The 115,343-nt window shown below is 33.4% G+C and carries 108 protein-coding genes, 2 tRNA genes and 2 pseudogenes (1 of these 112 only partly in view); 25 read left to right on the top strand and 87 right to left on the bottom strand.

Annotation, left to right across the window (positions count from 1 at the left end; genetic code table 11):
- The 6 genes from ASE40_RS09250 to ASE40_RS09225 form a co-directional block, all read right to left on the bottom strand.
- Positions 1-693, bottom strand: the 5' portion of a protein-coding gene (locus ASE40_RS09250) for an aldehyde dehydrogenase (protein ID WP_057116661.1). 636 nt of this gene lie to the left of the window's left edge; the window shows 693 of its 1,329 coding nt (coding positions 1-693); its start codon is at positions 691-693; its stop codon lies off the left edge, out of view.
- 76 nt (positions 694-769) lie between these two features.
- Positions 770-1,459: an RluA family pseudouridine synthase gene (locus ASE40_RS09245; RefSeq protein ID WP_057116660.1), complete on the bottom strand. Its 690-nt coding sequence runs from the start codon at positions 1,457-1,459 to the stop codon at positions 770-772.
- A 62-nt stretch (positions 1,460-1,521) separates the two neighbouring features.
- Positions 1,522-1,872: a four helix bundle protein gene (locus ASE40_RS09240; protein WP_057116659.1), complete on the bottom strand. Its 351-nt coding sequence runs from the start codon at positions 1,870-1,872 to the stop codon at positions 1,522-1,524.
- Between the two features lie 136 nt (positions 1,873-2,008).
- Positions 2,009-2,827: a 3-methyl-2-oxobutanoate hydroxymethyltransferase gene (gene panB, locus ASE40_RS09235; protein WP_057116658.1), complete on the bottom strand. Its 819-nt coding sequence runs from the start codon at positions 2,825-2,827 to the stop codon at positions 2,009-2,011.
- A 50-nt stretch (positions 2,828-2,877) separates the two neighbouring features.
- A complete protein-coding gene (locus ASE40_RS09230) occupies positions 2,878-4,071 on the bottom strand; it encodes an SH3 domain-containing protein (protein WP_057116657.1) in 1,194 nt (397 codons plus the stop codon).
- A 102-nt stretch (positions 4,072-4,173) separates the two neighbouring features.
- Complete coding sequence (locus tag ASE40_RS09225) at positions 4,174-5,601, bottom strand: L-serine ammonia-lyase (protein ID WP_057116656.1); 1,428 nt, start codon at positions 5,599-5,601, stop codon at positions 4,174-4,176.
- A gap of 301 nt (positions 5,602-5,902) precedes the next feature.
- Between ASE40_RS09225 and ASE40_RS09220 the strand changes: the two genes are divergently transcribed.
- The 4 genes from ASE40_RS09220 to ASE40_RS09205 are packed head-to-tail and all read left to right on the top strand — an operon-like array spanning position 5,903 to position 9,313.
- Complete coding sequence (locus tag ASE40_RS09220) at positions 5,903-8,050, top strand: cation:proton antiporter (protein ID WP_057116655.1); 2,148 nt, start codon at positions 5,903-5,905, stop codon at positions 8,048-8,050.
- 12 nt (positions 8,051-8,062) lie between these two features.
- Positions 8,063-8,503 (top strand): hypothetical protein, encoded by a 441-nt coding sequence (locus ASE40_RS09215; protein WP_057116654.1) that lies wholly within the window; start codon positions 8,063-8,065, stop codon positions 8,501-8,503.
- Positions 8,504-8,505: 2 nt separating this feature from the next.
- Entirely contained in the window at positions 8,506-8,928 is a 423-nt protein-coding gene (locus tag ASE40_RS09210; protein WP_057116653.1) for an SMI1/KNR4 family protein, read from the top strand.
- 22 nt (positions 8,929-8,950) lie between these two features.
- Positions 8,951-9,313, top strand: a complete 363-nt coding sequence (locus ASE40_RS09205) for a glyoxalase (protein WP_057116652.1) — start codon at positions 8,951-8,953, stop codon at positions 9,311-9,313.
- A gap of 69 nt (positions 9,314-9,382) precedes the next feature.
- On the opposite strand, the gene ASE40_RS09200 is transcribed toward ASE40_RS09205, so the two are convergent.
- The 44 genes and pseudogenes from ASE40_RS09200 to truA form a co-directional block, all read right to left on the bottom strand.
- Entirely contained in the window at positions 9,383-10,066 is a 684-nt protein-coding gene (locus ASE40_RS09200; protein ID WP_057116651.1) for a 2'-5' RNA ligase family protein, read from the bottom strand.
- 6 nt (positions 10,067-10,072) lie between these two features.
- Complete coding sequence (locus ASE40_RS09195) at positions 10,073-10,441, bottom strand: iron chaperone (RefSeq protein ID WP_057116650.1); 369 nt, start codon at positions 10,439-10,441, stop codon at positions 10,073-10,075.
- Between the two features lie 263 nt (positions 10,442-10,704).
- On the bottom strand, positions 10,705-11,172 hold the full coding sequence (locus ASE40_RS09190; RefSeq protein WP_057116649.1) for an SRPBCC family protein: 468 nt from the start codon (positions 11,170-11,172) through the stop codon (positions 10,705-10,707).
- A gap of 114 nt (positions 11,173-11,286) precedes the next feature.
- The gene (locus ASE40_RS09185; RefSeq protein ID WP_057116648.1) at positions 11,287-11,964 is read right to left on the bottom strand and encodes a porin family protein; all 678 of its coding nucleotides are present in this window, start codon (positions 11,962-11,964) and stop codon (positions 11,287-11,289) included.
- Positions 11,965-12,018: 54 nt separating this feature from the next.
- Positions 12,019-12,546 (bottom strand): annotated as a pseudogene (locus tag ASE40_RS09180) (TIGR00730 family Rossman fold protein); the annotation flags it as partial.
- A 185-nt stretch (positions 12,547-12,731) separates the two neighbouring features.
- Positions 12,732-13,268: a GNAT family N-acetyltransferase gene (locus ASE40_RS09175; RefSeq protein ID WP_057116647.1), complete on the bottom strand. Its 537-nt coding sequence runs from the start codon at positions 13,266-13,268 to the stop codon at positions 12,732-12,734.
- 61 nt (positions 13,269-13,329) lie between these two features.
- Positions 13,330-14,454, bottom strand: coding sequence for a lactonase family protein (locus tag ASE40_RS09170; RefSeq protein ID WP_057116646.1), 1,125 nt, complete (start codon positions 14,452-14,454; stop codon positions 13,330-13,332).
- Positions 14,455-14,673: 219 nt separating this feature from the next.
- Entirely contained in the window at positions 14,674-15,777 is a 1,104-nt protein-coding gene (locus tag ASE40_RS09165; protein WP_057116645.1) for an MBL fold metallo-hydrolase, read from the bottom strand.
- Positions 15,778-15,779: 2 nt separating this feature from the next.
- Positions 15,780-16,202, bottom strand: coding sequence for a DUF1801 domain-containing protein (locus tag ASE40_RS09160; RefSeq protein ID WP_057116644.1), 423 nt, complete (start codon positions 16,200-16,202; stop codon positions 15,780-15,782).
- Position 16,203: 1 nt separating this feature from the next.
- Positions 16,204-17,253: a serine hydrolase domain-containing protein gene (locus ASE40_RS09155; RefSeq protein WP_057116643.1), complete on the bottom strand. Its 1,050-nt coding sequence runs from the start codon at positions 17,251-17,253 to the stop codon at positions 16,204-16,206.
- Positions 17,254-17,393: 140 nt separating this feature from the next.
- Entirely contained in the window at positions 17,394-17,762 is a 369-nt protein-coding gene (locus ASE40_RS09150) for a nuclear transport factor 2 family protein (protein ID WP_057116642.1), read from the bottom strand.
- A 79-nt stretch (positions 17,763-17,841) separates the two neighbouring features.
- On the bottom strand, positions 17,842-18,054 hold the full coding sequence (locus ASE40_RS09145) for a hypothetical protein (protein WP_057116641.1): 213 nt from the start codon (positions 18,052-18,054) through the stop codon (positions 17,842-17,844).
- 58 nt (positions 18,055-18,112) lie between these two features.
- Entirely contained in the window at positions 18,113-19,027 is a 915-nt protein-coding gene (locus ASE40_RS09140) for a helix-turn-helix domain-containing protein (protein ID WP_057116640.1), read from the bottom strand.
- A 12-nt stretch (positions 19,028-19,039) separates the two neighbouring features.
- Complete coding sequence (locus ASE40_RS09135) at positions 19,040-19,936, bottom strand: NAD(P)H-binding protein (RefSeq protein ID WP_057116639.1); 897 nt, start codon at positions 19,934-19,936, stop codon at positions 19,040-19,042.
- Between the two features lie 103 nt (positions 19,937-20,039).
- The gene (locus ASE40_RS09130) at positions 20,040-20,525 is read right to left on the bottom strand and encodes an SRPBCC family protein (RefSeq protein WP_057116638.1); all 486 of its coding nucleotides are present in this window, start codon (positions 20,523-20,525) and stop codon (positions 20,040-20,042) included.
- A gap of 138 nt (positions 20,526-20,663) precedes the next feature.
- Positions 20,664-21,200, bottom strand: coding sequence for a hypothetical protein (locus ASE40_RS09125; protein WP_057116637.1), 537 nt, complete (start codon positions 21,198-21,200; stop codon positions 20,664-20,666).
- Positions 21,201-21,229: 29 nt separating this feature from the next.
- Positions 21,230-21,670 (bottom strand): hypothetical protein, encoded by a 441-nt coding sequence (locus tag ASE40_RS09120; protein ID WP_057116636.1) that lies wholly within the window; start codon positions 21,668-21,670, stop codon positions 21,230-21,232.
- 20 nt (positions 21,671-21,690) lie between these two features.
- Positions 21,691-22,287 carry an NAD(P)H-dependent oxidoreductase gene (locus ASE40_RS09115; protein ID WP_057116635.1) on the bottom strand — a complete coding sequence of 199 codons (597 nt, stop codon included), beginning with the start codon at positions 22,285-22,287 and terminating at the stop codon, positions 21,691-21,693.
- Positions 22,288-22,371: 84 nt separating this feature from the next.
- Entirely contained in the window at positions 22,372-22,578 is a 207-nt protein-coding gene (locus tag ASE40_RS09110) for a helix-turn-helix domain-containing protein (protein ID WP_057116634.1), read from the bottom strand.
- A 10-nt stretch (positions 22,579-22,588) separates the two neighbouring features.
- Complete coding sequence (locus ASE40_RS09105; protein WP_057116633.1) at positions 22,589-23,131, bottom strand: DUF2975 domain-containing protein; 543 nt, start codon at positions 23,129-23,131, stop codon at positions 22,589-22,591.
- A gap of 281 nt (positions 23,132-23,412) precedes the next feature.
- The gene (locus tag ASE40_RS09100) at positions 23,413-24,093 is read right to left on the bottom strand and encodes a DUF4919 domain-containing protein (protein WP_241774346.1); all 681 of its coding nucleotides are present in this window, start codon (positions 24,091-24,093) and stop codon (positions 23,413-23,415) included.
- A gap of 109 nt (positions 24,094-24,202) precedes the next feature.
- Positions 24,203-25,195, bottom strand: a complete 993-nt coding sequence (locus ASE40_RS09095; RefSeq protein WP_057116632.1) for an ankyrin repeat domain-containing protein — start codon at positions 25,193-25,195, stop codon at positions 24,203-24,205.
- A gap of 108 nt (positions 25,196-25,303) precedes the next feature.
- Positions 25,304-26,038 (bottom strand): DUF2625 domain-containing protein, encoded by a 735-nt coding sequence (locus ASE40_RS09090; protein WP_198530114.1) that lies wholly within the window; start codon positions 26,036-26,038, stop codon positions 25,304-25,306.
- 13 nt (positions 26,039-26,051) lie between these two features.
- Positions 26,052-26,453 carry a DUF1801 domain-containing protein gene (locus tag ASE40_RS09085; protein ID WP_057116631.1) on the bottom strand — a complete coding sequence of 134 codons (402 nt, stop codon included), beginning with the start codon at positions 26,451-26,453 and terminating at the stop codon, positions 26,052-26,054.
- Between the two features lie 19 nt (positions 26,454-26,472).
- Complete coding sequence (locus ASE40_RS09080; protein WP_057116630.1) at positions 26,473-26,904, bottom strand: GNAT family N-acetyltransferase; 432 nt, start codon at positions 26,902-26,904, stop codon at positions 26,473-26,475.
- A 12-nt stretch (positions 26,905-26,916) separates the two neighbouring features.
- Complete coding sequence (locus ASE40_RS09075; RefSeq protein WP_057116629.1) at positions 26,917-29,262, bottom strand: hypothetical protein; 2,346 nt, start codon at positions 29,260-29,262, stop codon at positions 26,917-26,919.
- A 95-nt stretch (positions 29,263-29,357) separates the two neighbouring features.
- A complete protein-coding gene (locus ASE40_RS09070) occupies positions 29,358-29,696 on the bottom strand; it encodes a hypothetical protein (protein WP_057116628.1) in 339 nt (112 codons plus the stop codon).
- 10 nt (positions 29,697-29,706) lie between these two features.
- Entirely contained in the window at positions 29,707-30,354 is a 648-nt protein-coding gene (locus ASE40_RS09065; protein ID WP_057116627.1) for a suppressor of fused domain protein, read from the bottom strand.
- 62 nt (positions 30,355-30,416) lie between these two features.
- A complete protein-coding gene (locus ASE40_RS09060) occupies positions 30,417-31,031 on the bottom strand; it encodes a hypothetical protein (protein ID WP_057116626.1) in 615 nt (204 codons plus the stop codon).
- A gap of 139 nt (positions 31,032-31,170) precedes the next feature.
- Positions 31,171-31,662 (bottom strand): TPM domain-containing protein, encoded by a 492-nt coding sequence (locus ASE40_RS09055; protein WP_057116625.1) that lies wholly within the window; start codon positions 31,660-31,662, stop codon positions 31,171-31,173.
- Between the two features lie 144 nt (positions 31,663-31,806).
- Positions 31,807-32,556, bottom strand: coding sequence for a DUF2314 domain-containing protein (locus ASE40_RS09050; RefSeq protein WP_057116624.1), 750 nt, complete (start codon positions 32,554-32,556; stop codon positions 31,807-31,809).
- Between the two features lie 107 nt (positions 32,557-32,663).
- Entirely contained in the window at positions 32,664-33,617 is a 954-nt protein-coding gene (locus ASE40_RS09045; RefSeq protein ID WP_057116623.1) for a DUF6620 family protein, read from the bottom strand.
- Positions 33,618-33,640: 23 nt separating this feature from the next.
- On the bottom strand, positions 33,641-34,576 hold the full coding sequence (locus tag ASE40_RS09040) for a hypothetical protein (RefSeq protein WP_057116622.1): 936 nt from the start codon (positions 34,574-34,576) through the stop codon (positions 33,641-33,643).
- A 13-nt stretch (positions 34,577-34,589) separates the two neighbouring features.
- Entirely contained in the window at positions 34,590-34,832 is a 243-nt protein-coding gene (locus ASE40_RS09035) for a hypothetical protein (protein WP_057116621.1), read from the bottom strand.
- On the bottom strand, positions 34,832-35,782 hold the full coding sequence (locus ASE40_RS09030) for an SPFH domain-containing protein (protein ID WP_057116620.1): 951 nt from the start codon (positions 35,780-35,782) through the stop codon (positions 34,832-34,834). Before ASE40_RS09030 ends, ASE40_RS09035 begins: the two co-directional genes overlap by 1 nt.
- Before the next feature lie 251 nt (positions 35,783-36,033).
- Positions 36,034-37,422, bottom strand: a complete 1,389-nt coding sequence (lpdA, locus tag ASE40_RS09025; RefSeq protein ID WP_057116619.1) for a dihydrolipoyl dehydrogenase — start codon at positions 37,420-37,422, stop codon at positions 36,034-36,036.
- Between the two features lie 568 nt (positions 37,423-37,990).
- Positions 37,991-38,575, bottom strand: coding sequence for an NUMOD4 domain-containing protein (locus tag ASE40_RS09015; RefSeq protein WP_057116617.1), 585 nt, complete (start codon positions 38,573-38,575; stop codon positions 37,991-37,993).
- A gap of 223 nt (positions 38,576-38,798) precedes the next feature.
- Positions 38,799-39,563, bottom strand: a complete 765-nt coding sequence (locus ASE40_RS09010; protein WP_057116616.1) for a LytR/AlgR family response regulator transcription factor — start codon at positions 39,561-39,563, stop codon at positions 38,799-38,801.
- Between the two features lie 146 nt (positions 39,564-39,709).
- On the bottom strand, positions 39,710-41,029 hold the full coding sequence (locus tag ASE40_RS09005; protein WP_057116615.1) for a RagB/SusD family nutrient uptake outer membrane protein: 1,320 nt from the start codon (positions 41,027-41,029) through the stop codon (positions 39,710-39,712).
- Positions 41,030-41,040: 11 nt separating this feature from the next.
- A complete protein-coding gene (locus ASE40_RS09000) occupies positions 41,041-44,379 on the bottom strand; it encodes a SusC/RagA family TonB-linked outer membrane protein (protein WP_057116614.1) in 3,339 nt (1,112 codons plus the stop codon).
- 15 nt (positions 44,380-44,394) lie between these two features.
- Positions 44,395-46,998, bottom strand: a complete 2,604-nt coding sequence (locus tag ASE40_RS08995; protein ID WP_057117005.1) for a zinc-dependent metalloprotease — start codon at positions 46,996-46,998, stop codon at positions 44,395-44,397.
- A gap of 34 nt (positions 46,999-47,032) precedes the next feature.
- Positions 47,033-48,553: a sensor histidine kinase gene (locus ASE40_RS08990; protein ID WP_241774345.1), complete on the bottom strand. Its 1,521-nt coding sequence runs from the start codon at positions 48,551-48,553 to the stop codon at positions 47,033-47,035.
- Positions 48,554-48,660: 107 nt separating this feature from the next.
- Positions 48,661-50,415 carry an ABC transporter ATP-binding protein gene (locus tag ASE40_RS08985; RefSeq protein ID WP_057116612.1) on the bottom strand — a complete coding sequence of 585 codons (1,755 nt, stop codon included), beginning with the start codon at positions 50,413-50,415 and terminating at the stop codon, positions 48,661-48,663.
- An 88-nt stretch (positions 50,416-50,503) separates the two neighbouring features.
- Complete coding sequence (gene truA / locus ASE40_RS08980; protein WP_057116611.1) at positions 50,504-51,238, bottom strand: tRNA pseudouridine(38-40) synthase TruA; 735 nt, start codon at positions 51,236-51,238, stop codon at positions 50,504-50,506.
- A 278-nt stretch (positions 51,239-51,516) separates the two neighbouring features.
- Here truA and ASE40_RS08975 point away from each other — a divergent pair, with 278 nt between their 5' ends.
- Positions 51,517-52,011, top strand: coding sequence for a metallophosphoesterase family protein (locus ASE40_RS08975; protein WP_057116610.1), 495 nt, complete (start codon positions 51,517-51,519; stop codon positions 52,009-52,011).
- A 2-nt stretch (positions 52,012-52,013) separates the two neighbouring features.
- Here the strand turns inward: ASE40_RS08975 and ASE40_RS08970 are convergent, their stop codons facing one another.
- The 3 genes from ASE40_RS08970 to ASE40_RS08960 all read right to left on the bottom strand — a co-directional run bounded on the left by ASE40_RS08970 (position 52,014) and on the right by ASE40_RS08960 (position 54,139).
- On the bottom strand, positions 52,014-52,931 hold the full coding sequence (locus tag ASE40_RS08970) for a sensor histidine kinase (RefSeq protein ID WP_057116609.1): 918 nt from the start codon (positions 52,929-52,931) through the stop codon (positions 52,014-52,016).
- A 13-nt stretch (positions 52,932-52,944) separates the two neighbouring features.
- Positions 52,945-53,604, bottom strand: coding sequence for a response regulator transcription factor (locus tag ASE40_RS08965; protein WP_057116608.1), 660 nt, complete (start codon positions 53,602-53,604; stop codon positions 52,945-52,947).
- Positions 53,605-53,728: 124 nt separating this feature from the next.
- Positions 53,729-54,139 (bottom strand): DUF4293 domain-containing protein, encoded by a 411-nt coding sequence (locus ASE40_RS08960; RefSeq protein ID WP_057116607.1) that lies wholly within the window; start codon positions 54,137-54,139, stop codon positions 53,729-53,731.
- A 183-nt stretch (positions 54,140-54,322) separates the two neighbouring features.
- Between ASE40_RS08960 and rho the strand changes: the two genes are divergently transcribed.
- Positions 54,323-56,170, top strand: a complete 1,848-nt coding sequence (rho, locus tag ASE40_RS08955) for a transcription termination factor Rho (protein ID WP_057116606.1) — start codon at positions 54,323-54,325, stop codon at positions 56,168-56,170.
- A gap of 145 nt (positions 56,171-56,315) precedes the next feature.
- On the opposite strand, the gene ASE40_RS08950 is transcribed toward rho, so the two are convergent.
- The 4 genes from ASE40_RS08950 to ASE40_RS08935 form a co-directional block, all read right to left on the bottom strand.
- Complete coding sequence (locus ASE40_RS08950; RefSeq protein WP_057116605.1) at positions 56,316-57,332, bottom strand: M28 family peptidase; 1,017 nt, start codon at positions 57,330-57,332, stop codon at positions 56,316-56,318.
- 8 nt (positions 57,333-57,340) lie between these two features.
- Positions 57,341-58,342 (bottom strand): DUF3667 domain-containing protein, encoded by a 1,002-nt coding sequence (locus tag ASE40_RS08945; RefSeq protein ID WP_057116604.1) that lies wholly within the window; start codon positions 58,340-58,342, stop codon positions 57,341-57,343.
- Between the two features lie 46 nt (positions 58,343-58,388).
- The gene (locus tag ASE40_RS08940) at positions 58,389-59,162 is read right to left on the bottom strand and encodes a dienelactone hydrolase family protein (protein ID WP_057116603.1); all 774 of its coding nucleotides are present in this window, start codon (positions 59,160-59,162) and stop codon (positions 58,389-58,391) included.
- A 110-nt stretch (positions 59,163-59,272) separates the two neighbouring features.
- A complete protein-coding gene (locus ASE40_RS08935; RefSeq protein ID WP_057116602.1) occupies positions 59,273-59,725 on the bottom strand; it encodes an Lrp/AsnC family transcriptional regulator in 453 nt (150 codons plus the stop codon).
- A 223-nt stretch (positions 59,726-59,948) separates the two neighbouring features.
- Between ASE40_RS08935 and rocD the strand changes: the two are divergent.
- Positions 59,949-61,201, top strand: a pseudogene (gene rocD / locus ASE40_RS08930) (ornithine--oxo-acid transaminase); the annotation flags it as partial.
- A 139-nt stretch (positions 61,202-61,340) separates the two neighbouring features.
- Entirely contained in the window at positions 61,341-62,441 is a 1,101-nt protein-coding gene (locus ASE40_RS08925; protein ID WP_057116601.1) for a glycosyltransferase family 2 protein, read from the top strand.
- 178 nt (positions 62,442-62,619) lie between these two features.
- Here ASE40_RS08925 and ASE40_RS08920 read toward each other — a convergent pair whose 3' ends face one another.
- The 10 genes from ASE40_RS08920 to ASE40_RS08875 all read right to left on the bottom strand — a co-directional run bounded on the left by ASE40_RS08920 (position 62,620) and on the right by ASE40_RS08875 (position 77,363).
- Positions 62,620-64,272 carry an arylsulfatase gene (locus ASE40_RS08920; RefSeq protein ID WP_057116600.1) on the bottom strand — a complete coding sequence of 551 codons (1,653 nt, stop codon included), beginning with the start codon at positions 64,270-64,272 and terminating at the stop codon, positions 62,620-62,622.
- A 58-nt stretch (positions 64,273-64,330) separates the two neighbouring features.
- Positions 64,331-65,593, bottom strand: coding sequence for a YeiH family protein (locus tag ASE40_RS08915; protein WP_057116599.1), 1,263 nt, complete (start codon positions 65,591-65,593; stop codon positions 64,331-64,333).
- 115 nt (positions 65,594-65,708) lie between these two features.
- Positions 65,709-67,331: a sulfatase-like hydrolase/transferase gene (locus ASE40_RS08910; protein ID WP_057116598.1), complete on the bottom strand. Its 1,623-nt coding sequence runs from the start codon at positions 67,329-67,331 to the stop codon at positions 65,709-65,711.
- A 181-nt stretch (positions 67,332-67,512) separates the two neighbouring features.
- Complete coding sequence (locus tag ASE40_RS08905; RefSeq protein ID WP_057116597.1) at positions 67,513-68,229, bottom strand: thioredoxin domain-containing protein; 717 nt, start codon at positions 68,227-68,229, stop codon at positions 67,513-67,515.
- A 4-nt stretch (positions 68,230-68,233) separates the two neighbouring features.
- Positions 68,234-69,292: a sterol desaturase family protein gene (locus ASE40_RS08900; protein ID WP_057116596.1), complete on the bottom strand. Its 1,059-nt coding sequence runs from the start codon at positions 69,290-69,292 to the stop codon at positions 68,234-68,236.
- A gap of 240 nt (positions 69,293-69,532) precedes the next feature.
- Positions 69,533-70,126: a DUF1214 domain-containing protein gene (locus ASE40_RS08895; RefSeq protein WP_057116595.1), complete on the bottom strand. Its 594-nt coding sequence runs from the start codon at positions 70,124-70,126 to the stop codon at positions 69,533-69,535.
- An 18-nt stretch (positions 70,127-70,144) separates the two neighbouring features.
- Complete coding sequence (locus ASE40_RS08890; RefSeq protein WP_057116594.1) at positions 70,145-70,696, bottom strand: DUF1254 domain-containing protein; 552 nt, start codon at positions 70,694-70,696, stop codon at positions 70,145-70,147.
- A gap of 98 nt (positions 70,697-70,794) precedes the next feature.
- Positions 70,795-72,717, bottom strand: a complete 1,923-nt coding sequence (locus ASE40_RS08885; protein WP_057116593.1) for an arylsulfatase — start codon at positions 72,715-72,717, stop codon at positions 70,795-70,797.
- A gap of 31 nt (positions 72,718-72,748) precedes the next feature.
- Positions 72,749-74,221: a RagB/SusD family nutrient uptake outer membrane protein gene (locus tag ASE40_RS08880; RefSeq protein ID WP_057116592.1), complete on the bottom strand. Its 1,473-nt coding sequence runs from the start codon at positions 74,219-74,221 to the stop codon at positions 72,749-72,751.
- A gap of 16 nt (positions 74,222-74,237) precedes the next feature.
- Positions 74,238-77,363 carry a SusC/RagA family TonB-linked outer membrane protein gene (locus ASE40_RS08875; protein WP_057116591.1) on the bottom strand — a complete coding sequence of 1,042 codons (3,126 nt, stop codon included), beginning with the start codon at positions 77,361-77,363 and terminating at the stop codon, positions 74,238-74,240.
- Positions 77,364-78,235: 872 nt separating this feature from the next.
- Here ASE40_RS08875 and glp point away from each other — a divergent pair.
- From glp to moaA, 10 genes are all read left to right on the top strand, one after another.
- The gene (glp, locus tag ASE40_RS08865) at positions 78,236-79,408 is read left to right on the top strand and encodes a gephyrin-like molybdotransferase Glp (RefSeq protein WP_057116589.1); all 1,173 of its coding nucleotides are present in this window, start codon (positions 78,236-78,238) and stop codon (positions 79,406-79,408) included.
- A gap of 140 nt (positions 79,409-79,548) precedes the next feature.
- Positions 79,549-80,295: a sulfite exporter TauE/SafE family protein gene (locus ASE40_RS08860; protein ID WP_057116588.1), complete on the top strand. Its 747-nt coding sequence runs from the start codon at positions 79,549-79,551 to the stop codon at positions 80,293-80,295.
- 96 nt (positions 80,296-80,391) lie between these two features.
- The gene (locus tag ASE40_RS08855) at positions 80,392-80,964 is read left to right on the top strand and encodes a molybdenum cofactor guanylyltransferase (RefSeq protein ID WP_057116587.1); all 573 of its coding nucleotides are present in this window, start codon (positions 80,392-80,394) and stop codon (positions 80,962-80,964) included.
- A gap of 5 nt (positions 80,965-80,969) precedes the next feature.
- Positions 80,970-81,758: a uroporphyrinogen-III C-methyltransferase gene (cobA, locus tag ASE40_RS08850; RefSeq protein WP_057116586.1), complete on the top strand. Its 789-nt coding sequence runs from the start codon at positions 80,970-80,972 to the stop codon at positions 81,756-81,758.
- Between the two features lie 2 nt (positions 81,759-81,760).
- Positions 81,761-82,000: a MoaD/ThiS family protein gene (locus tag ASE40_RS08845; protein ID WP_057116585.1), complete on the top strand. Its 240-nt coding sequence runs from the start codon at positions 81,761-81,763 to the stop codon at positions 81,998-82,000.
- A gap of 5 nt (positions 82,001-82,005) precedes the next feature.
- A complete protein-coding gene (gene moeB, locus ASE40_RS08840) occupies positions 82,006-83,085 on the top strand; it encodes a HesA/MoeB/ThiF family protein (protein WP_057116584.1) in 1,080 nt (359 codons plus the stop codon).
- 8 nt (positions 83,086-83,093) lie between these two features.
- The gene (locus tag ASE40_RS08835) at positions 83,094-83,447 is read left to right on the top strand and encodes a lysozyme inhibitor LprI family protein (protein ID WP_057116583.1); all 354 of its coding nucleotides are present in this window, start codon (positions 83,094-83,096) and stop codon (positions 83,445-83,447) included.
- Positions 83,448-83,472: 25 nt separating this feature from the next.
- Complete coding sequence (locus ASE40_RS08830) at positions 83,473-83,904, top strand: molybdenum cofactor biosynthesis protein MoaE (RefSeq protein WP_057116582.1); 432 nt, start codon at positions 83,473-83,475, stop codon at positions 83,902-83,904.
- A complete protein-coding gene (gene moaCB, locus ASE40_RS08825; protein ID WP_057116581.1) occupies positions 83,904-84,818 on the top strand; it encodes a bifunctional molybdenum cofactor biosynthesis protein MoaC/MoaB in 915 nt (304 codons plus the stop codon). Before ASE40_RS08830 ends, moaCB begins: the two co-directional genes overlap by 1 nt.
- Positions 84,805-85,812, top strand: a complete 1,008-nt coding sequence (gene moaA / locus ASE40_RS08820) for a GTP 3',8-cyclase MoaA (protein ID WP_057116580.1) — start codon at positions 84,805-84,807, stop codon at positions 85,810-85,812. The genes moaCB and moaA overlap by 14 nt, the downstream gene beginning before the upstream one ends.
- A 266-nt stretch (positions 85,813-86,078) precedes the next feature.
- On the opposite strand, the gene ASE40_RS21865 is transcribed toward moaA, so the two are convergent.
- The 3 genes from ASE40_RS21865 to ASE40_RS08805 form a co-directional block, all read right to left on the bottom strand.
- Entirely contained in the window at positions 86,079-86,672 is a 594-nt protein-coding gene (locus tag ASE40_RS21865; protein ID WP_057116579.1) for a hypothetical protein, read from the bottom strand.
- A gap of 139 nt (positions 86,673-86,811) precedes the next feature.
- Positions 86,812-88,242 carry a rubredoxin domain-containing protein gene (locus ASE40_RS08810; RefSeq protein WP_057116578.1) on the bottom strand — a complete coding sequence of 477 codons (1,431 nt, stop codon included), beginning with the start codon at positions 88,240-88,242 and terminating at the stop codon, positions 86,812-86,814.
- Between the two features lie 112 nt (positions 88,243-88,354).
- Positions 88,355-91,870 carry a nitrate reductase gene (locus tag ASE40_RS08805; RefSeq protein ID WP_057116577.1) on the bottom strand — a complete coding sequence of 1,172 codons (3,516 nt, stop codon included), beginning with the start codon at positions 91,868-91,870 and terminating at the stop codon, positions 88,355-88,357.
- A 177-nt stretch (positions 91,871-92,047) separates the two neighbouring features.
- Between ASE40_RS08805 and ASE40_RS08800 the strand changes: the two genes are divergently transcribed.
- Entirely contained in the window at positions 92,048-92,752 is a 705-nt protein-coding gene (locus tag ASE40_RS08800; protein ID WP_057116576.1) for a Crp/Fnr family transcriptional regulator, read from the top strand.
- Between the two features lie 86 nt (positions 92,753-92,838).
- On the opposite strand, the gene ASE40_RS08795 is transcribed toward ASE40_RS08800, so the two are convergent.
- The 10 genes from ASE40_RS08795 to nirB all read right to left on the bottom strand — a co-directional run bounded on the left by ASE40_RS08795 (position 92,839) and on the right by nirB (position 104,514).
- Entirely contained in the window at positions 92,839-93,459 is a 621-nt protein-coding gene (locus ASE40_RS08795; protein WP_057116575.1) for a class I SAM-dependent methyltransferase, read from the bottom strand.
- Between the two features lie 3 nt (positions 93,460-93,462).
- Positions 93,463-94,176: an endonuclease/exonuclease/phosphatase family protein gene (locus ASE40_RS08790; protein WP_057116574.1), complete on the bottom strand. Its 714-nt coding sequence runs from the start codon at positions 94,174-94,176 to the stop codon at positions 93,463-93,465.
- Between the two features lie 145 nt (positions 94,177-94,321).
- Complete coding sequence (locus ASE40_RS08785) at positions 94,322-94,687, bottom strand: hypothetical protein (RefSeq protein ID WP_057116573.1); 366 nt, start codon at positions 94,685-94,687, stop codon at positions 94,322-94,324.
- A 138-nt stretch (positions 94,688-94,825) separates the two neighbouring features.
- Positions 94,826-96,085 (bottom strand): alginate export family protein, encoded by a 1,260-nt coding sequence (locus ASE40_RS08780; protein ID WP_057116572.1) that lies wholly within the window; start codon positions 96,083-96,085, stop codon positions 94,826-94,828.
- 95 nt (positions 96,086-96,180) lie between these two features.
- Positions 96,181-97,665 carry an MFS transporter gene (locus ASE40_RS08775; protein WP_057116571.1) on the bottom strand — a complete coding sequence of 495 codons (1,485 nt, stop codon included), beginning with the start codon at positions 97,663-97,665 and terminating at the stop codon, positions 96,181-96,183.
- A gap of 98 nt (positions 97,666-97,763) precedes the next feature.
- Entirely contained in the window at positions 97,764-98,423 is a 660-nt protein-coding gene (locus tag ASE40_RS08770) for a response regulator transcription factor (protein WP_057116570.1), read from the bottom strand.
- Positions 98,424-98,735: 312 nt separating this feature from the next.
- Entirely contained in the window at positions 98,736-100,544 is a 1,809-nt protein-coding gene (locus tag ASE40_RS08765; RefSeq protein ID WP_057116569.1) for an ATP-binding protein, read from the bottom strand.
- Positions 100,545-100,553: 9 nt separating this feature from the next.
- Positions 100,554-101,138: a DUF4202 domain-containing protein gene (locus tag ASE40_RS08760; protein WP_057116568.1), complete on the bottom strand. Its 585-nt coding sequence runs from the start codon at positions 101,136-101,138 to the stop codon at positions 100,554-100,556.
- A 206-nt stretch (positions 101,139-101,344) separates the two neighbouring features.
- Positions 101,345-101,722, bottom strand: coding sequence for a nitrite reductase small subunit NirD (gene nirD, locus ASE40_RS08755; protein ID WP_057116567.1), 378 nt, complete (start codon positions 101,720-101,722; stop codon positions 101,345-101,347).
- A gap of 278 nt (positions 101,723-102,000) precedes the next feature.
- On the bottom strand, positions 102,001-104,514 hold the full coding sequence (nirB, locus tag ASE40_RS08750; protein WP_057116566.1) for a nitrite reductase large subunit NirB: 2,514 nt from the start codon (positions 104,512-104,514) through the stop codon (positions 102,001-102,003).
- A 267-nt stretch (positions 104,515-104,781) separates the two neighbouring features.
- Here nirB and ASE40_RS08745 point away from each other — a divergent pair, with 267 nt between their 5' ends.
- Positions 104,782-105,558 carry an META domain-containing protein gene (locus tag ASE40_RS08745; RefSeq protein ID WP_057116565.1) on the top strand — a complete coding sequence of 259 codons (777 nt, stop codon included), beginning with the start codon at positions 104,782-104,784 and terminating at the stop codon, positions 105,556-105,558.
- A gap of 106 nt (positions 105,559-105,664) precedes the next feature.
- Entirely contained in the window at positions 105,665-106,096 is a 432-nt protein-coding gene (locus tag ASE40_RS08740; protein ID WP_057116564.1) for an META domain-containing protein, read from the top strand.
- 41 nt (positions 106,097-106,137) lie between these two features.
- Here the strand turns inward: ASE40_RS08740 and ASE40_RS08735 are convergent, their stop codons facing one another.
- Both ASE40_RS08735 and ASE40_RS08730 read right to left on the bottom strand, forming a co-directional pair.
- The gene (locus tag ASE40_RS08735; protein WP_057116563.1) at positions 106,138-107,421 is read right to left on the bottom strand and encodes a DUF2130 domain-containing protein; all 1,284 of its coding nucleotides are present in this window, start codon (positions 107,419-107,421) and stop codon (positions 106,138-106,140) included.
- 234 nt (positions 107,422-107,655) lie between these two features.
- Complete coding sequence (locus tag ASE40_RS08730) at positions 107,656-108,540, bottom strand: LysR family transcriptional regulator (RefSeq protein WP_057116562.1); 885 nt, start codon at positions 108,538-108,540, stop codon at positions 107,656-107,658.
- A 204-nt stretch (positions 108,541-108,744) separates the two neighbouring features.
- On the opposite strand from ASE40_RS08730, the gene ASE40_RS08725 reads away from it, so the two are divergent.
- The gene (locus ASE40_RS08725; RefSeq protein ID WP_057116561.1) at positions 108,745-109,452 is read left to right on the top strand and encodes a class I SAM-dependent methyltransferase; all 708 of its coding nucleotides are present in this window, start codon (positions 108,745-108,747) and stop codon (positions 109,450-109,452) included.
- A 91-nt stretch (positions 109,453-109,543) separates the two neighbouring features.
- Here the strand turns inward: ASE40_RS08725 and ASE40_RS08720 are convergent, their stop codons facing one another.
- From ASE40_RS08720 to ASE40_RS08710, 3 genes are all read right to left on the bottom strand, one after another.
- Complete coding sequence (locus tag ASE40_RS08720; protein ID WP_057116560.1) at positions 109,544-109,822, bottom strand: putative quinol monooxygenase; 279 nt, start codon at positions 109,820-109,822, stop codon at positions 109,544-109,546.
- Between the two features lies 1 nt (position 109,823).
- A complete protein-coding gene (locus ASE40_RS08715; RefSeq protein WP_057116559.1) occupies positions 109,824-110,429 on the bottom strand; it encodes an NAD(P)H-dependent oxidoreductase in 606 nt (201 codons plus the stop codon).
- Between the two features lie 301 nt (positions 110,430-110,730).
- The gene (locus ASE40_RS08710) at positions 110,731-111,717 is read right to left on the bottom strand and encodes an aldo/keto reductase (RefSeq protein WP_057116558.1); all 987 of its coding nucleotides are present in this window, start codon (positions 111,715-111,717) and stop codon (positions 110,731-110,733) included.
- Between the two features lie 120 nt (positions 111,718-111,837).
- Here ASE40_RS08710 and ASE40_RS08705 point away from each other — a divergent pair, with 120 nt between their 5' ends.
- Positions 111,838-112,683, top strand: coding sequence for an AraC family transcriptional regulator (locus ASE40_RS08705; protein ID WP_057116557.1), 846 nt, complete (start codon positions 111,838-111,840; stop codon positions 112,681-112,683).
- 85 nt (positions 112,684-112,768) lie between these two features.
- Here the strand turns inward: ASE40_RS08705 and ASE40_RS08700 are convergent, their stop codons facing one another.
- Positions 112,769-113,530, bottom strand: a complete 762-nt coding sequence (locus tag ASE40_RS08700) for a C40 family peptidase (RefSeq protein ID WP_057116556.1) — start codon at positions 113,528-113,530, stop codon at positions 112,769-112,771.
- A 70-nt stretch (positions 113,531-113,600) separates the two neighbouring features.
- Positions 113,601-114,779: an acetyl-CoA C-acyltransferase gene (locus tag ASE40_RS08695; protein WP_057116555.1), complete on the bottom strand. Its 1,179-nt coding sequence runs from the start codon at positions 114,777-114,779 to the stop codon at positions 113,601-113,603.
- 237 nt (positions 114,780-115,016) lie between these two features.
- Between ASE40_RS08695 and ASE40_RS08690 the strand changes: the two genes are divergently transcribed.
- Positions 115,017-115,100 (top strand) — tRNA-Ser (locus ASE40_RS08690).
- A gap of 92 nt (positions 115,101-115,192) precedes the next feature.
- Positions 115,193-115,267 (top strand) — tRNA-Pro (locus tag ASE40_RS08685).
- Positions 115,268-115,343 lie beyond the last annotated feature (76 nt).

Raw genomic sequence — 115,343 nt, 5'->3', positions numbered from 1 at the left:
TGGAGCAATGCAGGTTTGTCCGGCGTTGATAAATTTTCCCCAGACAATTCGTTTAGCCGCTAGTTTTAGATCAGCAGTTTCGTCGACAATACATGGGTTTTTTCCGCCTAGTTCCAATGTTACTGGAGTTAAATTTTCGGCTGCAGCTTTTGCAACGATTTTTCCAACAGCAACACTTCCGGTAAAAAAAATGTAATCCCAGCGCTGCGCTAATAATTGATTAGAAACTTCAACACCGCCTTCGAAAACTTCGACGTGATTGATGTGAAATGTTTTCTCAATAATTCTCGCAATCACAGCAGAAGTATGCGGAGTAAGTTCTGATGGTTTTAAAGTAACTCTATTTCCGGCAGCTACAGCGGCAATTAGAGGGCATAAGGCTAATTGAAAAGGGTAATTCCAAGGAGCAATTATTAAAACGTTTCCATAAGGTTCTTTATAAATTTTATCAGTAGAAGGAAAGTTTAAAAGAGAAGGAAAAACGCGCTTAGGTTTAGCCCATTTATGAATGTTTTTAATAACATCTTTAAGTTCCGAAATAACATAACTTGTCTCTGTAACAACAGCCTCAAACTCTGGTTTTTTAAAGTCATCATACAAAGCTTTTATAATTAAATCTTCGCTTTTCTGAATGTTATACAATAACTTTTTCAGCGTTTCTTTTCTATACCCGATGTCACTTTTATAATCCATTTTACGATTAGCTTGTTTTTTACTCTATGCAAGTTAATCGATAAAAATTAAAAAAATAAGAATTAAATCATAAAAATCATACAGCATTCCAGATTGGATCCTCTGGAGTGGGAGCAACAATAGTGACATTTTCTTTAGAAACTGGATGCACAAAAGTGAGTTTTCTAGCATGGAGATGAATGCCGCCGTCAGGATTACTTCTGTCTGCGCCATATTTTAAATCACCTTTAATAGGGGAACCAATCGCAGTTAATTGTGCGCGAATTTGATGATGACGACCAGTGTGCAAATTGATTTCCAGTGCCGTATAATTCTGTAATTCTTTAATGATAGTGTAATCTAAACTAGCCAGCTTGCTATCGGGAACTTCTTTTAAATGTGCTTTTGAAGTATTGTTTTTCTCGTTTCGTTTTAAATAATGAACCAATTTGGCAGATGCTTCTTTTGGTTTGTTTTTCACAACCGCCCAATATGTCTTTTTCGTTTCACGATTGCTGAACAATTCGTTCATGCGTGTCAATGCTTTACTCGTTCGGGCAAAAACAACAATACCAGTTGTAGGTCGATCCAAACGATGAATCACTCCTAAAAAAACATCTCCAGGTTTATTGTATTTTTCTTTAATGTATTCTTTTACAATATCAGACAATGGTTTGTCTCCTGTTTTATCTCCTTGTACAATATCGCCAACACGTTTGTTAACCACAATTATGTGATTGTCTTCGTGTAGAATTTGGAGATTGTTTTTGTTAGAAAGAATTTTCATTTTTAGACTAGCTTAGATTTTTAGATTTTAGACTTCTTAGACTGGATTTTTTTTGATAAGTTTTACAGCAAAGTTGCTCTAAATCTTGATGTCATTTTTGTTATTTCTTCAAGTAAATTTATTAATTCGGTTGTACTTTCTTCATTTATAAATCCTAAATCAGAAGAAATTAGAAGTTGTGTTTCTACTTCATAAGCAGAACCAATTGCGATTTCTAAAAATCTAGCAAAATCTTTGTTAGAATTTCTCGAAGAACCTTCTGCAATATTTGAAGGAATTGATACAGATGCTCTTCTCAATTGATTAATTATTCCAAACTTTTCTTCATTGGGAAATGTGGCTGTAATAGAATAAATTTTAGAACAAAATAACCTGCTTTTTTTCCAAATCAAAAGCTCTTTAAATTGATGCATTTTTAAATAGTTGATAGATTTTGGTAAACACTTTAGATTGTTAGAATGAGACTTCTTAAGACTTGGTCAAATGAATAAAAGTAAGACAAAGTTCTAAGAAGTCTAAGTCAGTCTAAAAATCTAAGCTAGTCTAATTTTAGTACTGTTCACTAGCATTAGGAAAATCACTAGACTTAACATCAGCAGCATATTGACCAATTGCTTGTGTCATTTGCTCGTAAAGATTTAAGTAACGACGTAAAAAACGCGGACTAAATTCATTATTCATTCCTAACATATCATGGATAACCAAAACCTGACCGTCAACACCGCCGCCGGCACCAATTCCGATAACAGGAATCGAAATGCTGTCTGCTACTTTTTTAGCAAGATCAGCAGGGATTTTTTCAAGGACAACTGCAAAACATCCCACTTTTTCAAGCATTTGAGCATCTTCAATCAGCTTTTCTGCCTCCTCTTCCTCTTTGGCGCGAACGCTGTAAGTTCCAAATTTGTAGATCGATTGAGGAGTTAAGCCTAAATGTCCCATAACAGGAATTCCAGCATGTAATATTTTTTTAATAGATTCTTTAATTTCTTTACCGCCTTCTAGTTTAACTGCATGTCCACCGCTTTCTTTCATGATTCTGATTGAAGAACGTAAAGCTTCTTTAGGATCGGATTGGTAACTTCCAAAAGGTAAATCGACTACCACTAAAGCTCTTTCGACAGCACGAACTACAGACGAAGCATGATAGATCATTTGATCTAGCGTAATTGGCAGTGTCGTTTCGTGACCAGCCATAACATTTGATGCCGAATCACCAACTAAAATTACATCAACACCTGCAGTGTCAACAATTTTCGCCATTGTATAATCATACGCAGTAAGCATAGAGATCTTTTCTCCGTTGCTTTTCATTTCAATTAATGACTTTGTTGTGATTCTTTTATAATCTTTTTTTGCTACTGACATTTTATTTTTTTTTGATATTGTAAAAGTATTGAATAATTGTAAACTGAGAATCAGCAATAATAGAATATTTCGACAGAAAATAGCTTTCCGTTTTTAAATTCTAATCTAAATTGACTGTCTTCCATTATGATAGAGTATATGTGCGGTGATTTTAACGAAGCTTCAATATAAGTTCCATATTTTTCAATGAAAGCTTTTTCAGACAGCGTATGATCTAAAACTGCATTTTGATTTAGTATGAATTTGTTGTTTTCGTTGATGAAAACTTTAATAATTTCAGCTTTGTTTTGTTTCTCATCTACAGAAACTTCCAAATCTGGATAATAATAAAACAAGTCACTTAAGTAAAGACCGCATTCGTCTGAAATACGAGTTTTCTTGGGCGGATTTCCAAATGTTTTAACCAGATCAGCCTGCGATATATAAACAGATTTTGTTTTAAATCCTTTTAACGAATATTGAGATTTCTGGATAAAAGCAATAATTTCTTCAGGCTGTTTATGTTTGGATAAGGCTTTGGCTAAAGCCATATTCAATTCTGTTTCAGCTATTAATTTAGGATCATTTATCTGCTTAACCACTTCATAATATCTTTGATACGCTGGAACTAAGCTGGAATAATCGCTGTTCCAAGCCAATTCTACAATTCTTTCGCTCAATGTTTTACGCTCGGCAATCGCATTAATATCTAATTTATCAAAGTCTTTTATTAAAGCATTAAAATTAGGTCTTGAACCGAGAAATTTTCTCAGTGTAAATTTGGCATATTCTTCAGAAAAACTACCGTTAATATTTACCCATTCGTCTGGATTTACAGGAAGATAATTTACCGCAGCAGGATCGCCGGTAAAAAGAATTTCTCTAATTTTTGAATTTTTATCTGGTAATGCCCTTGCTTTGAGTCCAGCTGCTAAAACAAAAAGGTGATTGCTGCCGTAATAAGCATCGCCGCCTTCAAGAATTGGGTTTTGAGGATCTTTAGTTTTTACATCTTTAGCATTCAGTCTTGTTGCTAAAAATTTCTCTTCAATAAATCCTTCATTAAAATTATCGGCTTGTACTTTTTGCCATCCATTTTGACTTTCACCCAATAAACGAACTTCCGCACCGTATTTAAAATAACCTAAAAAGTCAGCCGATGACTTTGGAGAAGTGTATAATCTTGTATCAGAATTTAGAAAATAACGTTCTTGGGAATGCAGTAAAAGCGAACAGAAAAAAAGTAAAAAGTAAAGTTTTTTCATGAAAGTAGATTTTGGTTTTGCCACAAATTACACGAATTTACACGAATTTTTCACGAAGTGAATAAAAAATGAATTCGTGTAATTCGTGGCAAATAAATATTTTTAACAATCAGCCATATTAACAGCAATTGCAAGTCCGCCTTCTGAGGTTTCTTTGTATTTGGAATTCATGTCTTTTGCTGTTTCCCACATGGTATTAATTACTTTATCCAATGGTACTTTAGCATTTTTAGAATCAGTTTCTAAGGCTAATTCAGCCGCATTTATAGCCTTTATAGCACCCATTGTATTTCTTTCTATACAAGGAATCTGAACCAGACCGCCAATTGGATCACAAGTCAAGCCAAGATGATGTTCCATCGCAATTTCTGCAGCCATTAAAACCTGAGCAGGAGTACCGCCCATTAGTTCGCAAAGCGCCGCCGCAGCCATCGAAGAAGAAACGCCAATTTCTGCCTGACATCCGCCCATTGCAGCTGAAATTGTAGCACCTTTTTTGAAAATACTTCCAATTTCGCCGGCCACTAATAAAAATTGTTTGATTTCTTTTTCGCCTGCATTGTGGTTTTCAATAACCATATAATACATTAGAACAGCAGGAATTACACCAGAACTTCCATTGGTTGGAGCAGTAACAACACGGCCTAAAGACGCATTTACTTCGTTCACGGCAAGTGCAAAACAGCTAACCCATTTTAGGATCTGGCGAAATTTAACTTCTGTTTTTCTTATTTCTTCCAGCCAGCTTTGCGGATCATTATAATTAGATAAACCGATAAGATTTTGATGCATGTCAAAAGCTCTTCTGCGCACATGAAGTCCGCCTGGAAGAATTCCTTCAGAATGACAGCCAATGTACATACATTCTAACATCGTATTCCAAATACGCATTAATTCAGAATGCACTTCTGCTTCAGGACGCATTGAAATTTCATTTTCATACACAATTTCAGAAATCGATTTGTTTTCAGAAATTGTATAATTTAATAATTCCGCAGCTTTCTGAATTGGATATGGAAAAGCACATTTGATAACCTCTTTTCGTTTAGCATTTATGCGTTCTTCTTTTACCACAAAACCGCCGCCAATAGAATAAAAAGTGGATTCATATTCCGAATTATCAGCTTTGTAAGCCGTAAATTTCAATCCGTTGGCATGGAAAGGAAGGAATTCTTTGTTGAAAACAATGTCTTGGAGAAAATAAAACGGAATCACTTTTTGGTTTCCCAAATTGATTTCATTTGTAGTTTCGATCTTTTTGATAATTCCAGCAATATCCTCAACTGGAATATATTCAGGATCCTGACCGCTCAATCCGAGCATAACGGCAAGATCTGTTGCGTGCCCTTTTCCAGTTAAAGAAAGAGAACCGTATAAATCAACTTTTACCCTTGTAATATCTTCTAAAATTGCTTCGTCTTTCAGTTCTTCCAGAAAGCGTTCCGCAGCGCGCCAAGGACCCAAAGTGTGTGAGCTTGAAGGGCCAACGCCAATTTTAAGCATATCAAAAACAGAGATACATTCTTCCATTGTTCAATTTTTGTTAAGACAAAGATAATTGAATAATGCAATGAAGATTTATTTTTGAATGTTAATCTTGCGTATTTGTTAAAATAAATATTAAATTTTAATAATTCAGCAACGAAATAAATTTAAATCCGTAATATGCAGTTTTCGTAGAAAGTTCGTGTTTTTTAGGTATTTTTGTAGTAAATCAAGCTGTGAAAATCAGCGCGATTCTTTCCAATTATTAATACTTCAGGGATTTTGTTCTAATTCTGAAAAATGTCTTTTTACAAATTATAATGCCACAAGAAGATAAAGTTACAATATGATAGAATTTTTCAAACATCTATTACAAGAATTCGAATTACCGCTCACCAACCCCGTGTTAATTTTTTCTTTAATACTTTTTATAATTCTGCTTTCGCCGATTTTACTAAAAAAAATTAATATCCCCGGAATCATCGGACTTATTATCTCGGGAGTAATCATCGGGCCGCACGGATTAAACATTCTGGCCAAAAATTCTGCTGTTGATTTATTTTCCACAATCGGACTTTTGTACATCATGTTTATTGCGGGTTTAGAATTGGATATGAATGAATTCAAAGCCAATCGAAATAAGAGTTTATTATTCGGTTTTTTTACTTTTATATTTCCGCTCTCTATAGGTTTTCCAGTTTGTTTTTATTTGTTGAAATATGATTTCAATGCCAGTTTTTTAACTGCCAGTATGTTCGCGACGCACACATTAGTGGCGTATCCAATTGTGAGTAAACTGGGAATTGCTAAAAATCAAGCCGTTGCTATTACAGTCGGCGGAACAATTTTGACTGATACTGCGGTTTTGATAATTCTTGCCGTAATTATGGGAAGCAGTCAAGGGAATCTTAATCAGGCTTTTTGGATTAAGTTAGGGGTTTCATTGGCGATTTTTTCTGCCATAATGTTTTTGGTTATTCCAAGAATTGCCAAATGGTTTTTCAAAAAATTAGAAAGTGAAAAACACGCCCATTATATATTTGTACTTTCTGTTGTTTTCTTTGCAGCTTTCTTAGCCGAAGTAGCAGGAGTAGAGCCTATTATCGGAGCATTCGTCGCAGGTTTGGCGCTAAATCCGTTAATTCCGCATTCTTCTGCTTTGATGAATAGAATTGAGTTTATTGGGAACGCTTTGTTTATACCATTTTTCTTGATTTCTGTTGGAATGCTGGTTGATGTAAGCGTCATTCTTAGCGGACCAACTGCTTTAATTGTTGCTGGAACTTTAAGTGTTGTTGCGATATTTGGAAAATGGATTGCAGCATTTTTTACACAGCTTGTATTTAAATATACTAAAACCGAAAGACAGCTTATTTTCGGATTGAGCAGTGCGCACGCGGCCGCAACTCTAGCCGTGATTTTAGTTGGATTTAAAGCCAAAATCTTAGACGAAAATATCCTTAACGGAACTATTATTTTAATTCTGATAACTTGTATCGTAGCTTCATTTGCAACTGAAAAAGCAGCTAAAAAAATTGCGATCTGTGAAGAAGAAATTTCACATGAAGATACTGGACGAGATCAAATTTTAGACGAACATATTTTGATTCCGCTGGCGAAAACTTCTGCAGCAGCCAGTTTGCTTGATTTTGCTTTATTGATTAAAGATAAAAAATCGTCTAATCCCGTTACACTGCTGACGATTGTTCCGAATAACGGTCAAGCCGAAAAGAATATTTTGAAGTACCGAAAAGCAGTTGATAAGTTTGTAGTTCAGGCTTCTGCCTCGGAAGTAAAAATTAATACAATTGCCAGAATCGACCACAATCCTGCAAGTGGAATTGCGAGAACTTCAAAAGAAATTATGTCGGATATTGTGATTGTAGGATGGCCGAGAAAAACGGGATTTATTGATAAAATCTTTGGAGAAAACGTCGATTCAATTATTAATAACGTTGACAAAAGTTTATTTATCTGCCGTTTTCAAAAGAATTTTATCGAAGAAAAAAGATTAGTTTTTGTTTGTCCGCCATTTTCAGAAAGAGGAGTTGGTTTTCATTTACTGCTTCAAAAAATTTGTCGTTTATCGCAGGAATTAAGTATTTCGATTGTGCTTTATGCCGAATATAAAACGCATGAAACCATTCAGCAGATTGCTAATAATTTGAAGTTGAATGCTAAATTAGGGTTTAAAAATGTTTCGGATTGGGAAGATTTTGAATCTATTTCTGATGAAATGAAATCAACAGATTTAGTAGTTTTCAATCTTTCTCGAAAAGGTTCTGTTTCTTACCAATCGATTTTTGACAAACTGCCTCAGAAGTTTGAAAAGTCTTTTGGCGAGAATAACGTAATTTTAGTTTATCCGCAAGACGACCGTAAAGAAAGCGCTATGGACGCTTACGAAGATTTTACAGCATCTCCATTAGCAAAAGGTATCGAGGCTATCGAACAAATTGGACGTGGTTTGGGAAGTATTTTGAAGAAGAGTTAAAACTTATTTCTTATGAAATACAATAGAGTTGTTTTTTTTGTTCTTTCGGTCATTTTTATAAGTTGTAAAGACAATAAAATCCAGCAAAAATCAAAATCGGATTCTTCGGTTAAGAAATTGGAAAAAAGTGAACCAGCAGAAAATTTCGACGAATTCAATAAAAAGTTTCATTCAGATTCCGTGTTTCAGGTTTCAAGAGTTGATTTTCCTATTGAAGGGAAACATGTTTCTGGTTTTGAACAATACGACTGGAATAGAAAAAACTGGCAGTTTCAAGCTGTTCCTGTAGCTGAAAAAACTGAAATTGGAGAATATCAACATTCTTTAGTACAAACGGATACTTTAGTTACAGAAAGATTTTGGATTCCAGACAGTGGTTTTGAAGTCGAAAGACAATTTAAATTGATTGGGAATAAATGGTTTTTAATTTATTATAACGACATAAATTTATAGTAATGGAAGTTTTGAAAGAGATTTTAAGAAAGTATGATTTTTCTAAAAGGGAGTCTAAATCTTCTATACAAATTGAGGATATTCAGGCGCATTTAAAATTCGATCTTCCAGAAGATTATGTTTTTTATATAGAGAATTATTTAGGAATAGATCAATTTATTGGAGTTGAGTTTATAAAACTTTGGAGTTTAGAAGAAATAATTGATGCAAATTTAGAGTATCATATATTTGAGCGATTACCGCAAACACTGGCTATCGGAACTAATGGAAGCGGTGAGTTTATTGGAATTGAATTTGAAGACAATAATTCTGTAAAAATTATTCTTTCTCCTTTTATTGATTTAAATACCAAATATCATATCGAAATTGGAAATTCCTTTACTGATTTTTTTGATCGACTAGATAAAGGAATTGAATGGTTTTAATAAAGTATAAAATCTAAAAAAAATGAATCACAACGTAAAGTCAATTCGACCATTTATTGGTTCTAAAAATTTTGAAGTTTCAAGAAGTTTTTATCGTGATCTAGGATTTGAAGAAACAGTTTTAGACACAAAAATGTCTGTTTTTAAATCCAATGAAATTGCATTTTACCTGCAAGATGCTTACGTCAAAGATTGGATTGATAATAGTATGATTTTTATTGAAGTTGATGATGTTGAGCGTTATTATAATGAGCTTCAAGTTTTAAATCTTCCTGAAAGGTACGACGGGGTAAAATTAACTCCGATTCGTTATTTAGATTGGGGAAGCGAATGTTTTTTGCATGATCCGTCTGGAGTTTTATGGCATTTTGGAAAGTTCAAATGAACTTTGAAGAGTTGCTTGTTAGTTGAAATAAATAATTAGTGCAAATTAGTGGAATTCGCGGCGAAAAAATCACCTCAAACCAAAATCACCCAAAATACGCGTAGTACTTTTACGCTGATACCAATCATTATATACTAATTCGATATTTTTTACATCAAATTCTCCAAAATCGTAATCACGGAATTTTTCTGTTATTTCCATTAGTTTTTTGGGATCATGAAGTTTTTCCTGAAAACGCATTATCGTAGAATGCGCGGCGAAAATTTCATATCGACTGTCTATACTCTGTTGTAAACCAGAATTTTTAAAATTTTCGCGAAGTCTGTTTCTTAAATTATTCAAAGTATCATCAGATGGAAATCCTTGAATCATAATTGCCGAAGGTGAGGCGGTTACACCTTTGTAGTGAATTTTAATTTTATCTACATCAACCAAACTCCTGCAAATAATTTCAATGTATTCGTTTGGCGAAATCTGATTTAAATGAAATGCTGTAGAACAAGAAATAATCGACATTACAGTAATATGAATGTCAGAATCAGGATAGAAATATTGTTCAGGTTCAGCTTTTTTTAATTCGTTTATAAAAGTTTGAATGTTCTCTTTTATTTCTTCGTTTGGACGAATAAGCAATGTAATCCCGAAACGTGAATCAGATTCGTTTTTAAGTTCTGAATCAATACCATAGTTCCCTGCTGCAATAGTTTGAGAAGAGGTTTTAAAAAGTTGATTATAATGTTCAATTAAATTCATAAAGGCTTATTTCTTTTTCGCTTTTTCGAGATTTTCTTTCACTCTGAATTTTACAATTTTGGTTATCAAATCATAAGGTATTTTTTCTTTCAATGGAAATTGAACAGAGCCTTTCCCAGATTTATATTTAGAAAGTTCTGCAGCAAAAGCTTCATGTCCGCTTGGCAATGCGTAAAGTCCGATATGATTTTTAAAAGCAGCAAAATAAACTACAATCCCGTTCTGTTCAAAAGCCGGCATCGAATAACTGATTTTTTCTTTGGCTTCTGGCGCAGCTTTTTGAATCGTCATTCGAATTTTCTCCAAAATTTCCTGAACTTCATTCGGAAATCCGCCAATGTATTCGTCTATGTTTTCAGGTTTTTTAACTTCCATTATGTGTTGTTTTTTTTAGTTTCAGGTTTCAAGTTTCTCAAGCAAGCTTGAAATTAAAATCAAAATATGCCTTTTGTTTTTAACGCAAAGTGCGCTAAGGTATTTTAATTACGAGACTTGGGAGAAACCTATATATTAAGTTCGCAAAGCTTTGTCTGTAAAAAAATTAAATAAAGCTTTGTGAACTTTCCATTTTAAAGACCCTCTAAAAAACTTCTCGAACTTTGCTAAAAACCTTTGTGTTCTTTGCGTTTAAATAACCATCAAGCAAGACCTTTCGGAAATCGATCTAAAACTAGATTTAATTGTAAGTTATGCTCTAAATACGCTTTTGCACCTGCTAAAACCAATGTAAAACCTTCAGTAGAATTGCGAACCTGATCGATTATTTTATCTGTGTCACCATGAAACCCTGAATTTGTAATACTCACAAAAGTTTCATTTTCGTTTAACGGACTAAAAACCCATTCTACTAAGGTGATTTCGTCTGGATTTCCCCATTCAATAACAATCTTTTTATTTTCTTGTAAAACCAATGTTTGAACCGTAAGCGAAAAACCATACATTTCCCAAGTCCATTCGGTTTTTTGGTTTTCTTCCAGATTTCCTGAACCTTTAGTAAACCAAAATTTGCTAGTAATCTGTGGATTTACAAAAGCCTCAAAAACTTCTGAAACCGGTTTCCGAATCAGCATTTCGGCTTTTGCAAATTTGTTGTTTTCTGTTTTCATTTGTTTGAAGGTTAGATGTTATAAGTTCTATGTAAAACAATATTTTACAGTCAAACTTCAATTTTTTCTTCCGACCTCTAAATTATGAAATTGCTGTAGTAAAAATGTCAAAAATTAATTAAAAGTGTAACCTACTAATAAATTAAGTGAGTTGGTTTTTATAGAACCATCGTTTATAACTGGAGTGTCAGAAATATTTGTTAAGCCAAGATTTTCTCTTAATTCAATATAAATTTGATTAGTACCATTTAATTTAAATTCTTTTCCAATTCCTGCTGAAAAACCAAAATCTATAGATTTTTTATTTTTTGTGTCCTCATCATTTTCATTAATTAAACCTGGAATATTTGAGTTTGATTTTAGACCAGATTTAAGTAAATAACCTAAATAAGGTCCACCATTTATGTAAAAACTTTTATCATCAGAGAAATTGTATTTTAACAAAATAGGAAGTACGATATAATTTAAATATGCTGTTGCTTTAAATTTATAAGTTCCAAATGGTTCTGTTGGAAGCGTTGGTTCTAATACTTCGATTGTACCTTTCGAAATCTGAATTTTTCTCTCATAATTCAAATCTGCTTTTATCGATAAATTTTCTTGAATTTGATGTTGAAAAGAAAACCCTAATACGTAAGCGAAACCAGGATTGCTGTCTACATAAGAATCGTAACCTCTAAGGCTGGAGTAGTTTAAACCTCCTTGTATTCCGAATTTAACTTTTGAATCTTGTGCCGTTGTTTTGAAAGTAATTAAAGAAATGATAAATAATAATAAGGTAATTTTCTTCATGTTTTTTGGTTAGTTAATTTTGGTTGAATGTTTTACAGTATTTTTAAAAAGGTTTTAAACTTCCTTTTTATCAATCCATTTTCCAACTGTTGGAGGAGTATAATTTTTCATTTGGTTTAGTAAATCTTCTATATCCTCACTCACCAAAAGCATTTTTTGATTTACTTCTTTTAAAAGACCTTTTTCCGTCATAGTTTGAAGCAATTCTAAAAGTGAATCGTAGAAACCATTTATGTTTAAAATTGCAATAGGCTTTTTATGAAGTCCTAATTGTGCCCAAGTCAGCATTTCGAAAAGCTCTTCAAGAGTTCCAAAACCACCTGGAAGCGCAATTACACCGTCGCATAATTCATTCATTTTGGTTTTGCGTTCATGCATACTTTCAACCAAAATCAATTCGGTTAAGCCTTGATGTGCAATTTCTTTAGATCTTAAGAAGTTAGGAAGAACGCCAATTACTTTTCCGCCTGCATTTAAAGTTCCATCGGCAACTGCGCCCATCAAACCTACATTAGCACCTCCATATACTAATTCTATATTTTGTTCGGCTAAAGTTCTACCCAATGCAATTGCTTGTTCTTCNTTTTTTTTTTGGAGTTAAGGGTTAAGGGTTATTGGTTATGAGTTAAGGATTATTGGTTATGAGTTATTGGTTATAAGTTGTGAGTTTGGGTAAGCGCCACAATAATTAGCTGATGACTCTAGTTTGATTTCTAACTTCTAACTTCTAACTTCTAACTTCTAACCAATAACTCATAACTTCTAACTTATAATTCATTACGCTTCTTCAGTTCATATTCAAAGTGGGGTAAATTTATCCCATTATTAACAACTACCATTGTATTCGTTTTTTGCGCTCCAAGTTTTAAAACGGCTTTCTGCGAACGGAAATTTTCTGCTGCAACATGAAATATTATCGAATTTATATATTGAAAAGCATAATCAATCAATAGTTTTTTACAAGATTTATTATAAGGTCCGCCCCAAAATTTTCTTGCTAAGAAAGTATATCCAATCGCAATATTTGAGTTTTCTGGTTTATAATCGTAATAACGGGTAGTTCCTATAATTTCATTGGTTTGTTTATCTAAAATTAAAAAAGCGCCTTTAGAATTTATTCCTGTTTCAAAAAAGGTTTTAAAGCCTTCTCTGTTACTTCTGTCTTTTGCAGGATGCTGTTCCCAAATTAAAGGATCTGAAGCAACTTTGAACAGCTCTTCAAAATGACTTTCTTCTAAAGGAATTAACTTTACGATTTCATCTTCTAAAAAATCGGGTTGCAAGTTGAAATATGGTTTTGTCATTTTTTGAAGTTTTATAGTTAGTTTTTAATTGAGATCGTAGAATATGTCATTATAAAATAAATTAAATCCTTTTAATCTGCACACACGAAACATTTTCCATTTTAATTTCTTTACCAACTTTTTTTAGTAATCCCGTTTTGGGATCTCTTCTAAAAACAATCACATTCCCAGTGAGAACATTCGAAGCAACCAAAAATTTGCCGCTTTCATCAATGGCAAAAATTCGAGGATGTTTTCCTAAAGTCGGTTGATAACCAATATTTTTCAAAAGGCCATTTTCGTCAATAGAGAAAATAGCAATATTGTTTTCATTTCCTCGGTTTGTGGCATAAAGAAATTTTCCGTCTGGAGAAATATGAATGTCAGAACTTTCAAAACCTTCTTTTATTTTGTCAGGATGAGTAGCAATGCGCTGGATTTTGTTTAAAACGCCATCATTATATTTGTAAACACTTATTTGACCCGCCATTTCTTCAATACAATACCCAAATTTTTGATTCGGATGAAAGGTAAAATGTCTTGGACCAGCTTCTAAATCGGTTTTGGTAAATGGATTTTTAGTTTCCATTAACGGCTTTTTCTGATTTTCATCAAAAGCATAACAACGAATTTTATCGGCACCTAAATCGGGTAAAAAGAGATAATCAAATTGGGGAGAAAACACAGAGGAATGGACATGAGATCTTGTTTGTCTTTCTTTGTGTGTGCTTCCTTCCATATATTGAAAATTCTGTGCAATAGAATCGATTTTTCCGTTTTCTAAAATCGGGAAAACAGAAACGCTTCCTTCTGTATAATTGGCATTTGCAATCCATTTGCCGCTTTTGTGAACGGCAACATAAACAGGATTTTCGCCTCCGCTTCTCTGACTGTTTAGAAAAGTCAGACTTTTAGCTGCAGGATTAAACTCAAAACTACTAATGCTTCCCGCGTTCGGCGTTTTGGTATCGGTACACGCGTAAACAAATTTCCCATTTGGAGAAACAGTTAAAAAAGAAGGATTAACAACGTTCTTAACCGAAGTAAACTTTACCAATTTACCGTTTAAAGTATCAAGCTGATAAACCTGAATAGCCTCTGCCGATTTATCACGATTGTACGATCCCAAAAAGACATAAGTGTTTTGAGCAAACAGATTTATCGTTAGGAGAAACGTAATCGTTAAGAAGGTTATTTTTTGTTTCATTTTTATGAAGTTTCAAGTTTCAAGTTTCAGGTTTCAGGTTTCAGGTTTCAAGTTTCAAGTTTTTGCCCACATTGTCAGGCTGAGCGAAGTCGAAGCCCTTTGCGTTGTGCCCTTCTCCGAATTCTCGGGACGCTCAGGATGACAAGGCATACGTTTAAGTTTCAAGTAAAATCAACAATTAACAATCAACAATTAACAATTAATCATTCACAATTAAAATTACCTAACCCCTTTCCACCATTGTTTAAATTTTTGGTTTTCATTTTTCAACTCTACTATTTCACCAATCATTGGTGTGATCAAAGAAATTGGATTATCAGATAAACTATTTAATTCTGTCACTCTGATTAAGGGTTCATCCCAAGAGTGAAGTGATAAAGCAAATTTAGAAGAATGAACCGGAAAAACCCTTTTCGCTTTTAAATCTTTCATGGCTTTTATAACATCATCTGGCATGTTGTGAATGTATTTCCATTTTTCGTTGTATTGACCATTATCAATTAAAGCAATATCAAAAGGTCCGTATTTTTCGCCGATTTCAGCAAAATGCGAATCGTAACCGCTGTCTCCGCCGAGATACATTTTAAAATCTTTAGTTTCTAAAACAAAAGAAGTCCAAAGCGTATTGCAGCGTTTAAAACTTCTGCCCGAAAAATGTCTGGAGGGCGCCGTGTGAATAGTAAGATTTTCATCTAATACTATTGTACTGTACCAATCTTTTTCGATGATATTTTCTGGAGGAAAACCCCAGAATTCAAAATGAGAACCTACTCCTAAAGCTGTAATTATTTTTTTAGTTTTAGGTTTTAATTTTAGGATAGTTTCATAATCCAGATGATCGTAATGGTCGTGTGTAATCAATAAATAATCAATTTCTGGAAGATCATCAACGGTATAAATATCAGATCCTTTAAACGATTTTGTAGTGCCGGGAATAGGAGAGGCGTTCCCGCTGAAAACCGGATCGATTAAAAAACGCTTTCCTTCAAGCTGAATGAAATAAGACGAATGCCCAAACCAAACCAAAATATCCTGATAGATAGGTAATTCGTGTAAATTGGTTTTTACGGACGGAATCAAATCGACTGGAATTTTTCTGTCTACTTTTTTAAAGAAAAATTCAAACAAAACTCCCGCAAAGCTTGCTCCTTCGGCAAGATCTGGCGTGAAATGCTGGTTTTCGAATTTTTCGTTTTTATATTGAGGCGAATTTTGAATTGCGGTTAATCTTTCACCAGAAGGTGCTTTTCCGAATTTTGGATGTTGTAAAAAGTTATAAGCTATAAAAACTATTAGAATTAGGAGAATTAAGAATGTGATCATTTTTATTTTTGGGGATATAATTTTTGGGTAAATTCAATTGAAAGCAAAATTATCTTTTTTAAAATTTCAATATCAATATCAGTCAATTTATTGATGTAAATGCAGGCTTTTGAAGATTTGTGTTTTCCTAGTTTAGACAAAAGTTCCTCTCTATTTTCTTCTGGTAAATAGAAATAAACTGTGGTGGCAGCTTTTCTGGGAGAAAAAGCAGCAAGCGGCGCATCACCTTCGTGTCCACTATCGTATTTGTAATGATAGCTTCCGAAACCAATTATACTTGGACCCCACATTTTTGGTTCAAAACCTGTGGCTTCCTGCATTATTTTTACGAGTTCAAAAGCATCATTTCTTTTTGCGTCATTTTCGACAGCATTAATAAAATCAGTTACACTTTGCTGCGTTTCGGTAGTTTTATTTTTTGCCATTTTATAATTTTTGATTGAATAATTTGCTCTTCATCAAAATGTCTTTGATCTTAATTTCTGAAGCATAAAAAAGATCAGATTTAGCGTTCATTTGATTTTCTAGAATAATTAAACTAATTCCAGAATCAGGAAAATATAGATTAAGAGAAGAGAAACCATCTCCTAAACCTGTGTGTCCCAAATATTTTATGGGTTCATTATCAATAACTCTAATGCCATAACCGTAGCCTTTTTTGTCTTTTCCGAAAACATTATGCTGCGACAAAATATTATACTTTATCATTAATTGATAGGTTTCTGGCTTTAAGATTTCCCCGTTGTGCAGCTTATTATTCCAAATTACCAAATCTGCTGCGGTAGAAACAACGCCGTCTGCGCCTAAACTTTGCGGTGTAATTTGAGTTTGTGTTACTTTTTTTAAAACATTATTTTCATTGAAATATCCTGAAACTAAATTTTGAATTTTGCTTTTATCGTAAGAGAAAGTATTTTTCATTTCCAGTTTTTGAAAAAGCTCATTTTGTAATACTGAAAAGTTTTTTTGTGCCGAATATGCCGCAATTTCTGCCAATAAATTATTACTTAGATTTCCGTATTTAAAATCGGTTCCAGGTTTAAAAGCCAATGGTTTATCTAAATCTACAATTCCGTGAGTATGATTTAATAATTGATGAACGGTAACTGAATCTGCCCAAGTTTGTTTAAGATGAGGTAAATATTTTTTAATTGGAGATTGCAGGTCAATTTTTCCTTTTTCTACTTCCAATAAAATCAAAACAGCTGTAACCTGTTTGCTGTTGGACATGATCTCAAACTGGCTTTCGGGTTTTAAAACTTTTTTAGAATCAAAATCAGAATATCCTTTTGCTTTAGAATACAAAGTTTTTCCCTTTTGCGAAATAAGAACAACGCCATTAAAAAGCGGATCTGCATTTTGAATTAAACTGTCAATACTTTTTTTATAATCTTCTTTTTTTTGGGCCGTTGAATAACAGCTGGATAAAACAAGTACTAAAAATAAAAAAGACGAAAGTTTAAAAAATAAGTTCATTGATGGATTAAAGATTGGTGATTAGCGTTTTATGTGTTTTACAATTAAAGATTAAAAATTAAAGATTAAAAATTAAAGATTAAAAATTTATGATTGACAATTAACAATTAACAATTAACAATTAACAATTCACCATTAATCTAAAACATTCCATTTTCATTGATAGTTTCTTTAGGAATTGGCTGACCTAAATCCCACAGTTCGATGATTTTATCCGATTCAAATTTAAGGATATGAACAACAGCAAAACCAATATCTGTTGGTGTTTGTTTGAGGTGCGAATGTACTGCGACAAGATTTCCGTCTTCTAAAATATGGTGAATTTTAAAAACCTTGTTCGGATTTGTTCTGGCAGATTCTTCCATAGCCAGCATCAAAGTTTCTGCATCACCTTTGAAGTGCTGGTTATGATGTTTGAAATTCTTTCCAACATATAATCTAAAACCTTCGTGAGAATGCCCTTTTGCGGCCAATTTCAGAAAGTTCTTAGCGATTTCTTTCTTAGTCATAATTCGAGATTTAAAAGCAAACTAAGGTAAGGAATTCGGCTCGATAATTATTGCAGAAAATGACTGGAAATTTATAAAATTAAACTTCTTCCGATTTAATTTTTGAGAGATCAATTCCTAATTTTGAAAACTCTTTTTCGCCCAATTCTGTAATGTAAAAATGTTTGTCTGAAGGCGATTTTTTAGCAATCCAGTTTTTGTCTGCAAAGTTTTCTAAAAGGAGTTCGCCAAGTTTACCGCCAAGATGTTCGTAGCATTTTTTTGCAGGTTTTATTGTAGATTTTGTGCTCATTTATTTTCGTTTTTAGTATAACGAATTTATGAAATAAATGAATCGTTTCGCTAAATGTTTAATTGAAAGATTGTCTGAATTCCAGAGGAGAAACATTTGTTTTGGTTTTAAATAATTTGCTAAACGACTGCTGATGTTCGAAACCTAATTCAAAAGCAATTTCGCTTATAGATAAATTCGTGGTCGATAGTTTTTCTTTTGCTTTTTCAATCAATTTATTGTGAATGTGCTGCTGCGTGCTTTGTCCGGTAAGATGTTTCAATAAACCGCTTAAATAATTGGGAGAAACATTCAGGCTTTCGGCAATATAGTGTACGGTTGGCAGACCTTTTTTACTAAGGGAATCGTTGTTGAAATAATCTTCAAGTAATTTTTCTAAGCGCGCCAGAATCTGATGATTGCTTATTTTTCTGGTAATAAACTGACGGTTATAAAAACGCTCCGAATAAGTAAGCAATAATTCGATTTGGGCAATAATTACCTCTTGGCTAAATTTGTCAATATTCGATTGATATTCCTGCTGAATATTTTTGATGATATCGATAATCATTTTTTCTTCTTTATCAGAAAGATGCAATGCTTCATGAACGGCATATCCAAAATATTCGTATTGTTTAATCTTCTGCGCAAGTGGTGTATTCCATAAAAAATCAGGATGGATCAATAATGACCATCCTGTATGCTGCATTTCGGAATTTCCTTCTATAGAAAAAACTTGACCCGGCGAAATAAATAACAAAACTCCTTCTTTAAAATCATATTCCTGCTGGCCGTAACGCATTTTTGCATTTGCATTTCTTTTGAGTGCAATAGAATAGAAATCAAGCATCAGGCTTTTAGGTTCATTTTCGTTTAAGTATTTTAAATCTTCAAAATTATAAACACTTACAAGAGGATGTTCTGGTTTAGGCAGATTTCGAAATTGATGAAATTCGCTGATGCTTTTTATGCGAACGGGTTGTTGATTTGCCATAGTCTAAAGTACTTAATTTTGGTTGTATATAGAAGCAAATTCTTTGGCATATTCAGCCAGTTTTGTTTTTCCTAATTCATAAGGGCGATTTTTATAATAATCTTCACCTAGTAAACCGTTGTAAAGTCCGGCGTACATTTCAACTAAACCTTGGGCAATTTTTGGCTGCATTCCAACAGAAACTAATCCGTTTAGGACTTCTTCGTCGCTGATTAACTGCCATTTCAAATCTGGTTTTCCAATGGCATCGCCCAGAATTTTAGCTGTTTCATTACCCGTTAATTCTTCACTAGAAACATAACGAATTTTTCTTCCGTCAAGCGGAGTTGTGATTTCTTCTGCAATAGCGCTGGCAATATCGTTTGGAGAAACCCACGGAATCAATTGATCTCCACCATAATTTGCTGCAATGATTCCTTGGTTTTTAATCATCGGAATATAAGCCAGCAAATTGTAATAAAATGAAGTCGGACGCATTAACGTAATTGCAACATCTGAAAGTTTATTCAGAACCGCTTCAATCTCGTTATAACGCTGGATAATTCCAGAATTCTGTTCTAAATCTGCACCAATACTGCTCAGAAAAACAACACGTTTTACACCAGATTGTTGGATTGCTTCGGCATAATTATTTCCTATTTTTCGTGTAAACGCATCCAAATCAAGATTCGGATCAAAATAATTCGCTCGAGGAATCATACAATAAACGGCATCTGCTCCAGTAAAAGTTTTGGTTAAAAAACTCAAATCTTCTACAGAACCAATTGCTGCCGATGCACCCAATTTTTCAATTTCTTCTTGTCTTGCATTGCTGCTTGCAATTACGGTAACCGAATGTCCTTTTTGTACTAAAGCTACAGTTAAAGGCTTGCTGATGTTCCCTAAAGAACCTGTAATTATAATTTTCATAATTCTATTTTTTTGATGATACAAAGTTGCGAAGCATCTATCAAAGAGATGTAGCCAAATCTATTATTGATGTAGTCTAAAAATAGAATTATGAATCTGTATTTTATTTTTCAGATAATTTTCGTTCGGTTTCTGTTTGAGGTTTTCCAGTTGCATTCGGTTCGCCCTTACCAGTTGTAATCAGCTTTTTTAAACTGTTTTGAATATAATTCGTCCAGCCAGATTTACAGACTTCATAACATTCGTATTCGGGAACTAATCCGAAATGGGTGAAAGTTAGCTCTGTTTTTCCGTTTTCTTCTGCGATTTCAAAAGTTGGTTTTGTTCCCGTCCATTCGGTTTTATCTTCGGTGAATTTAAAATAGTTTTGCTCAACCAGCCAGACTATTTTTTGATTTTTAATAACTTCAACCAGTTTTATTTTGCATCGATGAACATCTTCATAATGGTAATCAAATTCATCATTAAGTTCGGCAGTATTTCCTTCAATTTCTTCAGACCACCAGCCTCGAACATTTTGTATGGCTTCAAAAACTTCTTCTGGAGATTGATCTACTATTATTTTTGTGGTAAAACTTTGTGCGCTCATTTTTAGTGATTTATAAATTAGTAAAGTAAAATTACAATCTAAAAATCAATTAGTTGAGGTGTTTAAAAGACAATTTTACGGTGTGTTTCGGACAAGGAAGGGGGGAGGGATTTTAGATTTTAGATTTTAGATTTAAACTTAATGTTGAATCATTTCTGTTTTACTTTTTCTAAAAATTCCAATTAATAAATTGATTATATAAATTGGAGTGGCTACGAAAATTATGATTAAGAATTCAGACACTAAAGTAATATTGATTAATTCAAAATCATCAAAATAATTATAAGTACGATTATTAAGATGGAGCTTGCCAAATACTACAACGATCCAATAAAAGAGAAAACTACCGATTAAAATTAAGGTATGAATAATAGTCAAAAGTTTAAACAGCTGTTTATTTAAAATTTTTAGAACCAGCCAATACCCGAGCCCCATTAATAGATAAGAAAAAAATAAAACAATAGCTAAATGATAATTTGAAATGACAAAGTAAGTATCTGAAATGTTTATATCTAATGCTGAGTTAGGATAATTGCTTGACACTAATGCAATGAATGCAACTAATACAGCAACAAACCAAAATAAATGATAAACTTTTATTTTTTTAAGATTCATGTTTATTTTATTAAAGTCAATAGAAATTTTAGGTAGGAGTGTTCTTAATCCTTCTTCCAAATTATTAACAAATTGATTTTAAGATTTAATTAAATACCGTCAATTAATGTGGAAGCACCTAAAACAAGACTTAAAAAAATCAAAATACTGATCAAACCAATCAAACAAGTTCTCCAACCGCTGAAAGTTTCTCCACCTTTTTCGATATGGTCTTGAATATTTTTTTCTTGATAAGTTTGAACAGCATAAGAAGCCATTCCTAAATAAGCCGCTGGAAATAAAATTGAAGGAAAGTTATCAGGAAGCCAGAATACCAATACAATAACTAGTATTGTAGAAATTATAGTGAAAATCCACGTTTTTCTTGCTTTCTCAAAATCATTAAAAGCTTTAAAATTTTCAGCAATGCAATATCCTCCAACTAGAATACCAGCAAAAAATGTTGCTGTTTTTATGGCTTTGGAAGAGTAAATTTTTTCGGTTGGAATTTCTTCAAATACTGATTTTTGTGACTCGTCTTCTTGTATCATTTTTTATTAATATTGGGTAATTACTGCTTTATAGTTTTTATTTTTTCTGGAATTTGATTTATTTGGTCAAAATGCTTTTCCATCACATTTTCCAAGTCCAAAGTACCGCCTAAAATAATCATTTCTTTATTTTCAAAACGTTTTCCAAGTCGATCATGGAGCATTACTTTTTCCATGCTTTGGGCAATTTCGATTTCATGTAAAAAATCATTTGGATGTCCAGCCGTACAGATTACAAGTCCAAGCGGAATAGTTTTCATTTTTCTTGAAGTTTCGTTTTGGCCGTAAGCATATCCAACAGAATAAACGCGGTCAAACCAGCCTTTTAGTTTTGCAGGACAATCGCTCCACCAAACGGGATAAAGAAAAATAATACAGTCTGCTCGTTCTATTTTTTCTTGTTCACTCCAAACATCTGCCGAAATCGGCAGTTCTGTTCTTCCAAAACCTTCACGTTCGTATTCTTCTTCAGACATATCGCTGTTAAAATTAGAAGCGTATAAATCGGAAACTTCTACATTCCATTTTTCAAGAGCTAAAACAGATTTTAATTTTTCTAAAACTTGAAACGTATATGATTTTCTGCTGGGATGTGCGTAAACAATTAAAATATTCATTTTTAGATTCTTTAGATTTAAAAACCTTTTGAAATAGATAATTTTGTACGAAAATACAAATTAAATCCAAAAAAGCTATCTAATTTATTCTTCCGAAAATTCTAGAATATCTCCAGGCTGGCAGTCTAAAACTTTGCAGATTGCTTCAAGTGTGCTAAAACGAATTGCTTTTGCTTTGCCGGTTTTTAAAATCGAAAGATTAGATAATGTCAAATCTACTTTTTCTGAAAGTTCGTTTAATGACATTTTTCTTTTTGCCATCATTACATCTAAATTTACTATTATAGGCATAATTTCTCGTTTAAATAGTTAAGTCAATTTCAGACTGAATTTCAATTCCTCTTTTAAAAACCTGTCCGATAACAAATAGTATAACACCCATAAATATCCATACACTGGCACCTTCTAAATTTAATGTTTCTAGCGCAGGAAGCTTTACACCATTTGTAGTGAGCCAATTGTTGAATTTTGAAGCCCAGTAAGAAAACAAACCAATTCCAAAAGCCAGATAAGCCATGTAAAATATAAAACGATCCATTTCTGCAGTGAAAGGCTGTGTCACATTTAGCTTTTTCTCATGCAGCATTTTTACAATTAGGTAAAACATAATCGCTTTTAAAACAGCGACAATACTCATAAGAATCATTTCCTGAATATAATGGCTGGGACTGAAATTATAAAGATCTAGTAAATTGAGAAACCGTGCGTTGTATGAATTTATAGTCATTGTATAAATACCATTAAATAAATACATACCCGCTTCTATGCATAAACCAATAAAAATGATCCAAGATAAAATATTCAAAAATTTCAGGATTTCTGGTGTTCCAATTTTAATTTCCATTGTAATTAGATTAAAAGTTATGCTGCTAAAATAATAAATATTTATTGATAAACAATAAAAATATAATTTTTATCAAAAAAAAAACTCCAGTAGACAGAAATCTATTGGAGTTGTTATTTTGTTTTTATAAGCAGTACTTTAGTTTTTCAAAAGACCACTTGTCCCGCTGTCCACTATATCTTTTTTGGCAGACAATAGGAGTGAAGAGCCAAAAAAGGATGCCGTTTCCATCGGGGCTAAAAGAGAAATTTAATTTTTTATAAGAGCAAATTTGAAAAAAATTATCGAATTGCTTTTCTTTCGTTTTCCAGCATTTTTTCGATATTAAAGTAAATACCGTCAACATTGTAAGCACCTTTTTCAAAACTTAGATAATCGCAGTTGTCGACGAGTGACTGACCTTTTGATTCAATTTCGAAAACGTTCAAAAGAACATATTCGTGTTCGACGAGTAAAACATGAAAACCAGTTTCGCATTTTTTTCCGTCACCAGAAGATAAAATCACATTCATAATACTGTGAAATCTAAATGAAGTGATTTTAGATGAAGTTTCGTCGCCCTTTAAATGGTAAATATAAGAGAGGTAATTGAGTTGTTTTAGGTCAAAAGGAAATTCACTTAAAGAATGATTGATTAATTTAATAATCTCATCATAATCTGCGTTTTCGAGTTTTTCTTTTCCAAATAATTCGTTTAGTTTTTGCTCATCTGGCGATTTCCAAAAGGCATTGTATTTGGGTTGAAAAAAGTACCCAAGATACAAATGACGGTATTCCTCATGCGATAATAAAGTGTCATTTTTCGTCAGCCTTTCCATTAATTTGGGATAAAAGAATTTGGAATTCTTATCGTTAATTTCTTTTTCGATTGCTTTGTAATCTGGAATCGTGAAACCAAGTTCTTGAGAATACGTTTGAATTCCCAAACAAAAAATTAGGAGAAGAAAAATTTGTTTCAGCATGATTAGAAGGTTTTAGGTTGTAGTTCTGATCTTACTAAAATACAAATTAATTTGACGCAAAACGTTGTTGTGATAATTGATTATATACTAATAAAGACCTTAAGTTTTATTATTTTCCGAACTGCCACCATTTCTTTTTACTAACTTCTTTCTTGTTTTTGTGATTGTGATAAATGCAAATCTGATCCGTTAAATAATCGTAAACATCATTATGTAAATATGGCTTTTTAGAACTCATAAGTTTTTTAGCCACACTGTTGATTTTCTTAATTTCTTTTTCGTCAAAAATTGACGACTCAGTTAATGTTGTTTGTATAAATTTCGCAAAATCTTTATGCTGTTCATTATAATTAATATTTCCGTTTCTAAAGGCTTCATCTTGAAGATTGTCTAAACCCCTTAACATTTCTGATTCAATTGTATTAGCTTTTCCGCTAGAAGGAATAAGACTTCTTAATTGTTCAACAACTTCTGGAAATTTGTAATTTGTTGGGAATTTAGGATAAATAGTATCACTAGGTTTATATAAACGCTCTTTTTTTTCACATTCTTCTACAAGTTTCTTTACATCTTCTGATGTGTGCTCGAGCCATTTTCTAGGTGTTATATCAAACTTGTTTTTTAAATCCAAATCAGCACCGAGCATAATTATTTTTTCAATAACGCCCAAATGAATTTGGCGTTCGTCACCTTCTGTTCGCCAAGGAAATCCTTGTATAGCCCAATAAGCAACTGTTGCTCCTTTACTGTCAGTTAAATTCACATCTCCTCCATAATCGAGAAGTAAATCCAGTGACTTTATAAGATTATGGCGTTGTACAGCTATGTGTAGAGCATTATAGCCACTTTTACAATACATATTAGGATTAGCACCATTTTCTAATAAATAATGTATCATTTCTGTTCTTTCAATTTCATCTTTGCATCCATATGATGTTAGAACTTCAATTATTAATGTGTTATAATATTCAGCATTTATATAGGAGTTAACATTGATATTTTCACTATTAATAATTTGCTTTGCAGAATGAAATTCTCCATTTGAAATTTTTGTAGCTAAGATTGAAGAGAATTGCTGTGGGAGTAGCTTAAAATTATTCATTGTAAATTTAATTTGTAATTTTCAAATGTACGTTTTTAATTACAAAAAATAATTTCTTGATGCAAAAACATAAAGTTTAGCTGTTTTAAGTTTTGAAATGAATTCATTCTAATGCCCAAACTGTTTCCTTAAATCTAAATTTAAGTTGTATTGTTCTTCAATAGGAACAGGTTTTCGATAGACTTTGTTTATATCGCTTGCTTCTTCTGACCATAAAAAAGGATAAAAACTAAAAACTTGATCACCTTTAAGTACAGCAACATCACTTTTCCAATTTTCCCATCTGCTTCCTGAATAAAATTTGTCTAAATCGTTGTTAAAACAAAATTCTAAAAATTGAGAATAGGTAATATCAAGCGGTTCGTATTCTAAATTATCTGGAGAAAAATAATAAACATTGCCAAGATCTGTTCGTAAAGCGCCTCCGTTTAATATATAAAAACCACCCAGAGCGTCGTCTGCGATTAAAAAATAAGAAGGAGCTTCTCCAAATTCTTTAAAAGATTTTCCTTTATTCCAATCCGGAAGACTGCGGTTGAGTTTGGAACTGCCTGAGCCTAAAATCCTAATCCAGCCGTTGTCTACTATGATTCCGCCGGTTTTATATACAATCGCACCCATTGGTGATTTTGTTGTTACTTGTGTATGATACAAAGCATCTTTGGCTTTTTGTGGATCTGCTGGAAGAATTTCTACTTTATTTTTGGCAGTATCAATCCATTCTTTTACTAATTTCCATCCAGAATCTTTTGGATCTATGAGTTCGTTTACAGGACGCATTTTGGTTTGTGAAAAGGTTGTTGATGTAAAAAAAATAACGGCTAATAATTGAAAAAATTTCATTTTGGTTTTTAAGTTAATAGGGTTTGGTCATTAATCGAATAAGAACTCCTTTTCGTTTTACAAGATTTTTATAATCCCACTGAATTTCTTTTCCTTTTTCCAGCCAGCGTTTTAAATCTTCTTCATTGATTTGATCGGAGTTTGTATAACGGATTTCTGCAGCTTTAAAAGAACCTTCGTTTTGGAGTTTTTCTTCGTCAAAAGATTGTCCGCTCCAAAAAAGCAATCTAACAGAATCTTTCAATTTGCTGTAACCCACAATCGGATTTCCATCTAAAAACCAAACTGGGTGTGCATGCCAGATTTTATTTTCCGCTTCAGGCAGCAAATGGTTGATTATAGTACTTAAAACTGTGCATATCTTTTGATCTTCATCGCTTTGAGAATCGTTATATGCCTGAATTTCTTTGTTCATGTTTTTCAAGTTTAATGTGTTAAACTATTTCTTCAGAAGATTTTAAAAAAATACAGCTGCCATGTTGAGAGTATGCCTTTTCTTTTTCTGTAAATCCTCTTTTTTTATAAAATTCAATTGCTTTTGTATTGTTTTCTAGACATTTTAAAGTTACGGCAGATTTTGTTACGCCAATAGCTGCTTTTAATAATTCTGTTCCAATTTTTTTGTTTTGATATTTTTCGTCAACATATAAATGATGAATAAAATTTGTCGGCATCCAAATCGAAATAAAACCAACAGGAATATCATTTACTAATGCAGTGAGAATATATTCTCCCTGTGTGTATTTTTCGAAATCATCTAGATGGAATTTGGATGTATCTAGCCATGAAAAAGTTTTTTTTCTTTCGTTTAAAAATAATTCTTTTAAAGCTGGATAATGTTTATTTTGGACTTCTTCTATGATCATTAACGCATTCGTTTATTGATTTATTTTGAAATTTTCTGAAATCAAAGAACCATCTTGTGCAAAACCTTGAACTGAAAATAAATAACCTTCTAATTGAGGATTGGACTTTATTTTGAATGAAACCTCTCCATTATTCGTTTGTAAGTCTGGTTTCCAGTCAATTTCTGTCCAATTACTGTACTTTTCGATATTGAAAGCGTAAATTGGTGAATAGTACTTTTTGTCTTTATCAAATCCGTCTGTAATGATGTATTGGTTAAAAAGTTCAACGATATTATTTTGATAGTTTTGTGTGGTGAAAACCTGAAAAATTTTATTTCCTTTCACAGTTTGAATCATAATGTTTTCGATGTCTTTTATTTCTAAAGAAACACCAAGTAATTCATTAGATGAAATATATTTTCCATCAATATATAAAACTGCTTCTTTGTCAATTCCAGTTTCCAGATAGGTTTCTTGACCTTTCCAGGTTACCATTTTGACATTTTGATCAAAATTTAAAAAATACATTAAATCTTTGTTCTTAAAATGTTCTGCAATTTCTATATCATAATATTTCCCAATATCAAAAACCAACGGCTGGTATTTTTTAATGAGCTTTTTTCGATCGACAGCTCTTTTGTTTTGGGCAGTAATTCTTATTTCATCCAATTTTATAGAGCCTGCCGTATACATCTCATTCCATGAATTCTCGTTTAAAATAGAAGTTTGTTTTATTCTGTTTTCAATGTTTACATTAGTCAGCGACGAGTTTTTTAAATTATTAAGCTGAATATTTTCTGGTTTTATGGCCTCATTATTGTTGTTTACAAATGAAATTTTGACAGCATCTCCCTTGTAAATGAGAAGATTATTGAAGCTGAAATCTTTTTTTTCATTCAAAAATATTTTATCAATAATTATATTATCTGTTGTTAATAGAGCCAGATGATTTGCAGGAAGAGTTGACAAGCTGCCCTTTAGCTTAAATCCTGCTTCAAAATCATATTTATAAACAGGATTTAAGTCAGCAATCATTTCTTTTAATGTAAACTGAGTCCAGCCTTGCGTAAGCAACAGTAAATCTAAATGCTGGTTTCTGTTATCATTTTTTGTATTAAAATAATAGGCAGGATTTTCAATATATCCTTTTACGTACGGGGATAGGAGGAAAGCACTTTTTATAGTATTGGTTTCTGTATAATTTAATGCATTTAGAGGTAATACTGATGTACTCAAATTTGCATTTATACTTTGATCTAAGTGAGATATTTTAAGCTTGTAGTTAATAGAATCATTTTCAATAGTTGTTTTTTCTATCGCAACGATTGGTTGTACTTCTTTTTCAACATAAAATTTTCTTTCTGCAATTGGCTGATTATCTTTAAAAAGGGTAATCGTATTAATACCATTATAGAAGTTTTTTTTGTCGATTTCTAGATTTAATGCTTCTAAGTTTTGAATTTCGAGATAATCTAGAATATTATTTTTTTGATGAAATAACAGTTTGTAACGATTCTTTTTTATTTCAGGAATAGAATTGCTGTTTGTCTTAAGACTTAGTTTAATATGCTCTAAAGGTGTATTGTCAAGATTTAAAAGAATACCTGTTTTTTGAGCAGCAGGCAGATTTACTTTTATTACAGTGTCATTAATATGGACAACGGCACTGTATGTTTCATTTGGCTCATAGATAAAGTTACACTTAGTCATTCCTAAATGCTGGCTTTTAAAAGTGGCAACTTCCTTATTTTTTGTATTTATTATCTTGCCTAAATAATCAATTCCTTTTCCATTACATAATGATTTAATGCCAATTGTATTTTCTACATTCTCCAGTAAATAACCTCCTTCTGGAAAGAACTGAATATCATATTTATTCTTCGAAGAGGTTTGCTTTACGGAAATGTTGTTCAGAATATTTATTTCTTGAATAAAGGTATTGTCATCTCCAAAGTTTCTCATGTAATTTGTCGCCGCTTCAAGATAATAAACTCCAGTTTTTAGCGAATCGTTTAATATAAACTGTCCTTTTCCGATTCCTTTATAAATAAAAACTTGCTGGTTTTGAATTATTTTGCCTTTTGCATCTAAGAGATTCACATTAAGACGTGTTGTTTTTAAGGAAGGTTTGTTCGAAATGTCACCAACATAAGCTTTAAACCAAACAATGTCATCAATAAAATAAGATGTTTTATTGCTATGAAGAAACACTTTTTCAAAATATAACGGATTTTTTTTAAGCGGTTCAATAACACTGTCTAGAAAGGATTCTTTTTGTGAAAAGGCTGTTGGGGGATTTTTCACTGCAGTTTCCTGAGAAAATGAAATGCCATAAAAACATGCTGTAATAATAAAAGTTATAATCTTTAATTTCATTTAGAGATGTCTTTTTATATTGAGGTTATGTTTTTAGGCGGGCTAATTTTTTTAAAAGACCAAATCAAATTGAACTTGTTTTAGATATCTGATTTCTACTGTTCTTCGATTATAGAATTTCCTTTAGAATGATCTCCAGAGGTCCATTGCCAGGTTTCATGGAGTCTTATTTTTCCGTTCTCTAAAACTTCTGGTTTCGAGGAACACATTCCTGTCATTAATTCGCCTTTGTCATTTACTTGATGATAGCGCATTTCGATATTTCCTTTTTCATCAACCAAACCAATTAAATGCCCAGTAACTATTTTTCCTCCCGAATATTGAGCCGTTAAAATATTCCCTTTTTGTTGATAATGAAATACTGTCTCGTGAGACGTTTCTCCATTGTCACTATTACTGAAGGGTTTAAAAATTTTACCGTTATAATTAATCATTTTGGATTTTTTAGTCTTTTCGATTTAGATCGGTAATCAATAACGGATTGTTCTCTTTAAGTTTGTTCACCAATTCTTCGGCTGTTCCAGGATTTGCTTTGATATGTTCGAATTCAGATGAAGTTATTCCAACAATCTGTAGAAATGAAACTTCTCCATGCGGGGTATGTTTTTTTTCAATTTCGGGATCATTTACAATAACAAGTGCTGTAATATCGGTATCTGTATCGAGACGAATAGGTCCGTTTGCAGGCATGTAATGAAATTCTTCAAACCAGTTGCCGCTGCTAAAAACATATTTTGCAATATTTTGAAGTAGGACCACTGCCCAGCTTGGGTTTCCGTTATCGGCTTCGAAAGGTTTTAGTCTAAAAGTAAGCTCAAAACCCCATTTGCTAAATTCCCCATCAACTTTTTCTTCATTATAATATAATTCAGAAAATCCGTAGGTTATAAAATGATAATGATTTGTTTGTTTTTTACTTTCATACACGCTTATACCATCTAGAGGATCTTCTCCACCAAGCATATAACTAATCGCAGGTACAAAATGTTTAGGTTCCTGCCCTGGATAAAGTCGGTCAAATTCTTTGTCAATTTCTAACCATCCAACGGCGTCATCTTCTGAAAATTCTTTCTTGTATTCTTCTAAAGTCATCTTTATCGGTTTGTAGTTTAAGTGTATACAAGATATTATTTTTATTCGAAAACTGGGAATTTTTAGAATAATCCTTTTTTTAACTGATTTATTAAATTTGTGTAATAATCATAAACTACAATATGCAAGTTTGAACCATTTATATGAGTTTCTAATATCTTTATTATATCATATCTAAAATGAGCGGGAACTTTGTTGATTTGCTGATTTATTATTCGATAAAATGTATCTATAGATGCTTTTTTGGGTGGTATTTTTGGAATTGATAAAATGTATTCCCATTTATTTTCGCAATTATCGAACTCTGATAATAGTGGTAATTGATTTGCAATAACAAACTGAATTCTCTTATTTTTTATATTAATATGTCTAATTAAAAAATCATAAGAAGTTTTAGTATTAATATCAAATCTTCTGCAGATCATTGTTATTGTTCGTATGAAGTATTCGAGAATAGTTTCGTCAAATTCATATTTATATGCGATTTTTACAATCCTTTCAATTATTGATTGATCTGAATAAAAAGCTATAATATATGTTCCCAGTTCTGAACATATTTCTTTGTAAATTTTTTTTATTAAAATTAAACCATTTGGAGAAATTGATTTTTCTAATTCTTCAATAGTTGCTAAAATTTCTTCATCTTTTTCATATTTATCTTGCTTTTTTATGCTCATAAATTTTTTATCTTAAAAACTCAAATTATAAGCAAAGATATATAATGTAGTTTTTTTATTACTTTTTTATTGTGTAAATAATTACAATTATCTAACAGAATAAAAAAATCCGACTCGCTTTCGCAAATCGGATCTTGTTTTATTCTATTTTTTTTATCAGCTGTAGAGTGCCTTGCTGTAAACCTTTGTAATAATCGCCTTTTTTTAACTCAGGAACCACATACGCAGCTATGATATCTTTCATTTCTTGATCGGTCATTTTTGCACGTATTTTGTCAACTCCCTGTACTTGAATTTGTCTTAGTTGTTTACTGATTACAATTAAAATTGAAGTGTCGATCTTTAATTTAGAAAGCAGGTATTTATCTAAGTCCAGCGAATAATCTGTCAGGTCTGTATAAGGTGCTATTGATGAGGTTGTAACAATTAGGATTTTGCTTTTTGTTTTGGCTTCACTTGCTTTCAGATAATCATTTAAATCCTTGATTTGTTTTGGAGTAAGGATTTTTTCGAAATCATTTACATAATCGTATGATTTGGCAAAGATGTTTTGTGCTTCACCTTTTGTTTGTGCAAAAAAATAATTTGGAAAAAAAAGAACAATTGCAAAAACGAATACTAATTTTTTCATGGCAGATATGTTGATTTGGGCGATGCAAAACTAATGCTTTATTATTAAAATTCAGGCCTTAAATTGTTACGAAAAATCAATATTTATTTCCCATAACATTCAAATAAAAAAATCCGATTTACAATTGAATCGGATTTTAAAATTTTACTGCAATAAAGGAAGTAAATGATCCCATTTAAGTTCTTTTGCAAAATCTAATGCAGTTTTTCCATTTTCGGTTTTGGCATTTTTATCTGCACCAGATTCTAATAAAACTTCAATAGAAGTCTGATTTCCGGCAATTGTTTCGCGATGTAAAAACGTATAACCCAATTCGTCTTGAGCTGTTATTTCTTCAGGATTATTTTTTACAAAGTCAATAAGGCTTTCTTTCATGTTTTTACTCATCGGATGTTCAATGATGTTTTCTGGTTTTTCTTTTTGTTCGTTAACCACCAGAATATCATTAAAATCACCAAAATCTAATCCCCAAGCTTCATCATGTGATGCTCTTTCTTCCTCACTCATTTCAGAACGCATTGCCTGAATTGTAAAAGCACCGTAGACTTTTCCACCAATTGCAAATAACCAATCGCTGATTTGGTTTACTGGAATTTGTACTTCATCACCGTTATTTACATTCGTTAATTCGTCAGGATCATTTACTAGAACACCGTATATATTTTCTCCGTCAAAATTTACATCGTTAATCCACATGTGTTCTACAACAGTTTCATTGTCGATTTCCTGCGTAAAAGCCAGTTTTACACAAGCAACATCAAGTCCTGGAATTATTCTTCGGTATTCCCAAGATAATTCTCTCCAGAAGTATTTAAAGGTTTCTTGTGCTTTTTTATAAGCCTCAATCATTTTTGGATTTTCTCCGTCGGCGTAGAATATTTTTGTCTCTTCCATTATATAGTATTTATAAGTGATTATCTAGATTATTATGATCTTCTAAACGAATAAAAAACCGATTTGTTTTCGCAAATCGGTTTTTTTATATCAAAAGTAAATCGGGTTTAGAAATTTACATCGTCTGCAATATTCCCGCCTTGTTCTGCGGCAAATTTTGCAGCATATTCTTTTTGTTTTTCCTGCTGATAATTTGTGAATTCCATGATGTCTTCTGAATTCCAATTCTGATTTTGCTCCGTCATCCATTGCATTGCCACAGATTGAAAATCGGCAAGATTGATTCCGAAATTATCCAAAATCCATTGAGCACCGTCAATTCCGTATTCATAAGCTGCCTGTCTTGCTCCTGCAAGTTCTTCGTAGAAATAGCGATCAGTTCTGATTCTTTCTAGATTTGCAGCACCTTCTTCAGAAATTTCAGCTTTAAGATTTTCCAACTGCGGAACTGTTACATTTTCAGCGTAATATTGTCCGAATAAAGTTGTAACCGTAAACGAAGTATCTTCGCCCATACGCTGCGGCCAGATTGTATTTAATTCTTCCCAGATTATTGGTTCAAATCCCATTGCTTTACAAACTTCCAAGTAATCTATTCCGGCGCTTATTTTAAGACACATTGCGGTATAAGTTCTTAAATCTACGCCATGTACAGGTTCTAAAAACGGATTGTTGTCATCTACTTTTACAAATCCTGAAGTTTGAATTCCTGAGTATTTTAGTGAATTAGCATGTTCAAATCGTATCATTTGATCAGAATCGCAATTGTTCCATTCTGTGTAAACTGCTCTTCTGTAGTTGAAATATATATTTTGAATATCTTTTTCATCTAGGTTTTCGCCGTTTGCTCTTTCGTCTGCAATCCAAGCTTCCGCTCTTGCAGCTACTTCATTATCAAAATCTTCTACCTCGTAATGTGTTCCGTGTAAAGTTTCAGGATCGTATTCTGTTTCTTGATAATTGTTATCGTCTTCGTAATTGTTATTTGAAGTCTGCGCTTCGTAATTTTGGTTTTCCTGTTTATTGTCTCCGGTTAGAGATCCAAAAAGCTTTTTAAACATTTGTCGATTTTTAGGGTTAATAACTATTTATATTTTAATTGATTCTGATACATTTTTTCGTTGTGTTCTTTCAGATCTGGGGTAATTTTATTCCACTCATCGTACATTGCTCTTAAATAAGTATGATATAATTTTGGAGCATTTTGAATTGCAGACTGTCTTTGTTCTTCCAGTTCATCCATTTTCGCATTGATTTCACTCAAAATTTTTTTGTCTGTTTCGTGTATTGTGCTCAAACTTAATTCATGTCGTTGATGGTATAAGGCACGTTCTTTTTCATTTTCAATTTCATAAGCCTCTTGTAAATGTGCAGTTCTCTGTTCGGCAAGTCCCCGTGCAATATGTTGTAAATTCCTTCCCTGTGTGCTTGGCGCAAAAGTATTCTGTGTTTTGCAATACGGACATGAAATATAGGTTTCGATTAAAAAGATTTTTTCGATTGTGATATTTCCACCGCATTGTTTACAGCTGAATTTATCTTTAATAGATTCAAATTCATCTAAGATTTTCTGATATTCTATTTCAAGATCACGCTCCTGTGTTTTTTCTATTTGTTTTCTCCAATATTCATATTTGTCTTCAAAACCTCTATGATAACGATCGGAACAAACAGTTCTAAAATTAGAAATTAACCCGTAATATTTACTTAGAACAGAAACCTGCGAATTGATGTTTTGGTAAGTATCCAATATTTTTTCTTCGAAAGTGTCTCTGGCTTTTTCTCTTATATTGTTTAATTGCCCATTTACACCTGAATAAACTTTCTGAAAAGTTCTTTTATAAATATCATCGTCTTCTTCTAAAATCTGTTTTAGTTCTGGAATTGCTGCCGTTGCAAACTCTTCCATTTTAGTTTCCAATTTTTCTAAAAAACTAAACCATCTTTCTTGTGATTCCTGAAGTTCACAATACCAATCGGGTAGACTTTCTTCTTTTTCTTTCTTGAATAATCCGAACACTTATCTTGATTTTTTAAATTGAATTATCTTCTTTCTTAATGTAAACTCCGTCTGTAAGTTGTACTGTTATGAACTCAAATCCGCAATAAGCGCAATGTGTTACGCCATCTTGTTTGGCTCTTCCAGCGCCGCAATTTGGGCAATCCCTTACATTCATTTGGGCTTGGGTAATTTCTAATTCACCGCCGTAATTAGATTGTTTTTTTGCGTTTGCTTTAAGTTTGTCCAGAAATGAATTGACTTTTTTTTCTTCCATTACAGTTGACTTAATAGTTCAGATTTCTTTGTTTTAAATTCCGCTTCGTCAATTAAACCAGCATCAAACAATGATTTGAGTTTTTGAAGTTTAGAAGTCAGATCGTCTGTTTCTTGTTTTGGAGTTTCTTTATTCTGCTGTATTTGGTTTAAAAGAATTCCCATACTCAGTGCATTTTGTGTTGCATCGTGAAGCACTGTTCCTTTGTCTCCAATAGCAGTTGCGGTGTTAAATTTGGTAAACTTATCCATATCCGTTACCATATTCATATTGGTGATTTTATCGTAATGAGCGGTAACTTCTTCTGGCAATGTCACGCTGGTAATAACAAACTGCGTTAATTCAATTCCCAATTGTAGAAAATAAGGTTTAAGATAAGGCTCAATTTTTTGACCTAATTGGGTAATATTTCCAGCAATATCAGTAATTGTAATATTTTCATTTGCGAGAACTTCACCAAATTTTGGCGCAACAAAATCTCTTAATTGATTCTGTAATTCAAAAATGGTCAACTGTTGATATGTTCCTGCATATTGACGAAAGAATTTGGCAGCATCAACAATCTTAATATCAAAACTCCCAAAAGCGCGAACCCTGATTTGCCCAAACTGAGGATCATTTAATAGGATGGGAGCAGGAGTTCCCCATTTGTTATTGATAAATTGATGAGTATTGAAAAAGTAAACGTCAGCTTTAAACGGACTTTCAAATCCGTATTTCCAGCCTTTTAGTTTACTCAGAATCGGAATGTTTTCTGTAGATAAGGTGTAAAGTCCCGGTGAGAATATATCTGCAAGCTGTCCTTCATTTAGTAACATTGCCTGCTGACTTTCTCTAACGGTTAATTTTGCTCCGTTTTTGATTTCTTTGTCTTCATCATAATATTTCCACATTAATAGATTGGGATCAATTGTAGTGGCTTCAATTATTTCTATAAATGGTAATTTCATGCAAAATTATTTAGAAATAATAAAAATAAGAATTTTAAGACGATGAGAAAATTTTTTAATGTCAAGTTTTTAACAAATTTTTCTTTATAAAAGTTTAAGGCTTTATTTTTGAGACAATGTATTATCATTCTTTGTTCCTCGAAATGACAAACAAAGCTGTTGATTGGATATAACAATAAAAAAATCCGACTCGCTTTCGCAAATCGGATTTTTAGATTGAAAATTATATATAACCGTAAAACGGTATATTTTTACAAGTGAATTACTTCGCCGTAAGCATCTGCAACAGCTTCCATAACAGCCTCGCTCATTGTTGGGTGAGGGTGGATAGATTTAAGGATTTCATGACCTGTAGTTTCTAGTTTACGAGCTACAACTGCTTCAGCAATCATATCTGTAACACCAGCACCAATCATGTGGCATCCTAACCATTCTCCGTATTTAGCATCAAAAATTACTTTTACGAATCCGTCTGCAGCTCCGGCAGCTTTTGCTTTTCCAGAAGCTGAGAATGGGAATTTACCAATTTTTAATTCGTAACCTTTTTCTTTTGCTTGTTTTTCTGTTAAACCTACAGAAGCAATTTCAGGAGTTGCATAAGTACAACCTGGAACGTTTCCGTAATCAATAGGATCTACGTGAAGACCTTTAATTTTTTCCACACAGTTAATTCCCTCAGCAGAAGCTACGTGAGCTAAAGCTTGCCCTGGAGTAACGTCTCCAATTGCGTAGTATCCTGGAATGTTAGTTGCGTTGTAAGCGTCTACCAAGATTTTATCTCTGTCAACAGCAATACCAACTTCTTCTAATCCGATATTTTCAATGTTTGTTTTGATTCCAACAGCAGAAAGTACGATGTCAGCTTCAAGAACTTCTTCTCCTTTAGCAGTTTTAACAAACGCTTTTACTCCTGCACCAGTTGTGTCTATACGCTCAACAGATGAGTTAGTCATAACTTTAATTCCTGCTTTTTTCAATGAACGCTCAAATTGTTTTGAGATATCTTCGTCTTCTACAGGAACAACGTTTGGCATAAATTCTACGATAGTAACATCTGTTCCCATTGAGTTGTAGAAGTGAGCGAACTCAACTCCAATTGCTCCAGAACCAACAATGATCATAGATTTTGGTTGTGTTGGCAATGACATTGCCTGACGGTATCCAATTACTTTTACACCATCTTGAGGTAAGTTTGGTAACTCACGAGAGCGAGCTCCAGTAGCGATGATAATGTGGTCAGCGCTGTATTCTGTAACTTTACTATCTTTATCAGTAACGTCAAGTTTTTTTCCTGGTTTTAGTTTTCCAAAACCTTCAATAACGTCAATTTTGTTTTTTTTCATTAAGAATTGAACTCCTTTGCTCATTCCTTCAGCAACACCACGGCTGCGTTGAATTACTGCTGGGAAATCTTTGTCAAATTCTGAAACTTTCAATCCGTAATCAGAAGCGTGTTTTAAATAATCAAAAACCTGAGCCGATTTTAGTAATGCTTTAGTTGGGATACATCCCCAGTTTAAACATACACCACCAAGATTTTCTTTTTCAACTACAGCTACTTTAAAGCCTAATTGTGAAGCTCTAATTGCTGTAACATATCCGCCAGGACCACTTCCTAAAACAATAACGTCGTATTTCATTTTTTTGGTTTTTAATATTAACTACCGAAAATGAAGTTTATATTTCCGAAACTCATTTTTCGATTATTATTCTTTTGTTATTTGTGCTTGCGAATTTAATGATTTATTTTAAATCAACGTTCGAAAATTTGTTTTTAGCAACACAGATTTTGGTCTTTTCACAGAAACTGAAGTAATTGTTAATTGTAAATTGTGAATTATGAACTGAAAATTGACATTTAGAAGTTAAATCTGAAAATTTATCGATACCAATACCAATGTCAAATATCAATGTCAAAAATAATGTAGCCACAGATTGTTAGGATTAAAAAGATTTTAAAATCAGTGTTAATCTGTGTAATCTGTGGCTATTATAATTTTAAATTTCATGTGGAATTCTTTGCGTGGGCTTCGACTTCGCTCAGCCTGACAAACGTTATTAATTCTTAGTTGTTAATTATTATGTTACCAGTTAATTTTTGAAGTAACATCAAACAATTAACAATTAATAATCAACCATTAACCATTAACCATTAACCATTAACCATTAACCATTAACTATCAACCATCAACCATTAACTATCAACCATTAAATCTTAACGTGTCCCCAGTTTTCTCCGCTGGCAATTCTTCTGATCTGCATTTCGCTTACTCCGAATTGTTTGGCAATCATTTTAAGACGTGTTTTTTGTTCTGGACGCGCAAGAATTTTTTTGATTAACATGACTTTCGTTGTTGTTAATTTTCGTCCGTCGGCTTTAAGATTGTGTTCGATTAGATTCTTTTTGGCTTGGATAACTCTCGGACTTTTACGGCTGTGCGCCATCATTTCCTGCTTGGTTGCCCAGCGTAAATTGCTTACATCATCATTTGCTCTGTTGTAATCTAAATGCAGAACATACGTTTGATCTTCGGAATCTTTCGGAATAAAATATTGGGCTACTAATTTGTATAGGAAGAGATATTTGTTTACAATTTTATCGTCTTTTTTAACCTTAAAACGGAAGGTTGGATATCCGTCGCTTAATCCGCCTTTTAGGAGGCGTCCGTTTTCAATTTCATCAGTAAAACTTATAAGTCTTCCTCTGTTTGAAATGGCATATCTTAATTGTAATGAGGCGTTTATTTCTATTTCTTTAAACTGTTCGTTTGGATAAAATCTATTTTGTGGCATTTTCTTTTACATTTGATTTCTATATTCTCAAAGATAAATAATAAACGAAAAATTACCGCTATGTTGTTGATTATGAAAGATCAATTTTATGATTTCTATAACGCTAATTTAACGTTTTAAAGCGATTTCGACAGTTTTTAATCGGATTTTAAATCACAAATTGTGAATTATGTAGTTTTTTAATTTGCCAGTAAGTATAAATTTTAAGATAATGAATTGTTAATTACTGATCGAGCCAATTTTTAAAATTATTAATTTCTTTTTTGCTGATGAAAATAGGGTCATTTTCTACAGACGGAACGGTCAAAATTAGTTCGACTTTTTGGTGAGAATGTTTGATGACTTCTTTGATGCTGTTTCTATGAACGATATACTTTCTGTTTATTTTAAAGAAGATAAAGGTGTCTAGGTTGTTTATGATATCTGTAATCGTACTATTATATAAGTAACTATTTCCAGATTTTACATAAATAAAAAGATGCTTTCCCGTGGCAGCAAAATAGTTGATTTCGCTTTCATTAATAGAAATCAATTTATAACCGTGGTTGACCAAGAAATGACGCTGTATTTTACTGTTTTCTGGATTTTCTAGCGCTATTAGGGATTGAAGCGTAGACTCGCTGTTAAAACTGTTTTTGATTTTTTTGAATTTATGAAGCGCCTCTAATAATTCTGTTTCTTCAAATGGTTTTAAAAGATAATCGATTGTAAAATGCTTGAAAACAGATATCGCATAAGAATCGTAAGCGGTAATAAAAATAACGGGGCAGGCGATGATTGTTTTTTCGAAAATCTCCAAACTCTTTCCGTCGCCCAGATGAATGTCCATAAAAGCTAAATCGACTTTGTTTTCACTAAAGAAAACAACAGCTTCTTTTACAGATTTTAGAACTGTAATTGCTGTGATCTGTAGAATTTCCTGCTGCTCTAAAATGGATTTTAGATAGCTGGAAGCAAGATATTCGTCTTCAACAATAGCAATTTTCATCTTTTAGACATTTTTATACGCTCGAATTATTTGCAAAGATAATTCACTAATTATTTATTACAATAAAGAATGCATTTTGTTGTAAATATTATATCAAAAAAAAGGTCCAGTTTTTCAACTGAACCTTTTAAAAAAAACAATAGGTATTATAGATTGGGATTGTTCAATCTCGCACTTGCTGGATAAATAATCGTGTAACGCGGATCGTTTTGTATCAAAGTATAATCTTCACCACCAAATTTGTGAACAATTTGTTTTTGAGATGTTCTTCTCAAATCAAACCAACGCTGTCCTTCAACAGCAAATTCACGTTGTCTCTCGGCTAAAATGAAGTTTGTTAAATCAGCTTCATTCATCGCATTTACATCACTTTCAAGCTGAGCATAAGCTGCTGCAGTATATCTGTTTTTGATGAAACTCAACAATGTTGTTTTAGCATCGCCAAGGTTATTTAATTTTGCAGCTGTTTCTGCTTTTGTTAAATACAATTCAGAAGTTCTAAAAGAACTTTTTTGATCGTCATTACCACCTTTTTGAATTCTAAAACGGCTTCCGCTTGCTAAAAAGTAAAGTGGAAAACGTAAATCGGTTGTTCTGTTGTAAGCCGCAATTAATTCAGGCGAAGCGTATGAAGCTCCCTTTAATCTGTTAATGTATGCATCTTCTAAAGCTAAAATAGATTCTTTTGAATCGTATTTTGTTGCAAAAACAGAGGCAGCTTTTAAATCAACCAGATTGTTGTTGATTGCCAACGCTTTATTTGAAGCATCTAAAGATTTCTGCCATTGTTGCTGATGTAAGTAAACACGGCTTTCTAAGCTGAATAATGCAACTTTTGAAAAACGATAATTTAAACCTTTTGGTTGTGAATTTAAATTGATTAGTTTTTCAGCTTCTTGAGTATCAGTAATTATTTGATTGTAAATTACTTCAACACTTTGAGGAACGAAAACCTGCTCCAAATCAATTTCTAAAGCCAAAGGAACGCCTTTGTCTGAAGCAGCAGTTGCAGCATTGTATGGTTTTGCGAAAAGGTTAACCAAATCAAAATAAGCCATTGCTCGTAAAGCATAAGCTTCTCCAATTAATTGATTTTTTTCTTCAGAAGCAGCTAATTTTTTTGATGCTTCGTTGATCACCACATTCGTGTAGAAAATTACATTATATAAATCCTGATATTGAAAATCTCTTGTAATACGGTCTGGATTGGAATCTTTCCAGATAAAAATATCTTTGTAGATATTGACATCTTCGTTAAATTCATCCATCGTCAATTCATCTGTACGAAGTGTCGTCAATGCTTTATGTTCCGGATATTTTGAATATCCTGTTGTTAATACCGCACGAAATTGTTCTTGTGTTTCTGGAATAACACGGCCAACAGGTGTTATATCCAGATAATCATCGCAGCTTGTTACTGCAATTGCAGCAACAAAAAGTAATATGTATTTTGAGATTTTTTTCATCTTTAATTGTATTAGAAAGTTACATTACATCCTAAAGTGAATGATTTAGGAACTGGTTGTGCATAAATGTTTCCGAAAGTTTCTGGATCAAAGTAACCTTTGTAATCTGAACTAATTACGAATAAGTTTCTTGCCTCAACATTAAGTCTGATGCTTTGAATATTGATATGATCTGTAAATGCTTTAGGGAATGTGTATCCTAAACGCATACTGCTTAATCTCATATAACTCATTTCGCTAACCCATGTATCTAAATAATTGTAAGTTGGAATTTGATTTTGTCCAGAAAACCATAAGTATGCCATATACGAATCTCCTGTTCCAGAATCTTTACTTGTAATTCCAGGTAAATTAGAAGATGTATTTGTTGGTGACCATGCATTTAAAATATCATTAGTATAATTTTGTCCTCTATCAACTATTGTCCCGTTATAAGGAGGAGTTCTTACTACAGTTTGCTTCAAATTGAAGGCAGCAGCTACTGTGAAATCAAAATTACTTACTTTAATAGTGTTGGTAAGACCACCTGTAAATTTAGGATCTCTATCGCCTAAGTAAACAAATAAATCTCTCATTTCAGCAGCTGATAAACTTGACTGTGTAAGTTCTCCAGGGAAGAAGTCAGCATAAGGATCATATAATCCGAAGAATTTCTGAGCATTTACTGTTTCTCCTTTTTTGTTTACAAATAATGGATATCCGTTTTCGTCAATTCCATTTGTTTTATAACCAAAAACAGCATTTACAGGAAGACCTTCTCTACTTGGAAGAAAATCATTATCACGTACTTCAATACGATCTACATTACTTTTGTTGTGAGAAAAGTTAATACTTGTATTCCATTTAAAATTTGGACGGTCAATATTTCTTGTAGATAAAGTAATCTCATAACCTCTATTGGTTACTTGCGCCCAGTTTAAATTCGTGTATTCAAAACCATTTTCTAAAGGAAGTGCTCTTGAACCAATTAAGTCAGAACTTTTTCTTCCGTAAAAATCAGTTACAATGCTGATACGGTTGTTGAACAAGCCAAGATCCATACCTAAGTTGGTATTAGACGTTTTTTCCCAACGTAATTTATCGTTTGGCGGACTTTCTACAGAAATGGTTTGTTCTGTCTGTCCTGGTAAAATGGTTGTGTTTTTATACGTTCCTACTACAAATGGAGAAGTATTTTTGTCAATGTTACCTTGTAAACCATACGAAGCACGGAATCTTAAGTTAGAAAGTGTTAAGTTATCTTTTAAGAAATCTTCTTCAGAAACGGTCCATGAAGCAGATGTTGACCAAAGCGGCAGATATTTGTACTTTGGATCTACACCAAATAAATCTGAACCATCGTATCTAACACTTCCAAAGAAACTGTATTTTCTATCGTATGTATATGATGCCGTAGCAAAAAATGAAGCAAAAGCATTTTCGTTTTCCGTTTTCAAATACGTTCTGTATTCCAAATCATTAGCAAAATTGGTATTTGGGAACATAATTGGTTTTGTAGTCAAAGTGCTCTTGTCAAATCCAAAACCTTTTGTTGAAATAGAAGTTGCGTAACTTCTTCTTAACTCATTACCAATCATGGCTTCAACTTCGTGCTTTTCTCCAAAAGTTTTAGAGTAATTCACCATAGTTTTTAGATTGTACTGAAAAAAGTCAGTGTTTGAGTTTTGGATAATACCACCATCAGGAAGGAAATAGTTGAAAGCTCCGTTAGTAAAGTAACGAGATTTTTCTCTTTGTTTTCTAGTATAATAAGTGTCTTTATCAGCAAATTTTTCGCTAGAAGTATTGTCTAATTGTAAACCTAATTGTGATGTTACTCTTAAATCTCTAGTGATTTTGTATTCAGCGTCCAATAAAGCTTTTACAGCTCTTGTTTTTAAGTCGTAAGAAGTGTTTGCTCTTTCTTCTAAAATATTAAATGGAACATAACGATCTGAGTAACCAGAAATATCTTGGTCATATTTATAACTTCCGTCAGCATTGTATGGAGTTAAATATGGGTTTACATTTCTAGAATAATTACTTGGACTTGTAAAAGCGTCAGTATCTGTTAAGTAAGATGTAGTTTTGTTTTCAGAACCAAAAATTCCAACTCCAACTTTAAATTTATCTGTAATTTCGAAATTGTTTTTCAAAGTTAAGTTGTAACGTTTGAAACCAGTCCCGATAGTTGTTCCTTTCTCATCATAGTATCCTAAAGAGAAATAGTAATCTGATTTTTCACCACCGCCAGATAAACTTAAACCGTGCTGCGTGTTTATTGCAGTTTGGTAAATTAAGTTACCCCAGTTGGTATTGTTGTTTCTTAAATCATTAATAGATTGTTGAGTTGCTGGACTTAAAGAAGAAAATCCACCAGCTCTAAAAGCAGCTAGTTCATTAGATCCGTTAAGGATACGAGAAATTTCTCCAGCGTTGTCTCTGTATGTTAAATCTTCACGGCTTGCCATGTTAAGCTCTAAATCAACTTTTTGGCTTGCATTCAATAAGTTTAATTTAGAAAATTCTGGTCTTTGTGTAATAAAAGTATTTGTATTAAAGTTTACAACCATTTTACCGGCTTTACCTTTTTTAGTAGTTACAACGATTACACCATTTGCAGCACGAGCACCGTAAATAGCCGTTGCAGCAGCATCTTTAAGAACAGTAATATCTTTAATATCATCTGGGTTTAAACCTGCGATAGAGAAATTGTTTAATACATCGATATTATCTTTATCGTAATTTTTTGGAACTTCATTTCCTTCTAATGGTAAACCATCAAGTACCCAAAGAGGATCTTGTGTACCGTTAAGAGAAGCTGTACCCCTAATTCTAATTTTTGCCGGAGCACCAGGAGCACCAGATGGAGTAGAAACAGCAACACCTGCAATTTGTCCCACCAATAATTGATCTATACTAGAAACCCCAGTTTGCTGGATTGCAGCCATATCAATTTTGGTAACAGCACCGGTAACTTTTCTTTTCTCAATTTTTTGATAACCTGTAACTACAACCTCTTGAAGTTTTGCAGATTCAGATTTTAAATTAATGGTATAGTTTTTTTGAGAGTCTAATTCAAGAGTGTACGATTTGTATCCCATAAAAGTAACTCTCAAAGAAGTAACGTTTTTTCCAATTTTTAAGGTGAATTTACCGTCGAAATCTGTAGTAGTTCCGATTGCTTCACTTTGAATAATTCCTGCTAATGCAGTTTTGTTTGAAATGGCATTGTTTTCGACAAAAATCGATGCACCTGGAATAGGCGACTGATCTGCTTCGTCTAGAATAATTCCCGTAATAGTTCGGGATTCCTGCGAGTATCCTGCGATGGCCAGGAACAGCAGTAAGGCATGTAGAATTTTTTTCATGTTTTTGGATTGGTATTAAAAGGTTGTATTATTTAGGGCTTTTTCGATTCGTTGTATTAAATCGCGGTAATGGTTTTGGGTTGATTGATCTCCTGTATTCTTTTTTGTTTTTAATAATTGAAGTACTTTATTTAATTCTCCTTTTTTATCAGAAGTCACTTCTGTAACTCTTTTTAAAGAAGATTGATTGATATTTCTTGCCATGTGTGCATCATCTATATAATTACATAAATGCGGCATATTAAGTGTTTCCTGAATTTCGATTGTTTTTTTTGCATCTGTTTTTTCAAACAATTTATTGGTCGATACAACTAAAACATCTACATAATTCTTTTGTGTCATTCTTTCTAGAATGGTCAAAGATTTATTGGCCAATGTCCCGGCAAAAACACTTTGATGTAATTTTTTAAACAAGTCATTTACGGTAAAAACCTGTTCTTTGGTTTTATTGCGCTGATACAATTCGTTTTCTGTCATTCTAAGCAAACGATCATCGCTTAATAAATCATACAAAATGCTGTATTGTAATTCTCTTGAAAGCGTGTATGGCGTATACTCGTAAGGACCAAGAGGCGAATCTTTCAGCGGATTTGTTTTGTCTAAAATGTCATTAAAAAATAACCATTGCGGAATCGTAATTATGTTTTTATTCAAATAATCTACAGCTCTTTTTTGCATTGCCGCAGGAACTGGAACATAACTTTGTTTGTTATCGCCATGAACAGTTGTATTGAGATAAATACCGCCAATATTGTTCATTACATGACGATTGTACATTTGCCATTGCCCAATAGTTCCGATGTATAATTTTCCAGTTTCGTAATACGATTGATCTTTCTCGTAAGTCCAGTTTACAATATTATCAACAACACGTTTTAAGTTTTTCAAACCATATTCGCTCGCTTTAACTGCATCATTCCCTAAATCTTCAGACTGTGAACGCGGATCAATTATATTTTCCTGCTGTTCACCGTAGAAATAAATTGGGTCATTTTGGTGCTGGGCAATTAAAGTGTTTAATTTTAAAGTTTCATTGTCATTTGGACCATACCATCTGTAACCCCATTCGATAGCATATTTATCGTATTCACCAATTTTTGGAGTAATAACGGTAACATTATCTTCTGGCTGTGCTACATAATTGTAACGCGCATAATCCATAATAGAAGGAGCTGTGCCGCCCATTTTTGCTGTAAATTCTTTAGATCTTAAAGATTCAACATCATAAGCAAAAGAAGAACCCATGTTGTGTTTTAAACCAAAAGTATGTCCAACTTCATGAGACGAAACAAAGCGAATAGCTTCTCCCATATGTTCGTCGCTGAATTTATTTCCTCTTGCTTTTGGATCGATTGGTCCAGTTTGAATTCGCATCCAGCTTTGAAGCGAAGTCATAACATTATGCCACCAGATAATATCCGATTCGATAATTTCACCGCTTCGTGGGTCCACAACAGATGGTCCCATAGCATTCGATTTTGGAGATGCAGCATACGTAATCACAGAATAACGTACGTCATCAATATCAAAATCTAAATCTAAATCATTTTCAGTAGGTTCTTTTGCAATAATTGCATTTTTGAAACCCGCTTTTTCAAAAGCTGCCTGCCAATCGTGAACTCCATCGATAATATATTTTCTCCATTGTTTTGGAGTAGATGGGTCGATGTAGTAAACGATTGGTTTTTTCGGCTCTACTAATTCACCTTTCAAATATCGCTCTTCATCTTCTTTCTTAGGTTCTAAACGCCAGCGGGTAATCAATTCTTTTTCAAGCATTGCCTGCTGTGCATCGGCAAAGTACCAATGCTTTTCGGTAAAGAAACCAATTCGGTTATCAGAAAAACGAGGTTTCATTGGAGTTTTATCCAATAAAATAATATTACTAGTCACGCCAAGCGTTACCGATAGTGCCGGTCCGCCTTCGCTTACAGAAGTTGTTAATTGAGATTTAACAACAATATTTTTTGGGAAAGATTTTAATCCTTCTATATAAGATAGTTCAGATTTTACAGAACCTCCAAACCCAATGTTGCTCAAAACATCATTGAAGCTTTTTTGTTTTCCGTCAAAAATCTTGTTTACTTTTATTACGACAGATGTAGAATCGTTGTTTTTAGTTTCAATATCAAAAACTTCAATAATAGATTCGGCAAAATTATTTTGTACAGATTGTGTAATCGCATCTTCTTTTGGTGAAGAAACTTTAGGAACATACGATTTTACCCAGACTTTCTTTGCGATTGTATCTTTATAAAAACTAATAATTTTGTTTTCATAATTCATTCCTTTATTTAAACCAGCTTCATTTACTTGAAAAGGAACTTGAGATAATTTATTTACAACTAAAAATTCTCTTTGAAATAAGCTGTCCTGAATTTCAAAATAAACATCAGTTTTAACTTGAATAATATTGAACAATCCTTTTTTAACGGAACCTTTTTTTACAAGGTCATCATATTTTTTTCCTTTTTTGGAGTCGGTTGAATCTTTTGTAATTTCAGTAGACGCTTCTTTTTTGTCTTTCTTTTTCTTTTGAGATTGAACATTAAGCGGAGATAATAATAAAATGAGTAAGCAAAATGTTATCAAATTATGCAGGAATGCCTTTTCCTTCATCAGNAAAAAAAAAAAAGGAGTGAACGGATTTTTTTTAGGAGTGAATGGATAGTAAAGGAAGGATACAAACGAAACTGCCATCTTTTTCTGATGTCTCAAATTCGTTTTTTGAATAATAATTGTAAATGCTCTGCAGATAATTTAGACCAAATTTAGTACTTGGTTCTGCATTCAATTTCTTTTGAAGATTGTTACTGATAATAACCTGATTTGCTTTGATCAGGATTTTTGTCGTCAAAGGGTTTTCTTGAGTAGCTGTGTTGTGCTTTATAGCATTTTCGACTACAACTTGAAAAGCCAGATACGGAATAAATTTGTTTAACGCAGATTCGTCTTCAATTTCTATAGAAAAAAATAATTCTTCTTTAAAACGGGTTTGCTGTAAAAAGATATATTTCTCGATAAATAATAATTCATCCTTTAGAGGAACGACATTCTTCTCAGGCGGATCAATTAAATAACGATAAATACGAGATAAGTTCAAAGTAAATTTCTGCGCAGTTTTAATATCGCTTCCAATTAACATATAAAGTGAATTGAGCGAATTGAATAAAAAGTGCGGATTTATCTGCTCTTTTAATTGCTGCAGTTGGATAAGTGCTTTCTCTTTGATGATTTTTTCATTTTCTACCAAGAGTTTGTTTTTCTCCTTAATTACAATTCCTTTTTCTTTATAGGCGCGTCTGTTGGCATAAGAAAATAAGTAGAATATCAGCAAAAGCATAACTGTTGTTATAGAATATATCCATGTTGAATATTTTTTAGTCAATAAAACAGTTTCATCCTCAATCATTTTTGGAAAACTAATGGAAATATACCAAGGCAGATTTTTAATATCTAATCTTGTCGTAAAACTGATTACATCCAGCTTTAAAAATTCAGACATCGTAACTCTTTTGGTGTAATCCAATTTTAAAAAATCAGATGCCGAAGTTCTGTTGGGATCTTTCTTATAAGTGAAAATGGTATCTGATGGCTTAATAGCAGAGAAATCATAAATGTTTTTCCCTATGAAAGTGGAGTCGGGGTGATAAACGCATGTTCCTGCCTTGTCAAATACAAAAGCATAATTCGAAGCAGCTTTGTCAACAGTCGAAAAATTATCGTGTAATTTTTTTAAGCTGATGTCATAACCACAACGAACCGTAGTATGATTTTTAGAGATGGTTTTAAAGTAAATTCTCCAAACCCATTCTTTTCCTTGTTTAATTACTGTGTTGCTGCGAACAGTGGTTTGATTTTTAGCAATAAAATTGGTAATATCTTTTTTTATTTCATCAGAAACAGAATCGTTTCCAAATTCTATTTTTTCATCATTAATCTGAAACCAGTTATCAACTATCATAGAATTGATGGACTGAACAGATGACAATACTTTTATATTAGCTGATAAATTTGATTTATTGCTGATTTTTAAAGCATGTTTGATTCTGTTTTCCTGTTCCAGAAATCTCGAAAATTCCCGCGACATTAATTCATGTTTTTTAATAAAGTTCAATCGCGCCTCACTTTCATTTGCTTTTTTTGTAACATCAGTAATTAAATTACTTAACATGTATACAGAACAAACTGTGATAAGAATCGAAACAATAACGTATATTAAAAAAGCACGTCGTGAAGTAATATTTTTTAATCTAAATTTCAAAGAATATCGGTTATGACTTAGTTCGCCACGGCGAATTGAGAGTCATATAAATTTTTATAATAACCATCAGTTTTGTGCAACAATTCCTGATGCGTTCCTTGTTCAACAATTAGTCCTTTGTCCATCACTACAATCTTATCTGCATTTACAATTGTTGCCAATCGGTGGGCAATAATAATAGAAGTTCTTCCTTTTGTAATTGTTTCAGTTGCACGCTGAATCAATTCTTCAGAATAGGTATCTATAGAAGAAGTTGCTTCGTCTAAAATCAAAATACTTGGATTGCTTACATACGAACGTAAAAAAGCAATCAATTGTCTTTGTCCAGACGACAGCATTACGCCTCGCTCTTTTACATCAAAATCATAATTATCGGGCAGATTCATAATAAAATCATGAACGCCAATTTTCTTCGCGGCATCAATTACTTGATCGCGGGTAATTTCTGGATTATGTAAAGTGATGTTATTGTAAATCGTATCGGCAAACAAAAATACATCTTGTAAAACCACTGCGATTTGTTTTCGAAGTGAAGCCAACGTATAGTTCTCGATATTTTCGCCGTCAATACAAATCGTACCGCTGTTAATTTCGTAAAAACGATTCAGCAGATTAATTATAGTCGATTTTCCTGCCCCTGTAGAACCAACAATCGCAACGGTTTGTCCTGCAGCAACAGATAAATCTATTCCTTTTATAACTTCTTCCTCGGGAATGTAACTAAAACGTACTGCTTCAAATTCGATACTTCCGTCAAAAACTGGCGCTTCAATTTTTCCAGTATCCTGAATATGATCTTGTGTATCAATTATATCAAAAACACGATTGGCAGCAATCATTCCCAACTGCATCTCATTGAATTTATCTGCAATTTGTCTTAATGGATTAAAGAGCATTCCAATGAACATTGTATACGAAAACAAATCTCCAAAAGTGGTAAAATGATCTCCGTTCAAAATTCTAAAACCGCCGTAAACCACAACTAATCCCAAAGTAATAGATGAAATAATATCAGCAATAGGGAAGAAAATCGAGTTGTATAAAATCGTTTTGATCCAAGCAACACGATGTTTATTATTGATGTCTTTGAAGTTTTCTGCTTCGATTTTTTCACGATTAAAAAGCTGAACAATTTTCATTCCCGTTACGCGTTCCTGTACAAAAGAGTTCATGTTGGCAATCTGAGTTCTCACTTCTTCAAAAGCCACCTGCATTTTACGTTGAAATATTCTAGTAATGAAAACCAAAATAGGCATGGCAAGAACCACAATCCAAGTCAGCTTCCAGTTCATGTAAAACATAAAAATAAGTACGACAAACATTTTCATCAAGTCGCTTATAATCATAAATAAACCTTGACTGAAAATACGGGCAATCGATTCAATGTCTGAAACGGCTCGAGTAACCAACTGGCCAACCGGAACCAAATCAAAATACTTCATTCTGAAACTCAAAATGTGTTTAAAAAGTTTTGTTCGAATGTCCTTAACAATGTCTTGACCGAGCCAGTTCGCCCAATATACAAAGTAAAACTGCGAGAAAACTTCCATTAATAAAACTACACCCATCAAAATGATATACATCAATAATCCCGTCTTGTCATGGGTTTTGATATATCCATCTACGGTTTCTTTAAGTAAATAGGGGCGGAGTGCGGCGAAAATAGACAGCGATACGGCGAAAATAATTACACCGTAGTAACGCCATTTATAAGGCTTTGTATATTTTAAAATTCGTTTGAATAATCCTGTATCGAATGCTTTTGCTTTCATTTTTTTTGGTGCTTTAAGCTATAAGCTTTAGGCAGTAGGCTTTTAATAAAGTGCTAGAAGCTTATTGCTTAAAGCCTATAGCCTACAGCTATAAATAATCGTAATCTATTTTGGTTAAATATAAACCATGTGCTGGAACCGAAAATCCAGCTTTTTCCCTGCTTTTGCTGGCAATTATATTTTCAAAATCTGCCAGCGTAATTTTGTGTAAACCGATATTAATTAAAGTACCGACAATTGCCCGAACCATATTTCTCAAAAATCGATTTGCTGAAATAGTAAAAATCAGTTTTGAGTTTTCTTGTTTCCAAAACGCCTCAAAGATAGTGCAGTCAAAAGTATTTACATCTGTATTTACTTTTGAAAAACATTGAAAATCGGTATGTTTCAATAATAACTGCGCCGCTTCGTTCATCAAATTCACATCCAGTTTCTGATTTACATACCAGCTTAATTCCTGTAAAAATGGATTTTTAATGGTATTGATATGATATTCGTACGTTCTTTTAGTTGCGTCAAATCGGCAATGCGCATCATCATGAACCAGAATAATATCAAAAATGGCAATATCTTTTGGTAAATAAGAATTCAGTTTATGAATCAAAATTGGAACATCTAAAGTTTTCTCAGTATCAAAATGCCCAAACATTTCAGTTGCATGCACACCAGTATCTGTTCTTCCAGCGCCCATAATGCTGATAGATTCATTTAATAAAACCGATAAAGCTTTATTTAAAGTTTCCTGAACAGAAGAAGCGTTGGGCTGTATCTGCCAGCCATGATAATGTGTTCCGTTATAAGCAAATTGAATAAAATATCTCACTGTAGAGGTTCAAAGGTTCAGAGGCACAAAGGTACGAAAAAAGGTTCTGAGATTCTAAGATGCTTTCGCGAGACTTCGGGACTAAGTTTTTTCTTTTTAGGGACAAAGGTTCAAAGAGGCAAAGGTTCAAAGGTTTTTCTGTGATGTGTATCTGTAGAAACCCACCGCAGTTTGTCTAACGGCAGATTGGAGTTTTTAAGGTTCTAAGTTTTTTAACATGTGTCAACAAAAAAATCTCAGTATCTTAGCATCTTAGAACCTTAGCCCCTTTAAAAAAAATGACAAAAATCCTTCTGCTTTCTGATACGCACAGCCATATAGATGATACTATTTTAAAATATGTTAATCAGGCAGATGAAGTTTGGCACGCCGGCGATATTGGAGATCTGAATGTTACCGATACTATAAAAAAACTAAAACCGCTTAGGGCTGTTTACGGTAATATCGACGATGCAAAAGCAAGAATGGAATTCCCTTTAAACAATCGTTTTTCATGTGAAAATGTTTCCGTATGGATTACGCATATTGGCGGTTATCCTGGGAAATACAATCCAAATATTAAAGAAGAAATGGCACAGAATCCGCCAAAGCTTTTTATCTGCGGGCATTCTCACATTTTAAAAGTAATGTTTGATAAGAAAAATAATTTATTGCACATGAATCCGGGTGCTGCAGGAAAAAGTGGTTTTCATAAAGTGAGAACAATGCTTCGATTTGTAATTGATGATGATAAAATCAAAGATTTAGAAATTGTGGAAATTGGAGCAAAATAACTTTAATTCGGTAACGGAATCTGAATTTTAATTTTGGTTCCTTCATTTTCTTTTGATGTAATAGATAGTTTTCCCTTGTATTTTTTAATTCGGGCTCTAATTCGGTTCAAACCAAAACCTTCTACATCATTTAGCTTTTGGGTTCTAAAACCAATTCCGTCATCATGTATACTCAAGATCAACTGATCGTTTTTTTCAATTAAAGAAAGCCTCGCTTTTTTGGCGTCGCTGTGTTTTATAACGTTGTTGAAAAGTTCGCTTACAATGAAATAAATTTTCATTTCAAATTTTTCAAGATATCTTCTGCTAGTTGGGATAGAACTCGAAAATTCAAATTCAATCGCAGAATTGGAGTTTTTTTCGCATAAATCTTCTAATGCATAAATTAACCCAAAGCGAACTAAAAGTGAAGGAACAAGATCGTGGGACATATCTCGTAAAAGTTCGTGTGCTTCAGACAAAATGACTTTTGCTTTTTGTATTTCGTCAGATTTAATATCGTTTTGCGCAGTAAACGTATTTAAATGTAATCCAGCAGATGAAAGCAGTGAATTAATATTATCATGCAGAAAAGAAGCTATTTTTTTTCGCTCTATTTCCTGAGTATCAATTCCAGAATTAATGATGTCAAGGAGGATTTTTTGTTTTGTATCTTTTCGTTTTATTTTTTGTTTTAATTTATTGTTCTGATATAAAAAATAAAATAAAAAGAAGATGATAACTATGAGAACAATTGATAAACTGACTATTTTTTTATTTCGCAACTGCTCACTCATTTTAAGCTGATTAACAGTTGTTTTGCTTTCAACTTGTGTTACAGGATTGTGACTTTGAAGATTTGAAACAACTTTTTGCGAAACAAAAATTCCTTTGACAGCGAAGGAGAAAACAAGTGATATGAAAAAATTAAAACCAAACATAAAAAACTGATTTTTATGGATTAATCAAATTGTTTTTAAGAGCATATTTTACTAAACCAATTGTGCTTTTAATGTTTAGTTTTTTCATAATGTTTTTGCGATGGGTTTCAACAGTATGTGAACTAATGAAAAGTTTTTCGCTGATTTCTTTTCCGCTGTATTCCAAGGCAATTAAAATGATGATCTCGATTTCACGCGGACTTAGAATCGGATTTTCGATAACTGCATTGTGGTTCAATTTCGGATTATCTTTAAAGGTATTAAAGATTTTTTCTCTAACAGCATCGCTAAAATATTCCTGTCCGTTATAAACTGCTTCAACTGCTTCAATAATGTTTTCGCCTGCGCAATTTTTTGTGAGATAACCTTTTGCGCCAAGTTTCATTACTTCTTTAATGATTTTTAAATCATCATAACTAGATAAAATAATGACTTTGCAGGGCGATTGTTTTTCATTAAATTCTTTTAACGTTTCAATTCCATCTTTTTTCGGCATGCTGATATCCAGAATTAAAACATCAGCTCCATCCAAAACCACATCATTAAAAACTGTTGTGCCGTCTAGTGAACTTCCTGCTACTTCGAAGTTTGGCACTGTTTTTAATAAGTTAGATAATCCATCAATTAAAACCTGATGATCGTCTGCAAGATGGATTTTTATTTTTGGAGTCATTTCTTTAGAAGCTAATTAAACAACAAAATTATGAAAATTATCTTACAAGTATTTCGTTTTAAGGCAAAAAAAACCCGAATGAAATTCGGGTTCTTCTTCGCACATAAAAATTAAGTTTATAGGTTTATCTCAAACGGTCGACAGATTTTACAAGATCTTCATCCTTCTTGATGGCCTTATTAGCTAAAACTAATAATACGATAGCAACAATTGGTAGAAACATCCCAATACCTTTCTCAGAGACTTCAGCCTCTCCAGATAAATTTAGCGAACGATATACAAATAATCCTAATAAAATTAAATTTAATATTATGTTCAGTCTGTTTAATACAAACTGATTTTGTCTCTTTTTGAATGAAATAATACTAATTACACTAAGCATTGTGGTTAACCCTAACAAAACGGTGTAAAGCTGGTCCTGCATAAAAAAGAATGGTTTTCCTGCTGTTGTTGTCCATAGCGGAACAAAAAGCATTAAAATGCCCGTTGCAGCAAAAGCCAGAAATAGATATACAGTTTGAATTCTTTGTATCATGATCTAAAAATGTTTTACAAAAATATATTTTCTTTTTTTAAAATACTATTGTATGATTAAATTTTATTCGTATTATTGCATCATAATACCGTAAGCACTTCATACTGCGGTCAATTCAAATTAATTATCTACCTATTCTTTTTACAGTATTTCCTTTAAAATAATTAAATTCATAGAACATTCATGTTTGATATTTCTGCATTAAAAGAAATGAAGCTTGCTGAGCTTCAAGAAATAGCTAAGTTAGCTAAAACAATAAAGATTAATGGTGTCAAAAAAGAGACTTTAATTAGTCAAATTTTAGCACATCAAGAAAGTACTCTTGCGCCCGCTGGAGCTCCTCAAACAGAAGCAGTTTCTGATTCTAAAGACGAAAAACCAAAGCGAGCGAGAATAGCTCCAGTGAAAACTAAAGCAGCAAATACCAAAAATACTCCCGTTTTAGAATTTGATAAAGTAGAGGAAACTGTTCAAAAAAACGATACTGCTGAAACTGTGCAGCCAATTGCAGAAGCTGCCGCTCCAGAAGTACAAGGAGATAAGACATCAGCAGCAAAGAAAGAGCCTAAAATTGTAAAGTTCAACAAATCGGCTTACGAGAAAAAAGTAGCTCTTAAAAAAGATAAAGAAGTTGTAAAAGAAATTACAACTGAAGAGCCTTCAGAATCAGTTACTTCAGAAATAGTTACTTCTGAACCAACAGCTGAAACGGCTGAGAAAACTCCACAAATTGCTCCTGCAAAAAAGGTTAATCCGAATCAAAATAAAAACCAGAATCCAAACCAAAATCAAAACCCGAATTCGAATCCAAATCAGAATCAAAACGGGAATGGCAATGGAAACGGAAATCACAACAATCAAAATCCTAATCATAAAAATAAAAAAAGCAATAATTTTAGAGATTCAGACTTTGAATTTGATGGAATTATCGAAAGTGAAGGCGTTCTTGAAATGATGCCCGACGGTTACGGATTTTTACGTTCATCAGATTACAATTATTTAGCTTCTCCAGATGATATTTATTTATCAACTTCGCAAATTAGATTATTTGGTCTAAAAACCGGAGATACTGTAAAAGGAGTGGTTCGCCCTCCAAAAGAAGGAGAGAAGTTTTTTCCTTTGGTTCGTGTATTAAAAATTAATGGGCACGATCCGCAGGTTGTTCGCGATAGAGTTTCTTTTGAACATTTAACACCAGTTTTCCCTTCAGAAAAATTCAAACTAGCAGAAAAAGGCAGTTCTGTTTCAACCCGAATTATTGATTTGTTTTCACCTATTGGTAAAGGACAGCGTGGTATGATCGTTGCACAGCCAAAAACGGGTAAAACAATGCTTCTTAAAGATATTGCAAATGCAATTGCTGCTAACCACCCAGAGGTTTATTTGATCGTTCTTCTTATCGACGAACGTCCTGAGGAGGTTACAGATATGCAGAGAAGTGTTCGTGGTGAAGTTATCGCTTCTACATTCGACAGAGAACCACAAGAACACGTAAAAATCGCTAATATAGTACTTGAAAAAGCAAAACGTTTAGTAGAATGCGGTCACGATGTTGTGATTCTTTTAGATTCTATTACACGTTTGGCAAGAGCTTATAATACAGTACAGCCAGCATCTGGAAAAGTATTAAGTGGAGGTGTTGATGCAAATGCATTGCAAAAACCAAAACGTTTCTTTGGAGCTGCGAGAAATGTAGAAAACGGAGGTTCTTTAAGTATCATTGCAACTGCATTAACAGAAACAGGTTCTAAAATGGACGAAGTTATCTTCGAAGAATTTAAAGGAACTGGTAACATGGAATTACAATTAGATCGTAAGATAGCCAATAAACGTATTTTCCCTGCAATCGATCTTACTTCGTCTAGTACACGTCGTGATGATTTATTGTTAGACGAAAAAACATTACAAAGAATGTGGATTATGCGTAAATATCTATCGGATATGAACCCAGTAGAATCTATGGATTTTGTAAATGACCGTTTCAAGAAAACTAAAAACAACGAAGAGTTTTTAATTTCGATGAATGACTAGCGAGAGTTCTTAGGGACTAAGGTTCTAAGGTACTGAGGTTTTTCTTAAGAGGTTAAATTTCAATATAATACAAAAGGGATGAGTTTAAAAACTCATCCCTTTTGTATTTTACCTTAGCGCCTTAGAACCTTAGCAACTCAGAACCTTATTTTTTATCAACTACAGGTCTATTTTCTCTGTTCGCTAAATCCCATGCGATTACAAAAGCTAATTTTGTTCTTCTGGCTAAAGCATCGTATTCGATTTTTTCTGGAATATCGTCTTTTCCATGGTAATCTTCGTGAACTCCGTTAAATAAGAAAACAGATGGAATACCATGTTTTGCGAAGTTATAATGATCAGAACGCTCGTAAAAATGATTTGGATCTTTAGGGTCGTTAAATTTAAAATCTAAGTCCATTTTGATGTATTTGTCATTTTGAGCTACAACAGAATTATGCAAATCTGAAGATAATCTGTCCGCACCAATCACATATACGTAATTGTTTGTTTTAGCATGCTCAACATCGCGACGTCCGATCATGTCAATATTGATATCAGCAATCGTATTTGCGATTGGAAATAATGGATTTTCAGAATAGAAACGAGATCCGTGCAAACCATGTTCTTCTCCGGTAACGTGAAGAAATAATATAGAACGTTTTGGTCCGTGGCCTTGTTTTTTAGCTTTAGCAAACGCTTTAGCCATTTCTATAACCGCTACAGTTCCAGAACCATCATCGTCAGCTCCATTATAAACCTCTCCGTCTTTAATTCCAACGTGGTCATAATGAGCAGAAATTACTAAAACTTCATTTGGTTTTTCAGAACCTTCAATGTATGCCCAGATATTTTCTGAGTCAGGTAAATTTTGATTGCGTTTTGCGTTTAAGAAAGCAGCAGGAATTGGCTGATAGTAATCTGAAGCGCCTTTAGGAAAAGATACCCCGTTTTTTTTGTATTGCTCAATCATATAAAGACCAGCTTTTTTCTGTCCTTTAGAACCTGTTTCTCGGCCTTCCATTTCATCAGAAGCAACAGTATAAAGCATTTTTTTAAGATCCTTCTCGGTAATAACTTTGATATATTTTGTCGGATCCGAATTGTCTTTGGATGCAACTGACTGCGTAGTGTTACAAGAATACGCAGAAGCAATTAATAATAAAACGAGTAATTTTTTCATTCTTATTGTTAGTGTAAATTAATAAATGTGTAAAGAACATAAAAGGTGAGTAAAAATATAATAAATAGTGAGTTTATTACAAATAAGAAAAAACTTTTTATAAATGACACTATTCTAGATTCGCCATAAAAACGATGGTGTGCGGGATAAAAATAATAACACATCCAAATCGTTCCTGCAAATGTTATAATTCCTGATATAAAAGATAACGGACTATCTTCTCCCAAAAGACCAATTAATCGGTTGACGATAAACATGATGAGAAATATCAAAAGCAGAAATGAAAAATAGTGAAGTGTAAAAATACCATGATCAAAATAATACCATCTTTTTTTACTGTGGAAAAGCCACAAGAAAAATGCAAAAAAAGGCATGATGATAAACAGGATTTTAGGTATGTTATGTACAAAAGATTCTATAAATTTTTCAATAATTTGCTTTTTAGTATTATTCTCTGTCACGTGCACAGCCTTTTCATATAGCCAGTATTCAAATTGTGTCAGTTTTTCGCTTTCTTTCCCATATTTTTGAATGGAATCGATTTCTTTCATTGTTTTCAATTGAAAATAGGACTTATCCAATGTTTTTGACTTCAAATAAGACTTTTCAGTGTAGCTTTTAATTTCTTTTGTATTTTCTTTTTCTAAACTGGACGCAATTTGCTTTTCACTTTTTGTCAAATTCTCAGTTATCTCACTTGGGAATAATGCAATTAAAAGAAAAGTAATAAAACTTATAAAAATATAAAGACGAACCGGAGCAAGATAAGAAAGCCTTTTTCCAGAAAGATATTCTTTAGTTAAAGTAGAAGGTTTAAAAAGAAGGTTTTTTATTGTTTTCCAAAAAGCATTTTCATAATGCGTTAAATCTTCAAAGAAATGAATAAATAAATGATGAAATGTTTTTCTGGAATCTGTATTTTCCTGTCCGCAATTTGGACAGAATTTTTGTTCTACAACATGTCTGCAGTTCAAGCAGGTTTTATCTTCTCTAATTTTACTATGTGACATTGGTTGGGTTTAGTTAATTTGTTTTTGGCTGGGAGGGCAGGTAGTATTACTTTTTTAGAACTTCATTCAAAAATAATTGCAAATGGTCAAAAGATCTTTTTGCAGCAACAGGATTATAAGCCGCACCTTTTGAATTATCATTTCCAGCTTCTGGATTGGTGAATGAATGAACAGAATCAGCATAATAAATCATTTGCCAGTCGGCTTTTGCATCACGCATTTCTTGTTGGAATGCTGTAATTTCGTCTTTTGGAACAAACGGATCATCAGCTCCATGACAAATTAAAACTTTCGCAGTTAGAGATTCTGTTTTTCTGCTGGCATCTTTACCTAAACCGCCGTGAAAAGAAGCAACTCCTTTAAGTTTTAGATGACCGCGTGCAGCTTCTAAAACTCCTGTTCCTCCAAAGCAATAACCAATAGCAACTATATTATCGGCATTGGCTCCCTGTTTTACTAATTCTTGTAATGCAGTATTGATGCGTTTTTGGTACGCTTCAAAATTGGCTTTATAAAAACCAGCTTGTTTTCCAGCTTCTCCAGTATTTTTTGGATAATTTCCTTCTCCATAAATATCAGCGATAAAAACATGATAACCCAATTTAGATAATTCCTCCGCGATTCCTTTAGAAGCATTGTCGATTCCCAGCCAGGCAGGTAAAAGTAAGATTCCAGGATTTTGACTGCTCTTTTTAGCAGATTTTATAAATAAACCATTTAACTGCTGGTTTTCTTCTGTATACTTAACGGGTTTTAGTTGTGCATTCATAAGGTTTGAAAATAAGATTGCACTGAATAAAATTAGCACTGTATTTTTCATAATTCTACAATTTTTAACAAATATCAGAAATATTATGTTACAAAAAAACCTCACAAGTAAATTCTTGTGAGGTTTGTAACCAATATTTTAGATAACAAATACGTGTTTTTTTATAAGGATATATTTCTTTTAAAAGCGCAGCCCAATTCTACGATAGAATCAGTTTTGGCAATGCCTGGAATTCCATCAATTTTTTCATAAAGAATGCGGCGCATGTGTTCATGATTTTTGGCAATTATTTTTATGTATAAAGTAAAGGAACCCGTTACATAATAACATTCTGTGATTTCTGGAATTTCTTTAAGTGCTTCAATTATTCGGTCAGAATCAGAATCTTTGTTTAGCGTAATTCCCGTAAAAGATGCCCAGTCATATCCAATTTTCTTTTCCTGAATAATGGGTTTTATACCTCCAATTACACCTTGTTCGATCATTCTGTTAATACGTTGATGCACCATTGTATTTGATATTTTTAAATTAGCAGCAATCGCAGAAAAAGCCATTCTGCCATCTTTTTCTAATTCTTTAATAATACTAATATCAAATTCGTCTAATAATTCCATTCAATAAAATCGTTTAATAAATTCGGTTTTTGTGATTTATAAAAGTAACTATTTTTTTTAATAAAGGGAAAATAAAATATAAAATGTATTAAAATGAATATAGCTTTTTAAATGCTGAAAAAATAATTTTTGACTTTAATTTTGTTATTTTTGAGTCAAAATATAATTTTATAGTTGAAAATTAATTTAATTTTAATATTTTTGTAAAAATAAAAAGCAGATTATGATAAGTACAGAAAAAGCACTTTCATCAAAATCAGAAATTTTGATCGAAAAAGAAAATAGATATGGAGCTCACAATTACCATCCGCTTCCAGTAGTTTTAGAACGCGGAGAAGGAGTATACGTTTGGGATGTTGACGGCAAAAAATATTATGATTTTTTATCAGCTTATTCTGCAGTAAATCAAGGTCATTGTCATCCAAAAATTGTGAACGCAATCATAGAGCAAGCGCAAAAACTAACTTTGACTTCTCGTGCTTTTTACAATGATAAATTAGGAAATTACGAAGAATATGTAACCAATTATTTTGGATTTGATAAAGTTCTTCCCATGAATACTGGAGCTGAAGCCGTTGAAACAGCACTTAAAGTTTGCAGAAAATGGGCGTATGAAGTAAAAGGAATTCCTGAAAATCAAGCGCAGGTTATCGTGTGTGAGAATAATTTTCACGGAAGAACCACTACAATTATCTCTTTCTCAAACGATGAAACAGCCCGTAAAAACTTCGGACCTTTTACAGATGGTTTTATAAAAATTGAATACGATAATCTTGAAGCTCTTGAAAATGCTTTAAATTCATCAAAAAATATTGCTGGATTTTTAGTAGAGCCAATTCAAGGGGAAGCGGGAGTGTATGTTCCTTCTGAAGGCTATTTAGCAAAAGCAAAAGCCCTTTGTGAAAAACACAATGTACTTTTTATTGCAGATGAGGTTCAAACCGGAATTGCACGTACAGGGAAATTATTAGCCGTTCATCATGAAAATGTGCAGCCAGATATTTTAATTCTAGGAAAAGCAATTTCTGGCGGTGTTTATCCAGTTTCGGCTGTTTTGTGTAACGACGAAATTATGAATGTTATTAAACCAGGACAACACGGATCTACTTTTGGTGGAAATCCTGTTGCTGCTGCTGTTGCCATTGCTGCTCTAGAAGTAATTAAAGATGAGAAACTTGCTGAAAATGCAGAACGTTTGGGAATTATTTTAAGAAATGGATTAAATAAAATCGCTGAAAAAAATAATTTAATTACGCTTGTCCGCGGAAAAGGACTTTTGAATGCAATTGTAATCAACACCGATGAACACTCTGATTTAGCGTGGGAAATCTGCTTAAAATTTAGAGACAACGGATTATTAGCAAAACCAACTCACGGAAATAAAATTAGACTAGCTCCGCCTTTGGTTATGACAGAAGAGCAAATTAATGAGTGTCTGGAGATTATTGAGAAATCTTTAAATGAATTTAAGATTTANTTTTTTTTTAATGATATTCAAGAAAAAAAACATTATTCTGTTATTATTCAGTCTTTTAGGGGTAGTCTTAAATGGGTTGCAGGTGTAATTTTGTTCTCAAATTTTTAAAAACAATTGTTTAAACTAATTTGAGTTATTATGATTACAATAAGCCTTTGCATGATTGTGAAGAATGAAGAACAGTTATTAGCAAGATGTTTAAACTCTGTAAAACATCTTGTAGATGAAATTATTATAATCGATACAGGTTCAACAGATAAAACAAAAGATATTGCATATTCATTTACAGATAAAGTTTATGATTTTAAATGGACAAATAATTTTGCAGATGCCAGAAATTTTGCTTTTTCTAAAGCAACAAAAGATTATCAATTTTGGCTTGACGCAGATGATATTTTTGTTGAGAAAGATCAAGTTTTATTTTTAGAATTAAAAGAAACGCTTTCATTAGAAACAGATATGGTTTTAATGAAGTATAATTATTCAGTAGATGAGAATAATAATCCATTGTTTTCATTTTATAGAGAAAGATTGGTTAAGAGAGAGAACAATTATAAATGGAATGATCCCGTTCATGAGTATATAGAATACGGTGGTAATTATTTAGTTTCGGAAATTGCTGTAACCCACAAAAGAGTATCTTCTTCTTCAGATAGAAACTTAAAGATTTATAAAGAAATGGTTGAGAGAGGTGATTATTTTTCACCGAGATCGCTTTTTTATTATGCGAGAGAGTTGAGGGATCATGAAATGTATGCTGAGGCAGAAAATTATTTTACAAAGTTTTTAGAAACCCAAAAAGGATCTTCTGATGATTTTGTTTATGCCTGCCTGGAAATTGGTAAAATTCTTAAAAAACAAGGTAAATTGGATGATGCTTTAAAGGCATTATTTTATAGTTTTACTTTCGATAATCCTAGAGCAGAGATTTGTTGCGAGATTGCAGGTGTTTTTCAAAATAAAGGCGATTTTAAAAAAGCTATTTATTGGTACAAATTTATCCTTGGATTAGAATTTCCTGAAAATGATATTGCTACAACAACCCCAGAATGCTGGAATTTTATTCCTCATATAGAATTAGCAGTGTGCTATGATAAAATTAGTGATATTGAGCAAGCAATTTTTCATAATGAAGAAGCTGGAAAGTTTAAAATAAATCATAAATCAGTACTGCATAATCGTCAATATTTTGCTTCTGTGATGGAAGAAAAAAAGACTTTTCTATTTAAATGGAATTAAATATTTAAGAGCAGAAATCTAAGCTTCATATTGTTTTAGAGATTTTATTATTGTAAAAGATAAAAATAAAAAGCAGCAAATAAATTGCTGCTTTTTTTGTACACCATTTTTTATTTAAAAGCGACTATTTTACAACAATCGCTTTTGGTATAATTACTAAAAATATCAAAAAAAGTAATTATTTCTTAGGCACTGCTCCAGGGATCAGTTCTTCTTTTTGTTTGAATTTGCTGTATTCGACAACTCCAGTTTTATCTGCCCAGTCAAAATATTTTGCAGAAAGATCATTTACAATTCCAGGGTTTTGTGCGGCGACATTTGTTGTTTCGCCTCGGTCTTTTTCAAGATCATAAAGTTCCCATTGGTACGACGGATAAATAGAAACCAATTTCCATTTTCCTTCTCTAACAGCTCTATTTCCAGCTCTTTCCCAGAATAACGGTGCACCTCTGTTTACTTCAGAAGCATTTTCAAATAATACTGGCAGTAAACTTTTCCCTGGAAGCGGATTAGAATTTACACCATTAAGGTTTTTAGGATATTCAATTCCAGCCAATTCGTAAAAAGTAGGAGCAAGGTCAATAATGTGTCCAGTTCCTTTATCAATTCTACCAGCTTTAATTTTGGATGGATACCATGCAATAAATGGAGAACTGAAACCCCCTTCGTGCATATTATTTTTATAATCCTGCAATGGAGTATTCGATAAATAAGCCCAGTTTTGTTCTTGATAATCAAAAGAACCAGAAGTTCCAACTGGTCCGTCGTTACGAACCAAACCTCTTCTCAATGGATTGTAAGTGTTGAAACCGCCTTGTGCACCATTATCTGCAATAAAAATAATCAGAGTGTTTTTGTCTTTTTTCAAAGCTTTAAGTTTGTCTAAAACCTTCCCAACGTTCTGGTCCATATTGTCTACCATTGCGGCATAAACTTCCATTTTAGCTTTCCAAAATTGCTTTTCGTCATAGGTCAATTTATCCCATTCTGGAACTTCAGGATCTCTTGGTGATATAGTCTGTCCTGGAAGTAAAATTCCGTTCTCTCTTAATTTTTGAATTCTTTTTTCTCTTAAAGCATCCCAGCCTTCATCAAATTTCCCTCTGTATTTAGCAATATCAACAGGTTTTGCCTGCAGCGGCCAGTGAGGCGCAGTAAAAGCGAGATATAAAAAGAAAGGTTTGTTTTCTTTATTTTGTTCGTCTAAGAAAGTAACTGCATTATTTCCAATTTCATCTGTAAAGTAGTACGAATCGTCTTTTGGATGCAGCTCTTCATTATTTCGAATCATTTTTACAGGATAAGGCGTTTTTCCAAACGGAAGCGGTTTAGTATCAAAATAATTTGAAGCACCTTTTAAAATTCCGTAAAACTTGTCAAAGCCTCTTTGGTTTGGCCATTGCGATTGATCTTCAGAACCTACGTGCCATTTTCCAGACATCAAAGTGCTGTAACCTCCAGAGCGGAAAACTTCGCCGAGAGTTAAAGATTCTTTATTTAAATAACCTTGATAGGCTGGTAAACCTAAATTCACATCAAAATACCCAACTCCAGCTTTATGCTGATATTGTCCCGTTAATAAAGAAGCTCTGGTTGGCGCGCAAATCGAGTTGTTATAAAATTCGCGAAGGCGTGTTCCTTCTTTTGCTAAGCGATCCAGATTTGGTGTTTTAATTTCAGAACCATAATTTCCTAAATCCGAATAGCCCATATCGTCCACCATAATCAAAATTACGTTTGGTTTAGAAGATGCAGTTTGGGCATTGGTTTTATAAGAACCTATTATTCCTGTGAGTAAAACGGAAAATAAAATGTTTATTCTTTTATTCATGTTATTATAATTTACTAGTCAAAATTTTATTTTGGATATTTTTGTAAAGTGAAGATTTTTAAGGCTTAAAAAGTAAAAAAGCGATAATCAATGTGATAATAATATTGAATAATTGAGCCGTTAAAAATGCTATTAAAGGTTTTCTGCTATTATGCTGCAGTAAATCTTTAAAATTAGTTTCTAAACCAATACTTGTAAAGGCCAGAGCAAACCAAAGTCCCTGTAGGTTTTTCAAACTTTCTTTTAGTACTTCTCGAGTTTCAGGAGCTACAAAAAATGAAAAAACAATTGATGCCCCGATAAAGCCAATGACAAACTTTGGAAAGCGTTCCCAAATTACACCCAATGTTGGTTTAGAATTCTTTACTTCAGCAGATTGATTATGTGTGTAAGTCCAATAAATGGAAATGGCAAAAGCGGCTAAACCCAGTAAAACATTCTGCGAAAATTTTACAATTGTACTTATTTTTAAAGCTGTTTCTCCCACCAAAGTCCCAGATGCTACAACCGCTCCAGAAGTATCAATACTCCCGCCAAGCCAGGCTCCGGTAACTTCTTCGGGAAAATTAAAATGACTGGCAATTATGGGCATAAAAATCATCATCGGAATGGCGGTAACCAAAACCATCGAAATTACATAAGATAATTTTTTAGAATCTCCTTTTATTGCACCCGAAGTTGCTATGGCCGCAGAAACACCGCAGATAGAAACAGCACTCGAAATCATCATTGTTAATTCTTCATCTACTTTTAACTTTTTGCAAAGCCAGAATGCAAAATACCAAACGGATAAAACAACCACTAAAGCCTGAATTAAACCTAAAGACCCTGCTTTTAAAATATCTGAAAAAATAACACTTGTACCCAATAAAACCAATCCGATTTTGACAAATAACTCGGTTGACAAAGCAGAACGAAACCATTCTGGAAGTTTGAAAAAATTCCCAATTATTAATCCGATGAGTAAACTGAAAATTACAGCTTCTAGATTTAATGCTTTAACTTCTGTATTTCCTGCAATTATTAGTGCAAGAATAGTTAGAATATAAATTACTGGAAATGTGAATAGGAAATTTTTAATTGATTTCCCCACTAGAAAAGTTCCGATAAGTCCAATCGAAATAAAATAAATAAATTGAAAACCAATAATTTGGAGGTTTTTTATTTCGAATACATTAGTGATTAAATCAGCTCCGTTTGTCCATTTGAAAACAGGAACTTGTGGAAGGAAAATAAAAAGAGATATTCCGATAATAAGAAAACCGAGAATGACGACAGTCCAATCTTCGTGAATATTAAATTGTTTTGTTGAGGTTGACATTTAAATGCTTTCTTTCCTACAAGGTTTTCAAAACCTCGTAGGTATTAATTTTAGATTTGAATTTTAGATTAAACCCGACAGCTTTTTAAAACCTGTCGGGTTTGTATAAGGATGATTAGAGATCTACAAAGTATTTTTGTTTTCCAAAATCAAATTCATAATAGGTTAGATTTGGCCAAAGCGGATCAATCAAACCTTTTTCCCAAGTTTGTAAAGCAGTTTGCAATTCTTTTACCTTTTCTGGATTTTTCTGCGCAAGATCTGTTGTTTCAAATTTATCAGAAGCAAGATTATACAGCCAATTTTCATGTGTTTTGCCGCTAATGATTAATTTCCAGTCACCGCTTCTAATCGCTTTTGCATCGCCCGAGCGCCAATACAAATCTTTGTGGGCTGTTTTATTTTCATTTACTGTTGCAACTAAATCTACCCCGTCATAAACTCTATCTTTTGGCAAATCAGAATGTATGGCTGCGGCAATTGTGGTGAAAAAATCTAAAGTACTAACCGGTTTTTTGTAAACCGTATTTGGTTTGATTTTCCCTTTCCACGAAAGTGCAAAAGGAACATTTATACCGCCTTCAAAATGAGAAAATTTACCGCCCTTTAACGGTGCATTTGTTGTCGCAAAAGTATAATCGGCGCCGCCATTATCACTAGCAAAAATTATTAAAGTATTATCTTCTAAACCTTCTTTTTTCACTTTTGCACGAATTCTTCCAATCGCATCATCCAAAGCGCTGATCATCGCAAAATAAACACGTTTATTCTCGTCTTTTACATTCGGAAAACGATCGTAATATTTTTTTCGAACCTGAAACGGCGTGTGTGGTGCATTAAAAGGAATGTACAGCAAGAAAGGTTTGTTTTTATTTTTATCGATAAAAGCTTCAGCTTCGTCAGCAAATTTTTCTGTTAAATACGCTTTCTCATCAATTATGGTATTGTCTCGGCGAATTTGCCCAATTCCGACACGGCCTTTTCCCCAAATCGTTTTATCGGTAAAATCTTTATGATGATGGTTTACAATATCAGGATTATTATCTTCTGGCGCATATAATGAAAAAGCTTGATAAAATCCGTAATGGTAATCGAAGCCTCGATCCAGCGGAAAAAATCCTTTGTTATGTCCCAAATGCCATTTCCCGATAATACCAGTGCTGTAACCTTGTCTTTTGGCTAAATCGGCAAAAGTAATTTCAGATTTTGGCAAACCCTGCGTTGCAATAGAGGCATCATTTGGATATTCGATCTTATCATTTAATTTCCAATTATTGGTATCCAGCAAATATTTAAAAGCATAATATTCTAAGTTATTTTTAGGATAACGATCTCCCGGCTGATATTCATGTCCAAAACGTTCCTGATATCTTCCTGTGATTAATCCAGCTCTCGAAGGCGAACAAATCGCAGCCGATGCATATCCATCTGTAAATGTAACTCCAGATGCTGCTAAAGAATCAATCTGCGGGGTTGGAGTAGATTTTCCGCCGTAGAGCGAGATATCATATTTGCCTAAATCATCGGCTAAAAGAATAATAATATTGGTCTTTTTTCCAGAAACGGAATCTGCAGCAACTTTTGATGCTAAAAATTCTTTTTTCCCTTTGGCTAGTTTTTGATCTTCTTTTACTAGTGTTTCATTAGTATTAATAGGCCAAAATAGAAAGGCTGCCAGAATAAGCAGTATAATTAAAATGGGTATAACAATCTTGGTTATTTTTTTATATGCTGGCATATTGGTTTTGGTTAGTTATTTTTGAATTTTATGCGCATTTTTTCATTTCGAAGAATCTTTAAAAGTGGTCTTTCAAATATTGTCGATTTTGATAGCGTGGCTTCGACTTCGCTCAGCCTGACATAAAGCGGATGTGTTTTAGTTAATTAGATGAACTTCTTCAGAAGTAAAAAATCAAGTATTATTTCGAAGCCAATGCAACATCAACTTCATTTTTTAAATCGCTGATGCCTTCTTTTTTAAACACAATTTTTCCATCTTGGTATAAGAGTAAAGTTGGAAAAATTTTAATTGTTTTTAAATCTGCAATAACCTGCGGACTGTCTTCTAATTCAATTTCTACGATTTTTAAATTCGAACCATATTCTCCTCTAATCGTTTCTAAAACAGGTTTTACTTTTTTACACGGACCACAATATTTGGAGCCAATATCTACTAAAACCGTTTTATTATCTGCAATTATTTTATTGAATTCTTTTAAGGATAATTTGCTTTTAAGATTGGAATAAAACGGTTTTCCGCCCCCAATCCAATTTGCAATACCGCCTTCTAAGCTATACGCTTCTGAAAATCCTGTTTTTAGTAATTCTTTTTCTAAAATAACACTTCTGCCGGCTCCAATAGAATAGATAAAAACAGGTTTAGATTTATCTAGTTTAGCCACATATTGTTCATAATTTTCAGATTGTAGGTTGAAATTTACAGCGCCTTCAATATGATTTAAAGCAAATTCTTCTGGCGTTCGCGCGTCTACAATCTGCGGATTTTTTTGACTTTTTATTTTCGAATAAAATGAATCTAACGATAATGAACTATGATTTTCATTTTGCGAAAAAGCAGCAACTGCCCATACAAAGGCAATTGCTGTTATACTGGTTTTTAAGATTTTATTTCTCATACCATTACGCTTGTTCTAGTACCGGAGCTTGCGGTTGTTCTTCAGAAACTGGTTTGGCTTTTATTGGTAGTGACAATACACCTTCTGCAAGAGAACTTCCTTCTTTTTTAGACTTGAAAATTGGCCATAAAAATTGTGCGTACCATTCTTCTTGTTTGTATGATTTTGTTCCGTATGATTCTGGGAATTTACGAGTGATTAATCCAGTTCCGAAGATTACATCCCAGATAAAAAACATGTTTCCGAAGTTTCCTTTAAAATGTCCAACGCCATCTCCGCTTGTATCTGCGTGGTGTGCGTGGTGGGTTGCTGGAGTAGAAATCAATCTTTCTAAAACCCATGCAATTGGATGCAAAACTTTGTATTTGTAAAATGGCTTGTCCCAAGCAATACTTGAATGTGCGCCCAAAGTGATGAAACTTTTGATTACTAAAACAAATAAAGCTGGTAATCCTAACCCTAAATAAGTTAACGTTGCCGTCAAATAAATTTGAGAAAAGAAAACCGTGTAAATAAAGTTTTGTCTAGAAGCCATCGCCATTCCCATGTATGGAGCTGAGTGATGTGTTCTATGAAAACGCCATAAAAACGGAACTTGGTGGTGCAGTCTATGATACCAATACTGCGTTAAATCGTCTGCAATTGCGATTAGGAAAAACCCTCCCCAAAACGGAACCCATGCCAATGAATTTGCCAAGTTTGGAAGTAAATAAGGTAAAGCTGTTAAACTAAAAAAGGCAATTACCGGCGGTAAAAGTAATTTTGGAGCTAAAAAACAAACGATATCAATTTTACGTTCTTCGCCTGTCCATTCATCATCGTACAAACCTGCAGCAAATTCGATAACTCCCAAAACCAGCATAAAAACCGTTAATCCCCAAGTGCGGATATTTTCAAAAGCAGGTTTTGCGAATTCTAAAAATCCAGGAAGCGCAATATGAGAATCAGTTACTGATCCGCCTGTTAGTTTAAAATAAAGGTAAATTGCCAATACCGGCAATGAATAGATGAAAAAACTTATCGTTAAATCTCTTGTTAATTTTTCTTTTTGAACTATTGCCATGATTTCTTATTTTAAAAATTGATTAATTAATGCTAATCCTCCAGCTAAAATTACCAGCGGAACTAAAAATAGGATTGCCCCAACGACAATCTTTTTCCCTATTATTTCATAATCTACTCGTTTCATATCTTTTTGAATTTTAATTCTTTACTGTAAAAATAAATAATTTAACTTCTAATTCTATGGATTTAGTAGAGTTTTATTTTTTATTTTTTCATTAATTTGTTAGAATTTGTTGTTTTACTTCACTTTTTGAATGGTTGGAAGTGTTTCAACGGTTAAATTTTCTCTCAATTTTTCTGATGGTAAATACAAACGAATGATCAAACTCGTTTTTTGAACATTGTTAATAGGAAGCCAGTTTTCTTTTTTTTCTGTACCCGAAAGGTTGATTTTATAAGAAGTGCTGTCGGCCTCATATTTTACATCTTCAAGATTATAGCTGTATTTGTTGATTGGGTTTTTAATTAAAAAACCATTTTCATCATAAGCCGTAATGCTCCAGTATTTTGCATCAAGTTTTTTTCCGTTAATCACATAATCCGATTTTGGGTCTAATGCATTTCCTTCGCTGTCTGTATTTGTACTCAGGTAAATTACTTCTTTTTTAGTCAATGCATAAGGTCCGTAAACTGCTACTTGTGCAATTGTCAGCAAATCAGCTGTGTTGAGGTCTTTGTCTTTATCAACTGTCTGCCAGTTTCCAATTTTGCGCTGTGAATCACTTTTTCCTGATTTGATATTATAAATACCAATGCCGCTTCCTAAAACTACAGCTAAAAGAATTAATCCTAATCCGATTGCTATTTTTTTAATTTTTTGATTTAAAGCCATTTTTATTTGATTTTAAAATTACTTCGCTAATTTCTCTACCGTAACGCCATGCTGTAATTCGGCCAGCGTTTTTACGGGATACGCTTTTGAAACTAAATAACGAAACAGAATCAATCCTTTTGTCGTTGGACTGTAAATAATTTTTTCTTTCGGAACATTTTTTAAAACTTCTGAAGTGCTTCCTTCTGGAGCTAAATAATATTCAAATTTTGCTTTTACTTTTTCTTCGTTCTCTACAAAATAATTGGTTGTATTTTCTTGGTATGCAGATATTGACCAATAAGTAGAATCAGGAACAACGCCAGAGATTTTTAATACATTCTCTTTCAAATCATAATTAATTGTAGAATACAAGAAATCAGGATTTGGAAGCGGAATTACTCTGCTGTTTTCTGCATTTGGCTGATTTCCAAATCTTGGCACATTTACGTAACCGGCATTTTTTTCTGCAAATTTACTTTGCACATAATAGGGAGTTGCCCATATTGTTAAGTAGTAAAAAGTGACTGCGATTACTACAAGCACCAAGGCAAAAAGGCTTTTTTTGATAATTGGTTTTGTTGCTGCCATAATTTATTTTTTTAGTTAATGATTTTCAAATCTTCTAAAAGATTTTGTTGAGATTCAAAACCTGCAAGATTTGTAGAGTCTTGCAGGTTTGGTAATTCTTATTTAGAAGTACTTTCTGTATCTCCAGATTTAGTTACTTGTTTAATCAAATCAGAAACTGTTTTTCCTTTATCGGCTCCTGTATTGTGGATTCGTCTGTTGTACACATCCTGCCAGTCGATTAACGGATAAACATTGTTTTCTTTTGCCTGTTCATCAAACAATTTTTGAAGCTCTGCCAATTTCTCAGGATATTTTTTCGCAAGATTATTACGCTCGTTAAAATCTTCGTTTAAGTTGTACAATTCCCAAACATCAGTATCGAAATTGCTTGGTGCAGGTTTTTCATTTTTACCAAAAGCTTTTTTCACGGCAAACGAATCTGGAAGATGCGCTGCTCCGGCTTTCCATCCATCTTTATAAATTGCTCTGTTTCCGAAGATATAGTAATATTGAATTTTGTGTAAAGATTCTGCTTTCGGATTATCTAATGAAGCTTGGAATGAAGAACCTTGAATAATATCTTGTTTGATTCCTTTGATGTATTCTGGAGCTTTAATTCCTACAATATCCAAAGTTGTTGGAAGCAAATCGGTTACGTGGCTGTATTGATTTCTAATACCGCCTTTGTCTTTAATTCCGTTTGGATAAAAAACAATTAACGGATTATGTGTTCCTCCTTCAGATTGTGCATCTTGTTTCCAGTTTTTAAACGGAACATTCGTTGCTTGAGCCCATCCTAACGGATAATTGGTATTTAAACCTTTTGGTGTACCAATTTCATCAATATTCGCTAAGTTTTTCTTCAAATTTTCCTCGTCAGATACACCTTGAGAAAACAAACTTTGATTGATTGTTCCTTCTGTAGTTCCTTCTTTACTAGCTCCGTTATCTCCAATTGCTACAAAAATCAAAGTATTGTCAAGCTGTCCGCTTTCTTTTAAATAATTTACAACTCTTCCAACTTCATAATCAGTATAAGTCAAGAAACCAGCGTAAACTTCCATAAATCTAGCATAAACTTTCTTTTGCTCTGGAGTCAGTTTTTTCCAATCTGTAATTAGTGGGTTGCGTTCTGGCAAGACAGCATTGGCAGGGATTACACCTAATTTCTTTTGGTTTGCAATTACTTTTTCGCGGTAAGCATCGTAACCTTCGTCAAATTTTCCTTTATAAGGATCGCTCCATTTTGTAGCAACTTGATGAGGTGCGTGCGCTGCTCCCGGTGCGTAGTATAAAAAGAATGGTTTTCCAGGTGCGGCTTTTTGTTGTTTTTGAATATAGCTGATTGCTTTGTCTGTAATTAATTCATTTAAATGACGTCCGTCAGGTTTGATATGAACTTGATCTTCAACCAAATCAGGATTGTATTGATCCGTCTGTGAACCCAAAAATCCGTAAAAATGATCGAAACCTTTTCCTGTCGGCCATCTGTCAAACGGACCTGCATCTGTAGCATCTTCGTCTGGTGTTACGCCATATTTACCAACGGCAAAAGTATTGTATCCGTTTTCACGTAAAATCTCAGCGATTGTTCCTTTATCAGAAGGAATTCTTCCGTCCCATCCTGGGAAACCAGCCGATAAAATAGTGTGAGAAAATCCGCTTACGTGAACTCTTCCTGAATTTCTTCCTGTTAGTAATGCAGCACGTGTTGGAGCACAAATTGCAGTAGTATGGAAATTCGTATAACGTAAACCATTATTAGCCAGATTATCAAAAGTAGGTGTATTGATTAAACCTCCAAAAGTACTTGCAGCACCAAATCCAACATCATCCAATAAAATCCAAACAATATTTGGAGCACCTTTTGGAGCTTTTACTGGTTCTGGCCAATATTCTTTAGAATCAGCTAAAGTTTTGCCGACAGTCCCTTTAAATTCTGTGTTTTCTTGTGCAAACCCGATCTGGACGGCTAGAAAAGCGGTAAACAAAAGCCCCGTTTTTGGACTTTTGTTTAAAAGGTTATTTAATTTTTTCATGATTTTATAGTTTTTTTAGTTACTTTTTAGATTAATATCCAGGGTTTTGAGGTAAACCGTCAGGGTTAATATTTCGTTCGCTTTGAGGAATTGGATAAAGATTATTTCTTTCTGAAACCGAATTTTTAGCCGTTACTTTTTTCACTTCAGTAACCAGAGTTCCCCATCTTACCAAGTCGAACCAGCGCTGTCCTTCCTGAACAAATTCTTTTTTACGTTCTTCCTGAATTGCCGCTCTAAACGTTGTCTGGTTTAGCCCAGCCAAATCAACAGCTGCATCTGGAGTCGTAATTGGCTTTCCAAAAGCTCTTCTTCGTACCTGATTGATTAATTCGTAGGTTTCTGCAGTTGGTCCGCTTTGTTCATTTATCGCTTCCGCTAAAGACAATAAGATATCGGCATAACGAATAATTGGAAAGTTGATAGCGACATTTCCAGGTGTTGCTAAATTGGTTAAATCCAAGTATTTTTTGAAAATTGGTTTCGGAAATGTGTATAGCGTTCCAGTTGTGGGATTCAGCAATTGTTTGGCGTAACTCACATCTCTTCTTTTATCTCCAGGCGCATAAATGTCATAAAACAATGCTACGTCTGAGATAATATCTGCTGGTTCTGTTGCAGTAAATCCAGTAAATGATGTTGATTGAAAAGTACTTCCGCTAGATCCGTTTCCTGCTTGATTAGGTTCAAACTGAACAGAAAAAATATGCTCTTTTCCGTTCTTTTTAGTTTTTGTGAAGATATCTTGAAAATCTTCAAACAAAGCATATCCATATCCGCCGTTAATTACTTCTCTAGCTTTTAAAATTGCATTTGGCCAGTCTTTTCTCGTCAAATAAACTTTTGCCAAAATTGCTTTTGCAGCTCCAGAAGTTGCACGGCCGGCATCTGCAGCAGTGTAAGTAGGAGGTAAAGCTTCAGCATCAGTCAAGTCTTGAATAATCTGAGTATAAACTTCTTCTACAGTTGCTCGATTGGTTTTTAAGTCTCCTAAATTAATAGATTTTGCTTCGTGTAAAACAATTGGAACACCGCCCCAAAGACGCACTGCTTGAAAATACAATAATCCTCGTATGAATTTTGCTTCATTGATCAGTCTAGTTTTGATTACTTCATTTCCAGCTACTTTCGGGATATTATCAATCGACACATTCGCTCTGTTGATTCCATTGTAAATTTGTCTCCAAGCTACTTGAACACGGTCATTTGTTGCATCATGCGTTAAACTGCTCATCGCTCTAACTTGCGGATTTGTCGCAGAAACTCCAGCTGCAGCATAATCTGAACCCATATCTGTTAAGAAATAAAGGTTTCTTCCAAACAAACTCTGCTCTCCCGGATCAATACTTAACGAAGCGTAAACTGCAGTTACACTTGCCACAGCATCATCCTGGGTTATAAAGTAATTGTCTTCTGTTACAAAAGAGGTAGGCGTTACCTCTAGTTCCGTGCACGATACAAGTAAACCTGCACTAAAAAGGAATGTTATAATAATCTTTTTCATTTTATATTTTTTTTACTTAGAAAGTTACGTTCAAGCCCGAGATGAATGTTTTAGAGTTTGGATAAGAACCAAAATCAATTCCCGGATATAAGTTGTTTTGTTCGTATGAACTTACCTCTGGATCATAACCAGTGTATTTTGTCCATGTAATTAGGTTTTCTGCTGAGATATAAAATTTCACGCTTTTTGTTCCTAATTTTTTAGAAACGCTTTTTGGTAAAGTATATCCTAATGTGATTAATTTTAATCTTAAGAAAGAAGCATCTTCTACATAGCGCTCAGAAACAATTCCTAACGGAGAACTTGTGGCTCTCGGAATTTCATTGCTTGGGTTTGTTGGTGTCCAGCGATCATTTAAAGTAGATGCTGCATTTGTTCCCAGCGTAGAAATTTCTAACTGCTGATTTAAAGCATTGAAAATTTTACCGCCATAAGATCCTTGAAAAGAGAAATTTAAATCAAAATCATGATAAGATATCGTGTTGCTGAAACTTCCAACAAATTTTGGCTGAGACGTTCCTAAATTTCCTTTGTCCAATGCATTGATAACGCCGTCTCCATTTGCATCCACATATTTTCTGTCTCCGACTTTTGTATTGGCTAAGCTGTTAATTTTTGGCTGTGTATTTACTTCTTCCTGAGTTTGGAAAATTCCGTTGGTTTTATATCCCCAGAAGCTTCCCAAAGGCAGACCAACTTTTACAATAACAGGCTGCTGCTGTAGTAGAGAGCCATTTGGAACTACAGGGAAAAATTCGTTAACACCATTTCCTATTTCTGTAACTTTATTTTTATTGGCAGAAAATACGATGTTTGAATTCCAAGCGAAATTTTCTGTTTTGATGTTTTCTGTTGTCAAACCAATCTCAATACCTTTATTTTCAACACCTCCAATATTTTGAAGAACAGTTGCATAACCCGAACTCAATGGAACTGGTACATTGATTAACAAATCTTTTGTTTTTTTGTAATACACATCAAATACAAAATTGATTTTTCGATCTAATAATGATAAATCCAATCCAACATTATATTGATTTGTTTTTTCCCATCTTAAATCTGGATTTGCCAATCGGGTAGGAGCCAATCCGGTATACAATGTACCTCCAAAAGAATAGTTTACAGAACCCATTGAAGCCAGCGAAAGATAATTTCCAATTTCCTGATTTCCTGTTGTTCCAGCAGTAATTCTAAGTTTTGCTTCTGTTACACCTTTTATGTTATTTGCAAATTCTTCGTCAGTAATATTCCATGAAAATCCAGCAGAAGGGAAGTAACCCCAAAGTGATTCTGAACCAAATCTAGAAGAACCATCTGCACGTCCAGACACTGTGAAGTTGTATTTTCCTTTATAAGAGTAATTTACTCTTGCCAGCCATGATTTTAAAACACTTTCGTAAGCATCGCTGTATGGTTTTACTGGCACACCATCTTGCAAAGCATTGTATGTATTAGCATCATTTACAAATGTCTGTGCTCCTGCATTCACAACTTCTCCTTTTGTATATTGAAGTGTATAACCTCCTAAAGCAGAGAATTTATGATTTTCGCCAAAATTTGTATTGTAGTTTAAGGTATTTTCATTTAAAACAGAACTTACAGCTCTTTCACCAACAGAAGCTAAACCTTTTGTTCCTGCACCATTTGATGTGTTTGCAGGAGCGTAGTAATTTTGTTTTGTATTGATGACATCGCCACTTACTGCAACTTTAGCCGTTAATTTTTTAGTGATTTTGTATTCACCAAATAAGCTGGTTAAAATTCTATTGATTTTAGTTTCGTTAGTGGTATTTTCTAAATCATTAATGGGGTTAGGAACATAACCATTTACAGAAGTAGCATAAGGGTTATTAGTAACATTATAACTTCCGTTATCATTTTTTATAGGCACTACTGGAGCAGTCAATAGAACACCAACTAAGGGATTTGGATTTCTTCCTCCGCTGCTGCTGGCACCTACACCATTTGATACTGAATTGGTATAATTAGCATTTACACCAAATTTGAAATTCTGAGAATAATTTCTTTCGTAGTTAGCACGAAGTGAAATACGTTTAAAATCACTACCTAAAACAATTCCGTCTTGATCAAAATAACCAGCAGATATGGCATATCTTGATCTTTCATCACCTCCAGAAAAAGACAAGTTATGACTTTGGATTGGTGCTGCAGTTACAAATGCTGCAGACTGCCAGTCATAATTTCCAGAAGTTTTTAAGGCTTCTATCTGCGCTGCAGAAAAAGAAGGTGCCTGACCAATACTGGCTTGAACATCGTTTCTTAAACTTGCCCATTCGCTGGCATTCATTATCCTAAGTTTTTTCGAAATATTCTGAAATCCAAAATAACCTTGATACGAAATATTGTCTTGTCCTTTTGTTCCTTTTTTAGTGGTAATAATTACAACACCATTAGCACCGCGAGAACCGTAAATTGCTGTTGCAGAAGCATCTTTCAGTACCTCAATTGATTCAATATCTGCAGGATTAATAGTTGACAATACGTTAACACTAGCACCTGCATAAGCTACTCCTGCAGAGCTGTTAGAATTATCATTATAGATTAAGATTCCATCTACAACATACAGCGGTTCATTACCAGCAGTTATAGAGTTTCCTCCACGAATACGAACACTTGAAGAAGCACCAGGACGTCCGGAACTTTGCGTAACTACCACGCCAGAAATAGCGCCTCTTAAAAGATTATCTGCCGAAGAAGTTACCTGAGATAAATTAGCTTTAGGCACAGAAGCTACAGAACCTGTAATGTCTTTTCTTTTCTGAGTTCCGTATCCAACAACTACTAATTCATCAAGTTCTTGGCGTTCTTCTTTAAGACTAATGGTAACTGGATTTTTTTCAACAATAATTTCTGCTTTTTTATATCCAATATAACTTACAAGTAAAGTATATGGAAATTTTTGTCCTGTCTGAAAATAAAATTTTCCTTCCGCATCTGTCACAACGCCGTGAGTTGTTCCTTTAATTGTAACAGAAGCTCCTATAATTGGCTGATTTGTAATAGCGTCTACAACAGTTCCGTCAAGTTTAGACTGGATAAGTGGTGTAGTATTTTGGGCATGTATTCCCGCCGTTATGAAGAGTAGAAACAGCGGTATGTATATGTTTAACTTTTTTTTCATTTCTTTGTACTGGTTTTAAGTAATTAACAAGAGGCCCTGAGCACTGTTTATACAGCACTCTAAAAGTGTTCTTGATTTAGTGATAAATGTTCTTTAAGCCTTGCCATTTCTGTTGCCGCAGAAATGGCTTTTTTTATTTACAGCAGCAGGTTTGCATTGTTTTCATTTTAGTTTTTTTAGTTGTTAGTTATTTAAATTATTGAATAATAGGTGTGGTTTCAAGAATCCATCCAACGCAGAAAATGCATCAGAAAGATTTTTGGGTAAAATTCAGTAAATATTTTTTTGATAGTGTTTTTAAGAAATTTGCTGTAACAGAATATCAAATAGCAAATAAAATAAAAGTAGGTTTTAGCAACAGAAGCACATATAACAGCAAGTGTTATAAGTGTACTTTTTAGGAAGAATGTAATACGATATGCTTTCTGTTGTTTTCACAATAATAGTTTTTATGGTTTGAAATATTATTTTAAACTCTANTTTTTTTTTGAAAAAACTTCGTTTATATATACGTTTAAACTTCTATTGTATTTGTTAAGCCCTTATTTTAAAGAGATTTCAAAAGAACATATACTTCGAACATTTGTTAAAATAAATTTTTCCTGCTGGTTGAAATGTAGTATTTTACATTATTTTAAACCTCAATTTTAAGGTTTTTAATGTCTCATATTCAGGCAAAAAATGTTAAAAACTATCATATAGCCTTTTTCAAATTAAAAAACAGATTAATTGTAATGAAATTTTAAAGTTGATTTTGAATAAATTAAAGTAATTTTATAAAGACGAAAAAGAAAATTCAAAATTTGATCCATCCTAATATTAAATACTTATATTTGTAATAAGTATTTATACTTAGTTTAACTAAATAAATAATGATAGAAGTAAAAGAAGCTTTAGAAATTGTAGCAGCGAATAGTAATGCTATGCCAACGCAGAAAATTAAAGTACAGAAAGCGCGAGGCTATGTTGTGGCAGAAACAATTTACTCGCCAATTTCTATGCCTCCTTTTCGTCAATCTGCAATGGATGGGTATGCTTTTACGCACAGTATAAGACATCAATACGATATTGTAGGGATTTCCCAGGCTGGAGATCACTCCAATATCAAACTAAAACAAAACGAAGCCATCAGAATATTTACTGGTGCCTATGTTCCAGACGATGCTGATACAGTGGTAATGCAGGAGCATGTAATGGCCAATACAGATTCAATTCTAATTGCTCAAATGCCAGAGAAAAATACAAATGTTCGTGCAAAAGGAGAGCAAATTGCGAAAGGAGATATTGTTTTCGAACCTAATACTTTGCTGACTCCTGCCGCAATTGGATTTCTAGCTTGTTTGGGAATTACAGAAATTGAAGTTTATAAAAAGCCAAAAATAGGTATTTTAGTTACTGGAAATGAATTAGTAGAGCCTGGAAAAAAACTAAAAAAAGGAAAAATATTCGAAAGTAATTCTATCATGCTTCAGGCGGCACTTGAGATAATTGGAATCGAAAAAACGAAAGTTTACAGAGTAAAAGATAATCTAAAAGCCACGAAGAAGGCATTAAAATCAATTTTAAAAAAGAATGATATCGTATTAATTTCGGGTGGAATTTCTGTAGGTGATTATGATTTTGTAAAAGAAGCATTATTGAAAAATGGAGTAGAAGAACTATTTTATAAAATCAATCAGAAGCCTGGAAAACCAATGTTTTTTGGATCTAAAAAAGATACTTTAATATTTGCACTTCCAGGAAATCCAGCTTCGTCATTGACTAATTTTTATATTCATGTTTTGCCGGCAGTGAAAAATAAAATGGGTTTTTCTGAAATTCATAAACCAAAAGTAGTTCGAAAGTTAAATTCTGAAATCAAAAATGATACAGGGAAAACGTTGTTCTTAAAAGCAAAATACGACGAAACAAACGTGACGATTTTAGATGGTCAAAGTTCGGCGATGCTTAACTCTTTTGCTATTGCAAACGGATTGGTAATTGTAGAACAAGATGTAGAAAATATAAAAGAAGGACAATTAGTGACTATTTTGCCAATTGATTAGTTTTTTTTAAGAAGAAAGAAAATAGAAGAAAGAAAATAGAGAAAAGAAAATAGAGAAAAGAAAATAGAAGAGAGAAAATAGAAGAAGAAAATAGATTGAAGCAAAAAAACGATTAAACAATTTAACAATTAAACCAAAAAATGAGTCTCCTTAGTTCCGAAAATATAGTATTATTCAGTTTCGCCTTAATCGTTATTGCGTTTTTATATTCAAGTGTTGGGCATGGCGGAGCTTCGGGTTATTTGGCTTTGATGAGCATTTTTGCGTTTCCTATTTCAATCATGAAACCATCTGCTTTATTGTTGAATTTATTTGTTTCCAGTATTTCATTTTTGTTTTACTACCGAAATAATTATTTTAAACCAAAGCTCTTTTATCCGTTTGCAATTGCGTCTATTCCTGCGGCATTTATTGGGGGTTTTATAACTTTAGATAATACAATTTACAAGATAGTTTTAGGAATTGTTCTCGTATTTGCGGCATTAAGATTATTCGGGATATTTAATTTTAAAGAAAAAGAAGAAGTAAAAATTAATTTACCTTTTGCATTATTAATTGGTTTTACCATCGGATTATTGTCCGGCATGCTGGGAATTGGAGGCGGAATAATTTTAAGTCCGATTTTATTGTTTCTAGGATGGGCTTCTGTTAAAGAGTCGGCAGCGATTTCGAGTTTATTCATTTTTGTGAATTCATTTGCAGGAATGCTGGGATTTTTTTTAGGAGGAAAAACAATTCCGATAGAAAGTTTTTATTTAGTTCCAATTGCGGTAGTAGGAGGAATGCTAGGCGGATTTTATGGAAGTGGTTCTTTTTCTAACCGAACATTAAAAATGGTTTTAGGAACAGTCATTTTGATGGCAAGTATTAAATTGATTTTTCCTTGAAACTAAAATATTAAATGATTGCAATATGAAACATAGCCGACGGTTTCAACCGTCGGGACAAAGATTGACAACCTGAAACGTGAAACAAAAAAAGTCATGGAAGCACTAACAGTATTTATTCTTTGCGGCGGAAAAAGCTCAAGAATGCAGTCAGAAAAAGGATTGGTTTTGTTTCAGGATAAACCATTCATTGATCACATTATTCAGGCGATTCTGCCCATTACAAATCAAATAAAATTAATCACAGCATCTAAAGACTATGATTATCTGGAATATGAAAAAATACCAGATTTGATTGTAGATAAAGGTCCGCTGGGTGGAATTTACACAGCATTATCTCATTCTGAAACCGAATTTAATCTGATTTTAAGTTGTGATATTCCGTTGATTTCAACCGAATTATTGCAGGAGTTAATTTCAAAACATACGAAAGAGGCGGGAATTACAATTTTTGCATCAGAAAGTAAAACACATCCTTTAATTGGCATTTATTCGAAAAATATTGTTCCGGTAATAAAAGAAGCAATCGATTCTGATGAATTGAAAATGATGGATTTGCTGGCCAAATTACCGCATCAGATTATAAAAATAGAAGAAAGTGAAAATTTTCCTTTAACCAATATTAATTCAATGGACGAATTAGATGACCTCAATATCAATTTAAGTTAATTACTATGCGAAACTTAAAAACACCAAAATTGACGATTGTAGGCGCAGGTCCTGGAGACGTCGAATTGATCACAATGAAAGCCATAAAAGCACTGAAAAATGCAGACGTAGTTTTGTACGATGCTTTGGTTAACGAGGAATTATTAAACTACGCAGCAAATGCAGAAATTGTTTTTGTTGGAAAACGTCTTGGCTGTCACGCCTACACACAAGATCAGATCAACGATTTGATTGTGAGTATGGCAAAAACCTACGGACATGTTGTCCGCTTAAAAGGCGGTGATCCTTTTGTTTTTGGCAGAGGAAGTGAAGAAATTGAATTTGCAGAACAATTTGGAATTGAAACAGCAATCGTTCCCGGCATTTCATCTGCGTTAGGAGTTCCTGCATCGGTCGGAATCAGCTTGACGCAACGTAAAGTTGCCGAAAGTTTCTGGGTAATTACGGGAACAACTTCAGATCATAAATTATCAAAAGATGTTGAATTGGCTTCGAAATCGGCTGCGACCGTTGTGATTTTGATGGGAATGCATAAATTAGATGAAATCATTTCTATCTATCAGGAAAACAGAAATGATGATCTGCCAATTGCAATTATCCAGAATGGAACTAAAAATTCAGAGCAAAAAGTAATTGGAACTGTCAATACAATTAGTAAATTGGTATCTGAAAAAAATATATCATCACCAGCAATTATAGTTATTGGAGAAGTAGTGCGAAATACGTCAAGCTGGATTTCGTATTTTCAAGAACATTTTGATGACGAATTTATATTTCAGAATTTAAATTTATAAGAATGATCGAGGTAAAATATTTTGGAGCTGTTGCTGAAAAAACAAAATGTGAATTCGAAAAGTTATCTTTTTCCGAAGAATTATCACTGCAAAAATTATTGCAGAATTTAAACGAAAAATATGAATTTGAATCATTGAGTTTTAGCGTTGCAGTAAATCAAAAAATAGTTTCAAAAACTACAGATCGCGTTTTGCAGGCAAGTGATATTGTGGCTTTATTGCCGCCATTTGCAGGAGGATAATACATATGGAAACATCAAATCGATATAACCGACAAATAATTCTTCCTGAAATAGGAGAGGAAGGACAATACAAATTACTGAAATCGAAAGTTTTGGTTGTTGGAGCTGGAGGTTTAGGCGCGGCAATTCTGCCCTATCTGGCTGCAGCAGGAGTTGGCGAAATCGGAATTATTGATGATGATCGTATTGAAATTTCAAATCTGCATAGACAGGTTATTTACAAAACTTCGGCTGTTGGAAAATCAAAAGCAAAAGAAGCCAAACTGATGATTTCAGAATTGAATCCGCAGGTAAAAGTAAAAGCATTTTCAGAGAAATTATCAGGGAAGAATGTTTTTAATTTATTTGAAAAATATGAGATAATTGTCGATGCAACAGACAATATTTCGATTAAATATTTAATTAATGATGCTTGTCTGGCTTTAAATAAACCAATGGTTTATGGATCGATTTTTAGATTTCAGGGGCAGGTTTCAGTTTTCAATTATCAAAACGGGCCAACATACAGATGTTTGTATCCCGAGGAAAATAATAATGCTTTGAATTGTGAAGATGCCGGAGTAATCGGAGTTTCCGTTGGAATTATCGGAATGTTTCAGGCAAACGAAGTTTTGAAAATGATTCTTGGTATAGGAGAAGTTTTAAGCGGTAAAATATTAGTTTATAATATTCTAAATAACGAACAGCAGAAATATGATTTTGAAAAAAGCGATTTTCAAATAATAACCAGAGAAGCATTCGACCAAAAATACAATAAATCGGAAACCGAAGAAGTAAGTTTTGAATTGATTTTGGGTGAAAAACAAAACGATGCCGTTTTATTTCTAGATGTTAGAAATACTGATGAATCACCAAAAATCAATTTAAAAAATCAAATCCAGATTCCTTTAATGAATTTAGAAAATGAGATTGAAAAATTAGATAAAAATCAAACCATTTATATTTTCTGCCAATCGGGAATTAGAAGTAAAATTGCAGTAGAATTACTTCATAAACATCAATTTAAAAATATAAAAAGTATTGCTGGAGGTGCTTTAGCAATGAAACAATCGTTGCATGAAAAATCCATTCTAATTAATAAATAATAGCTACTATGAAAAAAGTTATTTTTGGATTGTTTTTGTTTTTTTGTTTTTCTCAATTCGGTTTTTCACAAAACCAAGTTGATGCTACTGGTGAGACAGAGCTTTATGAAGCTTATGATAAAGCAGATAAAGAATTGAATAAAGTTTATAATCAGCTGAAAAATAAATTAGGTACAAAAGATCAGACAGCTTTAGTTGCTGCTCAAAAAGACTGGATAAAATTTAGAGATTCAAATTGTAAATTTAAATGCTATTCTGAAGGTGACGGTGGTGTTATAGCAAATAAAATGTACGCAGATTGTAGAATGCAGCTTACCATTAGCAGAGCAAAGGAATTGAAAAGTTTGATGAATGGCTTTTAAAGTCCTTAATTAAAAAAACTTAAAAATGAGTAAAAATGTATTTGTAGAAGGGCCAATTGCTCCTGATTTTATAGCAGAATCTATTGCTAAACATCAATCCAAACATTCGATTGGTGCGCACAATATTTTTTTAGGACAAGTTCGTGCCGATGTCATTCACGATAATACTGTAGTAGCGATTGATTATTCAGCGTACACCGATATGGCAAATGAAGCTTTGTACACGATTCGCGAAAAAGCTTTTGCTAAATTCGATTTAACCTGTATGCACATTTACCATAGTCTGGGAATTGTAAAAGCAGGTGAAATTTGTTTGTTTGTTTTTGTTTCGGCACCGCGACGCAAACAAGTTTATGAAGCTACAGAAGCAATTGTAAACTGGATTAAAACAGACGTTCCGATTTTTGGCAAAGAAATGTTTGAAAACGATACATTTACTTGGAAACAAAATAGTTAATGGTAGATATTACACATAAAATAAGTACATTAAGAAAAGCAACCGCAACGGCAATTGTAAAAGTCAGCAGACAGGAAACGATTGATGCTGTAGTAAATAATTTGGTCCCAAAAGGAAATGTGCTTGAAATGGCAAAAACCGCGGGGTTATTTGCGGTTAAAAACACACATTTATCTATTCCGGATTGTCATCCAATTCCAATTGAATTTACTTCGGTGGAATATAAAATTGAAGGGTTAGAAATTCAGATCATATTCAATGTAAAAACCGTTTATAAAACGGGAGTTGAGGTTGAAGCCATGCACGGCGCATCTATCGTGGCGCTCACAATGTATGATATGCTGAAACCAATAGATAAAGAAATTGAAATTTCGACAATCAAATTAGTCAATAAAGAAGGGGGAAAATCTTCTTTTAAAAATAAATTTCCAAATGCGATAAAAGCAGCTGTTTTTGTTTGTTCCGATTCAATTTTTGCGGGTGATAAAGAAGATCGTTCCGGAAAAGCAATTGTTGAAAAATTAGATTCTTACGGAGTCGAAACTTCTCATTATGAAATCATTCCAGATGAACTGGATATAATTCAAGAGAAAACAAAAGCTTTCGCAAAAGATCATCAGTTAGTTGTTTTTACGGGAGGTACAGGTTTATCGCCAAGAGATGTAACTCCAGAAGCGCTATCGCCGATTTTAGAAAGCAGAATTCCTGGAATCGAAGAAGCTATACGCAATTACGGACAACAAAGAATGCCTTATGCAATGCTTTCAAGAAGTGTCGCTGGAACGTTGGGGAAAAGTTTGGTCTTGGCACTGCCGGGGTCAACTAATGGAGTAAAAGAATCGATGGACGCTGTGTTTCCACACGTTATGCACGTCTTTCATATTTTAAAAGGAAAAAATCATGACAGCCTCTAACACTATTTTGACGGATGTTTTTGGGCGTAAACACAATTATTTACGCATTTCGCTGCTGGAAAAATGCAACCTGCGTTGTACGTACTGCATGCCGGCGGACGGAATTGCGCTTTCTCCAAAAGCCAGTTTAATGACGGCGGAAGAGATTTTTGCTATCGCTCAGACTTTCGTAAAAAATGGTGTTGACAAAATAAGATTAACGGGCGGAGAACCTCTGCTCAGAAAAGATTTTCCTAAAATAGTTTCTAAATTATCCGAATTAAATATCTCACTTTCGATAACCACAAACGGTATTTTGATTGATCGTCATATTGAAGTTTTAGAACAGTTTAAAATCAAAAAGATCAATTTGAGTTTAGATACTTTAGTTTCGTCTAAATTTCATTCTATAACACTTAGAAACCAGTTTGAGAAAGTAATTGATAATCTGCATTTGCTTTTAAATAATGATTTTGAGGTAAAAGTAAATGTGGTTTTAATGAAGGGTTTTAATGATAATGAAATTGTAGATTTTGTTAAGCTTACCCAGTTTCTGCCAGTTTCTGTCCGATTTATTGAATTCATGCCTTTTGCAGGAAATGAGTGGGACAGGAGTAAAATGGTTTCGCAAAAAGAGATTTTATCTTTGGTAGAAAATGCTTTTTCTGCAGATGAAATTCAAAAATTAGAAAACGAAAAAAACTTTACTTCTAGAAATTACAAAATAAAAGGTTTTCAAGGTGATTTCGGAATTATAAGTTCTATTACAAATCCTTTTTGCGACAGCTGCAACCGAATCCGTTTGACGGCAGATGGCAAAATAAAAAACTGTCTTTTTTCTAATTCAGAAACTGATTTATTGACTGCTTTTAGAAATGGAGAATCAATCTCTGATTTGATTTCAGAATCCATTCAAAATAAAAAGAAAGTCCGAGCTGGAATGGTTACTATTGACGAAATGGACGATCCAAAAAAACACTTTGATAATCGTAGTATGATTGCGATTGGGGGGTAGGTTTTTAGTTGTGAATTGTGAATTGTGAATTGTGAGTTGTGAATTGTGAGTTGTGAGTTGTAAGTTGTGAGTTGTAAGTTGTGAGTTGTAAGTTGTGAGTTGTGAATTGATAGTTGCGATTTACAAATTGTTTTAACGATTGTCAGGCTGAGCGGAGTCGAAGCCTTTTACGGAACACGAAATTAGTATCTTTTTTTTGATGTTCATACATGCATCTATTTTTAAAAAAAAGGCTCAACCCTAAAGTTAAACCTTTTCTTCAGTAATTATTTTTTCTTTTTAGCCTTTGCTTTTTTCTTGGATTTAGCTTTTTTTTCTGCTGCTTTTTTAGCTTTTTTTGCCTTTTCTTTTTTTGCTTTTTCTTTTTTCTTTTCTGCTTCTTTTAGTTTTGCTTTTTTCGCTTTTTCTAATTTTTTGATAACAGCTTTAATCGCTTTTTCTCTTTTCTTTTCTTTCTCTTTCTTCGCTTTAAGTTTGGCTTTCAGCTTTGATTTTATATCGTTTTTTTTGCCAATTTTTTCAACTGTCACAACGGGTTGGTTTTCTTCAAAAGGAACAGGAATATCAGTAGTTTGGATTTCAACAATTTCAGAAACAATAGGTTCTGTATTTTCAGGTGTTATTGCTTCTTTCTTTACGGTCGCTCTAGGTGCTCCTTTGACCGCCGCTCTCACAGGTGTTTTTGCAGCTGGTTTAACTGTCGCTGGTGTTTTTGCAGCCGTTGTTTTTGCAGCAGTCCTGGTTGTTCTCCTAACGGTTGATTTTGCTTCTGGCTGCGTTTCTGTAGTTTGTTCTACAATTGTTTCTGCTGGGATATCGGTTGTATTTACAGCAGGGGTTTTAGTTGTTCTCTTTATCATAACTGTATTTTTATTGAGTAATAGACGATAACTAAGAATTAAACAATAGCTGAAGTACAATGTTTTGGTATAAATTCTTAGTTAAGCTAAATATACGCAATTTTTGAATACCGATATGTTAAGTTTTTTATAGAAAAAGCTAATGCTCAACGGCTTCCAAAATTTTAAAATTACTTTTAGGAGCTTCACAAAGAGAGCAGCAATATGTTTCTGGCAGATTTTCAAACAAAATACCTTTTGGAATTCCTTGAGTTTCATCTCCGTACTCAGAATTGTAAAGCGTTAAACATTCTTGGCATTGATAAATATCCAATTGTGGTTTTTCTTTTTTCTGCGGATTTTCGGTTGTTTCTATAGTTGAATTTCCAAGCTCTTCAAAATATTTTCGGCTTAATTCAATTAAAATTGTCGGAAGTTCCAGTTTGTCAATATCCTGTGAGTGAACAATGTATTCTCTTGTATTGGGATCAAAATTCTTAGCAGACAATACATTATAAGTATCTCTAATTTTGATGGATTCTAAAGCTGCAGGAAGTTCGTTTTTTTCGATTACAATCGAAGTAAAATAGTGGCCGTCACGATTGTATTCTGCAATTCCAAAATTTAATCCGTAGGTGCTGATGTCAAACTGGTCGAGTGTGCGTACCAAAAACGTTTTGAGATTCAATGCCCATTCCATTGCAACAGGCAAATGCCAATTTAATTCGAGTAAAGAATGACGTACGTTGATTCCTCTTTTACCTAAAAATTTTTCCCATTCTAATTTACGGTCTTTCGGAATTCCTTTAATAATGAATGATTTCCAAGGTGTAATACATATTTTACCAATTTTGCATTCAAAACACAAATCGCACATTTCTTTTAAAAAATCGAGATCGTACAGATTATTGCGCCAGTATAATCCCAGCCAATATTGATCAATCCCCATTCTATTCATTCCTTCGTAATACGGAAACGGATAAAAAGGAACTTTTAAGGGTTTATCAATTGTTCGATTATTAGTATCTAATGCTTCGCTGACCAAAGTAAAAAGTAATTCTATATCTATGGCAGTTTCGTCGGTTATTTTTTCAATTTCGTAATACGTTTTGGCCAGATCCCAGCTGTAAATTAAAACAGGATAAACCTCCATTTTTTCCCATTGCGGAAGACGAATATACAAATACCAGTAATCTTCATGCTCTGAAGCAATAAAATTTATATGACCTGTGAATAAAGGAACAAGCTGCTGTTTTGGATCTGTTATATTAACTTTTAATTTGGGCTGTTCTTTAAATTCTTCTAAAATATATAAAAAGCGATTTCCGGTAAGCCAGTTTGTATTTCTAAAAATATCTGTCGAAACATAAGAAGAAACAATATTATTCCCGCTTTTTTGATCTGGATAAACAAAGTGATGTTTGCCCAAAGTCGTTTTGTCCAATGATTTAAAACCATGCGGAAAAATAATATCCTGTCTGGAACCAAAAGAAATTGAATCGAGACCTTCTTCCAATGCAATATCAATTACTTCTCGTAATTCCCCCGGCGAAATAACGCCTCCTTTTACTATTAATCTTGTTAGTTCCATTTTTTTTTTAGTTTCAAGTTTTAGGTTTCGAGTTTTAAGTTTCAGGTTTCAGGTTTCAAGTTTCAGGTGCACGTTTCAACAACTTGAAACTTGAAACCTGAAACAAAAAAACTCATCTACACTTCGCAAGAATCTCTTTAACCTCTGTTTTACAGCTGCCGCAACCTAATCCAGCGCCAGTATTTTTGCATAAATCGGTAAAATCGTTTACGCCACTTTTAATAGTTTCTTCTATATTTCCAGCACCAACCTGACTGCAGGAACAAACTAGTTTTCCTAAAACAGGTTTTGCATTTGAACTTCCTCTGAGCAATAAATTTCGTTTGTCTGATAATTCGATTTTGCTTTCGATCATCGTTTTGAATTCGGCAAATTCATTTTTATCGCCCATCAAAATCGCGCCAACCAAAAGATCATCTTTTACAATACATTTTTTATAGTAACGTTTTTTCAAGTCTGAAAAAACAATTTCTTCGTATGAATCGTCGTTTTCGGGGATTTCAATATCACCAATACTGCAAAGATTTATATCTTCCAGTTTTAAAATATTCATTAAAATCGAACCTTTATAATAACTGCTGATATCGCCTGCTAGAAAGTTAGCCAGAATATCGGCCTGTTCTTCGGCAGCAGAAGTGATTCCGAATAACTTATTATTGAATTCAGCTATTTCTCCAATAGCAAAAATATCAGGATTTGATGTTTGTAAATACTGATTGACTTTTACACCGCGTCCGCAGGCAAGACCGCTTTCGCGCGCAATTTCAATATTCGGAATTGTTCCAATCGTGTACACAATTGCATTTGCAGTGATGATTTTACCGCTCTTTAAAGCTATTTCAATCTCATTCGGATTATTAGTTTCGAAAACCGTGCTCACTTCATTATCAAAATAAATCTGAATATCACGAAGCTGTACTTCTTCTGCCAGAAGCTTACTTGAAATTCGATCCAGCTGGCGTTCCATTAAACGTGAAGCCCTTTGAACAATTGTAGTTTTTACTTTTTTATGTTTTAAAGCTGCCGCTAATTCTAAACCTAACAATCCGCCGCCAATAATCACAACATGCTGTTCTTCTGGAGGAAGATTGGTGCTGTCGAGATGTCTTTTTAAACGATCGGCATCTTCTTTACGTCTTACGGTAAATCGTCCTGGAAGATGTAATTGTGCATTTTCAGGTACAAAAGGACGGCTTCCAGTCGCTAAAATTAGGGAATCAAAAGTATGCGTGTCACCGTGACTATCTATTATTGTTTTTAATTTAGTATCTACTTTATCAATAGAAACCCCAGCTTTCATGGTGATTTTTAGTTTGTTAAAAGTTTCGCCGTCTTTTACTTTTAATAATTGTTCCCAGCTGAATTCTCCAGTCATATATTCTGGAAGTAAAACGCGGTTGTAAAACGGATTTACTTCATTCGAAAAAACAATGATTTCATCGGTTGTATTGAATTCACGATAATTTTGAATAAATCGGAAAGAAGCAGCGCCGGCGCCAACAATTGCAATCTTCTGGAAAGGTTTTACATATTTGGTAATGGAAACGGTAGTGAATTTAAAATCAGGTTCTTTTGAAATTGGGTCGACTACTGTATTGGTTAAATTATTGGTTCTATTTAGATCATTTTCTAATTGTTTTCCCCAGTGCATTGGCAGAAAAACAACTTTTTCTTTTATAGAATCTGTCACTTTTGCTTTTACACGAACTTCTCCATTTTTGCTGGTAACAGTAACAATATCACCGTTTTTAATATCGTTTTTAAAAGCGTCAATCGGATTTATTTCTAAAACAGGATTCGGAATATGCGTTAACAACCTCGATACTTTTCCAGTTTTGGTCATCGTATGCCATTGATCGCGAATTCTTCCTGTGGTTAGGATAAATGGAAACTCAGCATTTGGCTGCACGGATGTATTTTCGATTGAAACAGGAAGGTTAAAAATAGCTTTTCCAGACGGCGTGTAGAATTTTTTATCGGTAAATAATCTAGGTGTTCCCGGATGTCTATAATCTGGAACCGGCCATTGAAAAGTACCTTCGGTTTTTAAACGGTTGTAATTTAAGAAAGAAATATCGATGTTAGTTCCTTTCGTAAGTGCACAATGTTCCTTGTAAATTTCTTCGGCGCCATTGAAATTAAATCCGTTGAAATTCATTTTTTTCGCAAAGCGAATTAGAATTTCAATATCTGGAAGCGCTTCTCCCGGCGCATTAATTCCTTTTGGTAAATAAGAAATACGACGTTCAGAATTGGTCATCGTTCCCTCTTTTTCCAGCCATCCCGCTGCAGGCAATAATAAATCGGCAAATTTGGCTGTATCGGCATTATGAGAAATGTCTTGGACCACAACAAATTTGGCATTTTTAAGTGCTTTTTCGGCTCTTCTGGAATCGGGTAAACTCACTAATGGATTGGTGCAAATAATCCAAACTGCTTTCATTTTTCCCGATTCCAATGCTTCAAACATTTCAGTTGCTGTTAATCCAGGTTTATCTGAAATTTCGTCAACACCCCAAAAATCTGCAACTTCTTTTCGATGCGTCGGATTTGCAATATCTTTATGTGCTGCCAAAAGTGTTGCCATTCCGCCCACTTCGCGGCCGCCCATTGCGTTGGGCTGACCCGTTAATGAGAAGGGGCCAGAACCTGGTTTTCCTACCTGTCCCGTTAACAAAGATAAATTCAGCAAAGCCGTATTTTTATCAACCCCAACAGCACTTTGATTTAAACCCATTGCCCAAAGCGAAATAAAACCTTTTGCTTTACCGATAATGTCTGCTGCCAGTTTAATATCGCTTACAGAAATTCCACAGAGTTTAGAAGCTTTTTCTAAAGAGGTATTTAAAACTAAATCCTTATACTGTTTAAAGTTTTCTGCATTATTTTTTACAAAATCATGATCGACATAGCCTTTTTCGATGATTCGTTTGGCAATGGCATGATATAAAATAATATCAGAACCTGGAATAATCTGCAAATGCAAATCGGCGAAAGCAGCAGTGTCTGTCCGCCTTGGATCAATTACAATTATTTTTATTTTCGGATTTTTCTCTTTATGTTTTTCAAGTCGTCGAAATAGAATAGGGTGGCACCAAGCTGGATTGGCACCTGTAATTAAAAAAGTATCAGCCAATTCAATATCATCATAAGCAATTGGAACAGAATCTTCTCCAAAAGTTTTTTTGTAACCCACAACAGCCGAACTCATGCAGAGTCTGGAATTGGTATCGATATTATTGGTTTTTAAAAATCCTTTTACAAGTTTGTTTACTAAGTAATATTCTTCTGTTAAACATTGTCCAGAAATATAAAAACCAACGCTGTCTGGTCCGTGTTTTTTGATGATAGAAGAGAAAACAGCAGCAGCACGGTCAAGAGCGGTATCCCAGCTGACACGTTCCAGCGGATAAGATTTACTGCCTCGCATTTCGGGATACAGAATTCTATCAGATGTGTCGTTAACTACGTAGTGCAGATTCATTCCTTTAGAACACAGCATTCCTTTATTAACAGGATGGTCCTTGTCACCTTCAACCATTACACCGTTTTTGGTATCATTAGTTACGATTATGCCGCATCCAACGCCGCAATAGGAACAGGTGGTTTTGATCTTTGTATTTTGCATTACAATTCTGTTTTTGAATACTACTTTATCGAATCTGCTTCACTCTAGATGAATACGTAAACAAAAATAAGTATTATTTACGTATAAATACTTAATTTTTAAATTTATTTTTTTATTTTTGATGCAGTAAAATGACAAACAACAAATTAGTTTTTAATCTGCTAAAAATGAAAAGTCATGAAAGAAGAGCAAATTATTTGTTATTCCTGTACCAATGAAAATTGTTTCATAAAGAAACACTTGCATTTAGAGCAGATGATGCAGTATGTTTCGAAAAAACAAAATTTAGTTTGTAAAAAATCAGATCGTTTTATTACGGAAGGTTCACCCCTGCATGGACTTTATTTTATCTGCAAAGGAAAAGTGAAAACCGTAAAGACGGGCATTAACGGCCGTGAGCAAATTGTGCGCCTGACAAAAAACGGAGACATAATTGGCTTTCGCGGATTTGGAACGGGGCAAAAGTATTTAATTGGAGCTTATGCCTTAGAAGATACTATTCTGTGTAATTTTAGCAACGAAACAATGCTGGAAATTTTAAAACAAGTTCCTGAATTTACATACGCTCTAATGTTATTTTATGCTGATGAATTAAACAAAAGCGAGAACAATATTCGCAAAATTGCCCACATGAATGTCCGCGAACGTGTGATCGATTTACTGCTTTACATACATCGAAAATTTGGACAAATCGATGGTTTAATTGATATCGATCTTTCTCGCAAAGAAATAGCCGATTTTGCAGGAACTACAGAGGAACAGGCAATTCGAGTAATTTCGACTCTTAAAAAAGAAGCGTTGATTAAAACAGTTGGAAAACGAATTGGAATTCTAGAAGTTGCCACATTACGCTCCGAAATTATGGAGCATAAATATTTTTGATGTGAGGTTCTAAGTTGCTAAGATTCTAAGATGCTAAGGTTTTGACTTTAGAGACGCACTGCAGTACGTCTCTACTCGTATTAAATTTATTTTTTCCTGCCGATAAATCGAATTACAGAACCAGTTCCGTTATGGAATAAACCTTCATTAAGTTCAATTTCTTTTTCTTCCAATTTAATGATTTCGTAGTTCGGAAAATCGCTTTTGATTTCTTCAATTGAAAAAAGCGATTCAATATCTTTTGGTCCGCCCACTTTTTCGTTTATGGCAAGATATTCTAAATGTTTTTTGCTGAAAGCTTCAAAAATAATAATACCGTCTTCGCGGAGTAATTGATCCAGCTGTTTGTGGATTTCAGATTTAATTGCTGCAGGAAAATGCGCATAAATCAAAGCAAGTGCATCAAATTGTCCTGGCTGAAAGTTTAGTGTTTCCAGTTCACCAACTTGGTAATCAATAGAAACATTATTTGTTTCTGCAAGTTTTATAGCTTTGTTTTTTCCTTCTTCACTAATATCAAAAGCCGAAACTTTCCAGCCTAATTTTGCGGCAAAAACAGCATTTCGTCCTTCGCCTTCGGCAGGAAAAAGAACAGTGCCGGGACTTAATTTTTCCAGTTGTTCTTTTAAATAATTATTAGGCTCTTCGCCGTACGCAAATTCTTCACTGCTGTAGCGGTCGTCCCATCTTTTTGTCCAGTTGTTCATGGTTTATATATTGAATTTAATGATTAAAGGTTTGTGGTCACTGTACAAAGTCCAATCTTTGTAACTTCCCACTTCAACGCTTTCTAAAACTTCTATAAAATCATTTGAGACAAAGCAATAATCCATATGATAAGGCTTGTTTTCATGTCGGTACATATACAAAGTTGGATGTGCTTCTTTGCCTTGAATTTGATTGAAATATTTGTGATAGCTGCTGAAAATATTTTTATCTGCTAATTTTTTTACCACCGTCGTGTGATTTCCTTCTCGTCTCGGTTTGTCCCAAATCGTATTGCTGTTGAAATCGCCAATTAAGATTGTTTTTGTCTCTTTGATTAAATCGTCGTAATAATTAATTGCTTTCCACACTTGAGTTACATAAGCGCCATCTTTATCAGCGGGATTATTTGCCCAAACAGCAAACAAAGTAAAATTAACTTTTCCGCCTGTGACGGCTATGGGCAAAATATTTTTAAAGTCTGGATTATGGCAGTCTAATAATTGAAGTCGGTAGTCACTGTAAGAAAAAACACCAATTCCTTTATTCAGATTGGCTCCGTACCAAATAATGTCATTTGGAGTTTGTACACCGTTTGGGAATTTTAATTTTTCAGGACTTTCGCACTCCGAAATTGCAGCAATATCAGGATTGTGAGCGAGAATGAATGCTGCTTTTTTTCTGAATGCCATGTTGCAATTCCATGCGATGAGTTTCATTAGACTATTAAATTGTTCTATCTCAAATATAGCGATTAAAGAGTAAAATAAATTCCTCCCAAATTAAAAAAAAAATACCCTTTTTCTACTTGGAAAAAGGGTACTGTATAAATTTCAGATTTATAAAATCTCTCTATTTTTAATCTTAACCAACGATTGTTGTTACGCCGCTATTTATGTCAATTTCTGCAAAATGATGTTTTCCCATTACGATAAGCAGTTTATCTGAATTATAACCTACATATCTAATTTCAGGTTGTCCTTTTTTTGGTTCTCCGCAAGCAGAAATTACATTGGTCTGCCATTTCAATTTGCTTCTTTTGTAAGCAGATATGGTTTGTAAATCCTTTTCAACATAATAAACTATGTTGTTTTTTTTAATTCCTCTTTTTTGCGTTTTTGCAAAATTTATTTCTGAGTTTTTTGAAATTAAATCATCATTGTATTTTTGGGCAATGCCAGGCTGGGCTACAATGAAAGTTAACATTGATAATTTTAAAAATGGTTTCATTAGGATAGAATTTGGGGTTCATAATCGGCTCAAATATAATTAATTAAACTATATATCAAGTTTCTTTTAGGTGAAAAAAAAATACCCTTTTCCGAAATAGGAAAAGGGTAAAAAATATAATTTAATTTTGTAGAAAAATTATTTTTTCCAGCTAAAAATTCTTGGATTCACAGAAACCATTAACCAAGCCCAATTATTAGTATGGCTGGCATCTCCATTTTTTATAAATTCCATTGTTTTTGAACCAAACATTTGAGAATAACCTCCTGTAACTGTAATGTCTTTTTTGAAATTATAACCAAAAGTAACATCAACCTCAGTTCCTAAGTAAGAATCTAATTTTTCGTTTAAAGGCGTAACTACATCAGCAGCAGCTAAAAATACGTGAGGCATTAAAGCAAACTGCCATTTATTAATATTGTAATTTAATTTGATAAAAGCATCTTGTAAACCTACATTGTTTAAATGGTTTCCAACATAAAAATAATCCATATAACCATTGAAGCCGTGGTTAGTTCCAAAAATCGGATTGAACGATTTAATAACTGAGCTTCCGTCGTTTGAATCTTTTCCAGACAAGAATTCATATCCTAAGCCGGCTTTGAAAGATTCGGTAATTTGATATCCAAAATTTGCCGCCGCATTCCAGGCACTTACTTGTAAATCTGTACTTTTTCCTGTTTGTCCGTATACCCAAAAATTAGTATCTATTTTACCAGTTTTATAAGTAAGGTAAGGCCCAAAAGTTTGCTTGTAATCTACTAGTAATTTGGCATCGGCATTGGCATATTCGTAACCAGTATTCAATAATAAGAAACTCAAACCTAAATTTTCATTGAATTGATTGTGATACCAGGCATATTGCAAAGTTTTATATGTGGCAACAGTGTAAGGCGTTTGGAAAGTATTTTCGGCAGTAGAATTATAGGCGCCTCCAAAATCAAATTTTTGCTTTTCTGTATGATAACTTACAGTAAGTGCATCATGACTTTGTGCCTGTTGTCCCCAATCTTGTTCTCCAAAAATACGCTGATTATCATAAGAAAGAACTTGGCGTCCCATTCTTGCGCTCCATTTTTCTGTAAAATTATATTGTGCCCAAGCTTCAAAAACGGCAACTCCATTTTTATCAGCAACTGCTGTTGGTGCAACATCGCCCCAGGTTCTGGTGTTTTGAAGAGTTAATTTTACAATTAAATCTTCTTGTTTATAATTGAAATTTAAACGGGAACGTTGTGATATTTGAGATGTTCCTTTTTGTCCCTCAGGGATCAGGGTTTTGTAACCATTACGGTATTCAAAACGCGGTCGAATCTGCAGATTCACATCTAACTCCTGAGCCTGAATTTCGAAACTTAATCCTACGATAAGTATTAAAATTAGTTTAAGTTTTTTCATAAGGTTTTTATGTTTTTATCGAAGGTAAATTTATAAGAAAAAGCTGTTTTTACTATGGACTTAAATCATATTTCTAATTATTTTTTAATCTACGTTTAAGCTGCTGCTTCTAATATTACTTTGTTTGTTGTAACTTCTTTTTTCTTAGCTAGTTGTGTAATAGTGTAATGCATCCAAACCAAACATACTATAGAAAAAAGTAAAATAAAAATCCATGAACTTGACCATATTCCGGTTGCAGTTAATAGATATCCGAAAATAATCGGGCCTAAAAAGCCTCCTAAACCGCCAATCATTCCCACTATTCCGCCCACAACACCAACTTCAGTTGGGAAATATTCTGGAATATGTTTATAAACTGCTGCTTTGCCAATTCCCCATGAAATTCCGATTAAGATCACTAATACTAAAAATACCCACATATTGGCATCAAATTTAATAACCGTGATTCCTTTTGCGATTAACTCTTTTTTGGCAACATTTTGATTATGAGCTACTACAACATTCTGCCAGCTAGAAGTGGTTGGAAATATGGCGTTCTCACTTACAAGTGAAGCTTTCTGAATAATTGGATATTCTTTGTCACCCACTTTTACGGTTTTTTCGTTGATTTCTTTCACAACTCCTTTTTTGGCAGCTAATATTCCTGGTCCTGCAGTAGTGATTTCCATTTTCGGAACCATTAATAATGCGCTTAAGATTACAGAAGACCCTAAAACCCAGTACATCACTTTTCTGGCTCCAAATTTATCAGACAAATAACCTCCAAAGGCTCTAATGACACCAGAAGGAAGACTAAACATGGTAGCAAACAAACCGCCCATGACCAAACTGGTTTGATAAACATTCATAAAGTTTGGTAAAAGCCATTGCGAGTACGCTACAAAACAGCCAAATACTAAAAAGTAATAAGCTCCAAAACGCCAAACTCGAGCCGATTTTAATGGAATGAGCATTTGTGAAACAGTTTTGTTGCTGTTTTCTATTTTTTTATTTTGGGCAAAAATTAGAAATGCGATTCCGATAAGAACTAAAGAAATAGCATAAATCACAGGAAGTATTTTCCATCCATTTTGCGGATCACCAATTGAAAAATGATTTAATAATGAAGGTGCAAGAAAAGTTGTAATAGCTGCGCCTGCATTTCCCATTCCGAAGATTCCTAAAGCGCGACCCTGCCATTCTTTTGGATACCAGATTGATGTATAGCCGATTCCGACTGCAAAACTGGTTCCGACCATTCCGAAAAAGAAACTTAATAATGCAAACATAAAAAAACTGTCGGCGTAGGGAAGCAGGAACAACGGAATTGAACTTAGAAGCAGTAAAAGTGAAAAAACGTATTTCCCTCCAAATTTATCGGTCAGAATACCAATTGGAAGACGCATAATAGATCCCGTTAAAATTGGAATTCCAAGTAACCATCCAACCTGAACAACGCTCCAGTGGAAAATTCCGTTATCTACCAAAAAGGTTACTAAAACCCCATTTAATGTCCAGCAGGCAAAACACACTGTAAAAGCCAATGTGTTCAAAAATAAGATTTTGTGTGACTGCGATAATGAGTTTGTATTTTTCATAGCACTTATATTTTTTAGTAAAATTAAGTACTATAACTTAGTTAAAAGATGCTAAAACGCAGTTTTTGAAAAATAATTAAGTATTTATACGTATTTTTTTAGATTAAAGAATACTCCGCAGCTTTATTCGAAAGTTCCATCAAGTTTTTAACTTTTAGTTTTTTCATCAAATTAAATCGGTGTACTTCAGCTGTACGTTTACTGATATCAAGAGCTTCGGCGATTTCTTTATTTCCTTTTCCAGATAATAAAAGAGTTAGAATCTCTTTTTCTCTTTTAGTGATCATCATTTCTTCTCCTAAATTTTGCTTAGGTTCTAATGATGTAGATGAATTCGTTAATTGACTTATTAAAATAGAAGAAATATCACCGCTGAAATATTTTCCTCCAGCAGCAACACTATGAAGCGCTTTTAAAAATTCTTCTTTGCTAGAACCTTTTAATAAATAACCATCAGCACCAGCTTTTATAGACTTCAAAACATATTCTTCCGATTCGTGCATCGAAAGCATTATAATTTTGATGTCGTTATTTTCGCTTCTAAGTTTTTCTACTACCTCTATACCAGTTAAGTTTGGCATACGAATATCTACTATAAGTAAGTCTGGTTTGCTTTCTGCAACTACTTCAAGCGCATCGGCACCATCTATTGCTTCGCCTACAACCTCAATGTTTGCTTCGTTTTCTAGTAAAGATTTGATTCCGTCTCTAACAAAAACATGATCATCTGCCAGCACTACACGAATGTTATTACTCATAATTTACTTAATTTGATTTCTGGATATTTACGTATATTCATCTATAAAGAAGACGCTAATATACGTACTTTTTTTATTTAAAATTTCAATTTTTTGAAATTCCAAATTCCAACATTAAAAAATCATTAGAAAAAAAATGCAATGTCAATGACAATTGCAATATCAATGACAATATCAAATTTCAATTTTTTTAATTGTAAAATTGTCGATTGAGATTGAGGTGTCTTCAACTTCGCTCAGCCTGACAAATGGAAAAAGTTGGACGCTTAGCTAAATTTTCTAATTATCCCATTTTCTAATTGCCACATTATCTCATTTAAGAATTGGAATATTAAAAGTGATTCTCGTTCCTTCGCCAGGAATTGAATTGATGAAAACGCGGCCGTTAACGTATTGTATGCGCTCTTTCATAAATAAAAGTCCCATTCCAGATTCGCTGTTGCGTTTTTTGTCGACTGAATTCATGTCGAAACCTTTTCCGTTATCATCAATAATAATGCTGAGGAGCGTTTCGCTGTGTGAAAGCTGTACAATGATATGAGAAGATTCGGCGTATTTTATGGCGTTGTTGATGGCTTCCTGCGTAAGACGGTAAATATTAATCTCGATTAGAGAATCCAAACGCTGGTCGAAATTGGTTTTGTTGTAAAAAAGGATTTCTTTTCCCGTTAGTTTGGAAAGTTCTTGCGTAAGTTTTGCCAGCGAAGAAACGATTCCGTGATCGCTTAATTCTGGCGGCATTAAGTTGAAAGTTGCCGTACGGACACCTTTTATAATATCAAGTGAAAGTTTCTTTAGATACTCAATTTTTTGTTCCGACTTTTCTCTGTCATCTAAATTAATACTTTCCAGACTGAACTTTAAACCTGTAAGCATCTGGCCAATTCCGTCATGGATTTCTTTCGCGATTCGATTTTGTTCGTTTTCTTGATTTTCAACAATCTTGCTTGAAATAATCTTTTGCTGATTGATTTTTTCGGTGGTGTTTTCAAGGTTTAAACGTTCGACTTCGCGTTGTGCTTTTTTGCGTTCTGTAATGTTGAAGCAGACAATTAGAAGTTCTAATTCGTCTTTTTTAATCATAACTGGAACCATTGATAAATCAAGCCAGATTTCGAAATCTTCTTTGGTGATAATTTTTATTTCGCCCTGCCAGCCGCTTCGCTGTTTTTCAAATATCAGGCGGTCAAAATTGGATTGTTCTTTTTCGTCAATGGTTAAAACTTCTGAGAATTTTTTGTTGGATGAAAATTTGGTATAATTGAGCAGTTTGGCAAATTTTTCGCCAATATGTATGATCGAACCATCGGGTGCAATTCGGCAATAGAGAAGGGTATTTTCCATTGCATAGTTAAGCGATTTTAATTCTTTAACCGAGTTTTCCTTGATTTCGCTCAGTATTTCGGTGTCGTATGCCAGTTTTAAAGCTTTCTTTTCGGAAGAAAGAAGTTTAGCAATTAAGCGTTCGATTTTTTTATTTGTGGGTTTGAAAATAAAGAAGAATTCTAATAGTAAAACCAAAAGTGTAAAGCCAAAAATCCAATATTCTATTCGGCGTTGTTCAGTTACTTTTTCGTGTGCTTCAAGATCGTATTGCGTTACAATCTGATTCATTTTAGAAAGGAAAATGCCTTCATTTTGCAAAATAACCTGAACTAGCTTTTGATTTTCTGAAGTTTGTTTTTTCTGTTTTAAATTTGATAGAAATGCATCGGTTGTTTGGGCAATTTTATTAAAAATCGGATTGATTTCTAGATACAATTTATTTAATGTCTCGCTTTTTTCTTTAGGAAAAGCTAAGCTGTCACTGCCGTTTACAAGTGCATTTTGGTTCTTTTTCCAAAGTGATAAAACGCTTTTTAAATGTGAAATTTGTTTAGCAGAAGCGGTGTCAGAAACATAATGGAGAATCAGAACTTCTTTTACGATTTTCTGACTCAGCATTCTTTGCTTTCCTGAGAAATTAATGATTTTAGAATCGCTTAACTGCTGGTTCAGATTGTATTGTACTAAAATCTGACTTACAATTATAGTTAAAGCAATAGTAAGAAGTGCAAAAAAATACAGACGGCGTAAATTTTTGAAAGTGATTTTATCTTCTTCCTGACTGCTTTTTTTCATATAATTGAATTACAATCCTAAAGAGGCTTTTATAAGATTTAAGTTTTCTTCGGAATAGTGGATTTTTAAGGCTTCCTGATGTCCTTTGTCCGACATTTTATCCCAGGTTTTTTTGATGATGTTTTTTAGTTTTTCCTCATCGTGTTTATGAACGAAAGGTTCTAAATAATACTCAAGGAAAACAAGACAAATAACATCTTCTAATAATTGTGTTTCGTGATCTTTTTTTAGTAATTTTTTCTCAATTAAAAACGAAACGCGATCAATAAAAGTCTGGTCATAACCTGCTTTTTCCAGAATTTCGGCAGTAGTTTTGGCGTGGAATTTTTTTAATTCTTCTCGCCATTTCAAATAACCAACGCGATCCATTGGGTATGATTCTCTTGCTACTTTCCATCGGCAGATGTGCTGTGCTTTTGAAGCAATCTGGATTTCTTCAGATGCATTTGGTTCAAACTGCATCAGTCTTTCGTACATCCTGTTGGAATACAATAATTCTTTTGGATATTCTGTATTTTGATCGATTTCAATGTTTGGATCTTGTGCGTTTTCAGCATCAATCCATTCGCTTGCTTTTTGAAAAGGTGTAGTCATTGTTTGGTTTGATAATAGATTTCAAAGATACGGAATTAGTAAATATGTGAGATGTGAAATGTGAAATGTGAAATGTGAGAAGCAAGAGGCAAGAAGCAAGATGATAAAAGTTCTTCAAATCTTACTTCTTGTTTTTTGCTTCTGGTTTCTTGCTTCTGGTTTCTTGTTTCTTGTTTCTTGTTTCTTGTTTCTTGCCTCTTAAAAGTCTAATCCACAAATCCAACAAATACTTCATTCTCCACAACCTTAATCGGATACGTTGCAATTTTAAAATCATCTCCGTTTAGGTTAGATCCATCAACAAGTGAAAATGTTTTTTTATGCATAGGGCAGGCGATTTTCGGGATATCATCGGCAGATCCTGTCATTCCTCTTGAAAGTACCATTTCCATTTTGTGCGGGCAGGCATTTTGACAAGCGTACCATTCGTTGCGGCGTGTAAAATTGAAAATAGCAATCTGCTTGTTTTTGTATTTGATGCAGCCGCCTCGGTTGGTTGGAAAATCTTCTACTTTACCTGCTTTAAACCAAATTGTTGCATCGCTTGCATGAACTGTTTCGTATTGATTTAAGATTTCTTCCATGGTAATAAATTTTAGTTCCTGTTTCTTAGCCCTCTTTTACAATCATGAGAGTTATGATGGCGCAGTAAAAAAGAGGGTAAGAAGGACAGCAACGTTTATGATATTTTTTTTTTGGAGCTGATTTTTTAATTAAAAATTGAGAATTAAAAATTAAAAATTAAAAATTTTTGAAACTGTAATTTTTTGTTACAGCTATGCTATGTTTGTTAATGTAAGTGAAACGCCTTTATATATGCCTATAAGTTATGTTTCTATGTGTTTAAAAATTATTTATAAAACTAAGACCAGGCTTTTGGTGCTTTTTGATCTCTTAACGGAACAAAAACAGCATTATCATCTTTTTCGTCTGAGTTTATAAAGTGATTGAAACGTTTCAATAATCTTGGTTTTTCCAGGACTTGTTTCCATTCGCATTCGAAAGTGTTTACTAATGTCTGCATTTCAGCTTCAAGTGTTTCGCAGATTCCTAAACTGTCTTCGATAATTACTTGTTTTAAATAGTCTAAACCTCCGTCCAATTTTTCTAACCAAGTTGAAGTTCTCACAAGCGGACCAGCAGTTCTTATGTAATACATTAAGAATCTGTCCATATATTTGATCACGGTTTCTTTGTCGATTTTCTCAGCCAATAAAACAGCGTGTTTTGGGTTGGCACCGCCATTTCCAGCGATGTATAAATTCCATCCGCCTTCAACAGCAATTAATCCAAAATCTTTTCCACGTGCTTCTGCGCATTCGCGGATGCAGGCCGAAACGCCGCCTTTTAGTTTATGAGGAGAACGAATTCCTTTATATCTGTTTTCTAGTTCAATGGCAAATCCGGCGCTGTCGTCCATTCCGTAACGGCACCAAGCATTTCCAACGCAGCTTTTTACGGCACGAAGTGATTTTCCGTAAGCATGCCCACTTTCAAAACCATTATCAATTAAGATTTTCCAGATTTTTGGCAAATCACTTAAATGCGCTCCGAATAAATCCACTCTTTGTGCACCAGTGATTTTGGTGTATAAATCAAATTGTTTGGCAACTTCGCCAATTACGATTAATTTCTCGGCTGTAATTTCTCCTCCCGCAACTCTTGGAACAACAGAATAAGTTCCGTTTCGTTGAATATTCGCTAGGAATCTATCATTTGTATCTTGAGTTGTAACATGTTTGTTCGCAGTATCATTGTATATACTTGAAAAAATTGAAGCCACAACTGGTTTGCAGATCTCGCATCCGTCACCTTTTCCGTGATGATCGATAACGTCATAGAAATTCTCGTATTTATTGATTTTTACCAAATCGAACAATTCTTGGCGTGTATAGCTGAAATGCTCGCATATCACTTCTTTTACTTCTTTTCCAAGTGATTTTTGAGTCGCTTTTACCAAATCTGAAACCATTGGTTTACAACCGCCGCAACCAGAAGTTGCTTTTGTTATTTTTACAACATCTGAAAGTGTAGCACAAGATTCGTCTAGGATTTTACAGCAAATAGAACCTTTCGTTACATTTTCACAAGAACAAATTACAGCTGTATCTGGTAAGTCCATTACACTTCCTAAACTTGAACCTTCAGATCCATCTCTTGAGCCAAGAATTAAATCTTCTGGATTTTTAGGCAACGTCATTTCATTAACATAGATTTGAAATAGCGAATTGTAATCGCTGGAATCTCCAACTAATATTCCACCTAAAAGCTTTTTAGAATCTTTGGTAACGTTGATTCTTTTATAAATGCCGCTTAATTTGTTTTCATAAATAATGGCTGTTACGTCATTATTTTCAATAAAAGGATCACCAAAACTCGCTACTTCAACACCTATTAACTTTAATTGAGTCGACATATCGATGGTTTCTCTCATGGTTTTATCACCATTTAAAATTTGCTCAGCGGCAACATCGGCCATTTCGTAACCTGGGGCAACAAGTCCGTAAATATTTTGATTATAAAGTGCCGCTTCGCCAATTGCATAGATAGAAGGATCTGATGTCTGCATTTGATTGTTTACCACAATTCCGCCTCTTACACCGACTTCCAGCCCAGAAACTCTTGCCAGTTCGTCGCGAGGTTTAATTCCGGCAGAAATAACCAGCATGTCTACTTTTAACAATTCTTCATTGGCAAACATCATTCCTGTTATGCATTCCTTTCCGTCAATATATTGCGTGGCTTTATTAAGATGAATTCCGATATTTAATTCTTCAATTTTAGATTGCAGCATATCGCTCGCGCCCTGATCTAATTGTCTGGGCATTAAACGAGGTGCAAATTCCACAACGTGCGGGTTGAGTCCTAAATCCCTAACCGCTTTTGCTGCTTCAAGACCTAATAATCCTCCGCCTAAAACTGCAGCTTCGGTTGCGCCTTTTTGTTTAATTTTTTTGGCGTATGCCATAATAGAATCCAGATCTTCGATGGTTCTGTATACAAAAACGCCTTCTTTTTCTACTCCTTCAATTGGAGGAACAAAAGCCGAAGAACCAGTTGCCAAAACTAAGTAATCGTAAGTATGCGTTTTTCCTAGATGTGTATGTATTGTTTTTTGTTCACGATTTATATCAGTAATTAATTCTGATGTATTAAGAGTAATGTTATTTTCAGCGTACCACTCACTTGTTGATAGAGATAAATCATCTGCTGTTTTTCCCCCGAAGTATTCACTTAAGTGAACACGATCGTAAGCTCGTCTCGGTTCTTCACCAAATACGGTAATTTGATACTTTTCTTGTCCTGATTTTGCAACGAATTTTTCGCAAAATTTATAACCAACCATGCCGTTTCCAACTACTATTACTCTAATCATGATTTCTTTAATTAAGTATTATTACGCAAATATAAGTATTTATACTTATTTAAATACGTATTTATTTAAATTTTTAAGTATAGTAGAGGTTTTTTTACTACGTATTTCAGCGTAATATCATACGTAGTGTAGCTTTTGGATGGATTTGTAAAATTTTAAAAGCATTAAATTTGAAAAGATTCTAAATAAGGTTTTCAAAAAAAGTCGTAAATTCATAGGAATTTTACACCTATTTAAGGATTGGTAACATTTTTAAATAAAGATCTTATGAAAAAAATACTTTCACTTTTGTTATTGTCTCTTTTGATAATAAGCTGTAAAACGGCAGCAAATAAAGAATCTAATACAAGCGCATCGACTTCAGGAACTTTACAAGACGATTTAAATTTTTATTTTAAAGCAACAGGAAATGAGCCTTTTTGGGGAGTTAAAATAGGAAATGATCAAATTGTTTTTACTTCATTAATAAGTGGTAAAGAGAGCATCACTTTTCCTGCTGTAGATGCGATACGAGCGATGGATGCCAATGTCAAGATGTATAAAAGCAGTAACGAAACGGCATCTATAATTGTCACAATCCAGCAATTAGATTGTCAAGACTCTATGTCTGGGGCAATTTCGCCTTACAGCGTAAAAGTTGAAATTAAAAATAATGCTGACTTGGAGTTTCAAAAGCTGAGCGGCTGCGGTAAATATATAACAGATTATCGCCTTCACGATATTTGGGTTCTCGAAGAATTGAATGGTTATAAAGTTTTTGCTGCCGATTTTCAAAAGGAATTCCCAAGAATCGAGATTAATTCGACAGAAAATAGATTTTCTGGCTACGGCGGCTGTAATACTATTAGCGGGCAATTTTTTTATGAAAAGGATATATTGAGATTTACCAAAGTCCTTTCGACCCTTATGGCATGTCCTCAAGGAAATAAAGAAGGAGAATTTACTAAAGCACTTCAAAACGTAACTACTTATTCTATTGAAAATAACAGATTAACACTTTCGAACCCTTCTGCAAAACTTTTGGTTTTTAGAAAAGTAGATTAATATTTATTCCTAAAATGTCTTAAAGTGGTTTAAAAATAACTTTTAGGGAATATCAATGCTGTAGCGACAAAATATTTTTGTAAAATAAAACTTATATTTATTTTACATGAAAAAGATTTTAATGTTATTTATTGCAGCATCATTGGCTTACAGCTGCAAATCGAGTAAAGAAGCAACATCCGTTGCTGCAACAAATGAAAAATCAGTTGAAAAGAAATTACAACAAACTTGGATTTTAGAGAATTTGAACGGAAAAACAATAAGTGAGAAAGATTTCACAAGTTTTCCAAAAGTTCAACTGACTCCGTCAAATTTTTCTGGATCAACGGGATGCAATGCTATTAAAGGAAATTTACTTTCTAAAGGAGAAGGAAAAATTCAGTTTTTGGATCTTACTTCAGAAACTAAAAAATGTGATGCAAAAAAAGAAGGCGAGTTTCTACAATTATTAAGAACAACTTCTGGTTATTCTATTGAGAATAATAAACTTTATCTTTCTAATCAGTTTGGATTGACAATGTCTTTTAAAAAAGGATAATTAAAGAGAAAGGCTTCAAAATTAATTGAAGCCTTTTTTATTTATTCGAATAATTCCTTAGGATCTTCACTTTCGTCTTCTTCAATAAAATCTAATTCTAAAGCTCTAACGGTCTGGACAGCATTTCCGGCAATTCCACGAATCGAACCGTACATTCCTAAAGTGTTATGAACTACTTTTTCGATTTGTTTTTCTCTTTGTTTCCAGATTCGCTGCATCGCTCTTTTTTCAGAATCTAAGTCGTTTTGCATTTGCGTAAATCCTTCTACAATTCCTTCAATCTGTAATCGGAATTCGTTGCTTGTCAAGAAATCGTATAACATCGACATTTTATCGCCTTTGTTTTCCTGCGCTTGCACAGCCTGGCTAACTTGAATTAAAGATTGACGTAAAACGGCACTCAGCCCCTTAAATTCTTCATAGGTACAAATCCAGATTCCGTCGCGCATTCCCATTCTTTCCATTCCAGAAGGCATTACTTCGGTAACTAGAACACCAATATTGGCTCTTTTGGTCCTAATATCATTTTTAAACTTTTCGATCCACGATGGCTGAAAAGCTTTTGTTCTTTTACTTTCGTAATAAATAGAACCGCAATTTTGCAGTTCACGTGTATTTACAATTTGAAGACAGTCGGCACCATTTGCGCCTTTTTTAACTTCATCGATGCTGTCAAGCGGAAAATTATTTGCGAGCCATTCTTCAATCGCCAATTCCATTACTTCGCCTTGCAATTGCATAGAACCTTGTTCCTGCTTGCGTTTCATTTCTTCAATAAGTTTCTTCTGGTCGTCAGACTGCTTTTGGTATTCTTTGATTTTTAGCTCGTTTTTTTCTTCTTCCTGTTTACGAATTTTATCACGCTCTAAAACCAAAGTTGCATTCAGCTGTTTTTGCGCTTCGGCTTCAATTGCTTCTTTCATTTCCAGTTTTTCACGCTGTAATTTGGCAATTTCCCCCTGCATTTTATTCAACTCCCTAATTTTATCTGATTTTTCAGAAAGCTCTTTTTCCATTAAAAGCAAACGATCTTTGTTTTCTTCTTCAAGTTTAATTTTAAGCTTTTCAGAGATTTCCTTTTCGGCTATTTTTCTTTCTCGCTCCAAGCGTTCAGCAAAGAGTTCGTTTTCTTGTTTTTTCTTGGCTTCAAACTCGGCTTTGGCTTTTTCGAACTGTTCGTTTTTAAGCTCAATTTCACGGTTTTGAATACTGGCTTTTTGTTGAAATTCTTTACGGATGCTATCTTCTAACTGATGTTTTAAAACATCATTGACATCGATAGGAGTTCCGCAGTTTGGACACTGAATTGAAGATTGCTCGGCCATTTTATATTGAAATTTTATTGTAGAATTTGAATTTGCTAAGATATTTAAACTTTCTGTTTTTCTTACTGCAATTCGTGTGATAAATTGTAACGAAATTTTTGTCTGCCACGAATTACAACAATTTTCACGAATTGTTTTATATGCTGCAATTTAAATACGTTTTATATTTAGATTTTACGGATTTCCTTTGTTTTAAAATAATTCGTGAAAATTGTTGTAATTCGTGGCAGTTTTTTATTTCTTAGAAAAATTCAATAAAAAAGCAACAGCCGTTTTTGTAATTTCAGAATCATCTTCTTTTGAAGTAATCAGTGAAACATCGGTAAAAAGATTTACTTTTTTTAATTCGATAAATCCTATCTCAGAATCCTGATTGTTTTTAGCAATATTCGAAGGGACGATCGAAATTCCTAATCCATTCTTCACTAATTGTACAATAGAGTTAATGTTGTTTGCTTCATGGATGATTTTCGGCGTAAAGCCATAAAAAGCACAAAGTTCTAACAAAACTTCATGATAATGAGGTGCATAATCTTTGTTGAAAAACACGAAAGTTTCGTCTCTTAAATCCAAAATATCTTTTTCAGATTTTAATTGAATCATGTTTTTATTAAAAACAATAGAAAATCCGTCCTGAAACCATAAGTGTGCTTTTATCTTAGGAGATTGTATTGGTGAACGAATTATTCCCATTTCGATTTTTCCTTGTTCTAATGCTGTAATTTGTTTTGTTGTTGAAACTTCAAAAAGTTTGAAATTGACATACGGAAATTGCGACTTTAAATGCTTGATTAAATCTGAAATAACAGCCGAATAAATGGAACTGATATACGCGATTCTGAATTCACCCGAAACGTTCTCTGCGATTTTTTTTGTTTTTAATGAAATTCGTTCCAAATCTTGAAAAAGGGTTTTTACTTCTTTTTCAAAATATTTTCCTGCTTCTGTAAGTTCTACTTTTTTATTGTTCCGAATAAAAAGCTTTGCCTGAAGTTCTTCTTCCAATTCAGCAATTTGACGGCTCAGCGGTGGCTGTGAAATAAACAGTTTTTCTGATGCTTTAGTAAAGTTTAATTCTTCGGCTACAGCCAAAAAATATTTTAAATGACGTAATTCCATGATACCTTAAAAGTATTATTAATTGATAAAAATAGTATTTTTAAAGTATTTATGAAAAGAATAGTTTTGAAAAATCAGAAAATAAGCCTCTCGCAGATAAAGCAGATTATTAATTTAGATAAAATCGTCTAAACCATAATATTTCCAATCTATAATAGCATAAAGATTCGCGAAATCTGCGAGAGATTAAAAAAACAAAAGACAATGAAAAAATCAACTATTGAAGAAATCAAGGAAAGATTTGACAAGGATGTCGAACGATTTTCAAATTTAGAAACTGGTCAAGTGGCAACAATCGATGCTACTATTTCTTTAGAATTAATAACCGAAGCTTCAAAACGAATTGTTCCTAATGCAGCAACTGTTTTGGATGTGGGATGCGGTGCTGGGAACTATACTTTAAAGATGTTGTCTAAAGTGCCAAACTTAAGCTGTACTTTGGTCGATTTGAGTTTACCGATGTTGGATAAAGCTTTTGAAAGAGTCTCAGCAGAAACAAATGGAAAAGTTATTGTGAAACAAGGGGATATTAGAGAAATAGATTTAGAAGAAAACAGTTTTGATATTATTTTAGCTGGTGCTGTTTTGCACCATTTGAGAGACGATCAAGATTGGGAAACTACTTTTACCAAATTGTTTAAATTGTTAAAACCAGGTGGATGTCTTATGATTTCTGATTTGATTACACAGGATACCGATTTGTTGAATGAATATACCTGGCAGATTTATGGCGAATATTTAGAAGGCATTGGCGGAGCAGTATATCGCAAAAATGTATTCGATTATATTGCTAAAGAAGATACGCCAAGATCTATGAATTACCAATTGGATTTAATGAAAAAAGTAGGTTTTTCTAAGGTAGAAATTTTACACAAGAATATGTGTTTTGGCGCTTTTGGGGGAATAAAGTAGTTTTTATAGCCACGAATTCACGAATTTATTTTTAGAATCTATATGTGTAAAGTTTAGATTAATTAATTCGTGAATTAGTGGCGGAAAACCTTTATAAAATTTGAGCTGTTTTGTAAACTTGAATTGGGCTTGCGACTAAGCTTTCGGTTTTTGAAATAAAATCAATTAAATAGGATTGTGCGTTATGTAAATCTAGACCAATTTGATCTCTCCATTCTTCCCAAAGAATAAATACGTTGTCGGAAGTATGTAAATCGTAACGAATACATGCTGCTTCTTTTCTAGTTTCGGTTACTAAATGTGTCAGCATATTTTGAACTTCAATTAAGTTCTCTGGTTTACTTTTTAAAATTGCGGTAATCGAAATCATATTATAAGTTTTTAAAAGTTTCTTCCAAATGTTTCGTATAATCTTCTTTAAAGATAACGATATTTTCTGGTGTTGCGCCTTTTTCTACATCATGAAAATGGAATCCGTTTATGCGTTCCATTCCTGTAAATTTATTCATTTTATGAAAACCAAACATTACGCCGTCGTCAACAGAAGTTTCTTCGAAGAATTCTCCGGGCAATGTAAACGCTGTTTTTGGAGCATTCCAACTGGTTGTCAGCATATATTTACGACCGTGTAAAAGTCCGCCTGTTCCGTAGTTGATGTCTGGATTTACGCGGCTTCTTCCGTCACTTTTATAGATTCCGTTGTTGTGTCCCTGTGTAAAAACATCATCGATATATTTTTTAAAAAGATTTGGCAGTTGAAACCACCAAACGGGTGTGTGATAGATAATTAAATCTGCCCAAACGAATTTTTCTACTTCTTCCTGAAGATCGATATTGTCTTCTATATGAGTTGTCTTTATCTCATAATTATTGTTTTTTGAAAGAAATTCAACTGTCCAATCCTGAACTGTTTTATTGAATTGTCCGCCTGAATGTGCGAATTTTTGTCCGCCGTTGATTATAAATATTTTTTTCATTTTAAAAATTATTGTTTCTTATGAAAATGGATGCGTGAGGGATTGAGGCGGTATCCTTTTGCGTAATGAAATGGAGCAAAAGATATAGCCGAAAGCCCGACCCGGAGGGACACGCCCAAATTCTAATTATTTAAATTTTGAGATTGTTTTTAACACATAGAAACATAGATTTTCTTTCTTGAAAAGGAATGAATAGAAACTAGTTTCTAACACATAGTCCCGAAGCCTCGGGATATGTTGATGAAAGTGAAACGCCTTTAACCAGAACAAAAAACTATTTTTCTATGTGTTTAAAAGAATATTATTTAAGTTTCGAAATTGCCTGATTAATGAAATCTAATTCTGAAACTGATAAATCGAAATCCATTGTTTTTGCATTTGAAATGGCTTGTTCGGCATTTCTAGCTCCAGCCAAAACTATTGCGATTCCTTTTTGTAAGCTTGTCCAGCGTAAAACCAATTGCGAAATTGAAATGTGTTTTGCGTTTGCCAGCGAACTTAGTTCTTCTACCAAAGTTTTTACTTTTTGAAGGTCGAATTGACCGAAGTAACCATTTCTATGATCGCTTTCTTTTAATTTACTATCTGTAAAATATTTTCCAGTTAGTAAACCTCTTTCCATCGGGCTGTAAGCAATAATTCCGATGTTTTCGGCGAGTGTAAATGGAATTAAATCGGTTTCAATTTTGCGGTTCAGCATGCTGTACGCTACTTGGTTTGAAGCAATTTGAACTGTTTTTTGTGCTTCTTTAATTTGTGCCACATTGTAATTACTTACTCCAAAAGCTCTGATTTTTCCTTGTTGTATTAAGGTTTCTACAGCTTCCATTGTTTCAGAAATTGGTGTTGTAGCATCTGGCCAGTGAATTTGTAAAAGGTCAATGTAATCAGTTTGAAGGCGTTTTAAGCTTTCTTCAACTTCTTTAATCACATTTTCCTTTGATGAATATTTGTATACAGGAACTTTTTTTCCGTTGTCATCAGCATCAAAAAAGAAATCACCTTTTCCGTTATTACTTCCGTCCCAAACCAAACCAAATTTTGTTAGTAACTGAACTTTAGAACGATCTGCGCTTTTAATTGCTTCACCAATCATTTCTTCACTTAAACCAAATCCATAGAAAGGAGCGGTGTCGATTGTGGTAACACCATGATCGATTGAAGCATGAATCGAGTCTATTGAATCTTTTTTTTCTGTTCCACCCCACATTGTTCCTCCAATAGCAAAAGCGCCGTATGTAATGGTTGATAGTTCAAGTTCTGAGCTGCCTAATTTTCTATATTCCATGATATTGTATTTTTAAATCTTAAATTTCACTTGGCAAAATTATACTGTTTTTACGACTATTAATTTGTATATATTTGTCTTTTTTATGTAAATTTGCAACTTCAAATAATTATCAGCGTCATGAAAAAAGAGAATTTATACGAACCTTTTACGGTTTCTTTTGAGACTTTAGATGAATATCCAGATGTTGGTGATCGTCATAATTTCTTTGAATTGGTGTACATTTTAAGCGGAACAGGAAGGCAGTGTATCAACAAAAATATTTTTGAATATGATGCTGGACATATGTTTTTATTAACGCCTGAAGACTGTCATAATTTTACGATTAAAACCGAAACGAAGTTTTTCTTTTTGCGTTTTAATGATATTTATTTAAAGAATTCAAGTCTGCAGAATGAAAATGTACAGCGTTTAGAATACATTCTGCAAAATGCTAATCATCAGCCGGGCTGTATTTTAAAAAATGATGCCGATAAATGTCTGGTTAAAGTAATGATCGAAGCAATTTGCCGAGAGCATAACGACAAAGATGTTTACAATCAGGAATTGATTCAACAACTGGTAAATACTTTGATTATTATTGTAGCAAGAAATATTGCAAAATACCTTCCTGAACAAGTTAATATTGGCACCGAAGGAAAAGCAATGGATATTCTGCAATATATACAGAACAATATTTATTATCCTGAGAAGATTAAAGCAGAATCGATCAGCGATTATTTCGGAATTTCGAATACTTATTTAGGTCGTTATTTCAAGAAACATGCAAGTGAAACGATGCAGCAATACATCAGCAATTACAAAACAAAACTGATTGAACATCGTTTGCAATTCAGCGATAAACGTATTAACGAAATTGCTTATGAATTTGGTTTTACGGATGAAAGCCATTTCAATAAGTTTTTTAGAAAACAAAAAGGGTATAGCCCTTCTGAATTTAGAAAGACGATTAGATTAAGTGCTTAAACACTAATTGCAATAATTTACACGAATTATTTATTACCGTTGGAATGATGGTAAACTTTGTTTAAATCGTTGTTAATTTTGTGTTTTAAATAATTTTCTTGATTACTCTTAATTTGTGAGTGTGTTTATTCAATTCAGGATTATAAATTCCGGTGTGGTCTAAACGGTCAATGCGAACTTTTCCACTTGCGTGAATGATGTAGTTGTTATCCATTATAATCCCAACGTGAGTAATGTTTCCTTCATCGTTATCAAAAAAAGCTAAATCTCCCGCTTCACTTTCTTCAATAAAGCTTAAAGGTTCCCCGTCAAGCGCCTGCTGTGAGGCATCGCGATGAATTTTATAGCCGTTTAATTTGTAAACCATTTGAGTGAAACCAGAACAATCAATTCCGAAAGGTGTTTTTCCACCCCATAAATACGGAGCATTTAAATACATAAAAGCTGTGTTTATAAGCGCGCTTTTAGGTTTAATGCCGCTTGTTTTCGTTCCTTCAAAATCAAAATTAGAAACATTGATTTCGCTGTTATTTAGAAATGATAACGAAGCTCCAAGTGGAATTGGAAGTAATAAATTGTCAGGAGCGGTGATGTAATCAATTAAATCGGCATTTAGGATAATCGCCTCTTTACTCAATTGATTGAAATTTGCCTCAGAAATTACCTGGTATTGTTTCGAATCAACCCATCCTTCATAGTCATCAAACTGAATTCTTATTTTAGCCCATTGATTATGGCGTTCTAAAATTTCGACATGTTCGCCAAACAAAAGTTGTGTAACGATTTCACTTCTGTCACTTGGTTCAGATCGAACGGGTACTATAGCTAAATTGCAAATTCCAAACATTTAAGGAAATTTATAAGTTAAAAATTAGGAGTTATAACTTCTGATAACTCCTAATTTTAGATAATATTATTTAAGCTCTTTCGATAACAATTGCAGATGCGCCTCCGCCTCCGTTGCAAATTGCAGCGGCACCTGTTTTAGCATTGTTTTGTTCTAAAACATTTAGTAAAGTTACAATAATACGCGCTCCTGAACAACCCAGTGGATGTCCTAATGAAACAGCACCTCCATTAACGTTTATCTTTTCGTTATCTAAATTTAAGATTTTTGCATTGGCTAAACCAACTACAGAAAATGCTTCGTTAAATTCGAAATAATCAACATCTGAAATTGAAATTCCAGCTTTGTCTAAGGCTTTTGGTAATGCTTTTGCTGGACTTGTAGTAAACCATTTTGGTTCTTGTGCTGCATCTGCATATCCTTTGATATAGGCTAGAGGTTTTAATCCCAATTCATTTGCTTTTTCTTCAGACATTAAAACTAATGCAGCAGCTCCGTCATTAATTGTTGATGCGTTAGCGGCAGTTACAGTTCCGTCTTTTGTAAAAACAGGACTCAAAGATGGAATCTTGTCTAATTTTACATTAGTATACTCTTCGTCTTTTGAAAATATAATTGGTTCTCCGCGTCTTTGTGGAACTTCCACAGGAACAACTTCATTGTCAAATTTTCCAGCATCCCAGGCTTTTGCACTTCTTTCATAAGATTGAACAGCAAAATTATCCTGCTCTTCACGGCTGATGTTATATTCAGTTGCACATAAATCAGCGCAAACTCCCATTGCGTTGTTATCGTAAGCATCTGTTAAACCATCTTTCTGCATTCCATCAAGCATTGCAGCTGGACCAAATTTGTTTCCTGCACGCATTTGTACGTAGTGAGGAATTAAGCTCATACTTTCCATTCCGCCTGCAACAACTACTTCAGCATCTCCACACGCTATTGCCTGCGCAGCAAACATAACCGCTTTCATTCCAGAAGCGCAAACTTTGTTTACAGTTGTAGCGGCAACTTCTTCAGACAAACCAGCAAAAAGAGCTGCTTGGCGAGCTGGAGCTTGTCCAACGCCGGCCTGAATTACGTTACCCATAAAAACTTCATCAACTAATTTTGGGTCTAGGTTAATTTTTTGAAGCGCTCCCTTAATAGCGGCAGCACCTAATTTTGGTGCGGGTACGGTAGATAACCCTCCCATGAAACTTCCGATAGGTGTTCTAACGGCAGAAACGATAACAACTCTTTTGTTCATTTTCTGTAATATTAGTTAATAAAGCAAATTTACTCTTTATTTGAATAAATTCAAATTTTGTGTAGAATAGGGCGATTTTAAATTTAAGATGAAATTTTTGTTAATTCTATTTGTTTGATTGTGAAGTGTTTTAGAAAAAAGATTAAAAAAACTTAAAAAAAAGCGCAAAAATAGTTGTGAGAAATGGAATGTTGTGTTACCTTTGCCACCGCAAAACAGAACACGTTTCTTGAGCTTGGAGAGGTGCCAGAGCGGTAATGGAGCAGATTGCTAATCTGTCGACGGGTAACCGTCGCCAGGGTTCGAGTCCCTGTCTCTCCGCTTAAATTTTGCCTTCGGGGTGTAGCGTAGCCCGGTTATCGTGTCCCGATTGAGATCGGGAAGACCACAGATACGAATCTATGACTAAAGCTCGGGGTGTAGCGTAGCCCGGTTATCGCGCCTGCTTTGGGAGCAGGAGGCCGCAGGTTCGAATCCTGCCACCCCGACAGAAACTTTGCCATAAAGTTTTAAAACAAATGGACGCATAGCTCAGCTGGATAGAGCACCTGCCTTCTAAGCAGG

It is taken from the genome of Flavobacterium sp. Root935, assembly GCF_001429295.1.
GTDB lineage: Bacteria > Bacteroidota > Bacteroidia > Flavobacteriales > Flavobacteriaceae > Flavobacterium.
This window is presented reverse-complemented; position numbering and strand designations above follow the sequence as displayed.

Coding starts and splice junctions, on each gene's coding strand:
- ASE40_RS09200 (WP_057116651.1), bottom strand. CDS start 10,066: ATGAATTTAATTGAACATTATAATCAACTTTTTAAAACCTCTTCTCAA.
- ASE40_RS09000 (WP_057116614.1), bottom strand. CDS start 44,379: ATGAAAAAAATTCTACATGCCTTACTGCTGTTCCTGGCCATCGCAGGA.
- moaA (WP_057116580.1), top strand. CDS start 84,805: ATGACAGCCTCTAACACTATTTTGACGGATGTTTTTGGGCGTAAACAC.
- ASE40_RS09145 (WP_057116641.1), bottom strand. CDS start 18,054: ATGAGCACAAAATCTACAATAAAACCTGCAAAAAAATGCTACGAACAT.
- ASE40_RS08860 (WP_057116588.1), top strand. CDS start 79,549: ATGAGTCTCCTTAGTTCCGAAAATATAGTATTATTCAGTTTCGCCTTA.
- ASE40_RS09225 (WP_057116656.1), bottom strand. CDS start 5,601: ATGGAAGAATGTATCTCTGTTTTTGATATGCTTAAAATTGGCGTTGGC.
- ASE40_RS08895 (WP_057116595.1), bottom strand. CDS start 70,126: ATGGCTTTAAATCAAAAAATTAAAAAAATAGCAATCGGATTAGGATTA.
- lpdA (WP_057116619.1), bottom strand. CDS start 37,422: ATGAAATACGACGTTATTGTTTTAGGAAGTGGTCCTGGCGGATATGTT.
- ASE40_RS08960 (WP_057116607.1), bottom strand. CDS start 54,139: ATGATACAAAGAATTCAAACTGTATATCTATTTCTGGCTTTTGCTGCA.
- ASE40_RS09185 (WP_057116648.1), bottom strand. CDS start 11,964: ATGAAGAAAATTACCTTATTATTATTTATCATTTCTTTAATTACTTTC.
- ASE40_RS08875 (WP_057116591.1), bottom strand. CDS start 77,363: ATGAAAAAAAAGTTAAACATATACATACCGCTGTTTCTACTCTTCATA.
- ASE40_RS08740 (WP_057116564.1), top strand. CDS start 105,665: ATGAAAAAGATTTTAATGTTATTTATTGCAGCATCATTGGCTTACAGC.
- ASE40_RS08695 (WP_057116555.1), bottom strand. CDS start 114,779: ATGAACAAAAGAGTTGTTATCGTTTCTGCCGTTAGAACACCTATCGGA.
- ASE40_RS09065 (WP_057116627.1), bottom strand. CDS start 30,354: ATGACTTTAGAAGAATACAAGAAAGAATTTTCAGAAGATGACGCCGTT.
- ASE40_RS08970 (WP_057116609.1), bottom strand. CDS start 52,931: ATGTTTGGTTTTAATTTTTTCATATCACTTGTTTTCTCCTTCGCTGTC.
- nirD (WP_057116567.1), bottom strand. CDS start 101,722: ATGGAAGAAATCTTAAATCAATACGAAACAGTTCATGCAAGCGATGCA.
- ASE40_RS08835 (WP_057116583.1), top strand. CDS start 83,094: ATGAAAAAAGTTATTTTTGGATTGTTTTTGTTTTTTTGTTTTTCTCAA.
- nirB (WP_057116566.1), bottom strand. CDS start 104,514: ATGATTAGAGTAATAGTAGTTGGAAACGGCATGGTTGGTTATAAATTT.
- ASE40_RS09160 (WP_057116644.1), bottom strand. CDS start 16,202: ATGGCAAAAAATAAAACTACCGAAACGCAGCAAAGTGTAACTGATTTT.
- ASE40_RS08795 (WP_057116575.1), bottom strand. CDS start 93,459: ATGAACAACTGGACAAAAAGATGGGACGACCGCTACAGCAGTGAAGAA.
- ASE40_RS08965 (WP_057116608.1), bottom strand. CDS start 53,604: ATGACTCCAAAAATAAAAATCCATCTTGCAGACGATCATCAGGTTTTA.
- ASE40_RS09230 (WP_057116657.1), bottom strand. CDS start 4,071: ATGAAAAAACTTTACTTTTTACTTTTTTTCTGTTCGCTTTTACTGCAT.
- ASE40_RS08760 (WP_057116568.1), bottom strand. CDS start 101,138: ATGACTACACCTTTTCAAAAAGCAAGCGAATGGATTGATGCTGAAAAC.
- ASE40_RS09015 (WP_057116617.1), bottom strand. CDS start 38,575: ATGCCACAAAATAGATTTTATCCAAACGAACAGTTTAAAGAAATAGAA.
- cobA (WP_057116586.1), top strand. CDS start 80,970: ATGCGAAACTTAAAAACACCAAAATTGACGATTGTAGGCGCAGGTCCT.
- ASE40_RS08845 (WP_057116585.1), top strand. CDS start 81,761: ATGATCGAGGTAAAATATTTTGGAGCTGTTGCTGAAAAAACAAAATGT.
- ASE40_RS09115 (WP_057116635.1), bottom strand. CDS start 22,287: ATGAATATTTTAATTGTTTACGCACATCCCAGCAGAAAATCATATACG.
- ASE40_RS09245 (WP_057116660.1), bottom strand. CDS start 1,459: ATGAAAATTCTTTCTAACAAAAACAATCTCCAAATTCTACACGAAGAC.
- ASE40_RS09010 (WP_057116616.1), bottom strand. CDS start 39,563: ATGAAAATTGCTATTGTTGAAGACGAATATCTTGCTTCCAGCTATCTA.
- ASE40_RS08975 (WP_057116610.1), top strand. CDS start 51,517: ATGACAAAAATCCTTCTGCTTTCTGATACGCACAGCCATATAGATGAT.
- ASE40_RS09085 (WP_057116631.1), bottom strand. CDS start 26,453: ATGAACAAAGAAATTCAGGCATATAACGATTCTCAAAGCGATGAAGAT.
- ASE40_RS08735 (WP_057116563.1), bottom strand. CDS start 107,421: ATGGCCGAGCAATCTTCAATTCAGTGTCCAAACTGCGGAACTCCTATC.
- ASE40_RS08830 (WP_057116582.1), top strand. CDS start 83,473: ATGAGTAAAAATGTATTTGTAGAAGGGCCAATTGCTCCTGATTTTATA.
- ASE40_RS08925 (WP_057116601.1), top strand. CDS start 61,341: ATGATTACAATAAGCCTTTGCATGATTGTGAAGAATGAAGAACAGTTA.
- panB (WP_057116658.1), bottom strand. CDS start 2,827: ATGTCAGTAGCAAAAAAAGATTATAAAAGAATCACAACAAAGTCATTA.
- ASE40_RS09095 (WP_057116632.1), bottom strand. CDS start 25,195: ATGAATAATTTTAAGCTACTCCCACAGCAATTCTCTTCAATCTTAGCT.
- ASE40_RS09220 (WP_057116655.1), top strand. CDS start 5,903: ATGATAGAATTTTTCAAACATCTATTACAAGAATTCGAATTACCGCTC.
- ASE40_RS09190 (WP_057116649.1), bottom strand. CDS start 11,172: ATGAAAACAGAAAACAACAAATTTGCAAAAGCCGAAATGCTGATTCGG.
- ASE40_RS08920 (WP_057116600.1), bottom strand. CDS start 64,272: ATGAATAAAAGAATAAACATTTTATTTTCCGTTTTACTCACAGGAATA.
- ASE40_RS09170 (WP_057116646.1), bottom strand. CDS start 14,454: ATGAAACAAAAAATAACCTTCTTAACGATTACGTTTCTCCTAACGATA.
- ASE40_RS08900 (WP_057116596.1), bottom strand. CDS start 69,292: ATGGCAATAGTTCAAAAAGAAAAATTAACAAGAGATTTAACGATAAGT.
- ASE40_RS08790 (WP_057116574.1), bottom strand. CDS start 94,176: ATGAAACTCATCGCATGGAATTGCAACATGGCATTCAGAAAAAAAGCA.
- ASE40_RS08775 (WP_057116571.1), bottom strand. CDS start 97,665: ATGAAAAATACAAACTCATTATCGCAGTCACACAAAATCTTATTTTTG.
- ASE40_RS09175 (WP_057116647.1), bottom strand. CDS start 13,268: ATGACAAAACCATATTTCAACTTGCAACCCGATTTTTTAGAAGATGAA.
- ASE40_RS09155 (WP_057116643.1), bottom strand. CDS start 17,253: ATGAACTTATTTTTTAAACTTTCGTCTTTTTTATTTTTAGTACTTGTT.
- ASE40_RS08720 (WP_057116560.1), bottom strand. CDS start 109,822: ATGATTTCGATTACCGCAATTTTAAAAAGTAAACCAGAGAACTTAATT.
- ASE40_RS08765 (WP_057116569.1), bottom strand. CDS start 100,544: ATGAAAAAAAGCAGTCAGGAAGAAGATAAAATCACTTTCAAAAATTTA.
- ASE40_RS08945 (WP_057116604.1), bottom strand. CDS start 58,342: ATGTCACATAGTAAAATTAGAGAAGATAAAACCTGCTTGAACTGCAGA.
- ASE40_RS08705 (WP_057116557.1), top strand. CDS start 111,838: ATGAAAAAAGAGAATTTATACGAACCTTTTACGGTTTCTTTTGAGACT.
- ASE40_RS09135 (WP_057116639.1), bottom strand. CDS start 19,936: ATGAAAATTATAATTACAGGTTCTTTAGGGAACATCAGCAAGCCTTTA.
- ASE40_RS09100 (WP_241774346.1), bottom strand. CDS start 24,093: ATGCTGAAACAAATTTTTCTTCTCCTAATTTTTTGTTTGGGAATTCAA.
- ASE40_RS09070 (WP_057116628.1), bottom strand. CDS start 29,696: ATGATTAATTATAACGGTAAAATTTTTAAACCCTTCAGTAATAGTGAC.
- ASE40_RS08700 (WP_057116556.1), bottom strand. CDS start 113,530: ATGTTTGGAATTTGCAATTTAGCTATAGTACCCGTTCGATCTGAACCA.
- ASE40_RS09150 (WP_057116642.1), bottom strand. CDS start 17,762: ATGACTAAGAAAGAAATCGCTAAGAACTTTCTGAAATTGGCCGCAAAA.
- ASE40_RS09075 (WP_057116629.1), bottom strand. CDS start 29,262: ATGAAATTAAAGATTATAACTTTTATTATTACAGCATGTTTTTATGGC.
- ASE40_RS08940 (WP_057116603.1), bottom strand. CDS start 59,162: ATGAAAAATACAGTGCTAATTTTATTCAGTGCAATCTTATTTTCAAAC.
- ASE40_RS08785 (WP_057116573.1), bottom strand. CDS start 94,687: ATGAAACCATTTTTAAAATTATCAATGTTAACTTTCATTGTAGCCCAG.
- ASE40_RS08950 (WP_057116605.1), bottom strand. CDS start 57,332: ATGAAAAAATTACTCGTTTTATTATTAATTGCTTCTGCGTATTCTTGT.
- ASE40_RS09110 (WP_057116634.1), bottom strand. CDS start 22,578: ATGCCTATAATAGTAAATTTAGATGTAATGATGGCAAAAAGAAAAATG.
- ASE40_RS08715 (WP_057116559.1), bottom strand. CDS start 110,429: ATGAAAAAAATATTTATAATCAACGGCGGACAAAAATTCGCACATTCA.
- ASE40_RS09030 (WP_057116620.1), bottom strand. CDS start 35,782: ATGAAATTACCATTTATAGAAATAATTGAAGCCACTACAATTGATCCC.
- ASE40_RS08990 (WP_241774345.1), bottom strand. CDS start 48,553: ATGTTAAGTAATTTAATTACTGATGTTACAAAAAAAGCAAATGAAAGT.
- ASE40_RS08915 (WP_057116599.1), bottom strand. CDS start 65,593: ATGTCAACCTCAACAAAACAATTTAATATTCACGAAGATTGGACTGTC.
- ASE40_RS09050 (WP_057116624.1), bottom strand. CDS start 32,556: ATGGAAGAGACAAAAATATTCTACGCCGACGGAGAAAATCCAAAAATG.
- ASE40_RS08890 (WP_057116594.1), bottom strand. CDS start 70,696: ATGGCAGCAACAAAACCAATTATCAAAAAAAGCCTTTTTGCCTTGGTG.
- ASE40_RS09205 (WP_057116652.1), top strand. CDS start 8,951: ATGAATCACAACGTAAAGTCAATTCGACCATTTATTGGTTCTAAAAAT.
- ASE40_RS08985 (WP_057116612.1), bottom strand. CDS start 50,415: ATGAAAGCAAAAGCATTCGATACAGGATTATTCAAACGAATTTTAAAA.
- moaCB (WP_057116581.1), top strand. CDS start 83,904: ATGGTAGATATTACACATAAAATAAGTACATTAAGAAAAGCAACCGCA.
- ASE40_RS09240 (WP_057116659.1), bottom strand. CDS start 1,872: ATGCATCAATTTAAAGAGCTTTTGATTTGGAAAAAAAGCAGGTTATTT.
- ASE40_RS21865 (WP_057116579.1), bottom strand. CDS start 86,672: ATGATAAAGAGAACAACTAAAACCCCTGCTGTAAATACAACCGATATC.
- ASE40_RS08770 (WP_057116570.1), bottom strand. CDS start 98,423: ATGAGTAATAACATTCGTGTAGTGCTGGCAGATGATCATGTTTTTGTT.
- ASE40_RS09210 (WP_057116653.1), top strand. CDS start 8,506: ATGGAAGTTTTGAAAGAGATTTTAAGAAAGTATGATTTTTCTAAAAGG.
- ASE40_RS08905 (WP_057116597.1), bottom strand. CDS start 68,229: ATGAGAAATAAAATCTTAAAAACCAGTATAACAGCAATTGCCTTTGTA.
- ASE40_RS08880 (WP_057116592.1), bottom strand. CDS start 74,221: ATGAAAAAGATTATTATAACATTCCTTTTTAGTGCAGGTTTACTTGTA.
- ASE40_RS09120 (WP_057116636.1), bottom strand. CDS start 21,670: ATGATACAAGAAGACGAGTCACAAAAATCAGTATTTGAAGAAATTCCA.
- ASE40_RS09130 (WP_057116638.1), bottom strand. CDS start 20,525: ATGAGCGCACAAAGTTTTACCACAAAAATAATAGTAGATCAATCTCCA.
- ASE40_RS08810 (WP_057116578.1), bottom strand. CDS start 88,242: ATGGAACTAACAAGATTAATAGTAAAAGGAGGCGTTATTTCGCCGGGG.
- ASE40_RS08805 (WP_057116577.1), bottom strand. CDS start 91,870: ATGCAAAATACAAAGATCAAAACCACCTGTTCCTATTGCGGCGTTGGA.
- ASE40_RS09215 (WP_057116654.1), top strand. CDS start 8,063: ATGAAATACAATAGAGTTGTTTTTTTTGTTCTTTCGGTCATTTTTATA.
- ASE40_RS09055 (WP_057116625.1), bottom strand. CDS start 31,662: ATGAAAAAATTAGTATTCGTTTTTGCAATTGTTCTTTTTTTTCCAAAT.
- ASE40_RS09045 (WP_057116623.1), bottom strand. CDS start 33,617: ATGTTTAAAAAGCTTTTTGGATCTCTAACCGGAGACAATAAACAGGAA.
- moeB (WP_057116584.1), top strand. CDS start 82,006: ATGGAAACATCAAATCGATATAACCGACAAATAATTCTTCCTGAAATA.
- ASE40_RS08780 (WP_057116572.1), bottom strand. CDS start 96,085: ATGAAAAAACTTAAACTAATTTTAATACTTATCGTAGGATTAAGTTTC.
- ASE40_RS08935 (WP_057116602.1), bottom strand. CDS start 59,725: ATGGAATTATTAGACGAATTTGATATTAGTATTATTAAAGAATTAGAA.
- ASE40_RS09195 (WP_057116650.1), bottom strand. CDS start 10,441: ATGGAAGTTAAAAAACCTGAAAACATAGACGAATACATTGGCGGATTT.
- ASE40_RS09165 (WP_057116645.1), bottom strand. CDS start 15,777: ATGATCACATTCTTAATTCTCCTAATTCTAATAGTTTTTATAGCTTAT.
- ASE40_RS08745 (WP_057116565.1), top strand. CDS start 104,782: ATGAAAAAAATACTTTCACTTTTGTTATTGTCTCTTTTGATAATAAGC.
- ASE40_RS08995 (WP_057117005.1), bottom strand. CDS start 46,998: ATGAAGGAAAAGGCATTCCTGCATAATTTGATAACATTTTGCTTACTC.
- ASE40_RS09080 (WP_057116630.1), bottom strand. CDS start 26,904: ATGATCATAGAAGAAGTCCAAAATAAACATTATCCAGCTTTAAAAGAA.
- ASE40_RS08885 (WP_057116593.1), bottom strand. CDS start 72,717: ATGAAAAAATTAAATAACCTTTTAAACAAAAGTCCAAAAACGGGGCTT.
- ASE40_RS08910 (WP_057116598.1), bottom strand. CDS start 67,331: ATGCCAGCATATAAAAAAATAACCAAGATTGTTATACCCATTTTAATT.
- ASE40_RS08730 (WP_057116562.1), bottom strand. CDS start 108,540: ATGGAATTACGTCATTTAAAATATTTTTTGGCTGTAGCCGAAGAATTA.
- ASE40_RS09060 (WP_057116626.1), bottom strand. CDS start 31,031: ATGAGCATAAAAAAGCAAGATAAATATGAAAAAGATGAAGAAATTTTA.
- ASE40_RS09105 (WP_057116633.1), bottom strand. CDS start 23,131: ATGGAAATTAAAATTGGAACACCAGAAATCCTGAAATTTTTGAATATT.
- ASE40_RS09005 (WP_057116615.1), bottom strand. CDS start 41,029: ATGAAAAAAATCTCAAAATACATATTACTTTTTGTTGCTGCAATTGCA.
- rho (WP_057116606.1), top strand. CDS start 54,323: ATGTTTGATATTTCTGCATTAAAAGAAATGAAGCTTGCTGAGCTTCAA.
- ASE40_RS08800 (WP_057116576.1), top strand. CDS start 92,048: ATGAAAGAAGAGCAAATTATTTGTTATTCCTGTACCAATGAAAATTGT.
- ASE40_RS08855 (WP_057116587.1), top strand. CDS start 80,392: ATGGAAGCACTAACAGTATTTATTCTTTGCGGCGGAAAAAGCTCAAGA.
- ASE40_RS09035 (WP_057116621.1), bottom strand. CDS start 34,832: ATGGAAGAAAAAAAAGTCAATTCATTTCTGGACAAACTTAAAGCAAAC.
- ASE40_RS08710 (WP_057116558.1), bottom strand. CDS start 111,717: ATGGAATATAGAAAATTAGGCAGCTCAGAACTTGAACTATCAACCATT.
- glp (WP_057116589.1), top strand. CDS start 78,236: ATGATAGAAGTAAAAGAAGCTTTAGAAATTGTAGCAGCGAATAGTAAT.
- ASE40_RS09090 (WP_198530114.1), bottom strand. CDS start 26,038: ATGAAATTTTTTCAATTATTAGCCGTTATTTTTTTTACATCAACAACC.
- ASE40_RS08725 (WP_057116561.1), top strand. CDS start 108,745: ATGAAAAAATCAACTATTGAAGAAATCAAGGAAAGATTTGACAAGGAT.
- ASE40_RS09140 (WP_057116640.1), bottom strand. CDS start 19,027: ATGGCAAATCAACAACCCGTTCGCATAAAAAGCATCAGCGAATTTCAT.